This is a genomic window from Rhodovulum sulfidophilum DSM 1374, from assembly GCF_001633165.1.
GTDB classification, from domain to species: domain Bacteria; phylum Pseudomonadota; class Alphaproteobacteria; order Rhodobacterales; family Rhodobacteraceae; genus Rhodovulum; species Rhodovulum sulfidophilum.
This window is the reverse complement of record NZ_CP015418.1, coordinates 834276-948501: the sequence shown is the minus strand read 5'-3', so window position 1 is coordinate 948501 and position 114226 is coordinate 834276. Positions and strand designations below refer to the sequence as shown.

Here is a 114226-nt window from a genome sequence, read left to right as displayed (position 1 = left end):
CTGATGCTGGTGACCTTCGTGCCGGCCGTCTCGCTGTGGCTGCCCGCGCTGATGATGAACTGACCCGACTTCGTCCATATAAAAAAGGAAAATCCCCTGATGTCCAACAGAGCCCTCCCCGCCATCGCCCTTATGGCCATGCTGACCGGCCTGCCGGCGCTGGCCGCCGATTTCACCTTCCAGGTGGCCCATACCAATGCCGCCGACGAGGTCCAGGACAAGGGTCTGCAGAAGATGCGCGACCTGCTGGAAGAGAAGACCGACGGCGCCGCCACGCTGGAGATCTATCCGAGCGGCCAGCTCGGCGACGAGGCGCAGAGCATCGAGGGGGTCATGCTGGGCTCACTCGACATGTCCATGACCTCGAACTCGCTTCTGTCGAATTACATCGAGGATTTCCGCGTCTTCGACATGCCCTTCCTCTTCCCCTCGATCTCGGCCCTGGGCGAGAAGATCGACGCCAACTGGGAACTGATGGAAGACACCGCCAACGGTTCGGGCTTCCAGCTGCTGGGCGTGTTCTCCTCGGGCATCCGCCATCTGATGACCTCGAAGCCGGTCGAGAGCATCGAGGATGTCGCGGGGCTGAAAATCCGCACCATGCAGAACCCGGTTCATGTCGAGGCCTGGCGCGCCTATGGCGCCAACCCGACGCCGATGACCTATTCCGAGCTTTACGGCGCGCTGCAATCGGGCGTGGTGGACGGGGCCGAGGCCGCCTCGACCGGCTATGACGGCATGAAATTCTACGAGGTCGCGCCCGATTTCGCCCTCGTCGGCTGGCTGAACATGACCGCGCCGGTGGTGATGCAGAAGGCGGCCTTCGACGCCTTGCCGGAAAACATCCGGACCGCGCTGATGGAGGCGGGCCAGGAAGCCGCCCAATGGCAACGGGGCTATGTCGAGGCTCAGGAAAAGCCGCTGCTCGAGGGCTTCGAGGCCGAGGGCGTGACCATCACCACCCCCGATACCGAGCCCTTCCGCGAGGCCTCGCTGCCGCTTTACGAAAGCGAGCTGACGACACCCGGACAGAAAGCCCTGCTCGAGGCCCTGACCGGGAATTAAGGCCCCGCCCTGCCTGCCCTGCCGCGGCCCTGTTCGGGGCCGCGGCATCCTCTTTTCCAACAGAAGAAGCAATGCCTGCCATGCTCGACCTCGCCATCAGAAACGCCCAGATCGTCACCGCCGCCGACCGCTATGTCGCCGATATCGGCATCCGGGACGGCCGCATCGTCGAAATCGCCGAACGCGTGGGCGAGGCCCGCGAAGAGATCGACGCGACCGGCCTCTGGGCCATGCCCGGCGGCATCGACGCCCATGTCCATCTGGCCCAGCCCCAGGGCGGCGGCGTGGTCATGGCCGACGATTTCGAGACCGGCACCCGCTCGGCCGCGGCGGGCGGCAACACCACCGTCCTGCCCTTCGCGCTGCAACAGAAGGGCCAGACGCTGCGCGAGGCGGTGCAGGCCTATCACGCGTCAGCCGAGGGCAAGTGCCATGTCGACGTGTCCTTCCACCTGATCATCACCGACCCGACGCCGCAGGTGCTGGGCCAGGAACTGCCCGCGCTGATCAAGGACGGCTATACCTCGTTCAAGGTCTTCATGACCTATGACGACATGATCCTGAACGATGCCGAGCTGCTGGAGGTGTTCGATACCGCCCAGCGCGAGAAGGCGCTGGTGATGGTCCATGCCGAGGGCCATGACGCCATCAAGTTCATGACCCGCAAGCTGGAAGAGGCCGGCAGGACCGCACCCTATTACCACGCGATCTCGCATTCCGCCGTGGCCGAGCGCGAGGCCACCCACCGCGCCATCAGCCATGCCGAGCTGACCGATGTGCCGATCGTGATCGTCCATGTCTCGGGCCGCGAGCCGATGGAGCAGATCCAGTGGGCCAAGCGCCGCGGCCGCAGGATCTTCGCCGAGACCTGCCCGCAATATATCGCGCTCACCCGGGACGACCTGAAGGGACTGAACATGGATTTCTCGGGCGCCAAATATGTCTGCTCGCCGCCGCCGCGCGACACCGACAGCCAGGCCGCGATCTGGGAAGGGCTGCGGGACGGCACCTTCGACATCTTCTCCTCCGATCACTGCCCGTTCCGCTATGAAGACCCGGCGGGCAAGGATGTGAAGGGCGCGCGGACCTCGTTCAAATGGGTGCCGAACGGCATCCCGGGCGTCGCCGCGCGGCTGCCGGTTCTGTTCTCCGAGGGCGTGTCGAAGGGCCGGATTTCGGCCGAACGCTTCGTGGCGCTGACCGCGAGCAATCCGGCCAAGCTTTACGGGCTTTATCCGAAGAAGGGCACGATCGCGATCGGCTCGGATGCCGATATCGCGCTGTGGGATCCCGAGATCGAGACCACCATCACCCAGGCCAAGATGCATCACGGCTGCGACTACACCCCCTATGAGGGGATGGCGGTGAAGGGCTGGCCGGTCCGGACGATCCTGCGCGGCAGGACCGTGGCCGCCGATTTCGAAGTCACCGGCAGCGCCGCAGACGGCCAATACCTGCCCCGCAAGATCAGCGGCGAAGCCTTTCCCGGCTGATCCGGGCAGGAAAGACCCGATGGCGGCGGGGTTCAGGCCCGGCTGCCATCCGGATCGACCCGCGCGGCGAGATCTTCCATCATCGCCGCGTTCTGCATCCGCAGGATCGCCTCGGCCGCGCGCAGATCCTGCCGCCTGAGCGCCTCGACCATCAGCGTCATTTCCTCGGCCAGCACCGCCTGCCGTCCCTGCCCGTAGCCGAAGCTGCGGCGGAAGGCGAAGATCAGCTCCCATCCGCGCAGGAACATCCGCAGCGCCTCGCGATTGCCGCCGAACTCGACCAGCCGGGCATTGAAGCGGCGGTTGATCTCCAGCGCCTCGACCTCGGCGCCCGTCGCCAGATGCGCGGCATAGGTCTCGGCCAGCGCCTCGAGTTCCTTCAGCCGCTCGAGCGTCAGGTTCCGCATCCCCCGCCGGAGCGCGAAGATCCGCAGCTCGGTATTCAGCTCGAACAGATCCGAGATATAGGCGCGGTCGAGCCTGCGCACCGTGGCGCCGCGATTGGGCTCGATCTCGACCAGCCCCTCGCCCTCGAGCTTTCGCAGCGCCTCGCGCAGCGGCATGGTCGAGAAGCCCAGCGAGGCCGCCAGCTCGGCCACCTTCAGCCGTTCGCCCGGCGCGAAACGGCCCGCGAGGATCGCCTCGCGGATCTGACGGGTGGCCTGATCGACCGAATTGGCAGCGGGTTCCAGTTTTCTGTCCTTCAGCGATCCGGGTCCGGGCGCGACCATGGCCTAGCCCCGCTTGCGGATCAACGAGACATGTTCGGCGGTGATCGCGGGGCTGCCATCGGCCAGGATCAGGTCGACGGCCTCGGTGACGACACCGGCAGGCCGCGACCGGCTTTCGCGCCGGTCGGTGAAGGCCATCTCGACATGCACCTCGTCGCCCGCCACCATCGGACGCACGAAGCGCACCGCGTTCCACCCGAGCGAGGCGATGGAGCTGTCCTCGTAAAGCTTCAGCCCGGTCTTCAGACCCTCCATCAGCGCCAGCCCGTAAAGCCCATGCGCGATGATGCCGTCGAACCCGGCCTGCCTTGCATAGGCCGCGTCGGTATGCAGCGGGTGATGGTCCCGCGTCAGCCGGCAGAAATCGGCGATGTCAGCTTCGGTGATGACATGGGACGCGGTGGTGAAGCGCGCCCCAATCTCGATATCCTCGTAATACAGGCTCATGCGCAGGTCTTCTGCACCTGGCGGGCGATGATCATGCGCTGGATCTGGTTGGTGCCCTCGTAGATCTGGCTGAGCCGCACGTCGCGGAACAGACGCTCGATCCGGAACTCGCGGGAATAGCCGTTGCCCCCATGGATCTGCAGCGCGTTCGAGATATGGACCTGCGCCATGTCGGTGGTGAACAGCTTGGCCTGCGCGGCCTCCAGCGCGATGGGGTGGCCCGCATCGTAAAGCTTTGCCGCGTGATGGATCAGCAGGCGCGCGGCGGCGATGTCCTTCGACATGTCGGCGATCATGAACTGGATCGCCTGGAAATCGAAGATCGGCTTGCCGAACTGCCGCCGGTCATTGGCATAGGCGACGGCATCCTCCATCGCGGCCTGGGCCATGCCCAGCGCCATCGAGGACATCATCAGCCGCGAGAAGTTGAAATTCTCCATCGCCATCTTGAAGGCCCCATGCTCGGGCCCGATGCGGTTCGCGACCGGCACCCGCACCTCGTCAAAGCTGAGCATGCAATCGGCAAGGCCATGCATCCCAAGCAAATCCTCGGACTTGCCACGATGGACGCCGGGACGGTCGGTCTCGACCAGGATGCAGGAAATGCCGCGATGCCCGGCCTCGGGATCGGTCTTGGCGAAGACCATGACGACATCGGCGATCTCGCCGAAGGTGACCCAGGCCTTGGTGCCCTTGATGACATAGTCGTCGCCGTCGCGCCGGGCCGTGGTCTTCATCGCGGCAACGTCCGAGCCGCAATCGGGTTCGGTGACGGCGGTGGCGGGAATGACCCGGCCCTCGACGATGCCGGGGATCCATTTGCGGGTCTCTTCGCTGCCATGGTGGTTCAGGAACAGCGCCGCTTCGACCGGAATCGCGAAGGCATTGCCGACCGCGCCCGAGCCGCGCGCGATTTCCTCCATCACGATGCAGGCAGCCATGGCGTCGAGCCCGACACCCCCCGCCTCTTCGGGCAGGGCGACGCCGAACAGCCCCTGCTCGGCAAGGGTTTCGTAGATGGCGCGGGGAAAGACGTCGTCGCGGTCGATGGCGGCGGCGGCGGGCGCGATCACCTGATCGCCGAGCTTGCGCGCGGTGTCGCGCACCATGCGCTGCTCTTCGGTGAAGAACTGATCCAAGAGCGATCTCCTTTGGAGCCTATCCGTATAAATATGATCACAAACATTCCGCGCCGACAGGCCCGGGTCAAGCCGAAGCGACACCGCCATGGAAGGCGTCGCCCGGATCGCGGTCGAAGAAGTAGACGATGACGTCCCTGGGTTGCGCGCCATAGGCCCGGCAAAGCGCCCCGGTCAGGGCGCGCGCCGCCTCGGCCTTGGCCTCGGCCGATCTGGGGAAGGCATGAACCTTTGCGAAAATGCGGAATATTTCAGCGTTTTCGCCATATTTTCCGGCATGGCCATAGGAATTTTCGGGGGTCGAAAAATAATAGACGGTGACGATTTCCGGCTTGATTCCGAATGCTGCGCAGAGACCATCGGTCATCAGGGAGGTGGCAACTGCCCGTGTTTCCTGCACGGGTTCGCGGTCGAAGACTTCGATGAAGGGCATGGCGATCTCCTGTCGGGACGGGGTCGGCCGGCACCCGGAGCGGGGCCGGATATTGACCGGATACATGATCAGATCAATTCTGCAAGAAACAGTTTACGATCTAAAATGGGACTCGGGATGAAATTCAGGGGAAGCTACACGGTCTGCGTCACGGCCTTTGACGACGAGGGTCGGATCGACCTGCCCGCCATGCGCAGCTATACCGAATGGCAGATCGCCGAGGGCGCGCACGGGCTGGTGCCGCTGGGCTCGACCGGCGAGTTCCTGTCGCTGACCCGCGAGGAACGGGGGCAGATCGCCGAGGCGGTGATCGGACAGGCCGCGGGCCGGGTGCCGGTCCTGATCGGCACCGCCGCCGAATGGACCGAAGAGGCAATCGCGCTGTCCAGGGACGCCGAAGCCCTGGGCGCCGACGGGGTGATGCTGGTGCCGCCCTATTATTCCTCGCCGACCGATGACGAGCTGTTCACCCATTTCCGCCGGGTGGCCGAAGCGCTCTCGATCCCGGTCATGCTGTATAACAACCCCTTCACCGCCAATGTCGATCTGACCGCGCCACTGGTCGCGCGGCTGTCGGAAATCGACAATATCGTCGCGATCAAGGACACCTCGAAGACTGTCCACCGGGTGACCGAGCTGATCGAGCTGTGCGGCGACCGGCTGACGGTCTTCGCGGGCTATTACCCTTGGGAAAGCTACCGCTGCGGGGCCCAGGGCTACAGCTCGGTCATGGCCAATATCTCGCCGCGGCTCTCGGCCCAGATGTTCACCGAAACCCTCGACGGCGATGCCGCCAAGGGCCGCGAGATCTACGTGAAATGCCTGCCGCTGATCAACGCGCTGGCGGGCGATCTCTACGTCTCGGCCACCAAGGCGGCGATGAAGATGATCGGGCGGCCGATGGGCGACCCGCGCCCGCCCAGGCTGCCGCTGCCGCAGGACAGGCAGCACGAGCTGCGCCGCATCCTCGACGATCTCGGGCTTCTGGCGGAAGCCTGAGACGGGGCCGCCAGAAGCCCCGCTCGAACATCCGTCCCAACAGAGAGACCCCGAAAGGAAACGCCCCATGAAACTGACCAATCTCGCGCTCTGCTTGGCCCTCGGCGCCTCGGCCGCGCTGCCCGCCTTCGCCCAGGAGATCGTGCTGAAGGCCAGCCATAACGCCAATGCCGAAGAGCCCTATGGCGTCGGCATGCGCAAGATGGCCGAGATCCTCGAAGACAGGACCGGCGGCAAGGCCACCATCCAGGTCTTCGACAATGCCCAGCTCGGCGACGAGATGGAAAGCATCCAGGGCACCCAGATGGGCACGGTCGGCCTGGCCGTGACCGCGAACGACACGCTGGCCAATTTCGTGCCCGACCTCGCCGTGTTCAGCCTGCCCTTCCTGTTCAGGGATGCCGACCAGATGGACCGCGCGCTGAGCGATCCGGCGGTCATCGCCAAGGCGCAGGAGATCCTGAACCAGAAGGGCTTTCACCTCGTCAGCTTCTTCTCGGCGGGCACCCGTCACATCATGACCAAGACCCCGATCGAGACCCTGGACGACCTGGCGGGGCTGAAGATCCGCACCATGCAGAACCCGGCCCATGTCGACACCTTCAAGGCCTTCGGCGCCAACCCGACGCCGCTGGCCTATACCGAGCTTTACGGCGCGCTCGAGACCGGCGTGGTCGACGGGGCCGAGGCCGCGAACACCAATTACTACGCCAAGAAATTCTACGAGGTGTCCCCCGACTGGGCGGTGATCGGCTGGCTCGAGCTGGTGGCGCCGGTGATCATGGGCGAGGCCGCCTATCAGGCGCTGCCCGCCGATGTGCAGGCCGCGCTGGACGAGGCCGGGACCGAGGCGGGCCGGTTCCAGCGCAAGACCTATCGCGACAGCGACGCCGCGCGCTTTGCCGATCTCGAGGCGGTGGGCGTCAACATCTCGCATCCCGACGATGCCCCCTTCCGCGCCGCCGCAGCGCCGATCCAGGACAAATACATCCGGACCGATGCGCAGAAAGAGCTGTTCGAGCTGCTGCAGGCGGTGAACTGAGCCCGACCTCCCTGACCTCCCGGCCGCCCTCTGCGGCCGGGCCTTTTCCCGTTTTTCCCGGAGGACCGCCATGTTGCCACTGATAGAACGCGCCCTTCTCATGCTGCGCCGGCTCGTTTCGGCCGTGGTGATCCTGTTGTTCTCGGTGATGATGGCGGCCGTCCTGATCCAGATCGCCGGGCGCTACATCTTCAACTATTCCATCGCCCAGGCCTCCGAGATCGCGACCTTCTGCCAGATCTGGCTGGTGCTGCTGGGGGCAGGCGTCGCCATGGCCCGCGGCCAGCATGTCGCCATCGACATGGTGCCCGCGCGGTTTTCGCTGCCCTGGGCGCGGGCCGCGCTGATCTTCATCGCCCTTGTCTCGGCCGCCTTCCTTGCCGTTCTTGCCTGGGGCAGCCAGCCGCTGCTGCGCATGGGCGCGTTCCAGACCTCGCCTTCGCTGCAGATGCCGATGGCCTGGATGTATCTCTGCCTGCCGGTGGGCGCGGCCTATATCGCGCTGGAACTGCTGCTGTCGGTGATCCTGCGCTGGAACGACCCGTTCCCGCCGCCAAGCCTCGATCATGAAGAGGAGGCGATCTGATGCTGGTGATTGCCGTTGCCTTCGTCCTGCTGCTGCTGGCGGGCGTGCCGGTCGTCTTCGTGCTTGGCGCCTCGGCGGTGCTGGCACTGGTGACCACGACCGACGTGCCCGTCGCCATCGTCAGCCAGAGGGTCTTTGCCGGGCTGAACACCTTCACCCTGATGTCGATCCCGTTCTTCGTCTTCGCGGGCGTGATCATGGATGCGGGCGGGATCTCGCGCCGGATCGTCGAGTTCGCCTCGGCCGTCATCGGCTGGGTGGTCGGCAGCCTTTTGCAGGTCTCCTGCCTGGCCGCCGCCGGGCTTGCCGCGATCTCGGGCTCGGGCTCGGCCGACACCGCGGCGATTTCGGCGATCATGCAGCCGCAGCTGCGGCGCCGCGGCTATGATGTCGATTTCGGCGCCGCGATCATCGCCTCGGCCGGGTCCATCGCCCAGGTGATCCCGCCCAGCCTGACCATGGTGATCCTCGCCGTCGTGTCGAATGTCTCGATCGGGGCGCTGTTCCTGTCGGGCGTGGTGCCGGGGCTGATGTGCATCGCGATCCTGATGATCATCGCCTATGTCCACGCGAAGAGGGGCGGCCCGGCCTATCGCGAGGCCGAGCCCTTCACCTTCGCCCGGCTGCTCCGCACCGGCTGGGCCGCGCTGCCCGCGGCAGGCATGCCGGTGCTGATCCTCGGCGGCATTCTCGGCGGGGTCTTCACCCCGACCGAGGCGGCGGCCGTCTCGGGCTTTTACGGTCTGCTTGTCGGCGCCTTCCTCTACCGCGATCTCGATCTGAAGCGCCTGCCCGACCTGATCCTGAGAACCGTGTCGCTGTCTTCGGCGGTGATGCTGATCATCGGCACCGCCAGCGTCTTTTCCTGGCTGATCGCCAATGCCAACGTGCCGCAGCTGCTGGGCAACTGGATCGCCGGCGTGTCGTCTTCACAGCTGATGTTCCTGCTGATCGCGAATGTCCTGTTCCTGTTCGTGGGCATGTTCCTCGAGACCATCGCCGCGATCCTGATCATCGTGCCGGTCTTGTCGCCCATCGCCGCACAGATGGGGGTGGACCCGATCCACTTCTCGCTGCTGATCATCCTGAACTGCGCCATCGGCACGGTGACGCCGCCCTATGGCGTCTCGCTTTTCGTCGCCTCCAGCGTCGCCGGGCGGCCGGTTCTGTCGGTCGCGAAGAAGCTCGCGCTGCCGCTGGCCGGGCTGTTCGCCGTCCTGATCGCGGTGACGCTGCTTCCCGATCTTCCGCTTTTCCTGCCGCGCCTTGCCGGCCTCATCGACTGAAGGAGACTGCCATGACGAAACTCAAGGTCACCATTGCCGGGATCGAATTCGACGCCCGTTTCGAGGATGCCGCGCCGCAGACCGTCGCCGCCTTCCGCGCGAAGATGCCGTTCAAGGGCAAGGTCGTGCATGTCCGCTGGTCGGGCGAGGGCGTCTGGATTCCGCTGGGCGAAACCGATTTCGGCCTCGGCTACGAGAACCATACCAGCTACCCCGCCCCCGGCCAGATCATCCTCTATCCCGGCGGCATCAGCGAGACCGAGATCCTGCTGGCCTATGGCGGCGTGCATTTCGCCTCGAAGCTCGGCCAGCTTGCCGGCAACCATTTCATCACCCTGACCTCGAATACCGACAAGCTGGCGGAGCTGGGGCCCAGGGTGCTCTATGAAGGCGCCCAGGAGATCCTGTTCGAAGAGGTCGACGCGTGACAGACCCCCGGCCCATCACCTTCGGCGCCCGTCTGCGCCAACTCGCGCGCGAGCGCGGCGCGGCCGAGGCCGTCCGGTTCCTGGCGGCCGACGGGCAGGAAGAGGCGATCGGCTGGGACGCGCTTGACGCTTCGGTCGACCGCATCGCGCATGTTCTTGCGGCGCAAGGAGTGGGCCGGGGCGATGTGGTGGGGATCGGGCTGGCCAACACGCCCACCCATCTGGCCACCTCGCTGGCGGTCTGGCGGCTGGGGGCGACGACGCTGGTCGCCGACCCGCATCTGACGCCCGAGCTTGCCGCCGCGCTGAAGGCCCGGATCGGCGCCCGGCTCTGGATCTCCGAGGCCCCCGGTTCCGGCGATCTCGACCGTGCCCGGTTGGAACGGCTGGCCGCCTTCGCGCCCGCCACGCCGGTCGCGGACGCGGTCTCCTGCCCGGGCAAGATCGTGCTCTCGGGCGGCTCGACCGGGCTGCCCAAGATGATGGCCGATGACCGGCCCTATACGCGCATCCCCGGCGCCAGCTGGGGCCGGATCGCACCTGCGCTGGGCTTTCGCGCCGATCAGGTGCAGCTGGTGGCCGGGGCGCTTGCCCATAACGCGCCGCAGACCTGGGCGCAGAACGGGCTGTTCGAGGGCAACCGGCTGATCCTGATGGAGAAGTTCGACGCCGACCGGGCGCTGCTGGCAATCGACCGCTTCCGGGTCGGCTTTGCCATGGTGGTGCCGACGATGATGGTGCGGATGCTCGACCGGCTCGAGGCCACCGGCGCGCGCCTCGACAGCCTGCATGCCTTCTATCACACCGGCGCGCCCTGCCCGGCCTGGCTCAAGTCCGCCTGGATCGAGCGGCTGGGGCCTGACCGCGTCTTCGAGATGTACGGCTCGGGCGAGAATACCGGGCAGACCGTCCTCGCCGGCCCCGAATGGCTGGCGCGCAAGGGCACGGTCGGACGCGGCTTCGAAACCGAGATCCGGATCTATGGCCCGGACGGCGCGCGGCTGGGTCCCCGCGCGCGCGGCGAGATCTTCATGCGGCCCGAGGACCTGTCCGGCCGCAGCCGCTATCTGGGCCCCGAGGCGCCCCGGCCCCGCCGCGATGCGGACGGGTTCCAGAGCATCGGCGACATGGGCTGGCTCGACGACGAGGGTTATCTCTATCTGGCGGGCCGGTCGGATGACGTGATCAATACCGGCGGGGTCAAGGTCCATCCCGAGGTGGTTGAGGCCGAATTGCTGCGTCATCCGCAGGTGGTCGACGCAGTGGTGCTGGGCATCTCGGACCGCGACTGGGGCCAGCGCGTGCTGGCCTGCATCGTGCCCGCCGAGGGCTTCAGCCCCGATCCGGCGGCGCTGCACGATTTCTGCGCCGCCCATCTGGCCCCGGCCGAGGTCCCCAAGCGCTTCGAACTGCGCCGCACGCTGCCCCGCGACGGCTTCGGCAAGATCCGCCGCAAGGCGCTCCGCGCCGAACTCGAACCCGATGGCGACAAGGACGGTCCCGGCAGCACCCCCTCCGGCGACTGAACCGCCAGTCACATCGCCCGTCGCTCCCGGAGGCGGCGCCCGGCAGGGGCAGGCCGGCGCCGCGGAGCACCGAGATCGCATCCTCGCGGCGACCGCCCCCCGGTGACGGCCCTACGGACCCGCTCATCTCCATGCATGGGCCGCCCGGGAACCGCGTCGGCTTTCATCGCGCTGGCGTACCGGAGGTTCGACGTCATCACGATGTGCGACCGATACAGCACGAAGCTGGACGAGGAGATCACCAACCTGCTCGTCTGGCTCACGACCGCGAAGAAGACCTGGGGCTTCGGACTCCGTGTCACCCCGGAACCGAATCGCCGAGACCCACAGATACCCGTGCATGGAGGTCGGCGATCGACGAGGATCAGGAGACGACCATTCTGATGCGGGTTGTTCATCCTTGCGAGGCCCGAGCTGGAGTTTGGCGGTTGCAGCCTACCCCCGCAGCGGATGAACAACCTTCGGAGATTTCACAGCTAGAGGAGCCGCAACGCCCGAGGATGCCTGACTGAACCACCCGGAAAAGGTCGCGCCGGAACCATCAGGCGCAGCCCAAGGGGCATGGCGCTTCCGTGCTGTCGGAGCACCAGGCTCCACGCCGAAGCGAAGAAGGTATCAGCCGCTCGGCCCACCCGGGATCATGCAACCCGATCAGGGCAGCCGGTTGACGTCCCTTGCGCGAACCTAACGGCTGCGCCGGTCCGGCATCCGCATCGCGGTGGACGGCAAGGATCGCTTCCTGAACCGCATATTCACCCAGCGGCTGTGGCGGCCCCTGACATGCGCGCGTGTCCGGCCCTAGGTTCGGGAGGCGGGTTCGGATACGAAGGCCGCGATCCGAAAATGGACGACCTTCTGCAACCAACCCGATCACCAAGGGCAACGCGTCGCCTGCATCACGCCAGCCCCTGCCCGATATACGCACAGGGGCTCGGCTTCCGCCATTGCCGAAAGCTCAGGCGGCTTTTGCCTGACGCGCGGCCTGCCAGCAGTCGATGAGCTGCTCGAACCGGGCTTGCATCCGGTCTGTCGCGGCGGCGTCGTCGATGTCGCCCGCCAGCCAGGACCGGGCCACGTCACCGAAGATGGTGCGCCCGACCGCGAAGCCGCGCACATGCGCGCAGGCGGCGGCGCGGGCGATGCTCCGGGTCAGGACCTCGGCCGGGGCATCTAGGCCCAGCAACAGCACGCCCCGACACCAGCGGTCGTTGCGCTCGATCACCGCGCTGACCTCGGCCCATCCGGCCGCGCTCTGGTCGGGCAGCTTCCACCAGTCGGGGCGGATGCCCTCGTCATAGATCTGCTGCATCGCCTCGGCGGTGGCGGTCTCGCCGCGCTTGCCATCGGCCGTGCCGATCACCTCGATCAGATATTCATGACGGCTGAGCCGCGCGGCCGAGGCCAGCCGGTGCAGCTGGTCGAGCTGGGTCCGGCGCAGGGCCTCGGGATCGTCGGGATTGTAGAAGACGAGGCATTTGATGACGTGATCACGGGGCCAGGAGGCGACCTCGGCGCCAAGCGAGGGCGCGCCCTCGAATTTCAGCGGGCGCGAGCCGGGCAGCTCGACCGGGCGGCCGATCCAGAGCGCTTCCTTTTCGGCCCGGAACAGCGCCTGCCGCCCATGGGTGCTGTCGAGCAGCGTGCCCAGCATGATCTCCGGACGGCGCGCGGCCAGCATCGCGTCAAGCGCGAGATCCTTGAGCCGGGCGATCCGCGCCGGATCGGCGCCGCATTGCGCGGCCATGTCCTCGAGCTGGACGCGATGGTCGATGGCGAAGGCACAGACATTGTCCCAGTGGCCGCGCCGCGTGGTCGCCCAATGGACATGTTCCAGATCGGCATCCTCGCGCAGCCGCGGGTTGACCACGCCGCGGTCGAGGAAGAACTGCAGTTCCTCCCAGCTGGGATAGGCGGGCGCGCAGCCATGCCGCGACACCGCGAAGGCACCGCAGGCATTGGCGATACGGCAGCATTCCTCCAGCGGCAGGCCGCGCACATAACCGCGCAGGAAGCCCGCCATGAATCCGTCGCCGGCGCCCAGCACGTTGAAGACCTCGACCGGGAAGCCCTGCGAGGAAATGCCCTCCTCGAGATCCTCGGGAATCGGCCCGGGGAAGACGAGACAGCCCTTCGGCCCGGTCTTGAGCACGATCATCGCCGCCGTGACCTTGCGGATATTGACCAGCGCCTCGCGGGTATCGGTCGAGCCGCCGGCGATGCGCACCTCGTCATCGGTGCCGACGACCACATCGCAGCCGGGCAGAATGCTCTGGACCCGTGCCGTGACCGCCGCGTCGGCGACAAAGCGGATATCGCCGTCGCCCGCGCCCAGCAGCCCCCAGAGATTGGGGCGGTAATCGATGTCGAAGACCACCTTGCGCCCGGCCTCGCGCGCGATCCGCATCGCCTTGAACGAGGCGGCCTCGAGATGGGGCTTCGAGAAATGCGTGCCGGTGACGACGATGGCGGCGGCCGAGCGGATGAAATCGGGGTCGATATCGGCCTCGCTCAGCGCCGCATCCGCGCAATCGGTGCGCACGAAAAGCAGCGGGAAGTTCCGGTCGTCCTCGAGCCCGAGAAAGGCCAGCGCCGTCAGCCGCTCGGGATCGGTCGCAAGGCCGCCTGTCTCGACGCTCTCGGCCTCCAGCGTCTGGCGCACGAAGCGGCCCATCTGGTCATTGCCGACCCGGCTCAGAAGCGCGGTCTTCAGCCCGAGCCGGGCCCCGCCGATCGCGATATTGGTCGGGCAGCCGCCGACATATTTCGAGAAGCTCCGGGCATCTTCCATGCTGCAGCCGACCTGATCGGCGTAAAGATCCGCGCAGGTCCGGCCAATGGTGATGATGTCGTAGATCGGAGAGGGCTGACTGGACATGGGACTTCCTCAGTCTTCGTTGTCGGATCGCAATTCGGCGCAGAGCGTCCCGGCCCGGATGGCCAGGATCAGCGCCAGTGAGATGGTCGCGTTGAGCGAGCGGAACCCGTCGACGCTGGCCTCCGAAAGCTGGAACCAGCAATCGGCATGAATGAAGGGGGCGCGGGCCAGGTCGGTGATGGCAATGGTTCGCGCGCCGGTGGCACGGGCCCGCTCGAAGGTCCGCACGGTCTCTTCGGCGCTGGGATTGAACGAGAAGGCGACGAAGGTGTCCTCGGGCGAGACCATGGCCATCTGCTGGTCGAGCGTGCCGCCGCTGCCGTCGAGCAGATTGGTCGGCACCTCGAGCCGCGAGAGGTTGTAGGCAAGATAGGTCGCGGCGGTGAAGGTGCGCTTGTGGGCCATCACATGGACGATCCGCGCCTCGGCCAGCATCCGGGCGGCGGCCTCGACCCGCTCGACCGGGGCGCCCTGGCGCAGCGCGCGCAGCGAGGCGATGCCCGCCTCGACGAAGCGGTCGGTCATCTCGGCGGTGTCGCGCGCGGCGCCGCTTTTGGCCAGATCGCGGATGCGCTGCTGATAGGGCGTGGAACTGGCCTGCAGCTGCGCCCGGAACACGGCCTGCATCTCGGAGAAGCCGGAATAGCCGAAATGCTGGGCGAAGCGGACGATGGCCGAGGGCGCGACGCCGATCTCCTCGGCCAGCGTGGCGGCGGTACGGAACGCCACCGAGGAGGGATCGCGGAGGACAAAATCCGCGATGAGTTTCAACCTCTTGCTAAGATCGCCATGGGCGTCCGCAATGGCTTCGCGCAAACTGTCGAAATCGACCGCAGGCGCCGGATCCTCGCCGTCGGTGGTCATGGCCTGCGCTCCCCGTCCATCTCTTTGCGACACGGTCTCCTCCACCGGCTCGACGTCATTTTTGGAAAAAATATTCCATCTTGACTGGCGTGTGAATGCTATGTTCTAAAATTCACCGCATCAAGTGCAAACTTCTTGCGCCTCAGGGAGGAGGGGACCGTGAAAGCTTGTGTCATCCATGGTGCCGAGCGCGTGCTCATCGAAGAGGCACCGCGTCCGGCCCCTGCCCGCGGACAGATCCGCCTGCGCTTTGCCTTCGGCGGCATCTGCGGGTCGGACATCCATTATTTCCAGCATGGGCGGGTCGGCGATTCGATCCTGCGCGGCCCGATGGTGCTGGGCCATGAATTCTCGGCCGTGGTCGATCTGCCGGGCGAGGGTGTCGAGGGCTTCGCGCCCGGCGACAAGGTGGCGGTGACACCGGCCCGGCCCTGCCTGAGCTGCGATCAGTGCCGACGGGGTCTTACCAATCTCTGCACCGACATGGCCTTCATGGGCAGCGCCGCGCGCTTCCCGCATTGCGATGGCGGCTTTGCCAGCGAACTGGTGGTCGAGGCCCGGCAATGCATCCGCCTGCCGCAAGAGGCCGATCTGCGCCATGTCGCCATGGCCGAACCCTATGCCGTCGCGCTGCATGCCGCGGCGATGGCGGGCGATCTGACCGGCGCGACCGTGCTTGTCACCGGCGCGGGCGTCATCGGCCAGATGTGCGCGACCGCGGCGCGGACCGCCGGCGCCGCCCGCATATTGATGAGCGATATCGCCCCCGCCGCGCTGGCACGGGCCCGCGAACTGGGCGTCGACGAGGTCTTCGACGCGGGCGATCCGGCGGCGATGGCGGCCCTGACCGACAGCCCCCGCTGCGACGCGGTCTTCGAGGCCTCGGGCGCGGCCCCGGCGCTTGGCACCGCCATCGCCGCCGCGAAGCCCCGCGGCACCGTGGTGCAGGTGGGCTTCCTGCCGCCAAAGGCACCGGTCGATCTGGCAAAGCTGCTGACCCGCGAGATCCGGCTGGTCGGCACCTATCGCTTCATCGATGAATTCGCCGAAGCCGTACGCCAGATCGTCGAGGGCGAGGTCGACCTGCGTCCGATGATTTCGGCCGACATGCCGCTCGACCGGCCCGAAGAGGCCTTTGCCCGGGCGCTCGACAAGACCGCGGCGCTGAAGGTGATGGTGCATTTTCCATGAAGCCGGCCCTGACCTACACGCCCGGCGCGCTGCGCCCGCGGGCGGCGCATCTCGGGGTGGGGGCGTTTCACCGGGCCCATCAGCAAAGCTATTACGACGATCTGGCCCGCGCGGGCGGCGATTGGGGCGTTGTCGGCATCAACCTGACCCCGCCCGATCTTGCCGCGGCCCATGCGGCCCAGAACGGGATTTATGCGGTGCTGACCGATGACGGGCAGGCCCGCGCCTGTCGCGGCATCGGCACCCTGATCGGCCTGCATGACGCCCGCAGCGCCCCGGATGTCGACTGGTCCGGGATTGATTTCGCCACGCTGACCATCACCGAAAAGGGCTATTGCCACCGCTCGGGCAGCTTCGAGCTGGACCCGGCGGCGGTCGCGGCCGATCTTGCCGCCCCCGAGGCCCCGGTCACCGCCATCGGCTATCTCGCCTGGATGCTCGAGCGGCGCCGCCGGGCCGGGGGCGGGCCGATCACGCTCGCCAGTTGCGACAATGTCGCCGATAACGGCAGGCTTCTGGGCGGTGTCCTGCGCGATTATGCGGCCCGCGCCTTCCCCGGCCTGCCCGACTGGCTCGACCGGAACGTTGCCTTCCCGACCTCGATGGTCGACCGGATCGTGCCCGCGATGTCGGCTTCCAGCCGCGCCCGGCTCGAGGCGGCCTGCGGCGGGCCGGACGCCCTGGGCGTGGTCGCCGAACCGTTCCGCCAATGGGTGATCGAGAACCGCTTCGCCGGGCCGCGCCCCCGGCTGGAACGGGCCGGGGTCCAGATCGTCGACGACCTGGCGCCCCATGAGCACATGAAGCACAGGCTTCTGAACGGCCTGCAATCGGCCTATGCCGAGCTGGGACGCCTGTGCGGGCATGAAAGCAGCCATGATGCGGCGACCGACCCGGTGCTGTCGGACTGGGCCGGGCTTTTCCTCCGGGCGCAGGCCGAGACGCTCGCCTGCCCCGAAGGCGAGGATCTTAAGGCCTATGGCCGGACCAGCCTGGCGCGGCTGCAGAACCCGACCATCCATCACCCGCTGAACCAGATCGCGAGCGATGCGAGCTTCAAGCTGCCGCAGCGCATCGCGGCCCCGGCCGCCGAACGGCTGGCGCGGGAAGCCTCGGCCGAGCTCCAGGCCATGGTGCTGGCGGGCTGGGCGCTGCAGGCGGGCGACACGAGGCCCGACAGCACCGGCGTCCCGACCCGGGACCCGATGGGCGAAGAGATGTCCCGCCGCCGCGCAGCCGCCCGCGATGCGGCCGGTTTCGCGCGCGAGGTGCTGGCGCTGCCGCTCTGGCCCGCGCGGCTGGGGCAGGATGCGGGCTTTGTCGCCGACATGGCGCGCTGGCTTCGCGCCTTCGCGCAGGGCGATCCCAGGCAGCGCCGGGCGCAGATCGACGATTTCGTACGGGAGAGGGCGAATGCGTAAATTCCTCGGAGGCCGCACGCCGGAAGAATGGCTGGGCGCGATCCTGATGACGACCGTGGTGGCCCTTCTGGGCTTTCAGGTCGTCGCCCGCTTCGGCATGGGGCGGTCCTTCAGCTGGCTGGAGGAAGTCAGCCGCTTCGCCTTCGTCTGGGCGGTCTATTTCGGCTTTGTCATCGCGGCCGAGGGCGACCGGCATATCCGCGTCTCGCTGCATCTCGGTCTGCTGCCGACGAAGCTGCGGCTTTGCATGCTGACGCTGGCCGATCTGCTCTGGCTCGGCTTCAACGCCGTCGTCATCTGGTACGGCTACCAGTTCACCGTCTCGATGTTCGAATTCCCCTACATCTCGCAGACCACGGGCATCAACCTGGTCTGGGTGCAGATGATCGTGCCGCTCGGATTTGCCTTCATGTCGATCCGCATCCTTCAGGTGATGGTCCGCCGCTGGCAGACCGGCGAAGGCCCGGCCGACGCCCGGATCGGAGACTGAGGCCATGGATCCGACCCTTCTGATGGCGCTGTCCTTCGTCCTGCTGCTGCTGATCGGCGTGCCGGTCGGCATCTCGATGGGGCTTGCCGCGGTGCTGGCGATGACCAGCGCCAACATGCCGATGTCCTATCTCGTGCAGACGGCCTATTCGGCGGTCGACGAGTTCACCATCATCGCCGTGCCGATGTTCATCCTGGCCGGCACGCTGATGGAGAAAGGCGGGCTGACCCGGCGGCTGATCGGCTTCTCGCGGGCCATCGTCGGGCCGTCGCCGGGTGGGCTGGCCACCGTGACCATCGTCGCCTGCACCTTCTTCGCCGCGATCTCGGGCTCGGGCCCCGCAACCACCGCGGCGATCGGCTCGATCATGATCCCGGCGATGATCCGCGACGGCTATGACAGGGGCTTCGGCGCCGCGATCACCTCGTCGGCGGGGGGCATCGGCGTGGTGATCCCGCCCTCGATCCCGATGATCATCTACGGCATCACCTCCGAGACCTCGATCAGCGCCCTCTTCGTCGCGGGCGTGGTGCCGGGGCTGTTGCTGGCGGTGGTGCTCTGGCTCACCAGCCGGTTCATCTCGGTCCGGCGCGGCTACAGCTCGGGCGATGTCGAGCCCCGAAGCCTGCGCAATATCGGCCGCGCCGCGCTCGAGGCGAAATGGGCGCTGGCCGCGCCGGTCCTGATCCTGGGCGGCATCTACAGCGGCGTCTTCACCGTCACCGAGGCCTCGGTCGTGGCGGTGCTTTACGCCCTGTTCGTCGGCATCTTCGTCTATCGCGAGATCCGGGTGCCCGTCTTCATCGATGCGGTGGTCTATGCGGTGCGCATCACCGGCACCGTGATGCTGGTGCTGGTCACCGGGCGGATCATCGGCCGGATGCTGTCGATGTTCCAGGTGCCGCAGCTGGTCTCGGGCTTCCTGATCGAGACGGTCTCCGACCCGATCATGCTGATCGTCCTCGTCCTTCTGATGCTGGTCTTCATCGGCATGTGGATGGAGACGCTGACCCAGATCATCATCCTGACCCCGCTGCTTCTGCCGGTGGTGGCCAATGTCGGGATCGACCCGATCCAGTTCGGCATCATCTTCGTGATCGCCTGCGAGATCGGCTATTCGACGCCACCGCTCGGGGTGAATCTCTTCGTCGCCTCCGAGATCGGGGAAACCACGGTCGAGAAGGTGTCTAAGGCCTCGATCCCGTTCCTGTTCGCCGAAATCGCCGTGATGGCGCTGGTGGCCTTCGTGCCCCAGCTGACGCTTTGGCTGCCCGGCTTGCTGGGCTTCGTAAACTGAGTTTCAACCGGAGGAGACCATCTTGAAACCGTTCATCAGAACCCTTGCCACCGCCGCGCTGGCCATGTGCGTCGCGCTGCCCGCAGCCGCCGCCGACTATACCATGCGCCTCAGCCATGGCGACAACGAGAACAACCCGACCCACAAGGGCGCGCTCCGGTTCCAGGAGCTGGTCGAGAAGTATTCCGACGGCCGGATCGAGGTGCAGATCTTCCCGTCGAACCAGCTTGGCTCGGAACAGGAAGTGGCGCAGGCGCTGCGCATGGGCTCGATCGAATCCGAGATCCTCTATACCGGCAACCTCGTGCCGCTGGCGCCCTCGGTCGGCGTGATGATGCTGCCCTATGCCTTCACCTCGAACGAGGAGGCGCATGCCGCCATGGATGCGCTGAAGGGCCCGCTGAACGAACGCCTGCCGAAAGAGGCCGGGGTGCGGGTTCTGGGCTATTTCGAAAAGGGCTTCCGCGTGCTGACGAATGACCGGCGCGAGGTCAAGACGCTGGACGATCTGCAGGGGCTCAAGATCCGGGTCTCGAAGAACAACATCGCCATCGACACCTTCAAGTCCTGGGGGCTCGACCCGATCCCGATGGCCTGGGCCGAGGTGTTCCCGGCGCTGCAGCAGGGCGTGATCGACGGCCAGGAGAACCCCTATACCACGGCGATCTCCTCGAAATTCTACGAGGTCCAGAAATACATCACCGAGATCCACTACCTGATCTGGTCGGGTCCGATCATCGTTTCCGAGCGGTTCTATCAGGGGCTGCCCGAGGATCTGCAACAGGCGCTCGACCGGGCGGGCGAAGAGGCCGCGCAATACGAACGTCAGGTCTCGGCCGAGGAAACCGAAGCCGCCAAGAAGAAGCTCGTCGAGCTGGGCATGACCCTCACCGGCGCGCCCGAGGACGAAGCGAAATGGCAGGAAGCGGCGAAGGCGCTCTGGCCCGGTTTCGCCGATGACATCGGCGGTGCCGCCTGGGTCGAAGAGGCCACCGGGATCATGAACGACGCCATCGCGGCGCAGTAAAACACCGCCCGGCGCCCCGCTGCCGGGGCTGAGGCAATCGGACGGGCCCGGGGCAAGACCGGGCCCGTTTCATCTTGAGAGATCCGGCCCGGCAGGCGCCTGTCCCGGATGCCGGTGCGGCTTATGGCGGCACAAGTCGTCACGGCCCCTGACACGGCGCCCTGACACGGCGCGTTTCGGCCAATCCAAGGCGGCAATCCGGGCCCGGATCAGGCCTCGGAGGCCAGCCGCCCCGGCACGGCGCGCAACTCCCGACCACGAGCATGCCCATTGTCGCCCTACGGCCACTGCGTTGCGGTCCATCGCAACGAAACTTCCCTGCGCAGGGAACAGAACCGACGGGCGGCAAGATGCAAACCGGAACGGCGCCTGTCCGAACCGCCCGCAAGCCCCCGACGCAATCTAGCGCATGAGAACGACCGGAACCTTGCAGGAACGGATCATCTCGGTGGTGGTCGAGCCGATGACCAGGGTCCTGATGCGGGAATGCCCGTAGGCGCCCATGACCAGAAGGTCGATGCCGTCAGTTTCGACCAGGTCGGCCAGAGCCTTGCCCGGCGCGCCTTTCAGGATCTTCGCTTCCGCTTCGTGACCGCCCGCATTCAGCGTGGCGCGCGCATTCTCCAGCGCGCGGCGCATGTCGGCCGTCTCCTGACCGGCGGTGGCCACGATCACCTTCAGCCCGGCAAACATCGGGTCGCGGGCGACATAATCGACCGCCTTCATCGAGGAGACACCCCCGTCATAGGCGATCAGCACCCGGTCTATCGGCGCGAAGCTGCGGTTGGAGACGAAGACCGGCTTCTGGCTGGCGCGCACGATCCGCTCGAAATTCGAGCCGAGATGCGGGCTTTCCAGCCCGGCGGCCTCGCCCCGCTTGCCGATCACGATCATCTCGGCCGCCGCCTCTTTCTGCTCGACCGTGTTGACGATGTCGTCCTGGCGCAGCCGGGTGATGACATCGGCAACGCCTTCGCCCTCGATCAGGGCCCTGGCATCCTCGAGGATCGCGCGCCCCTGGGCCTGCGAAAGCTTGGCATGCTGCTCGTCCAGATCGCTGAGCTGTTCCATCAGCCGCGATCGCGCGCCCAGCCGGATCGAGCCGGACAGATCGCGCCGCCCCTGCGCCCGGCGCGGGTCGAGCACGTGGTAGAGCTTGACCTGCGCCCCGGTGCGCTTCGCGATCCAGGCCGCGTGGCGGCACACGCTTTCGGAATAGGCCGAGCCATCGACCAGGGCCATCAGCATAGCTGTCATCGTCACATCTCCCCTTCAGTGGCCCAGCAGATCGTCCATCGCGCCGGGTTTGTCATGGACGGCCAGCTTGTCGACGATGGTCTCCGATGCTGCGTTCATGCCCTCGATCTCGACCTCTGCACCCTCTCGGCGGAACTTGAGCACAGCCATGTCCAGCGCCGCAACGGACGAGACGTCCCAGATATGGGCGCGGCTGACATCGATGGTGACGCGCTCCAGCGCCTCCTTGAAGTCGAAGGAGCGCATGAAATCCTCTGTCGAGGCAAAGAAAAGCTGACCCTCGACCACATAGGTGCGTTCGCGCCCGTCGGGCGAGATCTCGGAGCGGACCTTGAACAGCTGCGCGATCTTGGCGGAAAAGAAGATGCCCGAAAGCAGCACGCCCACCAGGACGCCGATGGCCAGGTTATGGGTGTAGACCACGAAGAACACCGTCGCCAGCATCACGATCGAGGACGAGCGGGGATGGTCGCGCAGGTTCCGGATCGACGACCACGAGAAGGTCCCGATCGAGACCATGATCATGATCGCCACCAGCGCCGGCATCGGGATCTGCCCCACCAGATCGCCCAGCACGACGATCAGGAACAGAAGCATCGCCCCCGCGGTGAAGGTCGACAGCCGTCCGCGCCCACCCGATTTCACGTTGATCATCGACTGGCCGATCATCGCGCAACCCGCCATGCCGCCGATGAAGCCGGTGCAGGTATTGGCGATGCCCTGGCCGATGCATTCCTGGTTCCGGTCGCTGGACGTGTCGGTCAGGTCATCGACGATGGTCTGCGTCATCAGGCTTTCCAGCAGGCCCACCGCGGCCACCCCGACCGAATAGGGCAGGATGATCTTCAGCGTCTCGAGGTTCAGCGGGATGTCGGGGATCAGGAAGATCGGCAGCGTGTCGGGCAGCGCGCCCATGTCCGACACGCTGCGGACATCGATCCCGAAGGCCATCGTCACCGCCGTCAGAACGACGATCGTGACCAGGGGCGAGGGCACGGCGGTCGTCAGCAGCGGGAAGAGGTAGATGATCGCAAGCCCCGCGGCCACCATGACATAGGTCACCCAGGTCACGCCGATCAGCTCGGGCACCTGCGCGAGGAAGATCAGGATCGCCAGCGCATTGACGAAGCCGGTGATGACCGAGCGCGAGACGAAGCGCATCAGGTGGCCAAGCCTGGCCAGCCCCGCTCCGATCTGGATCAGCCCCGCCAGCACGGTTGCGGCCAGCAGGTATTGCAGCCCGTGCTCCTTGACCAGGGTCACCATCAGGACGGCCGTTGCCGCTGTCGCGGCCGAGATCATGCCGGGCCGTCCGCCGGTGATGGCCACGATCACCGCGATCGAGAAGGACGCGTAAAGCCCCACCTTGGGGTCGACGCCGGCGATGATCGAGAACGCGATGGCCTCGGGGATCAGGGCCAGCGCCACGACCAGCCCGGCGAGGATGTCGCCGCGGACGTTTCCGATCCACTGGTCACGATAGGCGTAGAGCGCGGTCATGATCACTCCTGGGGCGGGCCGTCGACGCTCCGGCAAGGGGCGCGGCGGTCTGGATTGTGGGTGTTCCGGAAGATTGGCGCTGAAAGCCACCACCCGGCAGAGGGCCGGGCCCGGGGCGGGACGCCTTTCGCATACAGAAATCCGGCGCAGAGGCAAACAGTCAAAGCCGCGCGAACCCGAACGGCATGGCTGCCGGGATCAGAAATGCGGACAACGCTTCGCCCGGCCATGTCAGCGCCCGGCCAACCGGGCCTCTCCGATACCTTCCCTGTCCGGTTTCGAAGCCCGGGGGCACAGACCCCGGTCCGCCCCCCTTCTCGGCCGCATCGCTGCCGCCGGGCCAACGCCAGCCCCTGTCGGCGCGAGACGGTCGGCACCGGTTCGACTGCCTTGTCGCCCCGCGCCATTCATGGCGCGGCCGCCCGGGATCCGAAGAAGCTTCGACGATCCTCTCAAGGCATTGACGCACGAGTGGATTTCGAACCCGTTCCTCCGCATCTCAACCGCGCCACCGGACTGCTGCCGCGCTCGGCCGACCGCCGCTGGATGTCGCGCTGCAATTCGGAAGGCCGGTGCTGCGGAGCCTGCCCGGAATGCCGATCGAGACGCCCGAACATACAGTGCGCGACCCGCTGGGACGGATGCCGTTTTGCGAGGTCCGGAGCTTTGGCCCCCCTGCCACGCCGAGGCGGCACATTCGCTGCCCCCAAGGCAACGTGCCCTCCAATCTCGACCTGGACCGCAACATAGGCAGACCCCCGGCCATGCCCGGACCGCGCCCGAGGCGCCTTCCGTCACAGAGCCCCGCACCGACCTAAACCGGCAGACTGCCATGCAACGAAATGAAAGATACGGCATCAACCTCTGTCCTTTCGGGGAGAGACGTCCCGCCGCCCCCCGCTCTGGCGCAAGAGGGAAAGCTCGGCTATTGCGACCCCTGACCGGCCTCTTGCGGCCACCTAGCCGATCGGAACTGCCCCATGTTTGTCGTCACCCTGCTCACCAGCCCCGCGCAGCCCATGCTGGAGCGCGGCACCGTCGAATCGCTTCGCGACGCCTGGGGCGGCGGCGAGGCGGTGTGGCTGGCGCCCGGCATCGCCGCCGAGTTTCCGGTGGCCTCCCTGCCCGGCAATTTCCGCGAGGTCTGGTCCGATCTGCAAACGCTCGGGATCGACCTTGCCGCGCAGCCGGCCGAGGGCCGCCGCAAGCGGCTGCTGATCGCCGACATGGATTCGACCATGATCCGGCAGGAATGCATCGACGAACTGGCCGCCGAGGCCGGGGTCGGCCCGCGCGTGGCCGAGATCACCGCCCGGGCCATGAATGGCGAGCTCGACTTCCACGGCGCGCTGCGCGAACGGGTCGGGCTGCTGGCGGGGCTCGACGCGCACGTGATCGACAAGGTTCTGGCCGAGCGGATCAGCTTCATGCCGGGCGGCCGCACGCTGGTTGCGACGATGAAGGCCAACGGCGCCCATGCGCTTCTGGTCTCGGGCGGGTTCACCAATTTCGCCGCCAAGGTCGGGGCCGCGCTCGGCTTTGACGAATATCGCGCCAATACCCTCCTGATCGAGGACGGGCGCCTGACCGGCACCGTGGCCGAGCCGATTCTGGGCCGCGAGGCCAAGGTCGAGGCGCTGCGCGAGGTGACGGAGCGGCTGGGCATCGGGCTTGAGGACGCATTGGCGGTCGGCGACGGCGCGAACGATCTGGGCATGCTGGGGCTGGCCGGGGCGGGCGTCGCGCTGCATGCCAAGCCCTCGGTCGCGGCCGAATGCGAGTTGCGGGTCAATCACGGCGACCTGACCGCGCTGCTTTACCTGCAGGGCTACACCCGGAACGACTTCGTCGACGCCTAGTCGGTCTCGCCGACCGGGCCGCGCAAGGCCTTGACCGCGCCGCGTTCCTTCTTGGCGGCAATCCTTCGGCGCTGCGAGCCCAGCGTCGGCCGGGTCGGCACCCGCCGCTTGGGTTTTTCCAGCGCCTTCCGGATCAGCTCGGCCAGCCGCTCGCGCGCGATCTCGCGGTTGCGGGCCTGGCTGCGGGTCTCCTCGACCCGGATCAGCACCGCCCCCTCCTGGGTCCAGCGCCGTCCCGCCAGCCGCTTGAGCCGGGCCTTGACCGGGCCGGGCAGGCTGGGCGAGCGCTCGGCCTCGAAGCGCAGGTCGACCGCGGTCGAGACCTTGTTGACATTCTGCCCGCCCGGGCCGGAGGAGCGCGAGAAGACCTCGGTGATTTCCCAATCCTCGAGCGCGAGTGTATCGGTGATGCGCAGCATGGGCCAAAACCTATCGTGGCGGGCGCCGGGCGCAAGGGCCCGCAAGACCGGTCCGGCGCGGCCATGACAAAGACGCGGGAGGGAAAACGGGCAGGACAGGCCCGAAGAGGGCCCGGAACGGAAAGGGCCGTTCTTGCGAACGGCCCCGAGAGCTACGGAGATGGCCCGGTTAGAGCATGGGCCCAATCAAAGGTTTACAGTCCTTGGGGTTGCCCTCAGACCACGGCCCCCCTGACTGTTCCAAGACCCGTCTCCAATATCACTCTAGACACTGGACCACCTCCTTTCTGCTGTTGCCGTTGATCTCAGCGTGACACAGATTTGGTATATGTAAAGTTAATTTACGCAAGCTGTGCGGTGAGACGCCTGACAATTAGGCGGAACGGAACAAGCGCGATCAAGGAGAGGGCAAGTTTCACACTCCAATCCGCCAGAGCAAGCGACACCCAAAGCGGCACCTGCGGCCCCACCCCCAGCAGCGGCAACATCTCGCCCGCCCAGGAGACGTCATTGCCGGGATCGAGCACGCTCAGCGTGCCGGAGAAGGCAACCGTGAAGAAGACCAGCGTATCGACGCTCGACCCGATCAGGGTCGAGGCCAGCGGCGCCCGCCACCAGCGTCCGGCGCGCAGCCGGTCGAACACCGCCACGTCCAGAAGTTGCGCACCGAGGAAGGCCAGCCCCGAGCCCAGCGCGATACGCAGGGTGACAAGCGGGCCGAACTCGCCCTGGATCTGGGTGCCGATGAAGGAACAGATCACCCCCACCACGAAGCCCGCCAGCACCACGCGGCGGGCGGCGGCCACGCCATAGACGCGGTTCATGACATCGGTCACGAGAAAGGCAAGCGGATAGGTGAAGGCGCCCCAGGTCAGCCATTGGCCGAACAGGAACTGAACGAGGATGTTCGAGGCCACAACGATGGCGGCCATGGCAAGGATGCCGGGAAGAAGACGGGTCATGCTGCGGGTTCCGTTTTGGCAAGGTCGCGGAGACTTGGCCCGCACGGGGTGCACCCGCGGGACGCGGTTTCCTACTGCCCAGGCCCCGGCCTGACAAGTCCCGAATAGCGCTCAGTCGGCCGCCAGCACCCTGCGGCATTCGCGCGGCAGGTCGTCCATGGTGTAGTCGCGGGCGCCGCGCTTTTTCGGCGCGGGCTTGGCCGGCGGCTTCGGACGGGCCGCCTTTTTCGGCGGGTCGAGATAATCGGTCACCCACCAGTTCAGCGTCTCGTCGCAGCCATCGCCGCCCTTCGACAGCTCGGCCACCGTCGGCCGCTGGGTCACACAATTGCGCGCGCCGCGCGGACATTTCAGCCGCACATGGAAATGATAATGATGGCCGTAATACGGGCGGATCTTCTGCAGCCAGTCGCGGTCGGCCCGGGTCGCGCGCCTGCACATCTCGACCTTGACCGGGGCGGTGACGAAGATCCGGTCGACCGCCGGGTCCATCGCCGCGGCACGCAGCAGCGCGGCATGGGCGGTGGTATAATTGCCGTTCACCCGGCGCTGGTCGGCCGAGCGCACCGAAATCGACGAGATCGACTCGCGTTCGGCCCGGCTCAGCGTCAGTCGCTTGGGCGGCAGCATCCAGATATCGACATCGAGCCCGATCTGGTGCGAGGCATGCCCGCTGGTCATCGGCCCGCCGCGCGGCTGGCTGATATCGCCGACATAGATGCCCTTCCAGCCGATGGCGGCGGCGCGGGCACCCAGCCGCTGGATGAAGGCGATCGTCTCGGGATGGCCCCAGTTGCGGTTTCGCGACAGCCGCATCGCCTGCCAGGTCGGGCCGGTCTCGGGCAGTTGCACCAGCCCGGCGGCGCAGCCCCTGGCATAGGTGCCGATGGGTTGGGGCGCCTGCCGCGAGCCCCGCTTTTCGGCCCCGAACAGCGAGGCCGCCGTCGGCTCTGCAAGGGCGGGGGCCGCCAGCGACACCGCCAGCAGGACGGCCAGACAGGTTCCGATCAGGGTGCGTGCCATCGTTCCGTCCGTTCTCCCTCTGCCCGGACGAAGCCTAGCAGACCCAGCCCCAGCAGGAAAAGCACAACCAGAGGCACAATCCCCGCGGGCTGAGAGCCGCTCAGATCGGTCACCAGCCCGATCGACATCGGCGCGAGAAAGCTCGTCGCCTTTCCCGACAGCGCGTAAAGCCCGAAGCTCTCGGTCATCCGCGCGGGGTTGGCCTGGCGCACCATCATCGTGCGGCTCGCGCTCTGCATCGCGCCGCCGGCCGCGCCGATGATCGCGCCGACCGCGTAATAGGCGATGTCTGGCAGGGCCGAGCCCGGGGCGACCGGCAGCCACAGCACCGCCTCGCGCGAGATCGAGATCGCCAGCACCGCCGCCGCGATCAGCGTCACCAGGCAGACCGCGATCACCGGCTTCGGGCCGAAACGGCGGTCGGCCCGGCCACCGAGCCAGGCGAAGACCGCCGCGGCGATCACCGCGAGGATGCCAAAGACGCCGACATCGACCACCGACCAGCCCAGCACGCCCGCGGCATAGATGCCGCCGAACACATACATCCCGTTCAGCGCGTCGCGGTAGAACATCGAGGACATCAGATAGGCCAGCAGGCTGGGCGTGCGCGGCAGCCGCCTCAGGGTCCGGCCTAGCTCGGGCAGGGCCTCGGCCAGCGCCCGGCCCACGGTCGCGGTTCTGGGACGGCGCGGCAGCCGCAGCCAGAGGAAGAAGGGGATCATCGAGACCGCGTACCATATGGCCACGAACGGGCCGACCGCCCGCGTGCCCTCGCGGGTGGCAGGGTCGAGCCCGAAGACCGGCGGCTGGCCGATCAGCGTGCGCCCGGTCTCGTTCTCGGCCAGAAAGGCCAGCGTGATCACCAGCGCGATCAGCCCGCCGACATAGCCGAAGGCCCAGCCCGAGCCCGAGATCCGCCCCAGCTCGGCGCGCGGACCAAGCTCGGGCAGCATCGCATTGACGAAGATCGCCGAGAATTCCATGCCGACCAGCCCGAGCCCGAAGAAGCACAGCACCAGCGGCAGGCTGAAACCGGTCGGATCGGCGCACCAGAGCCCGGCCGCGCCGATCACGTAAAGCCCCGAGAACAGCACGATCCAGCGCATCCGGTAGCCGCTGCGATCGGCGACCGCGCCCAGCGCCGGCGCCAGCAGCGCCACGACCAGCCCCGCCGCGCCGACGCCATAGCCCCAGGCCGCCTGCGCGGCCGAGCCGTCGCCCAGCAGGTCCTTGACATAGGGCGCGAAGATGAAGGTCAGCAGAAGCGTCGCATAGGGCTGGCTGGCCCAGTCATAGAACCACCAGCCCCGGATCCGCCGCTCTGCCGCAGCCTCTGTCACCGCTGTCATCGCCTCTCCGCCCGCGCCATCCCGAAACCCGCGCATCTGACAGGCTTTCGGCCCCGGCCGCAATCTGTCTTCGCCCGGTCTTCGCCGGTCTCCGGCGGCGCGTCCGGCTCAGTCGGTCATCGGCGGCCAGGGCCGCTCTGCCTCGGCCGCGATCCAGGCCTGCACCCAGCCCGGCAGCGGCGGCGTCTCGGGCGCGAGCCCCATCGCCGCCATCATCCGCGCCGTCGGCACGATGCCGTTCCGGTCGGTCACCGCCGCGCGGTAAAGCGCATGATTGGCGCAGTCGCCATGCCGCCACATGCCCTGCTCGATATAAAGGAACTTGTCATCCCAGCCGACGCAGCGGCTGCGGATCTCGAAGCTGTCGAACATCTTCACCCGGCGGCGGTAGCGCACCGAGACCCCGGCCATGGTCAGCGCCCAGCGCTCGCGTTTCAGCACGCCGATCAGACCGACCCGCTGCGCCAGCGGCAGCCGCCCCAGATCCAGCAGGGTCAGCGTGCGCCCGTTATTCAGCTCCATCCACATGTCGAGATCCCAGGGCCAGCAGACATGGCGCGAGACATGGATGCCGTCGAGCGGCAGCGGCTCGGCCTTGCGGTGCAGGTAGAGTTCCTTGGCGAGGCGGAAGAACGGATACATCGGCGGCTCCATCGCGCTTGGGGCAGCCCTGCGTCGCGCGACACGGACCCCGGGTCAAGTCTCCCCTGACGGAAAGCGTGACCGAAAGCCCGTTGCGCGCGGGCGCCTGTCCGCCTACCTCTGGGGCAACCGCCCCAGGAAAGGCCTGCCCATGCTGTCTCTGTTCCAGATCCTCCTGCTGATCCTCGACATCGTCTGGTTCATCATCATCGTCCAGATCATCATGTCCTGGCTGATCAGCTTCAACGTGCTCAACATCTACCAGCCGCTGGTGCGCCAGATCTGGTCCGGCCTGAACCGGCTGCTCGAGCCGCTCTATTCGCCGGTGCGCCGCATCCTGCCCGATACCGGCGGGCTCGATCTGGCGCCGCTGATCGTGCTGATCGCGATCTATGCGCTCCGGATCATCATCGCCAACAACATGATGGCCTTCGTCTGACGGGCTGACGGCTTGCGGGGCTCCGGTGGCGGGGCCCCGAGGGTTGTTCCCCCGCAGTTAGTGTGGGATGGTCCCCGCGACCGAGCAGCCCTCAAAAACCACCATGGACGCCATGGACCGCCCCCACGCCCTCTTGCAGTCGATCTTCGGCTTCGACGCCTTCCGTCCCGGCCAGCAGGACATCGTCGAGGCGGTGGCCTCGGGCCGCAACACGCTTGCGATCATGCCCACCGGGGGCGGCAAGTCGCTGTGCTTCCAGCTTCCGGCGCTGCTGCGCGATGGCGTGACCGTGGTGATCTCGCCCCTGATCGCCCTGATGCGCGACCAGGTGCGCGGGCTGACCGAGGCCGGGGTGCCAGCGGGCGCGCTGACCTCGGGCAATACCGACGAGGAAACCCGCGCCGTGTTCGAGGCGCTCGAGGCCGGGCGGCTGAAACTGCTGTACATGGCGCCCGAGCGGCTGGCCGCGGGCGGCACCGCGGCCATGCTGCGCCGGATCGGGGTCGGGCTGATCGCGGTCGACGAGGCCCATTGCGTCAGCCAGTGGGGCCATGATTTCCGCCCCGACTACCTGCGCATCGGCGAATTGCGCCGGGCGCTGAACGTGCCGCTGGCGGCCTTCACCGCCACCGCCGATGCCGAGACCCGGGCCGAGATCGTCACCCGGCTGTTTGACGGCGAGGCGCCCGAAACCTTCCTGAGGGGCTTCGACCGGCCGAATATCCGGCTGGCCTTCAGCCCCAAGGACCAGCCCCGCCGCCAGATCCTGGCCTATGCCGCCGCCCGCAAGGGCCAGTCGGGCATCGTCTATTGCGGCACCCGCGCCAAGACCGAAAGCCTTGCCAGGGCGCTCGAGGCCGAGGGCCACAGCGCCTGTTCCTATCACGGCGGGATGGAGGCCCAGGACCGCCGCGCGGTCGAGGCCCGGTTCCAGACCGAGGACGGGCTGATCGTGGTCGCGACCGTCGCCTTCGGCATGGGCATCGACAAGCCCGATATCCGCTGGGTCGCCCATGCCGACCTGCCCAAATCGATCGAGGCCTATTACCAGGAGATCGGCCGCGCGGGCCGCGACGGCGCGCCCGCCGACACGCTGACACTTTACGGCCCCGAGGATATTCGCCTGCGCCGCAGCCAGATCGATGAAGGGGCCGCGCCGCCGGAACGCCGCGCCGCCGATCATGCCCGGCTGAACGCGCTGCTGGGGCTGGCCGAGGCGATGGACTGCCGCCGCCAGACGCTGCTGGGCTATTTCGGCGAAGAGGCCGCACCCTGCGGGCATTGCGATCTCTGCGAAACCCCGCCCGAACGGTTCGACGCCACCGAGGCGGTGCGCAAGGCGCTGTCGGCGATGCTGCGGACGGGCGAATATTTCGGCACCGGCCATCTGATCGACATTCTCACCGGGGCCGACACCGCCAAGATCCGCGAGCGCGGCCATGACAAGCTGCCGACCTACGGCGTCGGGCGCGAATTCGACAAGCGCGGCTGGCAGGCGGTGTTCCGCCAGATGATGGGCCGCGATCTGGTCCGCCCCGATCCCGAACGCCACGGCGCGCTCCGGATGATGGAGCCCGCCCGCCCGATCCTGAAGGGCGAGGCCACGATCGAGCTGCGCCGCGACACCATCGCCGCGGCCGCCGCCGCCCGGCCCGCCGTCAGGATGCTGGTCAGCGAGGAGGACGCGCCGCTGCTGTCGGCGCTGAAGGCCAAGCGCCGCGCGCTGGCCGAGGCCGCGGGCGTGCCCGCCTATATCATCTTCACCGACCGCACCCTGATCGAGATGGCCGAGACCCGCCCCGCGAGCCTCGACGCCATGGCGCGGATCTCGGGCGTCGGCGCCACCAAGCTGGAACGCCACGGCGCCGAGTTCCTGGCGGTCATCACCGGCTCGGGTACCGATCTGCCCCACCCCGCCCGGCGCAAGCTGGCGGGGGGCGCCGCCGCCACGCTTTACGACCGGCTGATGCAAACCCAGTCGCGGCTGGCCCGGGGCGCGGATGGCTGCGAAAAGCCGCTGAGCTGCACCGCCTCGCAGGTCGCCAAGCTGGCCGAGATCCGGCCCGCGGACATGGGCACGCTGACCCGGCTTCTGGGCGAGCGCCGGGCCGACCGCTTCGGCGCCGCCTTCCTCGACGTGCTGGCCGAGGGCTGACAGGCCCGCCCGGGCCTTTACCCCGGCCGCAGGGCTGCTATCAGTCCCCCGAACATGCAGGAGGTTCCCGATGCTTGTGGTGATTTCGCCCGCCAAACGGCTTGACGAAAAGCCCGGCCCCGAGATGGCCGGGACGACGCGGCCCGAGTTCCAGGCCGAGGCCACCCAGCTGGCCGGGGTCGCGGCACAGCTGTCGCCCGACGCGCTCAAGCGGCTCATGCATATCAGCGACAGCCTCGCCAGCCTCAATGCCGCCCGCTTCGCGGGGTTTCAGGCCGATCCCGCGCCCGAGGCGGTGAAACCGGCCGTCCATCTTTTCGACGGCGACACCTATGCCGGGCTCGACGCCGCCTCGCTCGATGCCGACGCCCTGCGCTTTGCCCAGAGCCATCTGCGCATCCTGTCGGGGCTTTACGGGCTCTTGCGCCCGCTCGATGCGATCCAGCCGCACCGGCTGGAAATGGGCAGCCGTCTGGCGACCGAGCACGGCAGCTGCCTGTACGATTTCTGGGGCGACCGGGTCGCCGAGGCGCTGAACCGCGCGGCCGAGGCAGCGGGCACGGACATTCTGGTCAACTGCGCCAGCAAGGAATATTTCACCGCCGCCGACCGGGCCGCGCTGAAACCCAAGGTCGTCACGCCCGTGTTTTTCGAGGAACGGCCCTCGGGTCCCAAGATCGTCAGCTTCTACGCCAAGAAGGCGCGCGGCGCGATGGCGCGCTTCATCGTCGAACATGGCCTGACCGATCCCGAGGCGCTGAAGGAGTTCGACGCGGGCGGCTACCGGTTCCGGCCCGACGTGTCGGATGAGAGCAGCCTGGTCTTCCTGCGCGGCAGCGACGCGGACTGAGCCCCGGGCGCGCCGGGGCTCAGCCCGTGCCCGCCATCCGGATCGGCAGGCAGCCATCGGGGCGGTAGGCCTCTAGCGTCTCGACGATCTCGGCCTTGCGCAGCGGCTTGGTCAAACAGCCGTTCAGCCCGGCCGCGAGGATCGCGTCGACATCGTCGATCATCGCATGCGCGGTCAGCGCCACCACCGGCACCGGGGCGAGATCCGATCCGGCCTCGAGCGCGCGGATCCGGCGGGTCGCCTCCTTGCCGTCGCAGCCGGGCATCGAGATATCCATCAGGATCAGGTCGGGCCGGGCTTCGGAGAAGGCCGCCACCGCCTCGTCGCCATCCTTCACGAAGCGGATGTCGAGCGCGAGCCCGTCCAGCATCTTTTCTAGGACCAGCCGGTTGGTGCGGTTGTCCTCCGCCGCCAGAATCCGCATCGGGACCGCGTCAGGGGCGACCGGCGCCCCGGCCGGGGCCGGAGGGGCAGGCAGCCGGGCCGGTTGCCCCGCCGCGGGCGGCGCGAGCTGGGCCACCGCCTCGTAGAGCGCCCGGCGCAGGAGCGGCTTCTGCAGCACGAGATCGACCCCGCTGGCGACCGGATCGTCGGCCGCCCGCATCCGCGTCGGGTTCGAGGACAGCATCAGGATCGGGCCGTCATAGCCGCCATCGCGCAGGGCACGGGCCAGGGACATGCCGTCCATGCCGGGCATGCGGTGATCGGTGACCACTAGATCGAAGCGTCCTGTCTCCTGCAGCGCCAGCTCGCCGCAGATATGGCTGACGACCTCCAGCCCGAGCTGGCCGAGCTGACGTTCGAGAATGGTGCGGTTCACCTCCTGATCGTCGACGACCAGAACGCGCCGGGCACGGGTCGCGGGCGCGGCCGGAAGCGCGTCGGCCTCCTCGCAGACCGGCAGCGTCAGGCGGATGCCGAAACAGGCGCCCTCGCCCTTTCCGGAGACCAGCCAGATCTCTCCCTCCATCATCTCGATCAGCCGCTTGGTGATGGCCAGCCCCAGCCCGGTCCCCTCGAACTTGCGGTTCTCCTGGTCGTCGACCTGGTTGAACTCGCCGAAGATATGCTCCTGCAGGTCAGGCGCGATGCCGATCCCGCTATCCTCGACGATCAGGTGAATCTGGTAGCGGCCCGACGCATCCTCGAAACCGACCACCCGCACCAGCACATGGCCCTCTTCGGTGAACTTGACCGCATTGCCGACGAGATTGGTCAGGATCTGACGCAGCCGCGCCCCGTCGCCGATGAAGCGGGTCGGCAGGAAGATGTCGTAGTCGATCAGCATGTCGAGCCGCTTGTCCCGCGCCGGGGCCTGCAACAGCGTGACCACCTCATGGATGATCCGTTCCAGATCGAAGGGGGCGGGGTTCAGGGTCAGCTTGTCGGCCTCGATCTTCGAATAGTCGAGCACATCGTTGAGAAGCCCCAGCAGCGCCTCGCCCGATTCGCGGATGGTATGGGCGTAAAGCCGCTGTTCCTCGGACATCTCGGTCTCGCACAGGATCTCGGCCATGCCGACGACCCCGTTCATCGGCGTGCGCAGCTCGTGGCTCATATTGGCCAGGAAGGCCGACTTGGCACGGTTCGCGGCCTCGGCGGCGACACGGGCCTGTTCAAGCGCCTCCTGCTGACGCTTCTGCTCGGTGATGTCGACCCGGAGCCCGACGATGCCGCCATCGGGGGTGCGCTGTTCGAAGATGCGCAGCCAGCGCCCGTCGGCAAGGCGTTGCTCGACCGGGCTGCTGGCCTTCTGGTGGTTGACCAGCCGTTCGGTCAGCCAGTCTTCCTCGCGCCCGACCGCCTCGGGATACTGACCATTTGCCAGCCCCTGGCGCAGGATGTCCTCGAACCGCGCGCCCGGAACCATCGCCTGGGCGCTTTCGGCATAGAACTCGCGGTAGCGGTCGTTGCACATCACCAGACGGTCCTCGGCATCGTACAGCACGAAGGCGTCGGGGATCGCCTCGAGCGCGGCCCACATCCGCATCATGTCGGTGATGTTGATCGCAAGACAGACCATGTCGCCCGAGGGCGTGCGGCGGTCGGTCAGCTTGAGATATTCGCCGGTCCAGAGCCGGACCACGCGCGGGGGCACCGGATCGAGATGCCAGCGCGACAGCAGGGTCTCGGCATATTCCTGTGGCCGTTCCTGGCCGATGTCGAACACCCCCTCCTCGACCGCCAGCCGGATGATCTCGTCATAGCGGATGCCGGGGATGACCTCCTCGAGCCCCTCGAACAGATCGAAGAAGGCCTTGTTGCCGATCACCAGCCGGTCGTCTGCACCGAACAGCGCAAAGCCGTCCCTGACGGTTTCAAGCGAGTCCCAGAGCCGCTGCTTGGCGACGGTGAAGGCCTTCGAGACCTCGGCCAGCTCGGTCATCACCTTGTCATTGCAGCCGCGCAGCTCGTCGGCGGCCTGGCGGGTCTGGTCGACCTCTTCGGACAGGGCACGGGCCTGCAGCGCGAGCCTGCGGTTCGCGTCGAACAGCTCGCGGCTTTTGCGTTCCAGCAGACGTTCTGCCGCCAGGCGGGCGCGACGCTCTCTGGCCAGCTTGTCGTGAAGATCCATTCCGGACCCCCTGATCCCGTTTCTCCGGTATTGGCCGCGCCAGCATGAACAGGCGATTAACGCGGGCGGGAATCCTTGCAAACTGCGCGCAGGACGTGCCAGCATCCGCATGATTTCAGCCTGACAAGGAGGCCAAGATGGCCCGTTCCGCCGCCCTCATGGCCCTTGCCATCACCGTCCTTGCGACCCTGGCAGGCGGCGCCGCGGCGCAATCGGTAGCCGCCTCCGCCGACAACCCGCTGCCCGACCGGCGCGCGGTGCTCTGGCGCGACATGGATTTTCCGGGCGGCGACCTCAGGACCCTGCTCGATACCGACCTGCCCGGCTGCCTGAGGGCCTGCCTGAGCGACACGCGCTGCGCCGCCTTCACCTTCAACGCCCGCTCGAGCGCCTGTTTCCCCAAGGCCCGGGCCGAGGCCCCCACGCCCTATGCCGGCGCCGTCTCGGCCCGGATCGTGGCGACCGACCCGGCGACCCTCGCCGCCGCCCCGACACGCGCCGCCGAGCTCGACTTCTTGCGCGACCGCGATCTGGCCGAGGCCCGCGCGCAGGCCGAGAAGCTTCCGCAGGACCATCCGGTCGACGGCGCCACCCTCGACGAGCTGCACCGCGCGGCAGCCTCTGCCCGCGCCGCGAACCGGCCGGCCGAGGCGCGCCGACTGCTGGGCGCCGCGGTCGCGCTGAGCGACGATGCCGCCGCTTGGGCGGACTATGCCGCCGCCACCGCCGCGCTCTCGCCCGAGGACAGGGCTGCCCGGCGACGGGCCCGCGCCGCGGCGCTGTCGGCGTCGGTCAACGCCTATCTGCGCGGCGGGACCCCGGCGCTCCGCGCCCGCGCGCTCGGGGTGATGGCGGGCGCGCTCGAGGATCTGGGCCGTGGCCGCGACATGATCCCGGCGCTGCGGCTGGCACAGACCCTCGCGCCCCGGGACGGTTTGCAGGCGCGGCTGGAGGACGCCATCGGCAAATACGGCTTCCGGATCACCGACACCGTGGTCGAAAGCGATGCCGCCCGGCCCCGGATCTGCGCCGAATTCTCCGAGGATCTGGTCAAGGCCGGGACCGACTACGCCCCCTTCGTGCAATTGCCCGACCCGGGCCTGGCCGTCACCGTCGAGGACCGGCGGCTTTGCGTCGAGGGGCTGAGCCATGGCGAAAGCTACCGGCTGACCTTGCGCAGCGGGCTGCCCGCCGCAAGCGGCGAGACGCTGGCAAAGCCGGTGACGCTGACCCAGTATGTACGCGACCGCAGCCCCTCGGTGCGGTTCCCGGGCCGCGCCTATGTGCTGCCGAAGGCTGGCGGCACCGCGCTGCCGGTCGTGACCGTCAATTCCGACCGGCTCGATCTGACGCTTTACCGGATGTCCGACCGGAACCTGCTGCGGTCGGTGCAGGACGGCTATTTCGGACAGGCGATCTCGCCCTGGCAGGAAGAGGCCGTCTCGACCGATCTGGCCCGGAAGGTCTGGTCGGGCCATGCCGAGGTCGGGAGCGATCTGAACCGCGACGTGACCACCCGGCTGCCGCTGAACGAGGCGCTGGCGGGCCAGCCGGCCGGGGTTTACGCGCTGAGCGCCGCGATCCCGGGCGAGGACCCCTATGAGATGCCCGCCGCGACCCAGTGGTTCGTGCTGTCCGATCTGGGGCTTGCCAGCATGAGCGGCACCGACGGGCTGCATGTCTTCGTGCGCGCGCTTGGCAGTGCCGAACCGAAGGCCGGGATCAAGGTCTCGCTTCTGTCCCGCGCGAATGCGGTGCTGGGCACCGCGATGACCGACGCGCAGGGCTATGCCCGGTTCGAACCCGGGCTCACGCGCGGACGCGCGGGCGCCGCCCCCGCCATGCTGACCGCCGAGGACGGAACCGAAGACATCGCCTTCCTGTCGCTGACCGATCCCGAATTCGACCTCTCGGACCGGGGCGTCGAGGGCCGCGAGCCCGCGCCGCCCATCGATGTCTTCCTGACCACCGATCGCGGCGCCTACCGCACCGGCGAGACCGTTCATGCGACCGCGCTGGCCCGCGACGACCGCGCCGAGGCCATCGCCGATCTGCCGCTGACCGCGATCCTGTCGCGCCCCGACGGGCTGGAACATGCCCGCCAGCTGTCGCCGGGCGGCATCGCGGGCGGCCATGTCTTCGACCTCGACATCGCCGGAACCGCACCGCGCGGCACCTGGACGCTCGATCTATATGCCGATCCCGAGGCCCCCGCGCTGGCCTCGGCCAGGATCCTGGTCGAGGATTTCCTGCCCGAACGGATCGACTTCGAGCTCGGCCTGCCCGAGGCACCCATCGACCCCGCCGCCCCGCCGCTTCTGTCGGTCGAGGCACGCTATCTGTTCGGAGCGCCGGGGGCCGATCTGCCCATCGAGGGCGAGGTGCGACTGGCCGCCGCCGCCGGTCTGCCCGACTATCCCGGCTTCGTCTTCGGCCGCTACGATACCGAGATAGCACCCGCAATGGCCCTGATCGTGGGCGCGGGCCGCACCGATGCGGCGGGCCAGGCCCAGATCGGGCTGACGCTGCCCGCCCTCAAGGCCGAGGGCAAGCCGGTCGAGGCCCGGATCACCCTGCGCCTGTCCGAAGGCTCGGGCCGCCCGGTCGAACGCAGCCTCACCCGGCCAGTCAAGCCCTCGGGCCCGATGGTCGGGATCAAGCCGCGCTTTGACGGCGACCTGCCCGAGGGCGCCGAGGCCGGGTTCGATCTGATCGCGCTCGGCGCCGACGGACAGCCCGAGAACACGCCGCTGCACTGGGCGCTGAACCGGGTCGAGACCCGCTATCAATGGTACCGCGTCGATGACGACTGGAAGTGGGAGCCGATCACCAGCCGCGAGCGCATCTCCGAGGGCGAGACCCGGCCCGAGGATGGCCGCGCCTCGATCGCGGTGCCGGTGCGCTGGGGCCGCTACGAGCTGGTGGCCGAGCGTCGCGAGGGCGCCTGGGCCGAGGCGGCGGTCGCCTTCGAGGCCGGCTGGTACGCGCCCGCCGATGCCAGCACCACGCCCGACATGCTGGAACTGTCGCTCGACAAGCCCGCCTATCGCCCCGGCGAGACCGCGACGCTGAGGATCGTGCCGCGCCAGCCCGGCAAGGGGCTGGTCACGGTGATGTCGAACCGGCTGATCGACATGGTGCCGGTCGATCTGACCGAGGGCGAGAATGTCATCCGCCTGCCGGTGACCGATGACTGGGGCGCGGGGGCCTATGTCGCCGCGACGCTGATCCGGCCGATGGACCTGCCAGCGGGCCACAACCCCACCCGGGCGCTGGGGCTTGCGCATGCCACGGTCGATCCCGGCCCGCACCGGCTGTCGGCCGCCTTCGAGGTCCCGGCCGAGGCCGGGCCGCGCCAGCCGCTCGACATCGCGCTGAAGGTCGGGGGCATCGCCCCCGGCGAGACGGCATATGCCACCATCGCCGCGGTCGATCTGGGCATCCTGAACGTCACCGGCTTTGCCAGCCCCGACCCCGACGGGCATTATTTCGGGCAGAGAAAGCTGGGAATGGGGCTGCGCGACGTCTACGGGCGGCTCATCGACGGGCTGAACGGCGCCATGGGCACGGTGCGCTCGGGCGGCGACAGCACGGCCGGGATGCGCCGTCAGGCGCCGCCCCCGACCGAAGAGCTGGTCGCGCTGTTCTCGGGGCCGGTGACGGTGGGCGAAGACGGGATCGCCCATGCCCGCCTCGACATCCCCGCCTTCAACGGCACGCTCCGGCTGATGGCCGTCGCCTGGTCGCCGACCGGGGTCGGCCAGGCCGAGGCCGATATCCTGATCCGCGATCCAGTGGTGGTGACGGCCAGCCTGCCGCGCTTCCTTGCGCCCGGCGATGAAAGCCGCCTGCTGCTGGAGCTTGTCCATGCCGAGGGCCCGGCGGGCCGGATGCCGCTGAGCGTCACCGCCGAGGGCGTCACCCTCGATCCGGCCACGATCCCCGAGGCGGTCGAGCTGGCCCGGGGCGGCAAGACCGCGCTGTCGATCCCGATCACCGCGGGCGCGCCGGGGGTGCAGCATGTAAAGGTCGCGCTGAGCACGCCCGACGGCAAGCGGCTGACCCGGACCCTGACCCTGCCGGTCGAGGTCACCGATCCCGAGATCATGCGCAGATCGCGCTTTACCCTTGCCGACGGGCAGAGCTTCACCGCCGATGACGCGCTGTTCGCCGACATGCGGCCCGGCACCGGAAGGGCGACGCTGGCGCTCGGCCCGGTCGCGCGGCTCGATGCGGCGGGGCTGCTGGCAAGCCTCGACCGCTATCCCTATGGCTGCACCGAGCAGGTGACGTCGCAGGCGCTGCCGCTGCTCTATCTCGACCAGCTGGCCGAGGCGCTGGGGCTCGGCACCCGCGCGCATCTGGCCGACCGTCTGGACCGGGCCGTGACCGAGGTGCTGGCGAACCAGTCTCCCTCGGGCGGGTTCGGGCTCTGGGCGCCGGGCTCGGGCGATTTCTGGCTCGATGCCTATGTCACCGATTTCCTGTCGCGGGCCCGCGCACAGGGCGTGGCGGTGCCCGACCGGGCCTTCGGGATGGCGCTCGACAACCTCCGGAACCGGGTCAATTACGCGCCCGATTTCGACAGCGGCGGCGAGGATATCGCCTATGCGCTGATGGTGCTGGCGCGCGAGGGCAGGGCCGCGATGGCCGACCTGCGTTATTATGCCGACACCAGGGCCGGGGCCTTCGCGACGCCGCTGGCCGCCGGGCAGCTTGGCGCGGCGCTGGCCGCCTATGGCGCCCCGACGCGGGCCGACAGGATGTTCGCCCGCGCGGCCCGGATGATGGCCGGGCGGATGGGCCGGGACGAACCACCGGTCTGGCGGAGCGATTACGGCACCGACCTGCGCGACGCGGCGGGGCTTCTGACGCTGGCCGTCGCGGCGGGCAGCTCCGTCGTCGACCGCGACGCGCTGACCGGCTATCTGGCGGCGACCGACCGGCCCCTATCGACCCAGGAGGCCAGCTGGATGCTCTTGGCCACCCATGAGCTGATCGACCGGCCCGGGACCGCGACCGGAGGCGGGGGCTTCACCCTGAACGGCGCGCCCCTGACCGGACCTCTGGTCCGGCTGTTGGCCCCCGGCGACGGCCCGGCCGTGCTGGGCAATGACAGCGGCCGCCCCGAGACGCTGACCGTCACCAGCTTCGGCGTGCCCGAAATGCCCGGCCCCGCGGGCGGCAACGGCTATGCCATCTCGCGCCGCCACTACACGCTGGAGGGCGATCCGGTCACGCTCGACGCCGTGCCGCAGGGCACCCGGATCGTGACGGTGCTGGAGGTCACGCCATTCTCGGACGACCGGGCAAGGCTGATGGTCGCCGACCCGATCCCGGCGGGCTTCGAGATCGACAATCCGAACCTGCTCAGGGCGGGCGACATCCGGGCCCTCGACTGGCTTGGCACCACCGCCGAGGTCCGCCACAGCGAGGCAAGGCAGGACCGGTTCCTCGCCGCCATCGACTGGGGTTCGAGCGATCCGTTCCGGCTGGCCTATATCCTGCGCGCCACGGCCCCCGGCAGCTACCGCGCCCCCGCTGCCAGCGTCGAGGACATGTACCGCCCCGACCGCCGCGCCTGGAGCGATACGAGCCGCGCCAGCGTCACGCCATGAGGGCGCTTCTGCCCGCTCTGGCGGCGGTGCTGTTCCTCGGCGCCGCCGCGCGCGATGCGGCCGACGCCTGGATCGACGCGACGATACTGCCGCCGCTGGCTGCCGAGACCTCGGTCGAGGTGCTCGACCGGCATGGCACGCTGCTGCGTGCCTATACCGTCGAGGACGGCCGCTGGCGGCTGGCGGCCAGCCCCGACCGGGTCGATCCGCTTTATCTGAGGATGCTCGTCGCCTATGAGGACCGCCGGTTCGGGTCCCATCCCGGCATCGACGCGCTCGCGCTTTTGCGGGCGGCGGGCCAGGCGCTGGCCCATGGACGGATCGTCTCGGGCGGCTCGACGCTGTCGATGCAGACGGCGCGGCTTCTGGAAGACAGCGGCACCGGGCACTGGGCGGGCAAGCTCCGGCAGATGCGGGTGGCGCTGGCGCTGGAACGGCGGATCGGGAAGGACGGCATCCTTGCGCTTTACCTCGCCCGCGCGCCCTTCGGCGGCAATCTTGAAGGCATCGCGGCAGGCAGCCTCGCCTGGTTCGGCAAGCCGCCCGCGCGCCTGAGCCCGGCCGAAGCCGCGCTTCTGGTGGCGCTGCCGCAATCGCCCGAAACCCGCCGCCCCGACCGCGCGGCCGATGCCGCCCGGGCCGCCCGCGACCGGGTGCTGGCGCGGATGGCAGAGGCGGGCGTTCTCGAGCCCGAGACCGCCGCCCGCGCCGCCCGAAGCCCGGTGCCCGAAACCCGCCGTCCCTTCCCCGAGCTGGCGCCCCATCTGGCCGACCGCGCCCGCGCCGCCGAGCCGGGGGCGCGCCTCCATCGCCTGACCCTCGATGCAGGCCTGCAGGCGCGGCTTGAAACGCTTGTCCGCGACACCGTCCGCCCGATGGGCGCGCGGCTCTCGGCGGCGCTGATCGTGGCCGATCACCAAAGCGGCGAGATCCTGGCCGAGATCGGCAGCCCCGATTACACCGATACCGCCCGCGACGGCTTCGTCGACATGGCGCGGGCGCCGCGCTCGCCCGGCTCGACCCTGAAACCGCTGATCTACGGTCTCGCCTTCGCCGAGGGGCTCGCCCATCCCGAAACATTGATCGAGGACCGCCCGACCGCCTTCGGCACCTATCGCCCGTCGAATTTCGACGGCCGCTTCCGCGGCACCCTGCCGGTCCGCGCCGCGCTTCAGGCCTCGCTCAACATCCCCGCCGTGGCCCTGACCGAGGCACTTGGCCCGGCCCGGCTGCTGGCAAGGCTGAAACGCGCGGGCGCAAGGCCGGCCCTGCCCGACGGCCCGCCCGGGCTTGCCATCGCGCTGGGCGGGCTCGGCCTGACGCTCGAAGACCTCGCCCGGCTCTATGCCGCGCTGGCCGAGGGCGGGCGCCCGGTGCCGCTTCACTGGCGCATCGGCGCGGCCCCCGTGGCCGAGGGCGCCCCGGTCCTGCCCCCCGAAGCCGCCTGGCAGGTCGGCGACATCCTGCGCGGCGTGCCCGCGCCCGCCAGCGCGCCCCAGGGCCGGATCGCCTTCAAGACCGGCACCTCCTACGGCCATCGCGACGCTTGGGCGGTGGGGTTCGACGGACGCCATGTCGTGGCGGTCTGGATCGGCCGCGCCGACGGCACCCCGGTGCCGGGCGCCTTCGGCGCCGACCGCGCAGCACCGCTCCTGTTCGACGCCTTCGCCCGGCTCGGCCCGCCCGAGGCGCTTCCGCCGCCCCCGCCCGGCACGCTGATCGCGACGAACAACGCCCTGTCCGCGCCGCTGCGCCGCTTCGCCCGACCGGGCGCGAGCCAGGGCACCGACCCGCTGCGGCTGGCCTTCCCGCCCGACGGCGCCGATCTGGCCCTCGACGGCGCGACCCTCACGGTCAAGCTCGCGGGCGGCACGCCCCCCTTCACCCTGCTGGCCGATGGCCGACCGATCGCGACCGGCCTGCGCCACCGAACCGCCGCGCTGCCCGCACCGGGCCCGGGCTTCGTCACCCTTTCGGCCATCGACGCCACCGGACATGCCGCCCGCGCGCGCCTGCACCTGATCGACTGACACAACCGAACTTGCCGTTTCTTCTTGGCAGAAATACCCGAAACGGCGCGCCCGGCAGGGGCGCGCCCCAGTAAAACAGCGGCCCCGCAAGGGGCCACCGCCGCGCCGGGCTAGATCCGCTCCAGTGCCAGCGCGATCCCCTGACCGCCGCCGATGCACATGGTCACCAGTGCGCGGCGGCCACCCGTGCGTTGCAGCTCGTAAAGCGCCTTCACCGTCAGGATCGCCCCGGTCGCCCCGACCGGATGGCCAAGCGCGATGGCGCCGCCATTGGGGTTCACCTTCGCCGGATCAAACCCCAGCATCCGGCTGACCGCCAGCGCCTGCGCGGCGAAAGCCTCGTTGCTTTCGATCACGTCGAAATCGTCGACCGTCAGCCCGGTCCGCGCGCAGAGCGCCTCGACCGCGGGCACCGGCCCGATCCCCATCACCTCGGGCGCCACCCCGGCATGGGCATAGCCGAGGATCCGGGCCAGCGGCACCAGATCGGCCGCCTCGGCCGCCTCCTCGCGGGCCAGAACCACGGCAGCCGCACCATCGTTGATGCCGCTGGCATTGCCCGCCGTGACCGAGCCGTCCTTGCGGAAGGCTGGCCGGAGCCCGGCCAGGCCATCAAGGGTCGTGGCCTTCGGATGCTCGTCGACCCGGAAGGCGACGGTCTCGCGCCGATGCTGCACCTCGACCGGAACGATCTGGTCGTCGAAGCGGCCCTCGGCGATGGCCCAGGCCGCGCGCTCCTGGCTCTGCATCGCGAAGGCGTCCTGATCGGCCCGCGACACGCCATGGGCCTCGGCCACATTCTCGGCGGTCACACCCATATGGCCGGACCCGAACGGACAGGTCAGCGCGCCCAGCATCATGTCGGCCGCGGGCGTGTCGCCCATCTTCCGGCCCCAGCGCGCATCGGCCAGGATATGGGGCGACCGGCTCATGCATTCGGCACCGCCCGCCAGCCCGAAATCGGCCTCGTTCAGGATCAGCGCCTGCATCACCGACACGATGGCCTGCGCCCCTGACCCGCAGAGCCGGTTGACATTCATCGCGGGCACCGTGTCGGGCACACCCGCCTCCATCGCCGCGACCCGTCCGAGATACATGTCGCGCGGCTCGGTATTGATGACATGGCCGAAGGCCACCTGCCCGACCCGGTCGGCCGGAAGCCTGGCCCGCGCCAGCGCGGCCTTCGACACCGTCGCGCCCAGCGCGATCGGCGGCACGCCCGCAAGGCTGCCTCCGAAGGTGCCGATCGCGGTCCGCGCCGCTCCAAGGATCACTACTCCGCTCATCTTCAAGCTCCTCCCACATGATCCGCCAGCGGGCCGCCTCCCCGGGCTGCACGCGCGGCGCTCCGGCGCTCCACAAGCGTCAGCCTGACCCCGGCGGGGCCGTAAATCCAGTCTGAAAAAACCGGTTGCAGAGCCCTGTCGAGTAGCAGAGGTTACCCCCTGAACAGCGGACAAGAACAAGAACCGGTGTGGGAGACTGCGATGAGGAGAGGGGCCGTCCGCGGCGACCTGCGGGTCGCGCCGGGATTATCGTGCTTCCGTGCCTCCAGATCAGGCAGATCCGCCGACGCGCCGACCCGGTCCTGCCCCGCAACGGGCCGCCGCTGGAGGATGCGTGATGGCCTATGACGACAAGCCTCTTCCCTATTCCGCAGCGCCCGGCCTGAGCGGGCCCGAGCCGCGTCACCGCGTCGTGGTGGTGGGCGCGGGACCGGTCGGGCTGACGATGGCGCTGAACCTCGCGCGGCTCGGCATCGCCTCGGTGGTGCTGGAGGACAAATCCGCGATCACGGTCGGCTCGCGCGCCATTGTCTGGTCGCAGCGAAGCCTGCAATTCTTCGCCCGGCTCGGCATCGCCGACCGGATCATGGCGCAGGCCGTGCCCTGGAGCATCGGGCGAATCAGCCATGGCGATGTCGAGATCTTCAGCATGGACATGGCCGGGACCGATGCCGACCGGTTCCCGCCCTTCGCCAATCTGCAGCAATACCATGTCGAGGACATCCTGATCGAGCGCGCCCTGGCCGAGCCGCTGATCGACCTGCGCTTCCGCAACCGGCTGACCGGCGTCGATCAGACCGGCGACGGGGTCGAGCTGTCGGTCAAGACGCCGGATGGCTCCTACCGGCTGACCGCCGATTATCTGCTGGCCTGCGACGGCGCCCGCTCGCTGACCCGGGCGCTGCTGGATCTGGATCTGGAGGACGGCGCCTTCCACGAAGAGCGCTTCATGGTCGCCGATATCGAGATGGAGGCCGATTTCCCGGCCGAGCGCTGGTTCTGGTTCGACCCCTCCTTCCATTCCGGCCAGTCGGCGATGCTGATGCCGCAGGCCGACAATATCTACCGCATCGACCTGCAGCTCGGCCGCGATGCCAATGTCGCCGAGGAGGTCCGGCCGGACCGGGTGATCCCGCGGATCCAGGCCGTGGTCGGTCCCGATTTCGACCTCGAATGGGTCAGCGTCTACACCTTCCAGAGCCGCAGGCTGGCCGAGTTCGTCCATGGCCGGGTGATCTTCCTCGGCGATGCCGCGCATCTGGTGCCGCCCTTCTCGGCCCGGGGCGCCAATGCCGGGCTGCGGGACGTCGAGAATCTGGGCTGGAAACTGGCGGCCGTTCTCGAGGGCCGGGCCGATGAGGGGCTGCTGGACAGCTACAACCGCGAGCGGCTGCAGGCCGCCGACGAGAACCTGCGCGATTCCGCCCGGTCGGCCGATTTCATCTCGCCCGCCCCCGGGGTCGAGCGCCTGTTCCGGGACCAGGTTCTGGCGCTTGCGCGCAAGACCGCCTTTGCCCGAGAATGGGTCAATGCCGGGCGGCTGGCCGTGCCCTGCATCTATCGGACCGGCGCGCCCGACGACACGCTGCTGCCCGCCGATGCCCGCGCCGGCGCGGTCGCGCCCGAAGCGCGGATCGGCAATGGCTGGCTGCTGGACGAGCTGGGGACCGGACCGATGGTGCTGGCGATCAACTGCGCCGCGCCCGAAGGCCTGCCGGTTCCGGCGCTGGCGCTTCGGGCCGACCCGACGCTCAGGGCGCGCTATCTGGGCGATGCCGAACGGGCGCTTTACCTGATCCGGCCCGACCGGGTAGTGGCGGCGCGCTGGATCATGGCCGAGCCCCGCGATATCACCGCCGCGCTGCGGGCGATGTGGGAGGGACGGGAATGAAGCTGATCACCGATCCTAACCTGCCCGATCCCGACGGGTTCTATGCCGAATTGCTGGCCGCCCATCGCGGGCTGTCCGATCCCGAAAGCCAGGCGCTGAACGCGCGGCTGATCCTGATCCTCGCCAATCATGTCGGCGACCGCGAGGCCCTGACCGAGGCCCTGGCCCTGGCCCGCGGCCGCTGATCCGTTTCGAAAGAGACCGGTCGAAAAGGGCCGCTCGAAAAGGGAAGGGCCCCGCCCGGCTTCCCGGACGAGGCCCCTTCGCGGAGAGCTTTGGCCTCAGGCGCTGGCCTGGCCGAACTGGGCCGGCGCGACCCCCAGCGCCTGAAGCGCGGTCGCGGCAATGTCCTGCGCAGTCAACCCGGCCTCGGCATACATCTCGGCCGGGCTCGCCTGTTCGATGAAGGCATCGGGCAGCGTCATGGTGCGCACCGAGACCCCACCATCGAGCCGCCCGGTCCGGGCCAGCCAGTGCAGGACCAGCGCGCCGAAGCCGCCCTCGGCACCATGCTCGACGGTGATCAGCGCCTCGTGCTCTTTCACCAGCCGGGCGATCAGATCGGTATCGAGGGGCTTGGCAAAGCGGGCATCGGCGACGGTGACCGACACCCCGCGCGCCTCGAGCGCATCGGCCGCGGCCAGACAATCGACCAGCGGCGCCCCGAAGGACAGAAGCGCGACCTTGCTGCCCTCGCGCACGACACGGCCCTTGCCGATTTCCAGGATCTGCCCGCGCTCGGGCATCTCGACGCCGATCCCCTCGCCGCGCGGATAGCGCAGCGAGATCGGGCCCTCGTCATAGGCGGCGGCGGTCGTGACCATGTGGCGAAGCTCGGCCTCGTCGCCCGCGCCCATCACCACCATGCCCGGCAGGTTCGACAGGAAGGCCACGTCGAAGGCCCCGGCATGGGTCGAGCCGTCGGCGCCCACCAGCCCCGCGCGGTCGACGCAGAAGCGGACCGGCAGTTTCTGCAGCACCACGTCATGAACGATCTGGTCGTAACCGCGCTGCAGGAAGGTCGAGTAGATCGCGACGAAGGGCTTGAGCCCCGAGGCCGCCATGCCGCCCGCGAAGGTCACCGCGTGCTGTTCGGCGATGCCGACATCGAAGACCCGTTTCGGGAAGCGGTCCTGCAGGATGTCGAGCCCGGTGCCCGAGGGCATCGCCGCGGTGACGCCGACGATCTTGGCATCGCGCGCGGCCTCGTCGGTCAGGGTCCGGCCGAAGACCGAGGTATAGGAGGGCGCATTGCCCGAGCTTTTCTTCTGGGTGCCCGAGGCGACGTCGAATTTCGACACGCCATGGCCCCGGTCGGCCGAGGTCTCGGCCGGTTTGTAGCCCTTGCCCTTGACCGTGCAGACATGGATCAGCACCGGCCCCGAGGCCCGCGCGCGGGCGGCGCGCAGCACGGTCAGCAACTGGCTCATGTCATGGCCGTCGATCGGGCCGATATAGTCGAAGCCCAACTCTTCGAACAGCGTGCCGCCGCCCGGGAAGCCGGTGACCAGCTGGCGGGCGCGACGCGCGCCCTCGCGGATCGGACCGGGCAGGGCGGATTCGAAATCCTCGGCCATGTCCTTGAGCTTGCCCAGCGGCGTCTCGTGATAGAGCCCCGAGAGATATTTCGACATCGCGCCCACGGGCGGGGCGATGGACATCTCGTTGTCGTTCAGGATCACGAACAGCCGGCGCTTTTCATGGCCGGCATTGTTCAGCGCCTCATAGGCCATGCCCGCGCTGATCGAGCCGTCGCCGATCACCGCGATGGAATCGCCCGTCGGCTGGCCCATGTCGCGGCCGACGGCAAAGCCGAGCGCGGCCGAGATCGAGGTCGAGCTGTGCCCCGCGCCGAAGGCATCGTATTCGCTTTCAGAGCGCTTGCAGAACCCGGCAAGCCCGCCGCCCTGACGCAACGTGTGCATGCGGTCGCGGCGCCCGGTCAGGATCTTGTGCGGGTAGCATTGGTGGCTGACATCCCAGACCAGCTTGTCGAAGGGCGTGTTGAAGACGGCATGCAGCGCCACCGTCAGCTCGACCACCCCCAGCGACGAGCCCAGATGCCCGCCGGTCCGGGCCACGACCGAGATCACCTCTTCTCGGAGGTCCCGCGCCAGCAGCGCCAGATCTGCCTGGCTCATGCCCTTGAGATCGGCCGGACCGGCGACGCGGTCCAGAATCGGGGTGGAAGTCGGGGTCGGAGGCTTGACTGTCATTGGTCGTCTCCCGCGCGTTTCCGATAAAAAAAGCGCCGTGTGGTCTGTTCCCCACACGGCGCCAGTGTCCTGTGTCTGACAGGAAGGGAACCGGGGTGTGGAGGCCCCGAATACCGGGCCCCGCCAGGGACCCGATGAGGGGAAAGGGCGGCTCTTGCGGCCGCCCCTTCAAAGTCTCTGATCACTCCGCCGGAGCGGCCAGTTCGGGCCATTCAGCGACCATGTCATGGCCGTTCAGCGGGCTGATGACGCCCATGTGGCAGGTCATGCAGTCGACCTTGGCCGATTCATGCCCCAGGATCTCCGAGCGCGGCTCGTAGAAGGTCTGGTTGATGTCGATCGACATCTGCTGTGCCAGGGTCGTGACCGACCATTGCGGCGTCACCTGGGTCGGATCGTAGAAGGCCCGGGTGTTGTGGCAGTAGACGCAGCCGACATTCAGCGAGTTGGCCTGATGGTTCATCAGGCTGAAGGTCCGCTCGGCATCCTGCCAGGTCGGGTCGCCCTTCTGCTGGTCGACGCGGCTCTCGGTATCGGTGACCTTGATCGAATCACCGTCAAGCAGCAGTTTTTCCAGCGCATCCACCGGCAGCGAAGTGTACTGGCTGTCGGTATATTTGCGGCCCACCAGCAGGCGGTTCTGCACGCCGGACCAGCCTTCCATGGCGCTGTTGACGTTGCCGGACTTCATCCACGAGCCGGGAGGGGTCGGCTGACCCCGGTGGCAGGTGTAGCAGTTCACGCCCTTGCCTTCGGTGGCGAGGTTGTGGGTGTCCCAGGAGTCGTTGAGATACTGGGTCGCCTCGATGCAGTTCTTGGTGATCGCCAGCGTGGTCTCGTCGACCTCGCCATCGTCGTAAAGCACCACATCCATGCCGACCCAGGCGCTCATCGCCTTGGTGAGCTGGTCGAAGTTGGCCTGGTCCATGTCGCCGAAAGCGACGACGCTGTCGCCATAGGCCTCGGCCGCGGTCGGGGTGCCTTCCGGCGCCTCGACCCGGTCGAAAACCTGATACTCGGCCTCGTAGACATCGAATTGCGGGTTGTCCTTGACGAACTTGGACACCGCCATGCCGATGCCGCGCGGGCCGGTCTGGTGGTCGATGGTGGCGTTCGGGTTGCCGAAGGCCACGATGATCGCAGCCACGGCCACAGCACCGCCGACAGTCCCCACGAGGATCCCCGGACCCATCAGGTCGGTCGGGTTCTCCTCACTCCATTTGAAGAACCATTTCGGGAACTTAAGCATCATGATCAGCCTCCTTGCCCGACATAGGCGTCAACGCCGTAGGGCTGAGTGTACTCCGTGACGAAGTTGTGCTCCTGGGCCCAGATATACCAGTTGTCGACGACAGTGCCCGTGAGCAGGATGCCGATCCCGCCGGTCAGCGGGGTCAGAACCGCGAACCACCAGGCCCAACGGTGAATGCCTTCCATCGTGGCGTTGAAGCCCATGGTCCAGCGCCAGAACAGGGCGGCACGCTCGGACGCGGTCCCGCGGTCGTAGATCTGCTCCAGCTCGCGGTCGCCACCGAAGCGGGTCACGGCGAGGATGGTGCCGCCATGCATCGCGAAGAGCAGGGCAGAGCCGTAGAGGAACGCGATCGAGAGCGCGTGGAACGGGTTGTAGTAGAGGTTGCCGTACCGGATCGAGAAGGCGGTGGTCCAGTCGAGGTGCGGGAAGATGCCGTAGGGCACCATTTCCGACCAGGAGCCCATCAGGATCGGGCGGAAGAAGCCCAGCACCATGAACAGCCAGATCGCCGACAGGAACGCCCAGGCAATATGCTTGCCCATCTTGTGCTCGACGGCGAGCATGTAGGTACGTGCCCACCAGGCCCAGACCGAGATCAGCAGGAAGAAGCTGGCAACCATGTACCAGCCGCCTTCCTTCAGCGGCGGGATGCGCAGGCCGTATTCCGGCGAGGGCGGTTCAAGCGCCAGCCAGAACCCCTGCCGCAGCAGCTGCACCAGCGACCAGTCGACCTGGGCCAGCATGTTCAGCCCGATGATCAGGAAGGCGAAGCAGCCCGCGATCAACGAGACCACACCGGTATAGCCCAGATAGATCGGGCCGAGCTGGGCATTGCCGAGCCAACCGAGGATGGAGAAGTGGCCCATGCCGGCCCGCTCTTCCATCATGTTGTTCTCGTTGTCCATGCCCCAGTCGCTGGGTCCCTGGACCTGCACCTGGGTGAAGATGTTCTGATATTCAGCCATGGTTACATGCTCCCCTGGACAGCCGGAATGGCTTCGGGCCAGATCGGCAGGTTGCTCCACCAGGTCCACCATTCGGGCCAGCCCTCGGTCCAGAGCGGACCGGAGATGATGATGCAGACCGCCGAGAAGAAGACCGCATTGATGGCCAGAAGCCAGCCGGCGCGGTGGATCCCGAGCGTCCCGATCGAATACCCGATGAGGTCGCGGAAGAAGCTGTCTTCGTGATCCGGCGTCTTCGCCTCTTCACCCTTTTCCGGGTTGCAGGCCGACAGGATCAGACCGCCATGCAGCGCGAGCGCCAGACAGGTGGCGAAGAACAGCGACACGCCCAGCATGTGGAACGGGTTATAGTGGAAGTGCAGATAGTGGTAGCCGGTGTTCGACACCCAGTCGAGATGGGTGAAGATGCCGTAGGGGAACGCATGCCCCCAGGCGCCCATCAACATCGGGCGGAACACTTCAAGCGTCAAATATGCGAAAATCGCCATGCCGAAGGCGATCGGAATATGATACCCGATGCCAAGCTTGCGGCAGATCTCCACTTCGCGCAGAGCCCAGCTCACGAATGCACCGATAGCGCAGAGCGTGATGAATTGCCAAAGCCCGCCCTCGGCGAGAGGCGCGATGCTGAGCCCATAGCTGAGATCCGGTGGCGCGATGTGGATCTTCAGCGGGTTGAATGTCCCCTGAAGCGCGGCGCCCCAGAAGATCATGGCGGTTCCGAGGGTGGCGAAGAAGATCGTCGTCACTCCGAAGAAGCCCACAAAGAAAGGCCCCACCCAAAAGTCGAACAGATCGCCACCGATGAGCGTCCCTCCACGGACGCGATACTTTCTCTCAAAACTGAGCAGTGCCATCGTCTGTCTCCGCAAATGGCGGCCGTGTCCGTCCGGGCCTCAGCCGTCCTTGTCCTTCGAGATTGCTGCGGGCGGGAGATCGGGGCTCCCGCCCGCAGCTTTTGGTGTCACTTCCGACTGCTCACATCCGGAAGCCACGGGGACGCTTACGCGCCTGCGGCTTTCTCGGCGGCGATGGTCAGCCAGTTGAAGTAGTCCGTGCTCAGCAGGACGAGGTGAATCATCACAGCCAGCAGGAACAGGAAGACGCCCTGCGCAACGAGCACGCGACGGGGGTCGAAGATCATCCAGATCTTGTAGAATTTAGCCATTTCTCAGGTCCTCTTCTCAGAGCCACGGGCGCCAGATGTACACTGCCAGGTGAGCCAGCACGGCGACGGCCGAGAACAGCCAAAGCCCACTCATGTAGACAGCGTGAATTTCTTGCGCCTGCTCGTCGGTCAGACCGGTGAACGACACGTCAGATTCAGCCATTAACTTTCCTCCGGATCGTCAGACTGATGCCGCGCACCCCGGCGGCCGGGTCCCGACAAGGTTTTATCCCTGCCGGCTATTCGCCCAACCGGGGGGTGGGCGAATTTCGGAACTCCACCTTCTCAGGCAGAGAAAATCATGGGCGTGATGATCCGCGCCTGACTCCAGGCGCGGGCAATCGGCCCCTTGGTCTTCAGGTCGCCCTGCCGGACCATCGCCAGGAAGGAGGCGATGAAGGCCAGCGGCAGCGCCGCAATGAAGATGATCGTGAAATAGACCATGAACTCCGCCTTCGGCGGGCGGTGGCCACGTACCATGTGAACGTCGGAAGTCTGGTCAGTCATTTCGTCTCTCCTTTCGAAGAAGGGCGGGCGAAGCCTGCAGGTGCCAAGGCCTCGATGGTTTCAAGCACCACTCGTTCTGCCCCTTGTTCGAGCGCGGCCTTCTCGGCGGCGTCGCGCAGGGATTTCGCGGCAGAGATGCGTGTCAGGACGGGGTGTTCGGCCACGATCCTGTCGAGCAGTGCCTGGGCGTCCTCATCCCAGGGAAAATCGCGCCGCAGTCGGGTCGGCGTTGCAGAAGCCGAATCCATCTCGGTCCCGAGCGGCAGGATATGGAAGAGCGCGTCGAACAAGGAATTGCACACTTCCTGAACCAGATACGTGGCACCGGCGTACCCCATAAAGGGGGTGCCCGTCGCGCGCCGGATCGCCGCACCCGGGAACCCGGCGGGGATGAAGGCAGGTTTGGGACCATGACCGGCCGACAGCTCGGCGAGGTAGATCTTCTCGTTGATCGAGCCGAACACGACCAGCGGCCGTTTCTGCCCCATCAGCGCGCGAACCTCGGCATTATTGGTCTTTGCGCCGCGCTGGCGGGCCACTGCAAAGGCGCAGGGCAGCCCCAGATCGGTCTCGAGGAAGTGCCGGACGCCGCGGGCATAGGTCTCGTTCGCGACGATGGCGAAGCTTGCCGTGGCAAAGAAGTCCTGCGTGACAGACCGCCACAGGTCCCAGACCGGCTTGATCGTCGAGTGCTTTTCGCGCGCGATGAAGGGTTCGGGATCGAGCCCCAGCATCTCGCCCAGCTTGCGCAGGAACTTCGTCGTCGAATCGATGCCGATCGGCGCCTGCAGATAGGGCTTGCCCAGAACCTCGGCGAGACCCCGTCCGAACTCGCGATACATCACGACATTGGCGTCGGCATTCACCAGGTTCCGCATCTCGGCGACATGGGCGCCCAGCGGCATCACCATGTTGACCTCGGCCCCGATGCCCTCGATCAGACGCCGGATCTCGGCCAGATCCGAGGGCATGTTGAAGACGCCATACATCGGCCCGAGGATGTTCACGCGGGGCTTCGCCCCTTCTTCGCGCGGTTTCTCGGGCGGCATCCGGCCCTTGGTCATGCCGAATTCGGTGAAGATCCAGGTCATCGCCCGGTCCGCCGCTTCCCATTGATCCTCGTCGATGGTGCGCGGCAGGAAGCGCTGGATATTGGTGCCCTGGGGTGTAACGCCGCCGCCGATCATCTCGGCGATGGAGCCGGTGACGACGACCGCCGGAAGAACCGGATCGAGCGTGCTCCAGGCCCGTTTCATCGCGCCCTCGGTGCCCTCGCGGCCCAGCTCTTCCTCACCGAGACCGGTGACGACGATGGGCAGCTCATGCGGGGGCAGGGCGTCGGTATAGTGAAGGACGGAGGTGACCGGCAGATTCTCGCAGCCGACCGGCCCGTCGATCACCACCTGCAGGCCCTTGACGGCACAGAACGCATAGACCGCGCCCCAGTACCCCCCTGCCCTGTCGTGATCCAAGACCAGCATCAGATCATCTCCTGCGCCTTCTCGGCGCGACGTTTCTTGTCCAGTTTCTTCTGCTGGAGAGCGCGGAACTCGGGGTGGAGATTCGGATCTCCTTCCCACACCCCCGCAGTGTCTCCCTCACCAACACCTTCGAAGAATTCCTTCATCGACGCCATGCGTCCCTTGTTCGCAATGGCCGCGTTTACCACTTGCGCAAGGCTGCCGGCGCCCGCGGACCCCATCAGCGGACGGGCCGAGATGAGATTCGTGAAGTAGAGCGACGGGATGCCCAGCTCCTTGGCGTGCTGCACCACGGGGGTGGTGCCGACGGCCAGATCGGGCCGGATCGCGTCGACCGCGGCCTTGTCGTCCTCGAGCGAGGCCCGAAACACGACCTTGACGCCCTTCGATTCAAGCCAGTCGCGGTCGGCCTCGGCCTGCTTCGTCCTCGGGCAAGCCGTTCCAACATAAGGAATATTCGCGCCGGACTCGATCAGAAGGCGGGCCACCAGCAGTTCGGATCCCTCATAGCCCGACAGCGTGATCGTGCCCTTGACCGGGGCACCGGCCAGCGCCTCGCTGATGGTGGGCAGGAACATGTTCTGGGCCTTGGCGACCTTGTCGGCCGACAGCCCGAAGGCGTCGCCGATATTCGCAAGCCAGGCGGCTGTGCCATCATGTCCCACCGGGGCCGACCCAACTATGGGGCGACCTGCCGCGTCGAATTCACGCATCGCGGCAGTGTAGAACGGATGGATCGCCGCCACCGCGCCGCAATCGAGCGCGGCGTAGAGCTCGCGCCATTCGCGGGCGGGCACGACCGGGCCGCAAGCGAGCCCCAGCGGGTCGAGCATCTGCCCGATCACGATGGGATCAGCCGGGAACATCTCGCCCAGAAGGGTCACGGTCGGGCGATCCGACACCCCGCCCTCGGGGGCGGCGACGGGGCCGGCCTCGATTTCCTTGCGGGCATAGTTCAGCATCGCGCCGGCCAGCACGTCCTTGGCCTCGGCATGGGTCGGCACACCGAATCCCGGCACGTCGATCCCGACGATTCGGACGCCGTTGATCTCGTCGGGCAGAAGCCTGAGCGGCACGCCCGAGGCGGTCGGCACGCACAGGTTGGTCACCACCACCGCGTCATAGCGGTCGGGATCGGCCAGTTCGTGCACCGCGTCGCGGATATCCTCGAAGAGCTTGCCGGTCACCAGCGTTTCCGAGCTGAACGGCACATAGCCGATGGACCGCCGCGCCCCGTAGAAATGGGACACGAAGGACAGCCCGTAGACGCAGCAGGCCGAGCCCGACAGCACGGTCGCGACGCGCCGCATCCTGAGGCCCACCCGAAGCGAGCCGAAGGCCGGGCACATGCTTTGCGGCCGGTCATGCGGGCCCTGCGGATAGTCCTTTGCATATTGGTCGAGAATCTCCGAGGCGCCCGCCGCGCGGGCAGCCTTTTCCATCTCGGCCGCTCCGGCATGGCAGCCCATGCCGTCGCCCAGACGAGGATCGGCGCCTTCAGGAGGGTTTCCGGCCTCCCGGGGCGTGCCCTCGATCACCTCTGCGGTGTGGGCCTCGTCATATTTGACCTCTTCGGTCATGCGTCCTCCAGTTCGCGCGCGGGCGCGACGGCCTCTGCGGCCGGCGCCTCTTGGAGTTCTGCGTTTTCAGTGGGTTCGCGGTCCTCACCGTGATGCGAGAGGGCCTCAAGCACGTTGTCCCACCGGGACATCTTGTTGAGATCAAACATCGTCATAGACCACTTCGAGAGATTTCTTCGGTTTGGCGTTCTTGCCGCGCATGTCGGCATCGGTCGCCGGGGTCAGTTCGAAATCGGCGCCCACATCCTCGGGGGCGAACAGCCCCAGCAGACCATCGTTGGTCAGCGGCGCCGGACGGATCGGCGGGGCCTCGGCCACGGCCGAGGCCAGCCCGGCAAAGAGATCGCCCCAGGGGCCTTCATGGGTGCCGACGATCTGGTAATTGGCCGATTTCCGGCGCAGATCCTCGTCCTGCGGGATCGCCGCAAGAACCGGGATATCGACCGCCTCGGCAAAGGCCTGCGCCTCGCCGGTGCCGTCATCCTTGTTGATGACCAGCCCCGCCACGCCGACATTGCCGCCGAGCTTGCGGAAATATTCCACCGCCGAGCAGACATTGTTGGCGACGTACAGCGATTGCAGGTCGTTCGAGCCGACCAGGATCACCTTCTGCGCCATGTCGCGGGCGATCGGCAGGCCGAAGCCGCCGCAGACCACGTCACCGAGGAAATCGAGCAGCACATAGTCGAAATCCCAGTCATGGAAGCCGAGTTTCTCGAGCAGCTCGAAGCCGTGGATGATGCCGCGCCCGCCGCAGCCGCGGCCGACCTCGGGTCCGCCCAGCTCCATCGCGAAGACGCCGTTGCGCTTGAAGCAGACATCGCCGATGGCGACCTCTTCGCCCGCGAGTTTCTTCTTGGTCGAGGTCTCGATGATGGTCGGACAGGCCTTGCCGCCGAACAGAAGCGACGTGGTGTCCGATTTCGGATCGCAGCCGATCAACAGGACGCGCTTGCCCTGCTCGGCCATCATGTTCGACAGATTCGCCAGCGTGAAGGATTTGCCGATGCCGCCCTTGCCGTAGATCGCGATGATCTGGGTCTTCTTGGTGGGTTCGGTCACGGGGATCTCGTCGTCCAGCGGCGCATTCGCCTCGTCGCGAAGGCGCTGGTCGATGTCTTTGATATTCGGGACGTCAAGCGTCATGAACGGCTCCCCAGTTCAGGATCATTTTCAGACAGGCAGGATCGTTGAAGGCGGTTTCATAGGCTTCTGCGGCCTTTTCCGCCGGAACGCTGTGGGTGATCAGCCCCCCCAGCGACAGCGCACCCGACTCGACGAGCTGGCGCGTTGCAATCAGGTCCTCGCGTTCCCATTCGGCGGCGATGCGCAGCCGGGCCTCCTTCATGAAGGCGGGCGGGAAGGCGAAGGAAATCGGAGCGGTATAGAACCCGGCCAGAACCACCTCGCCGCCCCGGGCGATGCGGGTGATCAGCGTATCGAGCAACGACCCGACGCCCGAGGCGTCGTAGATCGTGCGATAGTCGCGGCGCGGATCGTCATCGGGATGGATGACCTCATAGCCCATGGCGCCGCTCTGGCGGTCGGGATCGATCTCCCAGACGGTCGGAGCGGGGGCGCCGGCGGCGATGGTCAGCCGGGCCAGCAGGCGGCCGAGGACACCGTGACCCACGATCAGCTCGGGCATCTTCTTGTCGACACCGGCCAGCGCATGGCGCGCGGTCGCGGCCAGAGCCAGCAGCGCGCCTTCCGGCCCGAGGCCCGGATCGATCCGGGTCACGCGGCTGGCATCGGTGACCAGACGTTTCGCCGAGCCGCCGAACAGGCCGCGCGCGCCCTCGTAGCAATTGGCGCCGGGGACGAAGATGTGCTCGCCGACCTTGAAATTGGTTTCGGACCCGGCCTCGATCACTTCGCCCGCGGATTCGTAGCCCGGGACCAGCGGATAGCCCATCCCCGGGAAGGGCGGCATCTCGCCGGTATAGAAAAGCTTCTCGGTGCCGGTGGAAATGCCGGAATGGGAAATCTCGACCACCAGATCCCTGGGTCCGGGCGCCGACAGGCCGAGCTTGCCGAGGCCGATTTCCCGGGGCCCCCGGAGGATGACAGCCGTCGTCTCCATGGACATTTCCCTTCCTGACGCTTGCCCGCTTGAACGGGACTCACTCATTGGTGATTGGCTCTTGTCAGTTTAAATGGACAGGTGCGAGTGTCAACTTTTTTAGACAGCTCGGGCCGAGCATTATGTCGCCCCGGGCTTGCACCCCACGACCACGGAGGCGATGAAGGGACGGTGTGTCCGGGGCATCTCAACCCCTTGAAAACCTGCCTCTTTCATCATCTCGGCCAGGCGCTCGGGCGACCGCGCCCGACCGGTCCGCATCGCCATGCAGTAGAAGGCGAAATAAGCGTCACCCGCCCGGTTGGGCCGCGCACCGCCCGCCATCGGCTCGGAAACGATCAGCCGCCCGCCCGCAGGCAGGGTGGCGAGGATCTTCCGCATCAGCGCCAGAACGGTGTCGTCGGCATGGTCGTAGCAGACCCGCACCAGCGAGACCGCATCGGCACCCTCGGGCAGTGGATCGTCGCGGAAACTGCCGCCCGCCACCGTCACCCGGTCGGCCATGCCCAGCGCCCGGAACCGCTCGTCGGCGGCGGGCACCACGGCGGGCAGATCGAACAGCACCATCTTCAGGTCGGGACGGGCCGTCCCCGCCGCGGCAAGGAAGGCGCCGGTGCCGCCGCCCACATCCATCAGCCGCGCGACCCCGTCCAGCGCGCCGCTGCGCAGGGTCTCTTCGGCGACCAGCGCCTGACTGTCGGCCATGAGCTTCGAATAGCGCCGGGCGACCTCGGGATTCTCGGCCGCGCCCGCGCCGAAGACATAGGGCCAGAACCGTGCCAGCTCGGTCTCCTTCTCGCCGCGCAGGATCGCGACCGGGTCCTGCATGTCGCGATAGAAGACATCGTGATGGCGGATCATGCCGACCACGCCCGGCGCCCCCATCAGCGCCGCGCCGAGGCTCGACAGCTGATAGCCGCCGCCCACCCGGTCGAACAGGCCAAGCGCCGTGCCGGCCTGCATCAGCGCCTCCATCCGGTCGACCGGAATCGCCGCGCGATGGGCCAGGGCCGCGAGGCTCTGCGCCTCGTCGCAGGTGGCCTCGAGCAGGTCCAGCTCGACCACGGCCCACAGGACCTGGCTGTAGACGAAGCCCGAGACGAGATCGAACATCCGCTCGCCCTCGCGCCGGACATGGCGGCGGGTCAGGAAGAACCGGCTGGCCCAGCTTTGAAAGCCCGGGCTTGCGATCTTGCGGTTGCGCCAGCGACGCCAGCCGGACCCGCGGCGGGGGGCAGGTCCGGGCCCGGAAAGGATCTCGGTCATTCGGCGGGGTGACGCGCGGGTTCGGGGATCAGCCGCTCGGCCATGTGACGCACCATCTGCGCCAGATCGGCCTCGCCCGGACAGGACGGGATCGAGGCGATGGCCCCCGAGAGGATATCGCGGAAGCGCTGCACCGCGCCCTCGACGCCCAGCTCTGTCACGGCACTCGGGCGGCCATGGGCTTCGTCCTGACCGGCGGGCTTGCCCATCGCCTCGGCATCGAGCAGCGCGTCCTTCAGATCGTCGGCCACCTGGAAAGCCTCGCCGATGCGGTCGCCCAGCTCTTCCCAAGGCTCGGCAGGCTGGCCGGCCGCCACCGCGCCCATGCTGGTCGCGGCGATGAACAGCGCCCCGGTCTTGGCCCGGTGATAGGCCGAGAGATCGATCGTTTCCTCGCTTTCCCAGCCCTGCCCGGCGCAGATGCCATAGGGCATGCCGGTGCGCTGGCCCAGAATGCGGATCAGCTCGACCGCGCGGGCCGGATCTTGTTGGGCGGCGCGCGCGATCACCTCGAAGCCCGCGACGATCAGGCTGTCGCCGGTCAGCAGCGCCAGCGGCTGGCCATAGGCCTTGTGCAGCGCGGGCTTGCCGCGGCGGATATCGGCATCGTCGAAGCAAGGCATGTCGTCATGCACGAGACTGGCGCAATGGATCAGCTCGATCGAGATGGCGGCGGCATCGGCCAGCGCCGGGCGGTCGTCGCCACAGGCCCGCGCCACGTTCAGGCAGATCGTCGGACGGATCCGGGCGCCGCCGGGCGTCAGGGCATATTCGAAAGCCGATGCCAGTTTGCCGGGTGCAGCCCCTGCCTGCCCCTCGGCAATCGCCTGCCGCATCGCGGCCTCGATTCGCGCCGAAATGTCCATGAACGGCTCTCCAATGCTCGGCCCGCCGCCCTTCCATGCAGCTGTCAGGACGGCGAGACATTGACGATTGTAAATCAAGGTGGACAGTCTATGGTCCCGAGTCAACATTCCTTGAGGTGGATCAAAAATGGCCGGATCGGCGGGAAAAGTCGTCGTGATCGGGGCCGGGATGGGCGGGCTTTCGGCCGCGATCCGGCTGGCCCATGCGGGGTATGAGGTCGAGGTCGTCGACCGCGCGCCGGTGCCCGGCGGCAAGATGCGCACCTTTGCCAGCGATGCGGGTCCGATCGATGCCGGCCCCACGGTGATGACCCTGCGCCCGGTCTTCGAGGAGCTGTTCGACAGCGTCGGCGCGCGGCTTTCGGATTACGTCACGCTGCACCGCGAGGAGGTGCTGGCCCGGCACTGGTGGCCGGACGGCTCGACGCTCGATCTCTTTGCCTCGCGCGAGGCCAGCGCCGATGCGGTGGGCCGGTTCGCGGGCGCGCGGGCGGAAAAGGAGTTCCGCGCCTTCTGCCGCCGGGCCGAGCGGCTTTACCGCGCCTTCGACGCGCCGATGATGCGCGCGGCCGAGCCCTCGCAGGGGGCGCTGACCCGGCATGTCGTGACCCATCCCTGGCTGGCGCTCGACATGGCTCCGCACCGGAGCCTGGCAAAGGCGCTGGGAAAGGGCTTTTCCGACCGGCGGCTGGCCCAGCTTTTCGGACGTTACGCGACCTATGTCGGCGGCTCGCCGTTCCAGTCGCCCGCGCTGCTGGCGCTGATCTGGCATGCCGAGGAACAGGGCGTGTGGCGGGTCGAGGGCGGCATGCACCGGCTGGCCCGGGCGCTGGAGCAGCTGGCCCATGACAGGGGCGTGCGCTTCAGCTTCGGCAGCCGCGCCACCCGGGTCGAGATCCAGAAGGGCGCGGCCGCAGCGGTACATCTCGACAGCGGCACCCGGCTGGCGGCCGATGCGGTGGTCTTCAACGGCGATCCGGCAGCGCTGGCGGCCGGGCTGCTGGGCGAGGGCCTGCGCGAGACCGTGGCCCCCGAGGCGATCCGGCCGCGCAGCCTCTCGGCCTATGTGTGGTCCTATGCCGCAGTGCCGCACGGACCCGAGATGGTTCACCACAATGTCTTCTTCTGCGACGACCCGCATACCGAATTCGACCCCATCGCCCGCGGCGCGATGCCCGAGGATCCGACGCTTTACATCTGCGCCCAGGACCGCGGCACCGGCCGCAGCCCGGAGGGGCTCGAACGGTTCGAGATCATCATGAACGGCCCGCCCGTCGATGACGGGGCGGACCCGACCGACGAGGAGCAAGAGACGTGTCGGACACGCACCTTCCAGACGCTGGCCCGGTTCGGGCTGACCTTCGACCCGCGGCCGGGGGTTCAGGCGCTGACGACGCCGCGCCAGTTCGCGAAACTGTTTCCGGCCTCGGACGGATCCCTTTACGGGCGGAGCCCGCACGGGCTGACCGCGGCCCTGAAGCGGCCGACGGCGCGGACAAAGGTCGCGGGGCTCTATCTGGCGGGGGGCGGAACCCATCCCGGGGCGGGCATCCCGATGGCAACCCTCTCCGGACGGCACGCGGCCGAGGCGATCTTGACGGACCGTGCTTCGCTCTCGACGTCCCCGCGAACGGCTATGCCTGGTGGTATATCGACGGCATAAGCCATGACGGAGAGCGGTCGATCTCGATCATCTCCTTCATCGGTTCGGTGTTTTCGCCCTGGTACCGCTGGTCGGGCCGGAAAAGCCCGGACAACCACTGCTGCATCAATGTCGCGACCTACGGGCCGGGCGGGCGCTGGACGATGACCGATCGCGGCCGCGACGCGCTGCGCCAGACCCGCGACACGTTCGAGGTCGGGCCGTCCAAACTGACCTGGGCCGGCGGCAAGCTGGTTTTCGACATCGACGAGATGACCTGGCCGCATATGGGCCGGCTGAAAGGCCGGGTGACGGTGACGCCTTCGGCCGTGACCGGGGTCGAGCTGCCGCTCAAGGCCGATGGCAGCCATGTCTGGCGGCCCTTCGCGCCATCCTCCGAGATCGAGGTCGATCTGAACCAGCCCGGCTGGCAATGGAAGGGCCACGGCTATTTCGACGCCAATTTCGGCACCGCCGCGCTGGAAGACGATTTCAGCTACTGGACCTGGGGTCGTTTCCCGACCAAGGCGAACGGCGCCTGGTGCTTCTACGACGCCTCGATGCGGGACGGCTCGGAGCTGGCGGTGGGCGTGCATTTCGACGCGGACGGTCGGGCCGAGGTCGCGGAGGCCCCGCCACGGACCCGCTTCCCCCGGTCGAAATGGCTGGTCCGGCGCGAGACGCGGGCCGATCCCGGCTACAAGCCGCGGCAGGTGCACGACATGCTGGATGCGCCCTTCTATTGCCGGTCCGCGATCCGCACCAAGGTCTTCGGCGAAGAGGTCGTGGGCGTGCATGAGGCGCTCGACCTCGACCGCTTTGCCAGTCCGCTGATCAAGCCGATGCTGGCGGTCAAGGTTCCGCGCAAGCCGGGATGGACATTCCCGGCCTAGGGGCCGGGTGCGATTTTTCGACGAAAAATCGGGGCCGGTAACCGGCGCGGCCGCTCAATCGAGCCGCCGCGCCTCGTCGACCAGCATGATCGGAATACCGCCGCGGATCGGAAAGGCCAGCCCGGCCGCCTTCGACACCAGTTCCTGGCGTTCGGCATCATAGGCGAGCGGCCCCTGGGTCATCGGACAAACCAGCGATTCGAGCATCTTGCGGTCGGCCTGGACGGCATCGGTCATTGCATCTTCTCCTCATCATCGCCGCTTCGTAGGGCAAATTCGATGAGGGTCACAAGCGTTTCGCGCCGGGTCGACAGCGACGGCGCCTCCAGAAGCGCCTGCTTGTCCTCGGGCGCGAAGGGGCAGAGCATCGACAGCGAGTTGATCAGAAGCTCGTCCTCGGCATCGCGCAGGCTGTCCCAGTCGGTCGACAGGCCACGGCTTGAGAAGAACCGGCCAAGCAGCTTGAGGAAACCCTCGCGATCGAACCCCGGATCGTCCTCGCCCGGACCGAGGTCGCGCCCGAATCCGTCCCAGACGACATCGGCCCGGATATAGGGCATGAACCCGGCCTGATCGCGGGCGATGCGGAACCGCGAGATCCCCGAGAGCGTCAGCATGTAGCGCCCGTCCTCGGTCTCTGAAAACGCCGTCACGCGGCCGGCGCAGCCGATCGCATGCAGCTTCTGCTCATCCGAGCCCGGCACCTCGCGCGGCTGCACCATGCCGATCAGCCGGTGCGTCGTCTTCAGGGTGTCGTCGAGCATCGCCAGATAGCGCGGCTCGAAGATGTGCAGGGGCAACCGCGCCCTGGGCAGCAGAAGCGCCCCGGGCAACGGGAACAGGGGAAGGGTATCGGGCAGGTCGACCGCTGAGAACATGCCCGAGAAGCTAGGCCGGACCATCCGTCAGGCAAATATCATCGAGGACAGTTTCCGGCGGCCTTTCAGCACGATGGGATCCTGCGGCCGGAGCGCCTCGAAAATGGTGAAAAGCTGGGCCTTCGCGGCGCCGTCATTCCACTCGCGGTCACGGCGGAACAGCTCCAGCAATTCGTCAACCGCGGCCTCGACCTCGCCTCCGGCATGCAACGCCTTGGCAAGCTCGAAGCGCGCCGCGTGATCGTCGGGGTCGTGATCGACCGCGGCGCGGAGCTCGGCAACAGGCCCCGCCTCGGCGGCCTGGCGCGCCAGCGCGACCTGGGCCCGGGCCGCCTCGACCTCGGGCGCCTCGGCAATCTCGGGCAGCACTGCGGCCAGGAACTGTTCGGCCTGATCGACCTCGCCCAGCGCCAGATGCGCACGCGCAAGCCCGCCATAGGCGGCGGCATTCTTCGGATCCTCTCCGAGGATCGCGGCGAAGGTCTGCGCGGCCTCGACCGCGGCGCCCTCGGCCAGAAGCTCCTCGGCCGCGGCCACCGCCTCGGCAAGCCCGCCATCGCCGCCCATCGCCGCCACGCGCTCGACAAAGGCCTGGATCTCGGAAGCGGGCAAGGCGCCCTGGAAGCCGTCGACCGGCTGCCCCTGATAGAAGGCATAGACCGTCGGGATCGACTGGATCCTGAGCTGTGCCGCGATGGTCTGGTTCTGGTCGACATCGACCTTGGCCATCCGCACCTTGCCGCCCGCCGCGGTCACCGCCTGTTCCAGCATCGGGCCCAGCGTCTTGCAGGGACCGCACCAGGTCGCCCAGAAATCGACGATCACCGGCACCTCCTGCGAGGCCTCGATCACATCGGCCATGAAGCTCGCTTCGGTGACGTCCTTGATCAGGGCCGCACCGGCCCCGCCCGTCTCCGTGGTCTTGCCACCCAGTTCCAGCATGTTCTCCGTCTCCGTCCGTCAGGGAGTTGTGCAATATATGAGGCGTTCGCGGGAAAACCCAAGGGCGAAGACCTAGAGATCGAAGCGCGCGAAAACCGGCACATGGTCAGAGGGCTTCTCCCAGCCGCGCACCGGCCTCAGGATCCGGCTGTCCGCGGCCGCCCCGGCAATGTCGGGCGTCGCCCAGAGATGGTCGAGCCGCCGCCCCTTGTCGGCCGCGTCCCAGTCGCGCGCCCGGTAGGACCACCAAGAATAGAGCTTGCCTTCGGGAATATGCGCCCGGGTCACGTCGACCCAGCCGCCCGCCTCCTGCGCCGCGCCGAGATGCTCGACCTCGACCGGGGTATGGCTCACGATCTTCAGAAGCTGCTTGTGCGACCAGACATCCTCCTCGCCGGGGGCGATATTGAGATCGCCGACGAGGATCGACCGCTCGGGGCGGCTTTCGCGGAAGAAATCGCGCATCCCGGTGAGAAAATCGAGTTTCTGGCCGAATTTGACGTTCACCTCGCGGTCGGGCACATCGCCGCCCGCCGGGACGTAGAAATTGTGCAGCAGCACGCCGTTTTCCAGCCGGGCGGCCACGTGCCGGGCCTGGTCGAGCCCGGCGAAGTCGACCGAGCCCGCATCCTCGAGCGGCAGCTTCGACAGGATCGCGACGCCGTTATAGCCCTTTTGGCCGCGCGCCACGACATGGGTATAGCCAAGCGGCGCGAAGACTTCGAGCGGCAGCTTCTCGACCGGGCTCTTGCATTCCTGCAGACAGAGGATGTCGGGGGCTTCCTCCTCCATCAGACGGGCGACCAGCGGGGCGCGCAGGCGGACCGAATTGATGTTCCAGGTGGCGAGGGTGAAGGGCATCGGGTTCTCCTTGTCCGGGCCGCCGCGGAAGGTGGCAGGGCGCGACCGGCGCGACCCTAGACGGCAGCGCCCGGGGGCTCAAGCCGAAGCCCGGGCCTATTCCGAGTCGCCATCCTCGATCAGGACATAGGCAGAGGCACCGGGCAGATAGCGCTGACGGGCGCAGCCGGCCTCGGTACAGAAATCGCGATGCAGCCGCGGCCCCGCGCGGCAGGAAACATAGCTGAAATCGACCGTGACCTCGGGATAGGCCGACCCGGGCAGCAGGCGCTCGCGCACCGCGCCGGAACCGATCTCGGCACCCGAGCGGCCCAGCGCCCGGCATTCGCGGTCGATGCGGGCCTTCAGCGTCTCGTCGAAAGTGCGCCGCATCGCCGCCGGGTCGGGCCGCACCGCCAGCGGCGGCGGGCATCCGGCCAGCGCGGAATCGAGCGCATCGGCCGCGCCGCTCAGCCGGAAATCGACCGGCGCGCCCAGATAGTCGTAAAGCACGAGTGTCGAGCCCCAGCGCATCGCGGCCAGGAACTCGGCATCGGGCCGGGTCAGCGCAAGGCCCGACTGCCCGGTCCAGGCAATCAGGAAATGCCGCTCGCCGATCTTGGCCGGACGCTCGAAATCGCCATCGGGCGGCTCGGCCCCGTCGGTCAGCACCCCCATCAGAGGCTGGCCCTCAGGGCCGCAGGCCACCGCCAGCTCGGCAGAGCCCTCGAACCCGACCTGATAGGCACTGGTCACCTGCCAGGACTGCCATCCGGGAAGAACCGACCAATAGCCGGGAATGTCGGCCGCGGCCTCCGCGGCCGGGCCGATCTGGCAGAGGGCACATAGAATGCCGAAAAAATACGTCAATCGCCCCGACATGGCGCAAGGATTACGCAACCGGAGCGCCGCTACAAGGTCAAAAGCCACCGCAATGGATGTAACAGTCATGCCGGTTCCGGCTTTCTCAGGCGACCAGACGGTACCCTCCGGATTCGGTGACCAGAAGCCGGGCATTGGACGGATCGGGCTCGATCTTCTGGCGCAGCCGGTAGATATGGGTTTCCAGCGTATGCGTCGTCACCCCGGCATTGTACCCCCAGACCTCGTGGAGCAGCACATCGCGCGCCACAACCCCTTCCGAGGCGCGGTAGAGGAACTTGAGGATGTTGGTTTCCTTCTCGGTCAGGCGGATCTTGCGGTCGTCCTCGGTGATCAGCATCTTCATCGCGGGCTTGAAGGTATAGGGCCCGAGCTGGAACACCGCATCCTCGGACTGTTCATGCTGACGCAGCTGGGCCCGGATCCGGGCCAGAAGCACCGGAAACTTGAACGGTTTCACCACATAGTCATTGGCCCCCGAATCGAGCCCGAGGATGGTATCGGCATCGCTGTCATGCCCGGTCAGCATCAGGATCGGGCATTTGACCCCCTGCTTGCGCATCAGCCGGCACAGCTCGCGCCCGTCGGTATCGGGCAGGCCGACGTCGAGAATCACCAGCTCGTAGATCGCCGAGCGCGCCTTCTCCATCGCCTCGACGCCGCTTCCGGCCTCGAACACGTCGAAATCCTCGGTCATCACCAGCTGCTCGCTCAGGGCTTCGCGCAGGTCGGTATCGTCGTCCACCAGAAGGATCTTCTTCAGGCTGCTCATGGCGTCCTCCTCTGTCTCTGCCGCTCAGATGTCGCCGCGCACGGACCGCTCAAGATTTGCGACAGGGTTTTCACGCAAGCGTGTGCCCGGACAGGGAATTGTTTCAAATCTCCGGGAATTGTGGCTTAACCCTCCCCGGAAAAAGAGGATTGGCTCATGCGTCTTGGTCCCGGCAGCACCGAAAGACTGGCCCGCGCCCGCGGCGATCTCAGGATGGGGGTTCCCGTGGTGGTGGGGCCGCTGGTCGTCGTCGCGGCCGAGACCCTGACGCCCGAACGGCTGACGGCGCTGCGCGCGCTGGGGGATGCGCCGGTGCTGGCGATCACCGCAAGGCGGGCCGAGACGCTGAAGGCGCGCCCCTATGACGGCGATATCGCGCGGCTGCTGCTGCCCGGCGAGGTCGGCACCGACTGGGTGCGCGCCGTGGCCGACCCGGCCGACGATCTCGACAAGCCGATGCTCGGCCCCTTCGCCTCGGCCCGGGGCGGCGATGCCGAGGCCCATCGCGCCGCCATCGCCCTGGCCAAATCGGCCCGGCTGCTGCCCGCGGTGCTGGCCATCGCGCCGGACGCACCCGAGGCGCTGGCCGCGGCCGAGGGGCTGACCCGCGTCAGCCTCGACGAGGCGGCGCTGGCCCGGGCCGAGGGCACGACGCTGGCCGAGGTGGTCTCGGCCCGGGTGCCGCTCGAGGTCTCGAAGGCGGGGCGGCTGCATGTCTTCCGCCCGGCCGATGGCAGCGAAGAGCATTACGCCGTCGAGATCGGCACCCCGCCCCGCGGCGAGCCGGTTCTGGCGCGGCTGCATTCGGCCTGTTTCACCGGCGATCTGATCGGCAGCCTGAAATGCGATTGCGGCGCACAGCTGCGGGCGGCGCTGGCGCAGATGGGGGCCGAGGGCGCGGGCGTGCTGCTATACCTCAACCAGGAAGGCCGCGGCATCGGGCTGGCCAACAAGATGCGGGCCTATTCGCTGCAGGATCAGGGTTTCGACACCGTCGAGGCCAATCACCGGCTGGGCTTCGAGGATGACGAGCGCGATTTCCGCATCGGCGCGGCGATCCTGCGCGAGATGGGATTCTCGGCGGTGCGGCTGATGACCAACAACCCCGCCAAGATCGAGATGATGCGCGCCCGGGGCGTCGCGGTCACCGAACGCGTGCCCCTCAAGGTGGGGCACACGCCCGAGAATGCCCGCTATCTTGCCGTCAAGGCGCAGAAATCCGGGCATCTGCTGTAACGCCGGGACGGCTCAGCCCTGATGCGGGGCCCGCATTTCCCGCAGCGCGGATTCGATGGCGCGCCAGGTACGCGCATCCTCGGCCCTGCCGTCCTTCTCGAGCGCGGCGGCCTTCTGCGCCGCCTCCGCCTGAGCCTTGTCGCCGCGCGCCGCAAGCAGCGAACGGGCGTAGTCCATCACCTTGGCCGTTTCCATCTGTTGCTCCTCCGTTACAGCCGGCGCCGTCCGGGTCGCGGGCGCCTGTCGCCAGACTAGCACATTACGGCCGGAATCGCCCGACGCCGCGTCAGAGGGCTTTTGCCGCGCCCCCGCCCGGGGCAGTCTGGGCCGATGCCGACCGCATGCGATCTTGTCCTGACCCCGACCCATCTGCGCTTTGCCGGGCGCCGCTTTCCCTGCAGCATCGGCCGGGGCGGGCTCACCGCCGACAAGCGCGAGGGCGATGGCGCGACGCCGCGCGGCCTGCACCGGATCGTGGGCATGCTCTACCGCCCCGACCGGCTGTTGCCGCCCGCGCCCTGGGCCAGCCCCATCGGGCCCGCCGATCTGTGGTCGGACGATCCGGCCGATCCGGCCTACAACACCCGCGTCCGCGCCCCGCATGGCTTTGGCCACGAGCGGCTGCGCCGGGCAGATCCGCTTTACGATCTGGTGCTGCTGACCGACTGGAACTGGCCCGATGCGCGCCCCGGGCGGGGCTCGGCCATCTTCCTGCATCAATGGCGGCGGCCGCATTATCCGACGGCGGGCTGCATCGCGTTCAGCCGCCGCGACCTGTTGTGGATCGCGGCCCGGATCGCGCCGGGCAGCCGTCTTGTCGTGCCCTGAGATCTGACCGGCTCAGCGCGGACGCCGGGGCGGCGCGTTGCCGCTGCTGCGACCTGACTTCGGAGCGCCGCGCTTGCCCCCGCCGGTTGGCTTGGCGCCCTTGCCTTTCGGCGCGCCGGGACGTTCGAACCGTTTCGAAGTGTCGGCCGCATCCGCCCGACGCCGCTCGGCGGGGGCGGCATCGTTCCCTGCCGGGCGCTTGTCCTTCGGCCAGTCCCTGGACCCACCCTTCGGGCCGGTTTTAGGACCACGCGCGGGCCCGTCCTTCCAGCCGTCTTTCCGCCCGTCCTTACGGTCATCCTTGCGACTGTCCTTGCGCCCGTCTTTGCGGTCGTCCTTGCGCGCATCCTTCCAGCCGTCCTTGCGGCCCTCTTTCGGGCGCGGGCCGCCGGCCTCGCTGCGGGGGCCGGACCGTTCGGGGCCGGGGCGCGGCTTGCGCGGCCGTTCGGCCGGCGCGGCATCGGCCTCACGCCGGGGCGCCCTGGGCTTCGGCGCCTCCGCCTCTGCGGAAAGGACCTTGCGCCGCTCCGGGCCGGGCGTTGGGCTCGGCGTCGGACGGGCCTCGAATTCGGGTTTCGGACGGGGCGCCTCGGCGGCATCGCCGCGGGGCGGCGGCGCGTCGGGCCTGCCGGAAGGCGCGGCGGTCCCTGTGCTGGCCCCGGTGGCAGCCTCGGCGGGTGCCGGGCGCGGCGGTCGGGGCGCGCGGTCGGGCCGGGTGTCCGGCCGGGACCGGTCGGATCGCGGGCGATCGGATTTCGACCGATCAGCTTTCGGGCGGTCGGATTTCGGCCTCGAGCCGCGGGTATCCTCGACCGGGCCGTCGAAACGTCTGGCGGTGATGTCTTCCTCGAGCAGCCCGTCCGGGCCGATCCCGGCGACAAAGCCCGGCACCGCGGCTTCGGCGATCTCGACCAGCGAGGTCTCGGCGCGCAGCTGGATCCGGCCGATCTGCGAGCGTTCGAGATTGCCGGCCCGGCAGACCAGCGGCAACAGCCAGCGCGGCTCGGCCCGGCGGTCGCGCCCGACCGACAGCTCGAACCAGACCGAGGGCCCGAAGGGCGGCCGCTCGGGCCGGGCGCCGGGCGCGGCAGGCGCATTGAGTTCCTCGGGGGCCGAGAGACCGGCGCGGTAGAGCCTGAGGCAGGCGGCCGCGACCAGATCGGGGCTGCGCTCGGCCAGCAGCCGGGCGGCAAAGGCGGCCTCGGCCTCGCTGGGCGCGGCCTCCCAGATCGGATCGGCCAGAAGCCGGGTTTCGTCGAGCGCAAGAATTTCCTCGGGCGTCGGCGCCAGGATCCATTCGGCCTCGATCTTGGCCCATTTCAGCAACCGCCCCGCCTTCTTGGCCAGCTTGTCGGGCACGATCAGCGCCGAGATCCCCTTGCGCCCGGCCCGGCCGGTACGGCCTGAGCGGTGCAGCAGCGCCTCGGTATTGCTGGGCAGATCGGCATGGATCACCAGATCGAGATTGGGCAGGTCGATGCCGCGCGCGGCCACGTCGGTCGCCACGCAGACCCGCGCCCGGCCGTCGCGCATCGCCTGCAGCGCGTGGCTGCGCTCGTCCTGGCTGAGCTCGCCCGAAAGGCTTACGGCCGACAGGCCCCGATTGGCGAAGCGCGCCGCCAGACGGCTGACCGCGGCCCGGGTATTGGCGAAGACGATGGCGGTGGGCGCATCGTGGAAACGCAGCAGGTTGATGATGGCATGCTCGGCATCGGCCGCCGTCACCTGCACCGCCTTGTAGGCGATATCGGCATGCTGGCTGCCGCGCGACAGCGTCGTCACCCGCACCGCGTCGCGCTGATACGCCTTGGCGAGTTCGGCAATCGCGGGCGGCACCGTCGCCGAGAACAGCAAGGTCCGCCGCCCGGCCGGGGCCGCGCCCAGCATGAATTCCAGATCCTCGCGGAAGCCGAGATCGAGCATCTCGTCGGCCTCGTCCAGCACCACCGCGCGGATGTCGGACAGATCGAGCGCGCCGCGGGTGATATGGTCGCGCAGCCGCCCCGGTGTGCCGACGACGATATGGGCGCCGCGGTCAAGCGCCCGGCGTTCGTCGCGGGCATCCATGCCGCCGATGCAGGACACCACCTTCGCCCCCGTCCGGGCATACAGCCAGACCAGTTCGCGCTGGACCTGCAGCGCCAGTTCGCGGGTCGGCGCAACCACCAGCGCCAGCGGCGCGGCGGGCGGACCCATCCGGTTCTCCTCGCCCATCAGCGTCGGCGCGATGGCAAGCCCGAAGCCCACCGTCTTGCCCGACCCGGTCTGGGCCGAGACCAGCAGGTCGGCCCCCGCAAGCTCGGGGGCGGTGACGGCTTTCTGCACGTCGGTCAGCGTGTCGAACCCGCGTTCGGCGAGGGCTTCGGAGAGAGACGGGATCATGTGGGGACCATCCGTGGGGCGGGCGCGCCGACATGGCGGGCCAAAGACTGCACCTGCTAGGGTATCGCGCCCGGCATGTCTAGGCAATTGATCCCGGGGCCGATCCGGGCGCCCTGGCTGCAAGCGGATCGGGCATGTTGATCCGGGTCATCGGGCACGGATCGGGTGCGCGGATCTGGGGCTGGCTTTCGGACCGGCCGCTGGCTATAGCCGGGGCATGACAGATACCCTGCCCCCCTGCCCCGAATGCGCCTCGAGCTTCACCTACCAGGTCGACGCGCTTCTGACCTGCCCGGAATGCGGCCATGAATGGGCCCCGGGTTCGGATGACCCGTCCGAGGAGGCCGGCTCCGGCATCCGCGACAGCGTCGGCAACCTGCTTCAGGACGGCGACACCGTGACCGTGATCAAGAGCCTCAAGGTCAAGGGCGCCTCGGCGCCGCTCAAGGTCGGCACCAAGGTCCGCGGCATCCGTCTGGTCGCGGGCGACCACGATATCGACTGCACCATCCCGGGATTCGGCAAGATGGGCCTGAAGTCGCAATTCGTGAAGAAGGTGCAGGACTAGCGCCGCCTCCGTCCGGGACCGGAGCGGGCCACCCCTGCCGCCGCTGCCGGACCGGATATCCGTTGCCCCGGAGCCGCGCACAGCCCCCGACAGGCGGCCGGGGCACGGAACATCGCCCGCCGCAAGTCCCCGATTTCATCGCCGACATCATCGCTGCGCGGCAAACTGCCACTGACATTTCCCATTGAATCCTCCCATATGCGGTCTGAAACTGCAGCAATCAGCCAGTGAGGTGCCCCATGCCGTCTCTACGGAAGCTTATCGGCCAGGGAGGCCGTATCGCGCTCCTGTTGCTGGTGCTTTATCTTCTTGGGCTGTTCGGGGTCCTGATCGGCCCCTGGTTCAGCCTCCTGGCGCTGGTTCTGGTAGCGGTCGCGACGGCCTGCATCCTCTATATGCGCCATCCCGAGAAGATGGAGCGCTGGCTTTCCGCCCTGCCGCGCCGCGCCCGTCCCGCCGGACAGCCCGCCCCTGCCCCGCAGCCCGCCATGGCGGCCGCAGCCTCTACAGGGACCGAAATCACGGACAAGCCGGTCCAGCTTCCCGCGCTGCGCGAGCCCGACCCCTCTGACGAGGCGGCGGAAGGCGACTCGAAACTCTCGATGCTGGACGCGCTTGGCTGGAAAAGCCCTGCCGCGATGGCCCGCGATTTCGCCCTGCTCGGCCTGGCCGGCCTCGTGATGGTGGTGGTCGGCCGCATCCTGCCCGAATGGCCCCTGCTGTCCTGGATCGGCGGCGTGCTCGAAATCGTCGGCGTGCTCTGCGTGCTGTTCAGCTCGGGCGTGCTGTATTCCTTCGGGCGCGAATTCTTCTGGCGCGGCCGCGGCTAGGCGAAGATGCGGGAACAGGGCGGATCCACGATCCGCCCGTCGCACAGCCGGATGCCGCGACCCTGCTAGCCGATCCGGCCCCGGCTTTCGCCGATCTGGCCGCGATGCAGCAGCAGATGATCGAGCAGGACGCAGGCCATCATCGCCTCGCCCACCGGCACCGCGCGAATGCCGACGCAGGGGTCATGGCGACCCTTGGTGACGATCTCGGTCTCTTCGCCCGTTCTGGTGATGGTCCGCCGCGGCGTCAGGATCGAGGATGTCGGCTTGACCGCGAAGCGGACCACCACGTCCTGACCCGTCGAGATGCCGCCCAGAATGCCGCCGGCATGGTTCGAGGCATAGACAGGACCGTCGGGGCCCATGGTGATCTCGTCGGCATTCTCGACCCCGCTCAGCGCCGCCACCGCCATGCCATCGCCGATCTCGACGCCCTTCACGGCATTGATGCTCATCATCGCGGCCGCCAGATCGGTGTCGAGCTTGCCGTAGACCGGCGCGCCGAGACCCGCGGGCACGCCCGAAGCCACCACCTCGACCACCGCGCCGACCGAATTGCCGGCCTTGCGCAGCGCGTCGATATGGCCTTCCCATTCCGCCGCCGCCAGCCTGTCGGGCGCCCAGAACGGGTTGCGCTCGATCTCGTCGGCATCGAACCGGGCGCGGTCGATGGCATGGGGGCCGATCTGCACCATGTAGCCGGAAATCCTCAGATCCGGCGCCAGTGCCGCCAGCGCGGCCCGCGCCACGCCGCCCGCCGCGACCCTGGCCGCGGTCTCGCGCGCCGAGGACCGGCCACCGCCCCGATAATCGCGGATGCCGTATTTCTGCCAGTAGGTGATGTCGGCATGGCCGGGCCGGAAGGTCCGAGCGATCTCGCCGTAATCCTTCGAGCGCTGATCGGTGTTGCGGATCATCAGCTGGATCGGCGTGCCGGTGCTTTGCCCCTCGAACACGCCCGACAGGATCTCGACCGCATCGGGCTCGCGGCGCTGGGTGGTAAAGCGGTTCTGGCCGGGCCGCCGCCGGTCGAGCCAGTGCTGCAGCATCGCCGCATCGATCGCGATGCCGGGCGGACAGCCGTCGACCGTGGCGCCAAGCGCGGGCCCGTGGCTTTCGCCCCAGGTGGTGACGCGGAACAGATGGCCGAAGGTGTTCAGGCTCATGGGGCGATCTCCTTTGGCCCATGGGCATAACCGCCGGAGGTCGGCCTCTCAAGAGCTTTGGCCCCCGGCCGTTCATGGCAGCCGGCCTGACAGGCGGCCCCGGGGGGTTTGGCTTGCGCAGCCCGGGGCGGGGCGCTAGCGTGGCGGCCACCTCGGGGTGCCCCAAAGGGGCTGAGATGCGCAACCCGCGAACCCGTTGAACCTGACCCGGTTAGAACCGGCGGAGGGAAGGCCCCTGGACAGATTTCCACCCTTGCCCGTCCGCCCCCATCTTTGGAGGAGGACCATGCGTATCCCGTTCCTTGCAGCGGCACTGGCCGCAACCGCCCTGCCCGCATCGGCGGCCGACCGGCCGGTGCTGACGGTCTACACCTATGAGAGTTTCGTGGCCGAATGGGGCCCCGGCCCGATCGTCGAGGCCGCCTTCGAGAAGACATGCGGCTGCGACCTGAATTTCGTGGCGGCGGGCGATGGCGCGGCGCTCCTGGCCCGGCTCCGGCTCGAAGGCGAACGGACCCGGGCCGACCTGGTGCTGGGCCTCGACACCAACCTCACCGCCGCCGCCGCCGAGACCGGGCTGTTCGCGCCGCATGACCAGGACCCCGACCGGCTCGATCTGCCGGTCGCCTGGAACGACCCGCTGTTCCTGCCCTATGACTGGAGCTATTTCGCCTTCGTCTACGACAAGACCCGGCTGCCGGAACCGCCCGAAAGCTTCGAGGCGCTGATCGCCGCGCCCGAGGATCTGAAGATCGTGATCCAGGACCCGCGCAGCTCGACCCCGGGACTGGGGCTGCTGCTCTGGGTCAGGGCCGCCTATGGCGAGCGCGCCCCCGAGATCTGGGAAGGGCTTGCACCGCATATCCTGACCGTCACCAAGGGCTGGACCGAATCCTACGGCCTGTTCATCGACGGCGAGGCCGACATGGCACTGTCCTATACCACCTCGCCCGCCTATCACCTGATCGCCGAAGATGACGATACCAAGGCCGCCGCCCGCTTCGACGAGGGCCATTACCTGCAGATCGAGGTGGCGGGCCTCCTGGCCTCCTCCGACCAGCCCGAGCTGGCCCGGCAATTCCTCGACTTCATGCTGACCGAGCCGTTCCAGGCGGCGATCCCCACCACCAACTGGATGTATCCCGCGGTCACGCCCGAAGCCGGGCTGCCGGCGGGCTTCGAGACCCTGATCCAGCCCGATACCGCGCTGCTCTTCCCCGCAGACGAGGCCGCCCGGGTCCGAGACGAGGCCCTCGCCGAATGGCGCGACGCGCTCAGCCGCTAGGCATCGCAACCGGGCTCGGGATCGGCGCCGCGGCACTGGCGCTGACGCTGGCGCTCGGCACCATCGCGGCCGTGGCCTGGCGCGCCGAGCCGGGCGGCGCCGGGCTTGGCGCCGCCGATCTGGCCGCGATACGCTTCACGCTTCTCCAGGCGCTGGCCTCGGCCGCGCTCAGCACCCTGCTGGCAGTGCCGGTGGCCCGGGCGCTGGCCCGGCGCCGCTTCCGGGGGCGGGGCGTGCTGATCACCCTTCTGGGCGCGCCCTTCATCCTGCCGGTCATCGTCGCGGTGATGGGCCTTCTGGCCGTCTTCGGCCGAAGCGGCCTTCTGTCCCACGCGCTCGCGCCGCTCGGACTGGGCCCGGTCGACATCTACGGCCCCTTCGGCGTGGTGCTGGCCCATGTCTTCTTCAACCTGCCGCTTGCCACAAGGCTGGTGCTGCAGGGCTGGCTGGCAATCCCGGCCGAGCGATTCCGGCTGGCCGCCGCCCTCGGCTTCGGCCCGGCCGAACGCTTTCGCCATCTCGAGCGCCCGATGCTGCGCGAGGTGCTGCCCGGCGCCTTCCTCGTCGTCTTCCTGATCTGCCTGACCAGCTTCGCGGTCGCCCTGACGCTGGGCGGCGGACCCCGCGCGACCACGATCGAGCTGGCGATCTACCAGGCCTTCCGCTTCGAATTCGACCTGGGCCGCGCCGCCTGGCTGGCGCTGATCCAGGTCGGGGTCTCGATCACGGCCGCGCTGGCGGCCTTTGCCATCGCGGTGCCGGGCGCCTTCGGCCCGGGGCTCGACCGCCCCGTGGCGCAGATCGGGCCGGACGGGCGCGGGTTGCGGCTGCAGGACATGGCCTGTCTCGGGCTGGCAGCGCTGTTCCTGATCCTGCCGCTTGCCATGGTGGCCCTGCGCGGCCTGCCGGGCCTCGCCGGTCTGCCCGCCTCGGTCTATGCCGCGGCGCTCCGCTCCATTGCCGTGGCACTCGGATCCGCGGCGCTGACACTGGCGCTGGCGCTGCCGATGGCCATCGCCATCGACCGGCTCGGCGGCCTGGCCGGCCGGACGATACAGGCGGCGGGCACGCTCACCATTGCCGCCTCGCCGCTGGTGATGGGGACCGGGCTTTTCATCCTGCTCTTCCCGCTGGCCGATCCGCGGCTTCTGGCGCTGCCGGTCACCGCGACCGTCAATGCCGCGATGAGCCTGCCCTTCGCACTGCGCGCCCTGGTGCCGACCGTGGCCGAGGCCGAACGCAGCCATGGCCGCCTCGCCGACAGTCTCGGCATGACCGGGCGGGCGCGGCTCAGGCTGATGCTGCTGCCGCGCCTGCGCCGGCCCATAGGCTTCACGCTCGGGCTTTCCGCCGCGCTCTCGATGGGCGATCTGGGCGTGATCGCGCTGTTTTCCGACCCGGGCCATGCCACCCTGCCGCTGCAGCTTTACGGGCTGATGGCGGCCTACCAGATGGACAGCGCGGCCGCCGCCGGCCTCCTGCTGCTGGTGCTCAGCCTCGGGCTGTTCTGGATCTTCGACCGCGGAGGACGCGCCCGTGCTGAACCTTGAGGGCCTCGCCATCCGGCAGGGCAATTTCGTGCTCGAAGCAGACCTGACCGTCGCGCCGGGCCGGATCGTGGCGCTGCTCGGGCCCTCGGGCGCGGGCAAGTCGACGCTGCTCGACAGCATCGCGGGCTTTCTCGCGCCCGATCGCGGCCGGGTGCTCTGGCAAGGCAGCGATCTCGGCCCGCTTGCCCCCGGCGACAGGCCGCTTTCGGTGCTGTTTCAGGACAACAACCTCTTTCCGCACCTGAGCGCGGCCGGGAATGTCGGGCTAGGCCTCCGGCCCGACCTGCGTCTGACCCCGGCCCAGAGCCGCGCGGTCGAGGCCGCGCTCGACCGGGTCGGGCTCGGTGGGCTCGGCGAGCGGAAACCGGCCGCGCTCTCGGGCGGGCAACGCGGTCGGGTTGCACTGGCGCGAATGCTGCTGCGCAACCGACCTCTGATGCTGCTCGACGAACCCTTCGCGGCGCTCGGCCCCGCGCTCAAGGCCGAGATGCTCGCTCTCGTGGCCGAGCTCGCCCGCGAGACCGATGCCACCGTGCTGTTCGTGACGCATGACCCGGCCGATGCCCGCGCCATCGCGGACGAAACCGTCCTGGTGGCCGAGGGCCGGGCCCATCCGCCCCGGCCGACCGAAAGGCTTCTGGCCGACCCGCCGCCCGCGCTTCGCGCCTATCTGGGCTGAGCCGCTCTCATCTTCTTCTTGGAAGAAATACCCCGCCACGGCCGGATGCGCACGACCCCGCCGGGACCGGTCAAAACGAAAAACGCGCCCCGAAGGGCGCGTTTCCGTCAACCGGAGGTCCGGGAGATCAGATCTGCTTCTTGGGCTTGTAGGGGGCCCAGAGACGCTTGTTGGTGAGGTAGAGCAGAACCGTCAGCACGCCCAGGAACAGGACGGAGATCACGCCCGCTTCCTTGCGCGCCATCAGCTTGGGCTCGGCGGTCCACATCAGGAAGGCCGCGATGTCCTTGGCTTCCTGTTCCATGGTCGCCTCGGTGCCGTCGGCATATTCGACATCATCGCCGAAAAGCTGCGGCGGCATCGCGCTCCAGCCGGTCGAGAAGACCGGGTTCTGATAGTAGAGCGTGCCGGCCTCTTCCTTGGTCTCGTCGGTGAAGGCGAGCAGGTAGGAAGTGATGTATTCCGGTCCGCCCATGCCCTTGAAGAACTGCGAGATCCCGGTGCCGAGAGGCCCGTGGAAACCGGCCCGGCCCTTCGCCATCAGGCTGAGGTCGGGCGCGCCCGGATAGGTGCCCTCGGGGAAGTGATCCGTGGGCTTGGCCGTCCGGTAATCGTCGAGCTCGGGGTCGAAGACCTCGAAGGTCTCGGCATAGGCCCGCATCGCATCGTCGCTGAGCGACGGCCCGCCAGGCTCGGAGAGCGAGCGCAGCGGCACGAATTTCAGCCCGTGACAGACCGAGCAGATCTGGGTGTAGATCTGCAGCCCGCGTTGCAGCTGGGCCTGATCGTATTTGCCGAAGGGGCCCTCGAACGAGAACTTGTAGTCCGTCACGTGACCGCCTTCGGCCGCCCAGGCGCCACCCGCCCCAAGCGTCAGGGCGGTCAGGGCAGTGATCGTCAGTTTCTTGAACATCTTATCCGATCCCTTCTCTCACTCGGCCGGGGTGGCTGTGCCGGCCGCGGCGCCGTCGCCGTAATGGGCGTTGAAGTCTTCCTCGATGGTTTCCGGAAGCGGCTCCGGCTTCTCGATCACGCCCAGAACCGGCAGGATCACGAGGAAATAGGCGAACCAGTAGGCCGCGCCCACCAGCGAGATATTGGCATAGACCGCCTCGGCCGGCATGCCGCCCGCCCAGGTCAGCACCACGAAATCGACCACGAACAGCCAGAAGGCGATGCGGAACTGCGGACGGAAGCGGCCCGAGCGCACATTCGAGGTGTCGAGCCAGGGCACCAGCGCCATGACCAGGATCGAGCCGAACATCGCCAGCACGCCGAAGAACTTGGCATTGACGACACCGAAGGTCAGCCAGTCGGCGATCATCACCACCCAGACATCGCCGGTGAAGGCCCGCAGGATCGCGTAGAAGGGCAGGAAGTACCATTCCGGCACGATATGCGTCGGCGTCTGGAGCGGGTTCGCCTCGATGTAGTTGTCGGGGTGACCCAGATAGTTCGGCATGAAGCCGACGATGGCGAAGAACACCAAGAGGACGACGCCAAGCGCGAACAGGTCCTTCATGACGAAATAGGGCCAGAAGGGCAGCGTGTCCTTTTCGGCCTCGTCCTTCGAGCCGCGGCGGACCTCAACACCCGTGGGGTTCGAGTTGCCGGTGGTGTGGAAGGCCCAGACGTGGACGATCGACAGCCCGAGGATCACGAAGGGAATCAGGTAGTGCAGCGAGAAGAAGCGGTTCAGCGTGGCATTGCCCACGGCCGGTCCGCCCAGCAGCCATTGCTGGATGTCGTGACCGATCCACGGGATGGCGCCGAACAGACCGGTGATCACGGTCGCGCCCCAGAAGGACATCTGACCCCAGGGCAGAACGTAGCCCATGAACGCGGTCGCCATCATCGCCAGATAGATCAGGATGCCGATGATCCAGGTCACCTCACGGGGCGACTTGTACGAGCCGTAATAAAGGCCGCGGAAGATGTGCAGGTAGACCGCGACGAAGAACAGCGAGGCGCCGTTCGAGTGCAGGTAGCGCAGGAAGTGGCCACCATTCACGTTGCGCATGATATGTTCGACCGACGCGAAGGCGATGTCGACATGCGCCGCGTAATGCATCGCCAGGACGATCCCGGTGACGATCTGCAGCACTAGGGTGAAAAACAGCACCACGCCCCAGATCCACATCCAGTTGAGGTTCTTGGGGGTGGGAATCATCAGGGTATCGTAGAGCAGGCCGATGACCGGCAGGCGCCGCTCCAGCCATTTCTCGGGGGCCGACCCCGGCTCGTAGTGGTCGTGAGGAATGCGGGACATTCAGGGGGCTCCCTTAACCGAGTTGGATGGTCGTCTCGTCCACGAAGGACGCAACCGGGATGTACATGTTCTCGGGCGCGGGGCCCTTGCGGATACGACCGGCGGAATCGTAATGCGAGCCGTGGCAGGGGCAGAACCACCCGCCGAAGTCACCGGACTGGTTGCCGATCGGAACGCAGCCGAGATGGGTGCAGACGCCGATCATCACCAGCCACTTGCCCTCTTCGTCCATCGTCCGGTTCTCGTCCGTGGCCTCACCCGGTTTGTTCGGGTTGCGCGAGTTGTTGTCGCGGAGGTCGTCCAGCGGGATCGAGCGCGCCAGTTCGATATCTTCGGGAGTGCGCAGGCGAACGAATACCGGCTTGCCGAGAAACTTGACAGTAATCTGCTGGCCTTCGGACACCGACGAGACGTCGACCCGGATCGAGCTCAGCGCCTGAACGTCGGCGGAGGGGTTCATCTGATTGACGAGGGGCCAGATCGCCGCCCCTGCGGTCACGGCACCGGCGCCCGCCGTGGCATAGTAAAGGAAGTCTCGGCGGGTGCCGTCATGATCTTCTGCGTGCGACACGAGAATATCTCCTTTCCAGGACCGGGTCGCCCCGGTCGATTCGAAAAACAGGCCAAGGGAATCCTGGGCCGTTTACCAGACTTACCTAGCCCCGGCAGGAAAATTGCGTCCAGCGGACATAGCCGCGCAGCGACGGCGGAGGCACAGACGGATTCCGGTCGCCCGCCGTATACCGCGCAGCGGACAATCCAGCCAGAGGAAATCGGGTTCTTAGACCCGTTCTGAGACGTTCAACCGCATCCTCAGGCACTGTTTCACGCCCTCTTTGCAGTCGTTTCGGCCTCTGTCGTCTGCCGCGCCCTATACCCGGCGGACCCGGAGCCGACCCAGGGCCGAGGCGTCGATCTCGACCCCCGGACCGGTGTCGCCCAGACGGAAGGTGCGCCGCATCCGGGCGCCTCCGCTCACCTGTTCTTGATCGCGGCGGAAGGCCAGACCCTCGCCGAGCTCGTCCATCGCATCCTCATGGCGCTGGTCGCGGCGCAGCCCGTTCTGGCTTTTCGACAGGGCATAGGCGGCCAGGGCCACTGCGCCATAACGCAGGCCATAGCGCAGCGCGACGGTCGCGATCGGGGCAAGGGGCAGGGGCATCTCGGGCGCTCTCCTCGTCTGACGCCATGAATGATAGGCTTCGGGGCGGGTCCTGTCCATTGCCTTGGCCGGGCGCCGGTGGGGACCCGCTCGGAACGGCCCGGTCGCATGCGGGGAAAGCAACGCCGGGGCGCCCTTGTTGCCCTCCCCTGTCCGGCCTGCTATCCGAGCCCGGAACGAAGAGGGAACATATGCACAGGCACAGCTTCGAACATGATGGTCTTGCCTTCTCCTTCCTTGATGCGGGCGGTGAGGGACGGCCGCTTCTGGCGCTTCACGGCCATTGGATGGGAGGCTCGGATTTCAGCGGGCTGGCGGCGGATCTCGGCCCGGGATGGCGTCTGATCGCGCTGGATCAACGCGGCTTCGGCGAAACCGACCACAATGCGCCACATGGCATCCCGGCCTATCTGTCCGACGCGATTGCCCTGCTGGATCATCTTTCCATCGACCGGCCGGTGCCGGTATTGGGCCATTCCTTCGGCGGCGTCGTGGCCTGCCACCTTGCCGCGGCGCGGCCGGATCGCGTGTCCGCCCTCATCATCGAAGATATCGGCGTGACTCTCGACGACGATTCAAGTGCCCATGTGGCGAACTGGGGCGGCGTATTCCGCTTGCGCGAAGACCTGGAGGACCGGCTGGGCCCGCGTCTTTCCCCCTATCTGCAGAACTCGATCCGGCGCGTTGCCGATGGCTGGACGCTCAATTTCGAGCCCGCCGAATTTCTGCTGTCGGAACGGGCGATCAACGGCGATCACCGGGGCGTCTGGCTGCAAAGCCGGTGCCCGGCCCTGGTGGCGTCGGGCAGTGAAAGCCGGGTCTGCGATCCAGCCGAGCTGCAGGCCATGGCGCAATCCCGGGAGAACACGGCCTTCATCCAGCTCAGGGCCGGTCACTCCGCGCATATCGATGCCCCGGCCGAATTCGCCCGACACCTGCGGGCGTTCCTCGAAGACAGCTGTTCGTGAGAGGGTGACCCTTCCGCGCGAACGTCCATTGCCTACCGTAGCGGCCGAGACCCCGCCAGCGCGGGCACTAAAAGCGTCGCGAAAAGGCTCTAATCCGCCCGAAGACGCGTGTCGCTCCGCCCGGAGATCGTGGCGGTCACGATCTGCCCTTCAGGCTGATCCGATCCGAAATCGACCTCGGTGAACTGCTCGGTCCGGCCCATGCGCGGGCTTTCCATCAGGATGCGGTGGCTGCGACCGGCCTGAGCCGCCAGATGTCGCGCGACCTGCGCCTCGCCCGCGGCCCGCAGCCGCGCCGCCCGGTCGCGGATCGCGCCGCCCTCGACCTGGGGCATCCGCGCCGCGGGCGTGCCCGGGCGGGGCGAATAGGGAAACACATGCAGCCAGGTCAGGTCGCATTGCTCGACCAGCCTCAGCGAATTGGCGAACATCTCTTCGGTCTCGGTCGGAAAGCCCGCGATGATGTCGGCGCCGAAGGTCATGTCGGGACGCAGACGCCGCGCCTCTTCGCAGAACCGGATTGCATCGGCACGCGAATGCCGCCGCTTCATCCGCTTGAGGATCATGTCATCGCCCGCCTGCAGCGACAGGTGCAGATGCGGCATCAGCCGTTCTTCCCCGGCGATGGCGCGCATCAGGGCGTCGTCGGCCTCGATGGAATCGATCGAGGAAATCCTGAGCCGCGGCAGCTCGGGCACCAGCCTGAGGATGCGCGTCACCAGATCGCCCAGCCGCGGCGCGCCCGGCAGATCGGCGCCCCAGCTGGTCAGGTCGACCCCGGTCAGCACCACCTCGTTATAGCCCGCGCCGACCAGCCGCCGGATCTGCTCGATCAGCACCCCCGCCGGGACAGAGCGCGAATTGCCCCGCCCGAAGGGGATGATGCAGAAGGTACAGCGGTGATCGCAGCCGTTCTGGACCTGCACGAAGGCACGGCTGCGGGTGCCGAAACCGTCGATCAGGTGGCCCGCGGTCTCGCGCACCGACATGATGTCGTCGACCATGACCTTTTCGGTCTCGCCGATGAAATCGGGGCCCTTCGCGATCCCGGCCCAGGTCTCGGGCCGCATCTTCTCGGCATTGCCGATCACCAGATCGACCTCGTCCATCCCGGCAAAGCGGTCGGGCTCGGTCTGGGCGGCGCAGCCGGTGACGACGATCCGCGCCTCGGGGTTCTCGCGCCTGAGCCGCCGGATCTCCTGCCGCGCCTTGCGCACCGCCTCGGAGGTGACGGCGCAGGTGTTCACGATCAGCGCGTTTTCCAGCCCCGCCTCGGCGACAAGCTCCTTCATCGCCTCGGTCTCATAGGCGTTGAGCCGGCAGCCAAGCGTGGTGAAGCGGGGCGCGGCGCCGTCCATCAGCCGACCTCCGCCAGGAAGGCCGCGGTGAAGACCCCGTCGAAGACATGGGCGGTCGGCCCGGTCATCCAGACCCCGTCCTCGCGCCAGTCGATCCGGAGCTCGCCGCCATCAAGCAGGATGGTCACCGAGCGCCCGGTCAGCCCGCGCCGCGCCGCCGCCACCGCGACCGCGCAGGAGGACGAGCCCGAGGCCAGCGTGAGGCCGGTGCCGCGTTCCCAGACCCGCATCCGGACCCGGTCCGGACCGGCCAGATGCGCGACCTGTACATTGGTGCGTTCGGGAAACAGCGGATGGTGTTCGTGTTCGGGACCGAAGGCCTCCAGATCGACCGCCTCGGCATCGGCGACGAAGAAGGTGCAATGCGGGTTGCCCATCCCGGTCGCCACCGGCTCGCCCGCGATCGGCAACCGGTCGAGATCGACATCATCGGCCAGCGGCACGCCGCGCCAGTCGAGAATCGGCGGCCCCATATTGACCGAGGTCAGCCCGTCGCCCGCGTCGCGCGCCGAAAGCCGCCCGCGTTCGGTGACAAGCGTCAGCTCGCGCCGACCGGTCTGATCGATCAGATGGCGCGCGATGCAGCGGGTCGCATTGCCGCAGGTCGCCGAAAGCGAGCCGTCGGCATTGTAGAAGACCAGACGCGCATCGGCGCCCTCCGCGGGCTCGATCACCGCCAGCTGGTCGAAGCCGACGCCCCGGTGCCGGTCGGCGATGGCCGCGACGAGGCCCGCGGACAGGGGCATTCCGCCCTGCCGCCGGTCGATCACGACGAAGTCGTTGCCCAGCCCGTGCATCTTCATGAAGGGCAGGCGTTCGGTGTCATCCATCCGTGCCATGCGGCGGTGCTATACACCCGCCCCGGGAGGCTTTCCAGCGTCCTGCGAAAAATCGTCGATTTTCCCCTTGACCGCCCTCGCGGGTTTTTCTAGGTAGCAGGCCTCAAGTGGGCCGTTAGCTCAGTTGGTAGAGCAACTGACTTTTAATCAGTGGGTCGCAGGTTCGAACCCTGCACGGCTCACCACTTAAGACAAAGAAGTGAAGCGACTTTTCGCATGTTCGAAAAGTGGAACGCCCGAGCATCAGAGCACGTCCGATTCAGACGCTTGCGGTGCGGGCTGTTTCGGGGGACTTTACCCCGTCGCACCCCCGCGCGCCTTCCGCTCGCGCTCTTCCAGCACCTCGCGCCACATCTCATAGGTCATGCGCGCGCCCTTCGGCAGCGCGGGGGCCAGGCCAGATAGGTGGCGGGCTTCCCGGTTTCCGGGTCGATCAGCTGGGCGACCTTTGCGGGGATCGAGGCCTCCTGCGGGGCGCTGGCCGCCCAGATCCGGGTCAGGTGCCGCGGCAAGCGCGTTTACGACCCGCGTGACGGGCAGGTCAGGCGCCGCAGGGCGTTGCACCGGCCGCGCCCTACACCCGCGCGGCCTTCGGCTCGGGCTGGACCGATCCCGACGGCGACTGCCTCGACACCCGGGCCGAGCTGCTGGCGGCTCTCTCCACCGTGCCGGTGACGCTGGCACCCTCGGGCTGCTCGGTGCGCCACGGCCGCTGGCTCGCGCCTTATATTGGGCAGGTGGTCACCGAGGCGGGCGATCTCGACATCGATCACATCGTGCCGCTGCGCTATGCGTGGGGCCACGGTGCCGCCAGCTGGCCCGCCGCGAAGCGCGCCCGCTTCGCCCGCGATCCGGTCAACCTGCTGCCCGTCAGCGCCTCGGCGAACCGCTCGAAAGGCGCGCGCGGGCCGCTCGACTGGTTGCCGCCGGATCCGGGCTTCCGCTGTCAGTATGTGCTGCGGTTCCGGCGGATCGCCGCGAGCTACGGGCTGGTGCAGTCCGCCGCCGAGGAGCGGGAGTTGGTGGCGCTGACCGGGCGGCTGTGTGGGACATAGGGCGGTTTGCCGCCGGTGAGGTTGCGGCATCGCACTCGCGGCAATCGGCGATAGCTGCCGTTCGCCAGTCGCTGTTTCAACGTCGGCGATGCTCCAGCAGTCGCGTCCGTAGCGCTATCCCCAACGTGCGCAGAAGCTGCAGATTACCCCAACCCTGAAGCGTCGACAAAACTCGGATTCGCCTAGTGCTGAAATTGTGCGCAGCCCCCGCCTTTTCAGCAGCGGGGGCATTTATCTTGGCGAACTGGACGCGTAGGGAAGCCCATTTGCCGTGGGTCGGCTGGACGTATTGAGATTGATGACGTTTCGGTTTCAGCGCCAACCTTCCCGCTGGGGGGCTGCCGCTCTTGGTGCCGTGACCGTCATCCCCCGACGGCGTCGATGTGCCGGGGCGGGATCGCAACCCTCCATATCGGGGCCGCCACCCGTCGCAAGATGCTGCGGAGGTCAGATATGCTTGGCTAGGGTGCCACCTCGCCCGGTGGCGATGGAGACCGTTCCCCCGCCCGTGCCAATCGCCCGCACAGGCATTGGGCTGAACAGCGCGTTGCAGGTGCTTCTGACGGTGGCGCCACGTCGCGCGGCCTAAAAACCGAGGCCAGCTCCGCGGCGTTATGCGGTGCACGTCCGGTCCCGGTCTCTTCGGACAAAACCTTGCGGCACAGGCTGACCCGGAGCCGTATCCGCGCCACGAAAAATGCACCCCATATGCGGGCAGGCCGCAAGACCGCCCTCTTGACCCTGCCCATGCATCGAATGCTGACGTTCTGAACCAGGGCCCGCATTCCTCCGCCGAGCTGTCGAGCTTCGCCATGCGGGAGGCCGCCGCCTTCCGATGATGAGTTCCGCTCGTTAGAAAGGCCTCATGCAGACGGCACCTCATCAGAATGAACAGATAGGGTCGACTTTGGGTATCCTGTGCCGCCGTCTCGGCGATGCGCTGCTCGCTGTCTATCTGCATGGGTCGGCCGTGTCGGGCGGGCTGCGGCCCCAAAGCGACATCGATCTGTTGGCAGTGGTCGGGTCCGGGCTGACCGAAAGCCAGCGCAATGGCCTGTTGACGGACCTGCTGTGCCTTTCCGGACGGCACCCTGCCGTGCCCGGCGGTCCCCGCTGCCTTGAGGTGATGGTGTTTTGCCGGTCCGACCTCGCCCGAGGGGACTACCCGGCGCGGGCTGAATTCGTCTATGGAGAATGGCTGCGCGAGGCTTTCGAGGCCGGTGAAAGCCCGGTGCCTGAACGTGATCCCGAATATTCACTGGTCCTCGCACAGGCCCGGCAGGAGGCCATTGCCCTGTGCGGTCCACCGGGCAATGAGCTTCTGCCAGAGGTTCCGCCAAAGCATGTCCGCCAGGCCATGCGCGATGCACTTCCGGAGTTGCTGGATGGATTGCATGGGGACGCGCGGAATGTCCTGCTGACGCTTGCGCGGATGTGGCACACGGCCCGCACCGGGAAATTCGTCACCAAGGATACCGCCGCCACCTGGGCGATTGCGCGGCTCTCGGGCCCGGATGCGATGACACTGGATCATGCGCGAGGGGCGTATCTCGGTGAACTCGCGGATGATTGGCAAAGCCGGGCGGGTGCTGCCCGGCAGGTGGCAGGGCGCATGGCCGAATATGTCCGCCGCTCGCTGTGATCCGCATGGGCGCCGAGCCCGCTTTCGCCGCATTCTGTGCCAGTATTCTCATTGTCAGGCGGCTTGCACGAGGTCTACCGATCGCGGCCCGGCTTGCGCCGAGCAGAAAGCGGTGCGTCAGGGTCTGGTAGAGGTTCGGTCCTGCCCTGCATCGGCGGAGGGTTGGGCTCCCGCGTCGGGAATGCGAGCTCAGAGGGTCTCATTCAGGAAGGCGATCACATCGTTTTCGAGTGAGCGGTGGATCGCTGTCCTGTCGATGCCGGGCGGATCGTTGCAGACCATGGCGGCCTTTCCGGCGATGTCTTTCGGGCAGGGATCGACGAAGGTGAAATGGGTCCCGGGCAGGACGATCTCTTGCGGGGCGCGCGGCAGGTCCTGGGCAAGCGCGACCGCATTGGCTGCCGAGCGCATGTAGACATCCTCCTGCGGTCGGAACAGAAGCACCGGGATCCCGACATCGGCAAGTCCGGTGGCATCGAACATGACCGCGAGCGGATCGAGCAGCACCAATGCCTTGAGACGAGGCTCGAACGGGGCCGACCAGGTGGCAAGTTTCTCCGACATGCCGATAAACTTGGCCTCTCCGCAGGATCCGGTGTCGTCGCGTCCCTCTTTGGCGCAATAGGCCGCCGCATGGGCGAAGTCGGGCTTTGCCCCGGCCAGGATGAGGCCTGTATAGCCGCCCGCGGAATAGCCGATCATGCCGATGCGCGCGGGATCGGCGTGAGGGGCCAGGCGCACATCCCGCAACGCCGCGTCAAGCGCCGCAATCGCCTGGGCGGGGCGGTTTTTCAGGATCCGGTCCTGGCTGGCGCCGGGTGGCTGGCCTGCGGCGTCGCCCTTATGGGCCGGCGCGATCACGATGAAGCCCGCCCGGGCAAGCTGCGCCGCCAACTCGCGGTGGCTCAGAGGCCCGCCATTGTGGCCATGAGACAGCAAGACCACCGGAAACCGCCCCTCTGCCACGGGAGCCTCCAGCGTGGCGTCGATCTCGAAAGGGCCTGCCTGCCAGGAAATCTCGGGAAGATCCGCCGGATACCAGATGACGGCGTTGGCCTGTCCGCTGGCCGTCGTGAAAGCGCTCCGCGCAACGCCTGCATGGTAAGGGGCCGCCAGTGCGGGACCCCAGGGACCGATGATCGCCAGCAGGGCGAAGGCGGCAAGGCGGAGGGCACGGAACATGGCGTCAATCCTGCAAGCTGTCGGCAGGATGCCATGCCACTCGGCCGTGGACGACGCCAGCCATTTCAACGTCAGAGCCCTCCGGTCAATGACAGCACGGGACGAGCTGCGGCTGCGCGGCCTGATCTGCGAGGGCGGCGGGATCGCGGATTGCCGTGTCCTTTTCCATCGCCTGCAGAAAGGTCTCTTGCGGAAGGGCGTCGGTCCGGGCGGACAGCCTCCATCCCGACGGGGGCGTCCGGGCGGAGCGGTGGGTCTATGTCCGGAAAAGCTGCTCGACCTCGGCGATCTGATCCCTGACGACGTCGAAGAATACCCGCGAGAAGATTTCGGCGCCCGGGCTGCGGGCATGGGCAGGAAAGATCGCGGAGAACCGGAACTCGATGGCCGGAACGAAGGGTTTCACGGCGATCTTCTCGGGATCTATCGCCATGACCGAGAAGATGTCGGCGACGGAAATACCCAGCCCGGCCGAGACATAGCTTGGAACGGTGTTCGAATAGAGGGTCTGGACGGTGCGGCCGGGCTGGACGCCCGCGGCTTCCATCGAGGCCTCGATCTGCATCCGCAGCAGGCTGCTGATGCCCAGCGAGATGAAGGGCTGCCCGGCCAGATCCGCGACCGAGACGCTGTCCTGACGGGCCAGCGGATGGTCGCGCGGCAGCAGGCAGATCGCCGAGGAAACCGGCATCTCGACATGGTCGATATCGGCACGCTCGGGCGGCACGCGGCAGAGGCCGACCGAAAACTCGTCATGTTGCAGGGCATCGAGAATATGGACGGAATTGTCGGAATGGATGAAGAAATCGGTCTCGGGCTGGCGGGTGCGAAAGCGGCGGATGGCCTCGGGCAGGGCGCCCGATGACAGCGTCGACATGGCGGCGATCCGCAACCGGCCATCCTGCTTCTCGCGCATCTGCCGGGCATTGTCGCGGATACGCTCCATCGACTCGAAGTATTTCTCGACCTCTCGGAACAGCGCGACGGCCTCGGCGGTCGGCCGGACGCTCGACCATTTCCGGACGAAAAGCACCAAGCCCAGCTCGGCCTCGAGATCGCGCACCAGCCGGGTCACGGCGGGTTGGCTGACATGCAGGATGCGACCCGCCGCGGTCATGCTGCCGCTGATCATCACGGCGCGAAAAGCCAGCATCTGGCGGTGGTTGAGCGATCGCACCAGCGTCTCCTTCCGGCTTCTCCCGCAGCCGCGAGGCCCCGGGCAGGCAAACATGGCCGGACATTTCCCGCAAGGGCATAACTTTTCCTGATGGCATATTCCAAAATTCGATTCGCCAGACCGCGCGCTGTCTCACTACCATCGCCGACAGACCATGCGTTCGAGGAAGGAATAGCTACGTGCCCGATATCATTGGTGAATATGTCGACCGGTTGGTGACTGTCGAAATGCGCAACCGCGGCATGAACCACAATATCATCGCCCCGATCTATGACGAGGCGCGGCGCGAGGGCGGCGGACGCCCGATCACGGCGCGCGCCGCCGAGGCGCTGGTCGAACATGTCGGCGAGGGCGATGTCGTGCTGATCGTGACCGGCGCGGGCTACCTGCCCGAAGTGCCCCATGGCGAAAGCGACGGCCCGCCCGGCGCGGTGTCGCTGGCCCGGGCTCTGTATTGGGGGCTGAAGGCGGTCCCGGTCTATGTGTCGGAAGTCTGCCATGCGCCGCCGATCAAGGCCTCCTCCGAGGCGGCGGGGCTGATGGTGCGCGACTACGACCTGGCCAAGGGCCGCCGCATGGGCGCGGCCCAGGTCACCGCGCCCGAGGATCAGGCCGCGGTCGATGACTGGGCGCGCGATCTGCTGGAGCGGATGCAGCCCAAGGCGATCATCGCGATCGAGCGCCTGGGGCCGAACGAGACCGGCATCGTGCATTACTCGACCGGCGTCGCGCCCAAGAACTGCGTCAATGTCGCGCCGCTCTTCGATCAGGCCGCCGCCAAGGGCGTGCTGAGCGTCGGCGTCGGCGACAATGGCAACGAGATCGGCTTCGGACGGATCCATTCCTTCATGCAGGATTTCCACCCCTATGGGCGCGAGACCCAGACCGACAAGCCGGGCGGTGCCATCACGGTGACGGCAACCGACATCTTCCTGCCCGCCTCGATCTCGAACTGGGGCGCCTATGGCATCGCCGCGATGCTGGGCTTCCTGTTGAAGGACAGGGAACTGGTGCAGGACCCCGAAACCGAACAGCGCATGATCCGCGCCTGCCTCGACGCGGGCGGCTGGGAGATGCGCTATTGCACCTCGCGCTTTATCGTCGATGGCGCCGAGGGCGAAAGCTCGATGGCCATCGTCCAGCTGCTGCGCGACATGGTGCGGCTGAACATTGCCCCCCCCGACCGTGGGTTGTCCCACGGCAAGATGAAAGAAGCGGCAGGATAAGCCGACATCTGCCGGCCTTGCCCTTCCCCCCGGGGCAAGGCCGTTCCCTTTCCGACAGAGAGAGATCAGACACATGACCACGCTTTCCAGACTCTTCGGCGCCGCGGCGCTTGCCGGGCTTGCGCCGCTGGCCGTGCAGGCCGGCGATCTGCCCGCCACCGAGCTTTCCGTGATCGGCTCGCCCGTCAACTCGCCCAACTGGACCAATGTGCTGCAGCCGTTCTGGACCGAGACCGTGCCGGCCGACAGCGACGGCCGCGTCACCGCCGAGGCCGTGAGCATGACCGATCTGGGCGTGAAGGGGCCCGAGCTGATGCGGCTGGCGGGCGCGGGCATCGCCGATATCATCGCCGGCAGCACCACGCTGATCTCGGGCGAGCTGCCCGAAAACGACTCGATCGATCTGGCCGGGCTGGCGCAGGATATCGACACGCTGCAACAGGTGATCGACGCCTACCGCCCGGTGCTGGAAGAGCGCTATCGAGACCGGCTCGGCGTGGTGCCGCTGGGCTTCTGGCCGACCGGCGCCCAGGTTCTGTGGTGCGCGGCCCAGGTCGAGGATCTGGACGATCTGGCCGGCAAGAAGGTCCGCGTCTTCTCGACCACGACCGCCTCGCTGACCGCCGCGCTGGACGCGACGCCCGTGACCATGGCCTTCAACGAGGTCGTGCCCGCCCTGCAGCGCGGCGTGATCGACTGCGCCTTCACCGGCGCCAATTCCGGCAACAATGCCAAATGGACCGATGTCACCACCCATCTCGTCGATCTGACCGTGGGCTGGGGCGTCAATTTCATCGTCGCCAATTCCCGCACCTGGGACGGGCTCGACCCGGCGGTGCAGGCCTTCCTGCGCGACGAGATCCGCGACCGGCTGGAGCCCGCGGGCTGGGAGATGGCCCGGGTCGCGACCCGGCAGGGCATCTGGTGTTCGGTCGGCGACGACCGCTGCGAACCCGAGGCGACCGCGCCGCGCAACCTGACGAAGACCGATCTGACCCTGGTCGAGCTGAGCGACGAGGACAATGAGCGCCTGCGCCGGATCGTGGCCGAGCAGGTGATGCCGGAATTCACCCGGGCCTGCGGCGCCGATTGCGTGGCGCGCTGGAACGAGACGGTCGGCCAGGTCGTCGATATCCAGCTCGATCCGGCGGGGTAAGCGGCTTGGACGCCCCGCTGATTTCCCGCAAGCTGGCGCGGCTTGCCCGTTTCGCGGCCATCGGCAGCGGTCTGCTGCTGCTGGCATCGGCGGGGCTGATGACCGCTGAAATCCTGATGCGGAGGCTGTTTCATCACAGCCTCGTCGGCGTCGACGAGCTGGCAGGCTATGCCTTTGCCGTCGCCATGGCCTGGGGCTTTGCCCAGGCGCTGTTCATGCGCGCCCATATCCGCGTCGATCTGGTCTATCTGCGCCTGCCCTCCCGGCTGCAGCGATGTCTGGACGTGCTGGCGCTGGCGGCCTTCGCCGGCATCATCGGCATTGTCGTGACCCATGCCTGGGGCACCCTGGCCGAGTCGCTCCGGCTGGGCGCGCGCGCCAGCACGCCGCTTGCAACGCCCCTGTGGATGCCGCAGGCGGCCTGGCTTGCGGGGCTGATCTTCTTCCTGATCTGCCTGATCGCGCTGCTGTTCGACCTGGTGCGGGCGCTTGCGCGCGGCGATTGGGACCTGGCGGCCGATCTGGGCGCCTCCGAGTCCGCCTCGCGGAGAATATGACATGGGCATTGCGCTGATACTCTTGTTCCTGTTGATCGCGCTGGGCCTGCCGATTGCCGCGGTGCTTGGCTGGCTGGCGGTGCTGCTGGACTGGCTGCTGACGCCGTTTCCCCTGCAACGGGCCTTCGGCGAAATCGCCTGGTCTCACAGTATCGAATTCACCCTGATCGCGATCCCGATGTTCATCATGATGGGCGAGATATTGCTGCGCTCGGGGATCGCGGACCGGATGTATGCCGGCGTTTCGGCCTGGCTCGGCTGGCTGCCCGGCGGGCTGATGCATGCCAATATCGGGGCCAGCGCGCTGTTCGCCGCGACCTCCGGGTCGAGCGTCGCGACCGCGGCCACGATCGGCACCACCGCGATGCCGCAGGTCGACCGACATGGCTACAGCGAGCGGCTGTTTCTGGGCAGCCTCGCCGCGGGCGGCACGCTCGGCATCCTGATCCCGCCCTCGATCAACATGATCATCTACGGCTTTTTGACCGACACCTCGGTGCCGCGGCTGTTCATGGCGGGGCTGGTCCCCGGCATCGTGCTGGCCGCGATCTTCTCGATGACGATCCTGGTGCTCTGCATTCTCCGGCCCTCTCTCGATGGCGACCGCAGGCCGCCCACGGCGCGGGCACTGCTGCACAGCCTCTCGGATCTTGCCCCGCCGATCGGGCTGTTCGGGCTGGTGATCGGGTCGATCTATGCGGGCTGGGCGACGCCGACCGAGGCCGCTTCGGTCGGGGTTGTCGCCGCGCTGGGGCTGACCGCGCTCTATCGGCGGCTGAGCTGGCCGATGATGGTCGAGGTCTTCCTCGGCACGGTCCGGACCTCGTCGATGATGATCCTGATCACGCTGCTGGCCTTTCTGCTGAATTTCGTCATCGGCGCGACCGGCATGGCCGGTACGGTCAACGACCTTGTCCGGGGGCTGAACTGGAGCCCGCTGGCCACGATGCTGGTGATCCTCTCGGTCTATCTGGTGCTGGGCATGTTCATGGACACCCTGGCAATGATCGTGCTGACGATCCCGATCGTCACGCCGATCGTGGTCGGCCTTGGCTATGATCCGATCTGGTTCGGGGTGATGATGGTGCTGATCGCCGAGACCTCGGTACTGACGCCGCCCATCGGCATGCTCTGCTATGTCGTGCATGGCGTGCGCGGCCGGGGCGAGCTGACCGACGTGTTCATCGGCGTGACCCCGTTCATCCTCGCGCTGATGGCGATGATCGCGCTGATGCTTGCAACGCCCCAGCTCGCGCTCTGGCTGCCCAACCTGCTTTTCTAGCGACAGGAGGGCAGGGTCGCGCTGCGGGGGGCGGGCGCCCCCGCAGCCGGCAGGCGGGGACGTGACGATCCGGACGGATGTTGCAGCGCCGCCGCCACCTCCCCGGTCCGCGGCGGCACAAGCGGCGCCGCGGCTTTGGCCGATGACGGTTCCGGGCCCCGGACATTCTTCCGGCCGATGCGACCGGACCTCGCCTCGGACCTCGTCCCGGGCGAAGGTCCTGCCGCGCCTCCAGGCTTCATGGGGTGCCGCGCGGCCCGCCCGTCACAGCAGCACCATCACCCCGGCCAGCACCACCCCCGCGATGAACAGCGTCTCGAGGAAGATCAGCACCACCGATTGCGGCGGGACCGAGAGGATGCGCTTGAGGTCGGTCTTCATGCCTACGGCGGCAATCGCGGTCAGCATGGCCCATTTCGACAGCGCCCAGAGCAGCGCCTGAGCGGGCACCGGGATCCAGCCCAGCGAGTTGATCAGGGCGAGGATCAGGAAGGCGATGACGAAGCCCGGCAGGATCGGCGGACGTTTCGCCCCCGACTGGTCCTGCGCTCCCGCGCCGCGCAGCGCCAGGGTCAGGATCAGCACGAAGGGCGCCAGCATCGAGACCCGGATCAGCTTGAGCGTCGTGGCAGTCTCGCCGACCGCGTCGGACACCGAGAAGCCCGCGCCCACCACCTGCGCCACATCGTGGATGGTCCCCCCGAGGAAGACGCCCGATTGCAGGTCGCTGAGCCCCAGAAGCGTCGCGATCACCGGGTAAAGCACCATCGCCACGGTCGACAGAAGCGTGACCCCGAAGACGGTAAAGCTGAGATTGCGTTCCGACAGCTCGTTCTTGGGCAGCACGGCGGCGATGGCCATGGCGGCCGAGGCGCCGCAGATCGAGACCGCGCCCGCCGTCAGGATCGCCAGCCGCCAGCCCCGTCCCAGCATCCGGGCGGCAAGCCAGCCGAAGCCCATGGTCGCGGCCAGCGCGCCGATGACAAGGCCGACCACCGGCAGGCCGAGCTCGGTGAAAAGCTCGAAGCTGATCCGCGCGCCCAGAAGCGCCACGCCGATCCGCAGCACGGTCCGGGCCGCGAGCCCGATCCCGGCGGCGCAGCGGTCGCCATCCTCGACCAGGAAATGCAGCGACAGCCCCAGCAGCAGCGCCATCAGCATGGCCGGGGCGCCGTAATGGTCGGACAGGAACTGCGCGGCCAGCGCGGCCAGGCCGCAGACCAGAAGGCCGGGCCAGAGCGCATCGGCGCGGCCGAGGATGCTCCGGAGGCGGGGCATCGTGGCGGGGTGATCGGTCATGGGACGGGTCAATCCTTTCTGGTCTGTCGCGGTCAGAAGATCAGGCCGCCGGGCAGCGGCACCGACAGCGCCTCGCGAAAGCCGATGGTGAAGACGGTGATCACGGCGGCGACGCTGAGCGCCAGAAGGCCCCAGCCCCTGAGGCTGCGGTTGTTGTGCTCCGAACTCAGCATCAGCCCCAGCGCCATCGCGATCCCGGCCGTGGCAAAGCCCAGCACCGGCGCCAGCGCGATGCCCGCCGCCATCGACAGCACGACACCCGCGCGGCGCCCGGTCGAGCCGTAGCTGCGGTCCTCGACCACGCGGCGGGTCAGCAGCGTTTCCAGCGCCGCGAGGCCGCAGAGCACCAGCATCCCGGTGGCGATGGTGCGGGGGAAGACGGCGGCCTCGGGGTTGAGGCCCGCGCATTGCCAGAGCGCGACGCCCGCGATGGCGGCCATGACGCCGATGCCAGCCAGATCGCGCAGAATCGCGGCCGGGTCGGCCGGTTCGCGCTTGTCCGAGGGGGCAGGCAGTGCGGTGCCGCGCCGGCGCAGCGCCCGGGTCAGGGCCGGCAGGAACGGGTAGACAAAGCTCAGCAGCGTCAGCGCGATGATGACCAGCGACAGCGGCCGCCCGAAGAACTGACCCCAGACATTGCCCATGGCATCGCCGATGGTCCAGCTCTGCACGAAGCCCTCTTCGGCGATGCGCCCGAGGATCAGGCCCAGCACGATGGGCGAGACCGAGAAGCCGCGCCGGTTGGCGACCCAGCCCACCACGCCAAGCGCCAGCATGATGCCGACATCCGACAGGCTGTTGCGGATCGCGAAGCTGCCGATGATGGTCATGAAGGCCACGACCGGCACCAGCCCCGCCTTCGGCGCCCGCACGATGGACCGATAGGCGAAGCGGCCGATCAACAGCCCGACCGGCAGCATCAGCAATGTCGCGAGGAACAGCCCGAAGATGAAGGTGTAGACGATGCTCGATCCGTCGGCGAAAAGCGTGGGCCCGGTCCGGACGCCCTGCACCAGCAGCGCGCCGAGGATCACCGCATCGGGCGGCGTGCCCGGAATGCCCAGCACCAGCGTCGGGATGAAGCCGCCGCCCACGGTAGCGTTGTTCGCGCTTTCGGTGGCGACGATGCCGCCGGGATTGCCCTGGCCATAGGCGGGCGCGCGGCGGTCGGTGCGGCGGGCCTCGGAATAGGCCACCAGCCCCGCGATCGAGCCGCCCGCGCCGGGCAGGGCGCCGACAAGGGTGCCGATGACCGAGCTGCGGATGACATTGAGCTTGTGCCGCATCAGGGTCGAGAACGCCTCGGGCAGGCGGAAGCCGCGGGTGCCGCCGGTATCTTCCTTGAGATGGCGTCCCGAGGTCGCGGCCAGCTCGATCAGGACCGGCACGCAGTAAAGCCCGATCAGCGCCGAGACCGTCTCGATCCCGCCCAGAAGCGTGTTTGACCCGAAGGTGAAGCGGACCTCGGCCGAGGTTTCGGAAATGCCGACCATGGCGATCAGGATGCCGAAGGCGGCGCCGATCAGCCCTTTCAGGAAGTCGCGGGTGCTGAGCGCCGCGATCAGCGACAGGCCGAAGATCGCCAGCCAGAAATACTCGACCGGGCCGAAGGCAAGTGCTGCCTCGGCCAGGGGCGGGGCCAGCAGCAAGAGAGCGCACGCGCCGACGATGCCGCCGACCAGAGAGGACAGGCAGGCGATGGTCACCGCCAGGTCGCCGTCGCCGCGCTTGGCCATCGGGTAGCCGTCGAAGGTGGTGCCGATGGCCGAGGGCGTGCCGGGGGTGTTCAGCAGAATGGCGGCATAGGCCCCGCCATAGATCGCGCCCGTGTAGATCGCGCCCAGCAGGATCAGCGCGCTTTCGGGCGGCATGCCGAAGGTCAGCGGCACCAGCACGGCGACGGCCATGGTCGCGGTCAGGCCCGGAACCGAGCCGATGATGGTGCCCGCCGCGACGCCCGCGAGCGCCAGCAGAAGGTTGAGCGGCGTCAGGGCCGCAAGGAAGAAGTCCAGCATGATCGGGTTCCGTGAGCCGAGGGAATGAGGGCCCGGACGGGGCCCGCGCAATCAAGGGCAGAGAGGGGCGGACCGCCCGGGACCCGGGACGCCCGCCTCCGCCCTGCCGGACGATCAGTCGATCACGCCAGCGGCTCTGGCGGCGGGGATGTATTCCTCGGCGCGCGCCTTCATCCAGGCATCCATCTCGGGGCCGTAGGGCACGTCGATCAGGGCGAAGCCGCCATCGATCATCTTCTGACGGAACTCGGGGTCGGCATTGATCGCGGCGATGGCGTCGGAGACCGCCTGCCGGGTTTCTTCGGGCGTGTCCTTCGGCACGGCGACGCCGCGATAGGCGCCCGAGACGATGTCATAGCCAAGCTCGCGGAAGGTCGGCACATCGGGGAAGGCGGGGTGACGCTCTTCCATGGCGACGGCCAGCATCCGGACCTTGTCGCCCTGGCCGCCGCCGACGGTGGTATAGCCCCATTCGGCGCTGACCTGCCCGCCCAGCATGGCGGTGACGGCCGCGCCGGTGCCCTTGAACGAGACATAGGTCGTCTCGATCCCGGCCAACTCGTCGAAGCGGACCGAGACCAGGTGGTTCGCGGTGCCCTTGCCCGAGCCCGAGAAGGTGATCTTCCGGGGGCTTTCCTTCGCCGCCGCTATCAGGTCGTCGAGGCTTTGATAGGGGCTGTCGGCGCGCACCACGATGGCATCGGGCGTGTAGTGGAAGATGTAGGCATTGACGATGTCGTCGGTCTCGAAGCCGACATTGCCCTGCAGCGGCTTGATGATGGTATGGGGCAGGTTCACCCCCATGATGACCGAGCCGTCCGCCGCCATGCCGTTGAGCTGAGACCAGCCCACCGCGCCGCCGCCGCCGGGCTTGTAGGACACGATCATCTGTTCGCCGTAGAGCTTCTCGAAATAGGGCTGTTGCAGCCGGGCGGTGATGTCGGATTCGCCCCCCGGCCCGAACGGGATGATGTATTCTACCTGGCCCGGCGGGAAGTCCCCGGCGCTGGCGGGGGCTGCGAACAGCGCGGCCGCGATGGCGCCCGCGGCGGCGTAAAGCGTGAACTTGGTCATGTCGTTCTCCTCCCAAAGAAACTCCGCACCCGGCAGGCGGGACGCGGTCGATATGGCCGGCCGGGGTTCTGGCCCCCCGTGCTCTGTTGGTCTTGGATGTCGGGGGAAGGCCTGCCCTCAGGAGGGCAGGGTCGAAAGCTCCTCCATCAGATGGCCCGGGACGCGGACGCGCCCGGCGCTGTCGGAACGGCCCCTGAGCCGCCTTTCCCCCGGCAGCCGCGTGCCCTCCTGCGCCAGCATCGCGTCCAGAAGCCCCTCGAGCCGTTCGCCGAAGCCCGGCGCCCGCGCGACGTCGAAGGCGAGGATGGTCTGGCCGACGCCGGGCGGCGCGCCCTCGGCCTCGAAGAACGAGCTGGCCTCGTCCGAGCGGTTGGCCCCGGTCAGGGTCGCGGCCAGGATCTCGACCACCAGCGCCAGCGCGGCGCCCTTGGCATCGCCCGCGGGCACCATCGTGCCCCCCAGCGCGGCCTCGGGATCGGTCGTCGGCCGCCCCTCGGCATCGAGCGCCCAGCCCTCGGGGATCGGCTGGCCGGATTTCGAGGCCGCCATCACCTTGCCGCGCGCCACCTTCGACAGCGACAGGTCGATCACCAGCGGCGGCTCGTCGGCGCGCGGAGCGGCGAATGCGATGGGATTGGTGCCGAACAGCGCCGAGCCGCCGCCCCAGGGCGCCATCGCCTTGGGCGTATTGGCGACCATCAGCGCGGCGAACCCGGCCTCGGCCAGCCGTTCGACATGGGCGCCGAGCTGGCCGCAATGATGCGAGCGGCGGATCGCGGCCATGGCGATGCCGTGTTCGGGCGCCATCTCGGTCAGTTCGGATATGGCGAGGTCGATGGCCGGATAGGCAAAGCCGTTCCGCGCGTCGATATCGACCCGGGCGCCGCTCCGCAGGGCAACTGGGCAGGCCGCCCCGGTGACCTTGCCCGACCCGGCCTGCGCCGCATAGGAGGCGACGCGGGAAAAGCCGTGCCCGGCCTGGCCGTCGATCTCGGCGGCGACAAGCGCGCGGGCCACGCTTTGCGCATTGCGGGCCGAGGTGCCGCGGGCCTCGAGGATGCGGGCGATCAGCGCCTCGGCCTCGGTGCGGGTCATTTCTGCGTCAGGCCGGGGCATCGGCAAGCGCCTCCTTCACGTTCCGGACGGTGACGGTGCTGACCCGCACATTGCCCTCATCGGTGACGCCCGCGATATGCGGGGTCAGGATCAGGTTCGGCACCCCCTCGAAGATCTTTCCGGCCTCGGCGGTCAGGGGCTCGGTCGCGAAGACGTCGAGCGCGGCGCCGCCAAGCCGGCCTTGGGTCAGCGCCCGCGCCAGAGCCGGCTCGTCGATCACGCCGCCGCGGGCGGTGTTGATGACAATGGCGCCCGGCTTCATCGCCGAGATCGCCTCGGGTCCGATCAGGTTGCGGGTGCCCTCGCTCAGCGGGACATGCAGGGACAGAATGTCGGCCCGGGCCAGAAGCTCGGGCAGGGTGCAGTTCTCGACCCCCTGCCAGACCGGGTCGGCTGCATCGAGGAAGGGATCATGGGCCGCGATCCGCATTCCCAGCGCGCGGGCGCGCTCGGCCACCGCGCGGGCGATGCCGCCATAGCCCACCAGCCCCATCACCCGGCCCGAGGCCTCGCCGCCGATCAGCGCGTTGCGCGGCCACTCGCCCGCGATCATCGCCGCCTTCGAGCCATAGGCGCCGCGCAAGAGCGACAGCGCGGTCGAGATGACATATTCGGCAACCGACAGGGTATTGGCGCCGGTCGCCGGGCAGACTTTGACGCCCCGGGCCTTGCAGGAAGCGAGGTCGATATTGTCGAGCCCGACGCCAAGCCGGCCGACGACGCGCAGATCGGGCGCCGCCTCCAGCAGGGCGGCATCGACCTGCGTCCGGTTGCGCACGATCAGGCCATGGGTGCCGGGAAGCGCCGCGATGAGCGCCCCCCGGTCATCCACAAGGCCCGGGTCATGGACCACCTCGACCTCCTCGCCGAACCCGGCAAGCGCCTCGGTATCCATGAACTCGGAGACGACGACGCGCATCAGGCCGACCGGTACAGCTTGGTCAGCGAGAATTCGCGATGCCCCAGCGCCTCGGCCGCGGTGTTGCGGCCATTGGCGGTGCGAAGGATCATCTCGATCAGGGCGTCGCCGGCCTGGTCTATGGTCTGCTCGCGGGTAAGCACGCCGGTCACGTCGACATCGATATGCTCGGACATGGTGCGCAGGGTGCGCGGGTTGCCCGAGATCTTGATCACCGGCACGATCGGGTTGCCTATGACATTGCCCTGGCCGGTCGGGAAGGTGTGGATCACATAGCCCGCCGCCGCCATCAGCGTGACGCATTCCGCCGCTGCCGATGAGGTGTCCATGAAGTAGAGTCCCGGCCCTTTCTCGGGCGCGACCGCGGGGCCCATGGCGTCGATATAGGTCGAGCTCCGGCCGATCTTCTCGAGATTGCCAAGCGCCTTTTCCTCGATCGTGGTCAGCCCGCCGAGAATGTTGCCCTTGGTCGGCTGGCTGTCCGACAGGTCCGAGGTCTTGTGGGCCTCGATCACCTCGTCCTGATAGGCATCGAAGATCTTGCGGAAGGCGGCGCCGGCTTCGGGGGTCGCGGCGCGCTTTTCGCAGATATGCTCGGCCCCGGTGATCTCGGAGGTCTCGCCGAAGCAGCCATAGATCCCTTCGGGCAGCAGCTTGTCATACATGTTGCCGACGGTCGGGCAGGAGGACAGGCCGGTGGTGGTGTCGCTTTCGCCGCATTTGGTCGAGATCCAGAGATCCGAGACCGGGCAGGCCTCCTTCTGCAGCTCGGTCGCCCATTGCACGTATTCCTTGGCCTTCCAGCTGGCCGCGCGGATGGTCTCGAAATCGCCCTTCTGCTCGATCGAGAAGCCGGTGACCGGCTTGCCGGTCTTGGCGATGCCGTCGACGATGACCTGGGTCCATTCCGGCTCGATGCCGATCACCACCACGGCGGCGACGTTCGGGTTGGCGCCGGTGCCGATGATGGTGCGGAAATGCAGGTCGAGATCTTCGCCGAATTGCAGCCGGCCATAGGCATGCGGGATCGCCATCGTGCCCTTGACGTTATTGGCGACGGCCTCGCAGGCGGCGTTGGAGATGTCGTCCACCGGCAGGATCAGGACGTGGTTGCGCACGCCCACGCGGCCGTTCTCGCGGCGCCAGGCGTTGACGGTCATGGACTTGAAATCAAAGGGCATGGGTCACCACCGTTTGGTCTTGCAGTTATGGACATGAACGTGCTCGCCGACATTGGCGGCCCCGACCATCCGGCCGATGTCCTCGCCGTATTTCAGCACCGTGTCGCCTTCCTTCAGATCGCTCAGCGCGACCTTGTGGCCGATCGGGATGTCGGCCTTGGCGGTCACCGTGAAGTCGGAATTGTCGGCGGTGACGACGCAAAGCATCTCGGTGCCCGCGGTCAGCCCCTCGACCACAACGACGCCGACATTGTCGGAATGATCGTGTTTCAGAAGATGTGGTTTGCCCACTGTCTGGTCCTCCTCACTGCCCAGATTGCAAGTCTTGGGCTGGATAACATGTACCTCTACTCTTATACAAGACTTATTGTAATGGACTTGTCCGGCTTTGCGAAGGAATGCTATCTGACGAGGAGTTCAGGAGGCTGACCCATGGCGACACCGCTCTACCAGACCGTGATCGACACCATCGTCGCGCGAATCGCATCGGGCGAGCTGCCTTCGGGCGCGCTGCTGCCCAGCGAGACCCAGCTGGGCGCCGAACTGGGGGTCAGCCAGGGCACCGCGCGCAAGGCGCTGAGCGAGCTGGAAAAGCGCGGGCTGGTGCAGCGCGCGCAGGGGCGCGGCACCTTCGTCACGCTGCGCACGCCCGAGATGTCGCTGTTCAACTTCTTCCGCCTGCGCAGCCCCGACGGCACCCTGACCGCGCCCGAACTGGTGTCGGAAACCGTGATCCGGCGGCAGGCGACGGCCGAGGAGCGCGCGGCGCTGTTCGGGCGGCCCGAGGAGGTAATCGAGATCCGCCGGGTCCGGTCGGTCGGCGGCCGCAGGACCACGCATGAGCGCTCCTGCCTGCCGCCCGCGCTTTATCCCGGCATTGTCGACCGGGCGCCGCTGCCGAACGCGCTTTATGTGCTGTATCAGCGGGCCTATTCGATCATCATCGTGCGCGCCGATGAAAAGCTTCGGGCGGTGGGCGCCCCGGCCGATGTGGCGGCGGCGCTGGAGCTTGGCGAGGGCGCGCCGGTTCTGCTGATGCGGCGCGCGGCGGTCGATGTGCTCGACCGGGTGGTCGAACTGAGGGTCTGCCATCTGGTCAGCGAAGGGCTCGACTATTTCGTCACTCTGTCCTGAGCGCTTTGGCGCGGAGGGCGAGGCCAGGCGGTGAAGGTTCTTTCGAGGAAGAGACGCAGGCCAAGGCGGTGACGGCCCGCAGATTGCCGTTCTTCCGGTGTTCGGTCAGCTCGGGCGCCTTCGGGCCAGTTCAAGGCCCGTATCAGAACCTCTTATCAGGCCCGCGTCCCCGCCTGTGCGACGGATTTTTCCGACCGTCCCGTCGCCGGTCGCAGGGCCGCGCCGACCGGAGGCCCGGCGACGCGATGCTCTTTCAGAGGCATGATCGGAGGCCGGCTGTCCATCGCAGCCATGACCGCGATGCAAGGATCCCGGCCGAAACCGGGACGCAACCGGAGCGTCAGGGCAAAGCCGCCCGACCCGTAGCCGCCGGTGACGCTCAGCTGCGCGAGCGCAGCGCCTTGGCCTCTTCCTCGCCGAGGGGACGGATCCGGTGGCCTTGCAGCATCAGGAACAGCCGGGCAGTCTCTTCCAGTTCTTCGGTCGCGTATTGCGCCTCTTCGAGGCTGCCGCCCGCCACCACCGGCCCGTGATTGGCCAGCAGTACCGCGTGATGGCTGCCGGCCTGTTCCTCGACCGCGCGGGCCAGTTTTTCATCGCCCGGCGCGAAATAGGGGATCAGCGGCAGGCGGCCCACCCGCATCACGTAATAGGCGGTCAGCGGCGGCAGCACGTCCTCCTCGTCGATATCGGCCAGGATGCTGACCGCGACCGAATGGGTCGAATGCAGATGCACGACCGCGTTCGAATGGGGGCGCTTGCAATACATGCACATGTGCAGGAAGGATTCCTTGGTCGGCCGGTCGCCGTCGAGGAATTGTCCATCCGCCGAGAACCGCGACAGCCGTGCCGGGTCCAGCGCGCCGAGGCAGGCATTGGTGGGCGTCATCAGCATCGAGCCGTCCGACAGCCGGACGCTGATATTGCCGGTCGACCCGAAGGTGAGGCCGCGATCGAAGATCGACTTGCCCGCGGCGCAGATCCGGTCGCGCGCGGCGGTGGCTTCGGACAGGATCGCGGTCATGCCAGCAGCTCCCAGGCTTTGAGAAAGAAGTCTTCGCTGCCGAAATTGCCCGATTTCAGCGCAAGGCAGAGCGGACGCTCGCCATCCAGCGTCATCACCCATGGCACGCCCGGATCGATCTCGGGCCCGATCCGGAGCGCCGAGGCGCCAAGCGCGCCTGCGACCGCGCCCGAGGTCTCGCCCCCGGCCGAGACGATGCGGGTGAAACCGCGCCCGGCGAGGCTGGCCGCGACCTCGCCCAGAAGGGTCTCGACCAGCTCGCCCGCGCGCATCCGTCCCAGCGCCTTCTGGGCGCGGGCCACGGTCCCGGGATCGGCGCTGGAATAGACGACGGGCGGCAGCGGCCCCTGCCCGGCGGCCTTTTCGACGAAATCGACGACAGTCCCGGCGGTGACCCGGCCTTCGGCGATGCCCTCGGCGTCGATCTGCAGCATCGGCAGCCCGGCCCGCCGGGCCGCGTCGATCTGTTTGCGGGTCATCTCGGAACAGGAACCGGCAAGGATCACGCCCTTGCCCGCGGGCGCCTCGAACGGGGCTTGCGCGGCGGCCGCGCTCAGCCAGCCCCGGGCACGGTAGATGTCGGGCAGCCCCATCGCCACGGCCGAGCCGCCGGTGATGAGCGGCAGATCGGCCAGATCGCGGGCGATGGCGCGCAGGTCGCTGTCGTCGATGGCGTCGAGGATGAAGATGCCCGGGGTCGCGGTGACCTGCGCGGCGATGGCGCCGGGCGCGCCGCGGATGGTGGCCAGCGGCACCAGATGCACCGGCCGCTCGGTCTGTCGCGACAGCACCCGGACCAGATCGGGGTCGCGCATCGGCGTCAGCGGGTGGTCCTTCATCGGGCTGTCCGAGATCAGCCGGTCATGGACGAAGAGATGGCCCTGATAGACGGTGCGCCCGTTCTCGGGGAAGGACGGGCAGGCAACGCTGCATTCCATGTCGAAATGGGACATCAGCGCCGAGGCGACGGGGCCGATATTGCCCTCGTCGGTGGAATCGAAGGTCGAGCAATACTTGAAGAAGAAGCGCCGCGCCCCCGCCGCCTGCAGCGCGCGGGCCGCATCCAGCGACATCGCGACCGCCTCGTCGGCGGGGATGGTGCGGGATTTCAGCGCGACCACCACGGCATCGGCCTCGGCCGCGACGGCGCCGAGGTCGTCCGGCAGGCCGATGGTCTGGACCACGCGCATGCCGTTGCGCGCAAGGATCAGCGACAGGTCGGTCGCGCCTGTCAGGTCGTCGGCGATGGCACCCAGGATCATGGCAGCCTCCTCGGGAAGCGATGAGAGAAAGGCCGGGGACGGGCCTAGTAAAGCCAGCGCCCCGGCAGGATGACGATTTGCGGAAACAGCACCAGCAACAACAGCAGCAGGACCTGTACGACAATGAAGGGCATGACCCCCCGGACCACATCGGCATATTGCTGCCGGGCTACGGCGCAGACCACGTTCAGCACCGCGCCGACCGGCGGGGTCAGAAGCCCGATAGCGGCCGACATCATGAAGATCACGCCGAAATAGACCGGATCGATGCCCGCCTGTTTGGCGATGGGCAACAGCACAGGGGTCAGCACCAGCAGCGTCGGGATGAAATCGAGCGCGGTGCCGACCAGGATCACGATGACGACGATGGCCAGCATCAGCAGGGTCTGGTGCTGGGCCAGCGGTCCGAGCAGCACCGCCAGCTGCTGCGGCACCCCCGCGATGGTGATGGCATAGGCGGTGATCCCAGCGGCGGCGATCAGCAGCATCACCGCGGCGGTCGTGCGCACCGCGTTCAGCATGCACTCGTAAAGCACCCCGAGTGTGATCTCGCGATAGATGAGGGTGCCCGCCAGCAAGGCATAGATGCAGGCCACCACACCGGCCTCGGTCGGGGTGAAGATGCCGAATTTAAGCCCGCCGACGATGATCGCCGGCAGCATCATCGCCACCACCGCATCGACCAGCGCGCTGCGGATCTCGGGGCCCGTGCGGCGGGGCAGGGTGGCCATGTTCTCGCGGCGGCACATCAGCCACCAGGTCGCGGTCAGCGCCAGCGCCATGGCGACGCCGGGCACGATGCCCGACAGGAACAGCCGGGTGATCGAGACATTGCCCGCGACCCCGAAGACGATATAGCCGATCGAGGGCGGAATGACCGGGGCGATGATCCCGCCCGAGGCGATCAGCCCCGAGGCCCGGCCCATCGGATAGCCCGACTGCCGCATGATCGGCACCAGCATGCCCGCCAGCACGGCGGTATCGGCGATGGCCGAGCCCGAGAGGCTGGCCAGCAGCACGGCCGTCACGATGGCGACATAGCCAAGCCCGCCGCGCAGATGCCCGACCAGCGCAAGGCCCAGATTGACCAGCCGCCGCGACAGCCCGCCCGCGTTCATCGCCTCGCCCGCGAGCAGGAAGAACGGGATCGCCAGCAGCGGAAAGCTGTCGGCGCTGTTGGTCATCTGCAGCGCGATCGACTGCCAGTCGAGCATGCCGAGCTGCCAGAGCATCGCGATGCCCGCCAGCATCAGCCCGAAGGCGATGGGGATGCCCGCGATGGCGGTGACGAGAAGGACGCCGACGAAGATCAGGATGGTGGTCACGCGCCGGGATCCTCCTTGCCGGAGGCCATGATGCCGCCGGTCAGGCCGAAGGCGGCGCCAAGCGCATTGGCCAGCGCGACGCAGCCGATGCCGATGCCCGCGAACCAGGGCGCGGCATAGGTGATCGCGGTCGGCAGGCCCGAGACCGGCGCGGTATTTCTCCAGTTCAGCTGCATCTGGGTCCAGGCACCCGAGACCAGCACGAGGCAGCAGGCCAGCACCGCCAGATTGCCCGCCACATGGGCGAGGCGGCGCGGCAGGGGCGGCAGCGCCGCGACCAGGACGTCGATGCCCAACTGCTGCTGGCGCCGCGAGACCGCGATGCCGCCGGCGAAGGCGATCCAGACGAACATCATGCGCGAGACCTCGTCGGTGACGGTGATCCCGGTATCGAAACCGTAGCGCAGCACGACGTTGAAGAAGACCAGCAGCGTCATCGCCGCCAGCACCAGCACCAGCACCGCCTCGACGGCCGCCAGCACCCGGTCGGCGAGGCGGACCGCCAGAACCGCAAGGCGGGCTGGGCGCATCAGCCCATGTCCTCGATGGCGAAGATCCGCGCCGGGGCGCCATCGGCATTGCCGATCTTCAGCGGCGCCGCGCAGAGGAAGGTGCGCGGGCCCTTCAGCGCCGCGGTATTGACGACATATTCGATCAGCGTCACCCCCGCGCGCAGCAGCACGTCATGGGTCACATGCTCGGCATCGGGCACGGCGATGCCGTCAAGCAGAAGCCGGATCGGGTAGTCCTGCGGAAAGTCGACGGCGACCGCGCTGGGCTTTTGCGCCAGCAGGTATTCGGCCGCCGCCCGGTTCAGCCAGGGCGATTCGGTCCAGAATTCGCGGCGACCCGAATCGCGTTTCAGATCCCATTGCGCGGCCAGCAGCAGGATCTCGCCTTCGGCGCCGCCGGGATCGGCCGCGGCCAGCGTTTCGGGGCCGATTTCCTCGTCGGGCGCGACCGCCGAGAGATCGAAGATGCGGCAGGGCCCCACCACCCGGTCGAGCGGCGTCGCCTCGATGGTGGGGCCGTTCTCGATGAAATGGGCCTGGGCATCGACATGGGAAAAGCCGTGACAGGTGGTCGACAGGCGGGTCACCCGGAACTGGTCGCCCGCGCTCTTGTCTCCCGTCACCGAAATCTCGGGCGACCAGCGGAAATGCGGGCCCACGGTCATGCTGAGATCGACGATAGTCATGGCTTTTCCTTCTGTTCCGAGGCCTCGGGCCCGGCCGCGCAAGGCGCTCAGGCGGCGGCGTTGATCTGCTCGATCAGCTCCGAGCCGAACTCCTCGCCGAAGCTGGCCTGTACCGGCTCGGCCACGATGGCGCGGAAGGCCTGGCGGTCGGGGGTCTCGACCACCTCCATGCCTTCCTCGCGCAGCTTGGCAAGGCTGGTCACCTCGCGTTCGACATTCAGCGCGCGCTGGCGTCTGGCGCCTTCCTGCGCGGTCTCGATCAGCAGGGCGCGCATGTCTTCGTCCATGGCGTCCAGCTTGGCGGCATTGGTCACCAGCGGCGCCGCGGTGAAAGCATGCTGGGTCAGGGAAAGATACTTCTGCGCCTCGTAGAATCGCGAGTTGAGAATCAGCGTGGTCGGGTTTTCCTGCCCATCGACCGCCCCCATCTCGAGCGCGGTGAACAGCTCGGTGAAGGCCATCGGGGTCGGCACCGCCCCCAGCAGCCGGAACGCCTCGATATGGGCCGGGTTCGGCGTGGTGCGGATCTTCAGCCCCTTGATGTCTTCGGGGGTCGCGACCGGGCGGCGGCTGTTGGTGACATGGCGCCAGCCGGTTTCCCACAGCGCCAGCGCGTAAAGCCCGGTGCCCTCGAAATCGGTCCGCAGGCGGTCGCCGATCTCGCCGTCCAGCACGCGGGCGACATGGTCGCGGTCGTGGAACAGATAGGGCAGGTCGAGCACGTTCAGCTCGGGCGCGAGGCTGGTGAAGAACGGGTTGCCGGTGACCATGATGTCGAGCGCGCCGGCCCGGACCGAGTTGATCATCGTCGGGTCATTGCCCAGCAGGCCGTTGGGGAAAACCTGCAGGCCGATCTCGCCGCCGGATTTCTCGGCCAGGGTCTCGCCCATCCAGAGCGCGGTGTCCTGCCAGCTGTCGGTCTCGGGATGGGGATGCCCCATGCGCAGGGTGATCTTGCCCGCCGCGCCGAGGATCGAGGGCGCGGCCAGCAGGGCGCCGGCGGCGCCGGCGGCGGCAATGAAGCTGCGTCGGTTCAGGGTCATGACGGTTCCTCCCGTGTCGTGATCTGGTGCCGGTCAGGCGGTCTGGCCGGACGGTGCGAAATGGCTGTCCTGCAGCGCGCGAAGCGCGGCAAGGGGGCTGTCCTCGGGGATCTCGATATCCCGCATCCGGATCGGCTCGCCAGCGGGCACGTCGCGCAGGAGGCGGCAGTCGGAGGCCAGGTAGAATGGCGCCGGGCTGTCCTCGGAAAGCGGTCCGCCGGGCAGGATCCGGGCCGAGACGGCGTCGATCGAATGGTGATGGCCGCCCATCTTCAGGACATGGCCCGCGGCCAGGTCGCGGTCGGCATGGGCGACCAGATCGGCGTGATGGGCGGGCCGGGACGTGCCGCTCGAGACGCCGCGCAGCCCGACCTCGAGGATCGAGGTCGCGGCCTCGAGCCCCAGCAGGTGGCGCGGCAGGAAGACCATCGCGGTGCGGCCGTTGCGGCTGACGATATGGCCCTTCTCGCGCAGCACCTCCCAGGTGTCGGCATGATCGCAGCGGATCACCACGAAGACGCCGCCGGCAAAGCTGATCTCGCCCGGTTCGCGCAGGCAGTGAAAGACATCGAGAACCCCCGCGCGGCCGAGGATGCCGCCATCGGCGACCGGACAGAGGATCGAGGGCACCTCGTCGATCCGGGCGATCGGGCAATGCAGCTCGGGGGTGTCGACGCCCATGGCGCAGGCATTGGCGACCACGGTCATCTCGCAGAGATCGGGCACCGCGCGCTGCGGCAGGGTCCGGGCGGCCTCGCCCCGGGCGGCGACCAGCGCGGCCGCCTCCATATCGCCCATCCGGGCGTAAGGAGCGAAATCCGCCGCCGGATAGGTCTGGCCGTTGCACAGGATGGTGCCGGTCCCACGGTCGAAGACGAAATCGTATTCGCTCGACTTTCCGGCCGCGACGATCTCGAGCCCGAGCGTCTCGGCCCAGGTGATCAACCCGATCAGCAGGCTCGGCTGGTCGCCGTCGACCGGCGTCACGATCAGCCCCTTCTCGGCGGCCATGGCGGCAAGGCCGGGGCCGACCACGCTGTCGACCTCTTTCGAGACCATGGCGACATGCTTGCCCGCCTCGATCGCCAGCCGGGCATGGCGGGCGCCGTGAACCGGATTGCCGGTGGCCTCGACCGCGACCTCGAAGGGCAGCCCGGCAACATGGGCGAAATCGCCCGCCGCGACATGGGCGCCGGCCTCGAAGGCGGCCAGCGCCTCGGCGGCGCCGGTCACGATGCGGATCCGGTCCTCGGGAATGCCCACATCGCGCATCGCCTCGGCCGCGATCTCGGCGCTGACATCGACGCCGATCCGGACCGACAGCGCCGGAACCTTGCGACCCTGGGCCAGAAAACTGCGCCCGAAGCCGCCGGTGCCGATCACGCAGGCTTCCACCATGCGGTCCCCGGCGCTGAAATAGGTGTGGTAGTTCATTCCCGTCCTCGGATTGGCTGAAGGATCGCGCCGCGTCCTGAGACGTTTCGCACGCAATCCTTGGGGTCTGGCCCTCATTCATCGCCGGAATCGGCTTTTCCGGAATGAGTTGCATGCAAAAAACCGAACGTCAACAACCTTGCTCTCTCGTCGGGGGTTTTTTAGGGTCATTGCATGCAATCACGGAGGCATGCGGTGGGGGACAAGTGGCAGGCGATGTCGGAGGAAGTTGCGGCCTGGCCGCGGGGTCAGCGCTCGATCCTGGTGACGCAATTCATCCGGGACCTGATCGTCAGCGGCGAGATCCCGCCCGGCGAACGGATCAACGAGCGTGTGCTGACCGAGCGGCTGGGGATTTCGCGCACGCCGCTGCGCGAGGCGTTCAAGATCCTCGACGGCGAGGGGCTGGTATCGATCCGACCCAATGCCGGGGCCACCGTGGTGCGGCTGTCGCCCGAGGATGTCGAGGATTCCCTGGAAATCCTGATCGGGCTGGAAAGCATCGGCGCCGAGCGTGCGGTCGAGCATGCAACGCCCGAAATGATCGAGGAAATCGCCGAGCTTGACGCGCGGATGGGCGAGGCCTTCGGGCGCCGGGCATTGATGGAGTATTTCCACATCAACCAGGCGATCCATCAGAAGATCATCGACGCCGCGCAGAACGAGGCGCTGTCGCGGGTCTATGCCAGCGAAAGCGCGCGGATCCGTCGGTTCCGCTTCGCGGGCAACCGCGATCACGGCCGCTGGGCGCGGGCGGTTCAGGAACATGCCCAGATCCTCGACGCGTTGCAGCGGCGCGAAGGTCCCCTTCTGAGGGAGTTGCTTCGCGCGCACCATCGCGCCGGTTGGAAAGTCGCGCGACACGCCCTTGAGGCGGCGACCCCAAACCACTGATCTGCATGCAAGAGTTAAGAAATATTGCGGTTTCCGTGAAATTTCTTTGACATTATTCCAATATTGCATGCAAATCTCCTCCCGAGACGTGCCGAGGGAGGAGCCATGACACGCCGCGCCGGAGCCGAGACGGTTCAGATCGTCGATGCCCATTGCCACATGTGGGATCTGTCGCTTGGCAAGCATCCATGGCTGGCCGAGGACGTGCTGCACCCGCATCGCTATGGCGATTATTCCGCGGTCAAGCGGAACTACCTGCCCGCCGATTACCGTGCCGCGACCCGGCCCTGGACCATCGCCGCCGCCATCCACATGGAGGCCGAATGGACCCCCGAGGATCCGCTGGGCGAGGCCCGCTGGATCGCCGATCTGCATGCGAAAACCGGCTTTCCCGCGGCAATGACCGCACAGGTCTGGCTGGACCGCCCCGAGGCGCAGGACCTGATCGCGGCGCAGGCCGCCTTTCCGCTGGTCCGTTCGCTTCGTCACAAGCCCAGGGCCTTCGCCCGCGCCGCCGACTGGCACGAGGGCCACGCGCTGCCGGGTTCGATGCGCTGCCCCGACTTCCGCCGCGGCTATGCCGGGCTTGCCGCCCATGGCCTGCATTTCGAGCTGCAGACGCCGTTCTGGCACCTGCCCGACGCGGCCGAACTGGCCCGCGACTTTCCCGACACGATGATCGTGATCAACCATGCCGGCGTGCCCGGCAGCCGTGATCCGGCGGTGCTGGCCCAGTGGCGCCGTGCGCTTTCGGTCGCGGCGGCCCGGCCCAATATCCGGATCAAGGTCAGCGGCCTTGGCGTGCCGGGCGAGGCCTGGACCACCGAGGCGCAGCGCGAGGTGATCCTGACCTGCATCGAGACCTTCGGCGCCGGGCGGGCGATGTTTGCCAGCAACATGCCGGTCGACGGCATGTTCCGCAGCTTTCCCGACCTGATCGCGGATTTCATGGCCGTGACCTCGGATCTGCCCGAGGCCGACCGCCGGGCCTTCTTTGCCGGGACGGCCGCCGATACCTACGGGCTCGACCTGCCCGGACTGACTTGAAACGAGGGAGGACAAGGACATGACCAGGACAAAGGCACTGATCGCGGGGCTTTCGCTGACATTGGCGGCGGGGGCGGCCTGGGCCGAGTTTCCCGACCGGCCGGTGCAGCTGATCGTGCCCTATCCGGCGGGCGGCGGCACCGATATCGTGGCGCGGACGCTGGCGGTCGAGCTGGAAAAGGAACTGGGCCAGCCGGTCAATGTGGTCAACCGCGCGGGCGGCGGCGGCATTCCGGGGCAGACCGCCATCGCCCATGCCCGGCCTGACGGCTACACCATCGGGCTGATCGCCTCGGACATCTCGCTTTACAAGCCGCAGGGGCTGACCGATCTGACCCATGCCGACATGACCGCGCTTGGCCAGACCAACGAGCTGCCGGGCAGCGTCACCGTCGCGGCCGATGCGCCCTACCGGACGATGGGCGATCTGGTGACCGCGATCCGCGACAATCCCGCCACCATCAAGGGCACCGGCGCCGCGCCGGGGGCAAGCTGGCATGCGGGGTTCCTCGGGCTCATGTTCGCGCTGGACATGGCGCCCGATCAGGTGATCTGGGTGCCGACCCAGGGCGGCACCAAGGGCCATCTCGACGTCGCCGCGGGCAATAGCGACTTCTCGACCGCCTCGCTGGTCGAGGCCCGCGCGCTGATCGAGGCGGGCAAGCTGCGGCCGCTGGCGACCATGGCGGCCGAGCGGGTGGCGATCTTCCCCGAGGTGCCGACGCTGCAGGAGCAGGGCATCGACTATACCTACGGGCTCTGGCACGGCGTGACCGGACCGAAGGACATGGATCCGGCCGCGCTGGAGGTGCTGAGCGCCGCCGTCGAGAAGGCCGCCAACTGCGACGGTTTCGTGGCCACCCTCGAAGAGCGCGGCTTCAAGCATGTCTGGCGGCCCGGTCCCGAATTCGAGGCCTTCATGGCCGAGGATCTGGCCAAGATGCAGGCCATCTTCGACCGGCTGAACGACTGAGCCGGGAAGGGCGACGCGATGCGGATCCATGACGCATTGGCCGGGGCGCTGCTGGCGGCGCTGGGCGGCGCGGTGATCTGGTATGTTGCGGGCTTCCCGCGGGTCGCGGGCCAGATCTACGGCCCCGACCTGTTTCCACGCCTCATCGGCATCGGGCTGGTGCTGTTCGGCGGGGGCCTCGTTCTGCGCGGGGCGCGGGCGGCAGGCGGGCTGCCCGCCCTCTTGGACCTGCCCAGCAATGGCGAGATCCGCCGCGCCCTGCTGGCGACACTCTATATAGTGGCCTCGGTGCTGGCCGTGGTCTTTCTGGCCGAGCGGCTGGGCAGCCAGATCCTCGTCTTCGCCATCCTGATCTCGGGGCTGCTGGCGGTCTATCGCCGCCCGGTCCTGTCGCTGACGCTGGCCGTCGGGCTGACCGTCGCCTTCGATCTGATCTTCCGGGTGCTGCTGCGGGTGCCGCTGCCCTCGGGGCCGCTGACGGGAGTGCTGTGATGGCGGGCGACCTGATCGGAGCGATGGCGCTGATCGCCACTCCCGACACGATCCTGTCGATCGTGATCGCCTCGTTCTTCGGTTTCGTCGTGGGCGCGCTGCCGGGGCTGACCGCGACCATGGCGGTGGCGCTGCTGATCCCGATCACCTTCCTGTTGTCGCCGGTCGCGGCCATTGCCTCGATCGTCTCGGCGGCGGCGATGTCGATCTTCGCGGGCGACATTCCGGGCGCGCTTCTGCGCATCCCCGGCACGCCTGCCTCGGCCGCCTACATGACCGATGCCAATGCGCTGGTCCGGAAGGGCGAGGCGGGCTTCGTCATCGGCGCCTCGGCGGTCTTCGGCATGATCGGCGGCGTGATCGGCACCGTGATCCTGATTGCCGCCGCCCCGCTTCTGGCCGATTTCGCGCTGAGCTTTTCCAGCTTCGAATTCTTCTGGTTGGGCTGTCTGGGGCTCAGCTGTGCCGTGCTGGTGGCGGGCGACGACCTGCTCAAGGGGATGGGCGCGCTGATGATCGGCCTGCTGATCGCCTGCGTCGGCATGGATTACACCACCGGCTATCCGCGCTTCACCTTCGGGTCCTGGGCGCTGCTGGAGGGGATTTCCTTCATTCCCGCGCTGATCGGCATGTTCGCCCTGCCCGAGATCCTGCGGCTGCTGTCCGACCGCAGCCCGCGCCACCAGCTGCCCGAGGCCGAGCCCGGATCGGCGCTGATGAAGATCGCGCGGGCCGGGCGGCGTCACTGGTGGCCCAGCCTGCGCGGCTCGGTCATGGGCACGGCCATCGGCTCGCTGCCGGGGGCGGGGGCCGATATCGCGGCCTGGATCTCGGTCGCCGTCACCCGCCGGGCGACGCGCGAGCCCGAGAAATGGGGCAAGGGCCATATCGAGCCCATCGTCGCCGGTGGTTCGGCCAATAACGCAGCGCTTGCGGGGGCCTGGATCCCGGCGCTGGTCTTCGCCATTCCGGGCGACACCATCACCGCCATCGCCATCGGCGTGCTGTACCTCAAGGGCGTCAATCCCGGGCCGATGGTCTTCGTCGAGAACGGACAGATCGTCTATGCGGTGTTTCTGGTCTTCTTCCTCGCGAACCTGATGCTGCTGCCCTTCGGCTGGATCGCGATCCGGATGGCGGGGCTGGTGCTGAGGGTCCCGACCGCGGTGATCGCGCCCACGCTGCTGGTGCTGGCCTGCCTCGGCGCCTTTGCCATCAACAACGACATGTCGGGGCTTCTGGTCATGCTGGGGCTGGGCGCGCTGGCGGTGGGCATGAACGCGGCCGGTCTGCCGCTGGCGCCCGCGGTCCTCGGCATCGTGATGGGCCGGATCGTCGAGCAGAACCTGATGCAGTCGCTGATCAGCACCCAGGGCTCGCTTGCGGGCTTCTTCGAGCGGCCCGCCTCGGCCGTGCTGGGCGCGCTGACCATCGGTCTCTGGAGCATCGCGCTCCTGCGCCAGCTCGCCCGGATGCTGCGCGGGGCGCGCCGCGCCGGGTAAGGTTAGCCCACCCTCCGTTCCTGTCCCGTCCGCGCCCTGTCCCGGCGGCGCAGTCGCCGCGCGCTAGGGTCCGCCCTTCGCAGGTCAAGGGTTTCTCGACGCGGCCTTGCATGCGAGGCTTGGCGGGAAAGGAGAACTCGCATGACAGGGAATACCATCGCCGACCGGACCGGGCTTTCCGACCGCGACCTGCTGCGCGACAGGTCCCGTATCGGCGGGGACTGGGTCTGCTCCGAGAGCCGGTTCGAGGTCCGCGACCCCGCCGACGGCGCAGTGTTGGGCAGCGTCGCCGCGATGTCCGCCGAGCAGTCCCGCGCCGCCATCGACAGTGCCCAGACCGCCTTTCCCGTCTGGGCCGGGACCCTGCCCCAGGACCGGTCGGCGATCCTGCGCCGCTGGTTCGAGTTGGTCACCGAGGCGCGCGAGGATCTGGCCCGGATCATGACCGTCGAACAGGGCAAGCCGC

105 protein-coding genes, 1 tRNA gene and 1 riboswitch (2 of these 107 only partly in view) are annotated in these 114226 nt (G+C 68.0%); of the genes, 46 read left to right on the top strand and 60 right to left on the bottom strand.

What is annotated here, in order from left to right:
- From A6W98_RS04640 to hydA, 3 genes are all read left to right on the top strand, one after another.
- Positions 1-63, top strand: the 3' end of a protein-coding gene (locus A6W98_RS04640; RefSeq protein ID WP_042458491.1) for a TRAP transporter large permease. Its footprint begins 1218 nt before the window's first position; 63 of the gene's 1281 nt are visible here — the last part of the coding sequence; its start codon lies off the left edge, out of view; its stop codon occupies positions 61-63.
- Between the two features lie 36 nt (positions 64-99).
- Positions 100-1065 (top strand): TRAP transporter substrate-binding protein, encoded by a 966-nt coding sequence (locus A6W98_RS04635; RefSeq protein ID WP_042458490.1) that lies wholly within the window; start codon positions 100-102, stop codon positions 1063-1065.
- Between the two features lie 80 nt (positions 1066-1145).
- The gene (hydA, locus tag A6W98_RS04630; RefSeq protein ID WP_042464549.1) at positions 1146-2558 is read left to right on the top strand and encodes a dihydropyrimidinase; all 1413 of its coding nucleotides are present in this window, start codon (positions 1146-1148) and stop codon (positions 2556-2558) included.
- A gap of 32 nt (positions 2559-2590) precedes the next feature.
- On the opposite strand, the gene A6W98_RS04625 is transcribed toward hydA, so the two are convergent.
- The 4 genes from A6W98_RS04625 to A6W98_RS04610 form a co-directional block, all read right to left on the bottom strand.
- Positions 2591-3289 carry a GntR family transcriptional regulator gene (locus A6W98_RS04625; RefSeq protein WP_052677921.1) on the bottom strand — a complete coding sequence of 233 codons (699 nt, stop codon included), beginning with the start codon at positions 3287-3289 and terminating at the stop codon, positions 2591-2593.
- A 3-nt stretch (positions 3290-3292) separates the two neighbouring features.
- Complete coding sequence (locus A6W98_RS04620; protein WP_042458489.1) at positions 3293-3736, bottom strand: MaoC family dehydratase; 444 nt, start codon at positions 3734-3736, stop codon at positions 3293-3295.
- Positions 3733-4875, bottom strand: a complete 1143-nt coding sequence (locus tag A6W98_RS04615) for an acyl-CoA dehydrogenase family protein (RefSeq protein WP_042458486.1) — start codon at positions 4873-4875, stop codon at positions 3733-3735. The genes A6W98_RS04620 and A6W98_RS04615 overlap by 4 nt, the downstream gene beginning before the upstream one ends.
- A 67-nt stretch (positions 4876-4942) precedes the next feature.
- Positions 4943-5308 (bottom strand): hypothetical protein, encoded by a 366-nt coding sequence (locus A6W98_RS04610; protein ID WP_042458482.1) that lies wholly within the window; start codon positions 5306-5308, stop codon positions 4943-4945.
- 117 nt (positions 5309-5425) lie between these two features.
- On the opposite strand from A6W98_RS04610, the gene dapA reads away from it, so the two are divergent.
- The 6 genes from dapA to A6W98_RS04580 all read left to right on the top strand — a co-directional run bounded on the left by dapA (position 5426) and on the right by A6W98_RS04580 (position 11175).
- On the top strand, positions 5426-6307 hold the full coding sequence (dapA, locus tag A6W98_RS04605; RefSeq protein WP_063491311.1) for a 4-hydroxy-tetrahydrodipicolinate synthase: 882 nt from the start codon (positions 5426-5428) through the stop codon (positions 6305-6307).
- A gap of 67 nt (positions 6308-6374) precedes the next feature.
- Positions 6375-7349, top strand: a complete 975-nt coding sequence (locus tag A6W98_RS04600) for a TRAP transporter substrate-binding protein (protein ID WP_042458476.1) — start codon at positions 6375-6377, stop codon at positions 7347-7349.
- A gap of 70 nt (positions 7350-7419) precedes the next feature.
- The gene (locus A6W98_RS04595) at positions 7420-7935 is read left to right on the top strand and encodes a TRAP transporter small permease (RefSeq protein ID WP_042458473.1); all 516 of its coding nucleotides are present in this window, start codon (positions 7420-7422) and stop codon (positions 7933-7935) included.
- Positions 7935-9221 carry a TRAP transporter large permease gene (locus A6W98_RS04590; RefSeq protein WP_042458470.1) on the top strand — a complete coding sequence of 429 codons (1287 nt, stop codon included), beginning with the start codon at positions 7935-7937 and terminating at the stop codon, positions 9219-9221. Before A6W98_RS04595 ends, A6W98_RS04590 begins: the two co-directional genes overlap by 1 nt.
- Positions 9222-9232: 11 nt before the next feature.
- Complete coding sequence (locus A6W98_RS04585) at positions 9233-9649, top strand: DUF3830 family protein (RefSeq protein WP_042458467.1); 417 nt, start codon at positions 9233-9235, stop codon at positions 9647-9649.
- On the top strand, positions 9646-11175 hold the full coding sequence (locus A6W98_RS04580; protein WP_042458464.1) for an AMP-binding protein: 1530 nt from the start codon (positions 9646-9648) through the stop codon (positions 11173-11175). Before A6W98_RS04585 ends, A6W98_RS04580 begins: the two co-directional genes overlap by 4 nt.
- A 955-nt stretch (positions 11176-12130) precedes the next feature.
- On the opposite strand, the gene A6W98_RS04570 is transcribed toward A6W98_RS04580, so the two are convergent.
- The gene (locus A6W98_RS04570) at positions 12131-14050 is read right to left on the bottom strand and encodes a bifunctional 5-dehydro-2-deoxygluconokinase/5-dehydro-2-deoxyphosphogluconate aldolase (protein ID WP_042458461.1); all 1920 of its coding nucleotides are present in this window, start codon (positions 14048-14050) and stop codon (positions 12131-12133) included.
- 9 nt (positions 14051-14059) lie between these two features.
- Positions 14060-14914, bottom strand: a complete 855-nt coding sequence (locus tag A6W98_RS04565; protein ID WP_042458459.1) for a MurR/RpiR family transcriptional regulator — start codon at positions 14912-14914, stop codon at positions 14060-14062.
- A 159-nt stretch (positions 14915-15073) separates the two neighbouring features.
- On the opposite strand from A6W98_RS04565, the gene A6W98_RS04560 reads away from it, so the two are divergent.
- The 5 genes from A6W98_RS04560 to A6W98_RS04540 are packed head-to-tail and all read left to right on the top strand — an operon-like array spanning position 15074 to position 20340.
- Entirely contained in the window at positions 15074-16105 is a 1032-nt protein-coding gene (locus A6W98_RS04560) for an L-idonate 5-dehydrogenase (RefSeq protein WP_042458455.1), read from the top strand.
- Positions 16102-17526, top strand: coding sequence for a mannitol dehydrogenase family protein (locus A6W98_RS04555; protein WP_052677920.1), 1425 nt, complete (start codon positions 16102-16104; stop codon positions 17524-17526). Before A6W98_RS04560 ends, A6W98_RS04555 begins: the two co-directional genes overlap by 4 nt.
- Positions 17519-18016: a TRAP transporter small permease gene (locus A6W98_RS04550; RefSeq protein ID WP_231098364.1), complete on the top strand. Its 498-nt coding sequence runs from the start codon at positions 17519-17521 to the stop codon at positions 18014-18016. Before A6W98_RS04555 ends, A6W98_RS04550 begins: the two co-directional genes overlap by 8 nt.
- Before the next feature lie 4 nt (positions 18017-18020).
- Positions 18021-19313, top strand: coding sequence for a TRAP transporter large permease (locus tag A6W98_RS04545; RefSeq protein WP_042458452.1), 1293 nt, complete (start codon positions 18021-18023; stop codon positions 19311-19313).
- Between the two features lie 22 nt (positions 19314-19335).
- On the top strand, positions 19336-20340 hold the full coding sequence (locus A6W98_RS04540; protein WP_231098363.1) for a TRAP transporter substrate-binding protein: 1005 nt from the start codon (positions 19336-19338) through the stop codon (positions 20338-20340).
- Positions 20341-20742: 402 nt separating this feature from the next.
- Here the strand turns inward: A6W98_RS04540 and A6W98_RS04535 are convergent, their stop codons facing one another.
- Positions 20743-21597 (bottom strand): universal stress protein, encoded by an 855-nt coding sequence (locus A6W98_RS04535; RefSeq protein WP_196760243.1) that lies wholly within the window; start codon positions 21595-21597, stop codon positions 20743-20745.
- Between the two features lie 15 nt (positions 21598-21612).
- On the bottom strand, positions 21613-23097 hold the full coding sequence (locus tag A6W98_RS04530; protein WP_042458442.1) for a SulP family inorganic anion transporter: 1485 nt from the start codon (positions 23095-23097) through the stop codon (positions 21613-21615).
- A 980-nt stretch (positions 23098-24077) separates the two neighbouring features.
- Here A6W98_RS04530 and serB point away from each other — a divergent pair.
- Complete coding sequence (gene serB / locus A6W98_RS04525) at positions 24078-24956, top strand: phosphoserine phosphatase SerB (RefSeq protein WP_042458438.1); 879 nt, start codon at positions 24078-24080, stop codon at positions 24954-24956.
- Here serB and arfB read toward each other — a convergent pair.
- From arfB to A6W98_RS04500, 5 genes are all read right to left on the bottom strand, one after another.
- Entirely contained in the window at positions 24953-25375 is a 423-nt protein-coding gene (gene arfB, locus A6W98_RS04520; protein WP_042458434.1) for an alternative ribosome rescue aminoacyl-tRNA hydrolase ArfB, read from the bottom strand. The genes serB and arfB overlap by 4 nt on opposite strands.
- A 341-nt stretch (positions 25376-25716) precedes the next feature.
- Entirely contained in the window at positions 25717-26337 is a 621-nt protein-coding gene (locus A6W98_RS04515; RefSeq protein WP_042458431.1) for a queuosine precursor transporter, read from the bottom strand.
- Between the two features lie 111 nt (positions 26338-26448).
- Complete coding sequence (gene mepA / locus A6W98_RS04510; protein ID WP_042458427.1) at positions 26449-27360, bottom strand: penicillin-insensitive murein endopeptidase; 912 nt, start codon at positions 27358-27360, stop codon at positions 26449-26451.
- Positions 27345-28709 (bottom strand): MFS transporter, encoded by a 1365-nt coding sequence (locus A6W98_RS04505; RefSeq protein WP_042464541.1) that lies wholly within the window; start codon positions 28707-28709, stop codon positions 27345-27347. The genes mepA and A6W98_RS04505 overlap by 16 nt, the downstream gene beginning before the upstream one ends.
- Before the next feature lie 108 nt (positions 28710-28817).
- On the bottom strand, positions 28818-29351 hold the full coding sequence (locus tag A6W98_RS04500) for an acyl-CoA thioesterase (RefSeq protein WP_042458424.1): 534 nt from the start codon (positions 29349-29351) through the stop codon (positions 28818-28820).
- A gap of 151 nt (positions 29352-29502) precedes the next feature.
- On the opposite strand from A6W98_RS04500, the gene A6W98_RS04495 reads away from it, so the two are divergent.
- The 3 genes from A6W98_RS04495 to yaaA all read left to right on the top strand — a co-directional run bounded on the left by A6W98_RS04495 (position 29503) and on the right by yaaA (position 32795).
- Positions 29503-29790, top strand: a complete 288-nt coding sequence (locus tag A6W98_RS04495) for a YggT family protein (RefSeq protein WP_042458420.1) — start codon at positions 29503-29505, stop codon at positions 29788-29790.
- A gap of 112 nt (positions 29791-29902) precedes the next feature.
- The gene (gene recQ, locus A6W98_RS04490; protein WP_042464540.1) at positions 29903-31945 is read left to right on the top strand and encodes a DNA helicase RecQ; all 2043 of its coding nucleotides are present in this window, start codon (positions 29903-29905) and stop codon (positions 31943-31945) included.
- Between the two features lie 70 nt (positions 31946-32015).
- Positions 32016-32795 carry a peroxide stress protein YaaA gene (gene yaaA, locus A6W98_RS04485; protein WP_042458417.1) on the top strand — a complete coding sequence of 260 codons (780 nt, stop codon included), beginning with the start codon at positions 32016-32018 and terminating at the stop codon, positions 32793-32795.
- 19 nt (positions 32796-32814) lie between these two features.
- Here the strand turns inward: yaaA and A6W98_RS04480 are convergent, their stop codons facing one another.
- The gene (locus tag A6W98_RS04480) at positions 32815-35370 is read right to left on the bottom strand and encodes a hybrid sensor histidine kinase/response regulator (protein ID WP_042458414.1); all 2556 of its coding nucleotides are present in this window, start codon (positions 35368-35370) and stop codon (positions 32815-32817) included.
- Positions 35371-35528: 158 nt separating this feature from the next.
- On the opposite strand from A6W98_RS04480, the gene A6W98_RS04475 reads away from it, so the two are divergent.
- Together A6W98_RS04475 and pbpC are read left to right on the top strand one after the other, a co-directional pair.
- Positions 35529-40988: an alpha-2-macroglobulin family protein gene (locus tag A6W98_RS04475; protein WP_042464539.1), complete on the top strand. Its 5460-nt coding sequence runs from the start codon at positions 35529-35531 to the stop codon at positions 40986-40988.
- Positions 40985-43018 (top strand): penicillin-binding protein 1C, encoded by a 2034-nt coding sequence (gene pbpC, locus A6W98_RS04470; protein ID WP_042458411.1) that lies wholly within the window; start codon positions 40985-40987, stop codon positions 43016-43018. Before A6W98_RS04475 ends, pbpC begins: the two co-directional genes overlap by 4 nt.
- 110 nt (positions 43019-43128) lie before the next feature.
- On the opposite strand, the gene bktB is transcribed toward pbpC, so the two are convergent.
- Positions 43129-44304: a beta-ketothiolase BktB gene (gene bktB, locus A6W98_RS04465; RefSeq protein WP_042458408.1), complete on the bottom strand. Its 1176-nt coding sequence runs from the start codon at positions 44302-44304 to the stop codon at positions 43129-43131.
- Between the two features lie 337 nt (positions 44305-44641).
- On the opposite strand from bktB, the gene A6W98_RS04460 reads away from it, so the two are divergent.
- Entirely contained in the window at positions 44642-46195 is a 1554-nt protein-coding gene (locus A6W98_RS04460) for an FAD-dependent monooxygenase (protein WP_042458405.1), read from the top strand.
- Complete coding sequence (locus A6W98_RS04455) at positions 46192-46380, top strand: DUF2783 domain-containing protein (RefSeq protein WP_042458402.1); 189 nt, start codon at positions 46192-46194, stop codon at positions 46378-46380. Before A6W98_RS04460 ends, A6W98_RS04455 begins: the two co-directional genes overlap by 4 nt.
- Positions 46381-46476: 96 nt before the next feature.
- Here the strand turns inward: A6W98_RS04455 and dxs are convergent, their stop codons facing one another.
- The 14 genes from dxs to A6W98_RS04390 form a co-directional block, all read right to left on the bottom strand.
- Positions 46477-48411, bottom strand: a complete 1935-nt coding sequence (gene dxs / locus A6W98_RS04450; RefSeq protein ID WP_042458400.1) for a 1-deoxy-D-xylulose-5-phosphate synthase — start codon at positions 48409-48411, stop codon at positions 46477-46479.
- Between the two features lie 181 nt (positions 48412-48592).
- Positions 48593-49663, bottom strand: a complete 1071-nt coding sequence (gene pufC / locus A6W98_RS04445) for a photosynthetic reaction center cytochrome PufC (RefSeq protein ID WP_052677919.1) — start codon at positions 49661-49663, stop codon at positions 48593-48595.
- Positions 49664-49665: 2 nt separating this feature from the next.
- Entirely contained in the window at positions 49666-50631 is a 966-nt protein-coding gene (pufM, locus tag A6W98_RS04440) for a photosynthetic reaction center subunit M (RefSeq protein WP_042458398.1), read from the bottom strand.
- Between the two features lie 2 nt (positions 50632-50633).
- Positions 50634-51488, bottom strand: a complete 855-nt coding sequence (gene pufL / locus A6W98_RS04435) for a photosynthetic reaction center subunit L (protein ID WP_042458396.1) — start codon at positions 51486-51488, stop codon at positions 50634-50636.
- Positions 51489-51634: 146 nt separating this feature from the next.
- Complete coding sequence (gene pufA, locus A6W98_RS04430; protein ID WP_042458393.1) at positions 51635-51799, bottom strand: light-harvesting antenna LH1, alpha subunit; 165 nt, start codon at positions 51797-51799, stop codon at positions 51635-51637.
- Positions 51800-51815: 16 nt separating this feature from the next.
- On the bottom strand, positions 51816-51962 hold the full coding sequence (gene pufB, locus A6W98_RS04425; RefSeq protein ID WP_042458389.1) for a light-harvesting antenna LH1, beta subunit: 147 nt from the start codon (positions 51960-51962) through the stop codon (positions 51816-51818).
- A 122-nt stretch (positions 51963-52084) separates the two neighbouring features.
- Complete coding sequence (locus A6W98_RS04420; RefSeq protein ID WP_042458386.1) at positions 52085-52306, bottom strand: protein PufQ; 222 nt, start codon at positions 52304-52306, stop codon at positions 52085-52087.
- Positions 52303-53787 (bottom strand): chlorophyllide a reductase subunit Z, encoded by a 1485-nt coding sequence (gene bchZ, locus A6W98_RS04415; protein WP_042458380.1) that lies wholly within the window; start codon positions 53785-53787, stop codon positions 52303-52305. The genes A6W98_RS04420 and bchZ overlap by 4 nt, the downstream gene beginning before the upstream one ends.
- On the bottom strand, positions 53787-55367 hold the full coding sequence (gene bchY / locus A6W98_RS04410) for a chlorophyllide a reductase subunit Y (protein ID WP_042458377.1): 1581 nt from the start codon (positions 55365-55367) through the stop codon (positions 53787-53789). Before bchY ends, bchZ begins: the two co-directional genes overlap by 1 nt.
- A complete protein-coding gene (locus A6W98_RS20850) occupies positions 55364-55516 on the bottom strand; it encodes a hypothetical protein (protein WP_155734720.1) in 153 nt (50 codons plus the stop codon). The genes bchY and A6W98_RS20850 overlap by 4 nt, the downstream gene beginning before the upstream one ends.
- Positions 55509-56513: a chlorophyllide a reductase iron protein subunit X gene (locus tag A6W98_RS04405; RefSeq protein ID WP_042458375.1), complete on the bottom strand. Its 1005-nt coding sequence runs from the start codon at positions 56511-56513 to the stop codon at positions 55509-55511. Before A6W98_RS04405 ends, A6W98_RS20850 begins: the two co-directional genes overlap by 8 nt.
- Positions 56503-57450 carry a chlorophyll synthesis pathway protein BchC gene (gene bchC, locus A6W98_RS04400; protein ID WP_042464535.1) on the bottom strand — a complete coding sequence of 316 codons (948 nt, stop codon included), beginning with the start codon at positions 57448-57450 and terminating at the stop codon, positions 56503-56505. The genes A6W98_RS04405 and bchC overlap by 11 nt, the downstream gene beginning before the upstream one ends.
- 120 nt (positions 57451-57570) lie before the next feature.
- On the bottom strand, positions 57571-58716 hold the full coding sequence (locus A6W98_RS04395) for a methyltransferase (RefSeq protein ID WP_042458373.1): 1146 nt from the start codon (positions 58714-58716) through the stop codon (positions 57571-57573).
- The gene (locus tag A6W98_RS04390) at positions 58713-59582 is read right to left on the bottom strand and encodes a polyprenyl synthetase family protein (protein WP_042458371.1); all 870 of its coding nucleotides are present in this window, start codon (positions 59580-59582) and stop codon (positions 58713-58715) included. The genes A6W98_RS04395 and A6W98_RS04390 overlap by 4 nt, the downstream gene beginning before the upstream one ends.
- 127 nt (positions 59583-59709) lie before the next feature.
- On the opposite strand from A6W98_RS04390, the gene crtD reads away from it, so the two are divergent.
- Both crtD and crtC read left to right on the top strand, forming a co-directional pair.
- Entirely contained in the window at positions 59710-61245 is a 1536-nt protein-coding gene (gene crtD, locus A6W98_RS04385; protein ID WP_042458368.1) for a 1-hydroxycarotenoid 3,4-desaturase CrtD, read from the top strand.
- The gene (gene crtC, locus A6W98_RS04380) at positions 61242-62117 is read left to right on the top strand and encodes a carotenoid 1,2-hydratase (protein WP_042464532.1); all 876 of its coding nucleotides are present in this window, start codon (positions 61242-61244) and stop codon (positions 62115-62117) included. Before crtD ends, crtC begins: the two co-directional genes overlap by 4 nt.
- A 54-nt stretch (positions 62118-62171) precedes the next feature.
- On the opposite strand, the gene A6W98_RS04375 is transcribed toward crtC, so the two are convergent.
- The 6 genes from A6W98_RS04375 to A6W98_RS04350 all read right to left on the bottom strand — a co-directional run bounded on the left by A6W98_RS04375 (position 62172) and on the right by A6W98_RS04350 (position 66431).
- Positions 62172-62354, bottom strand: a complete 183-nt coding sequence (locus A6W98_RS04375; RefSeq protein WP_042458365.1) for a Trm112 family protein — start codon at positions 62352-62354, stop codon at positions 62172-62174.
- Entirely contained in the window at positions 62351-62995 is a 645-nt protein-coding gene (locus tag A6W98_RS04370) for an LON peptidase substrate-binding domain-containing protein (protein WP_042458362.1), read from the bottom strand. The genes A6W98_RS04375 and A6W98_RS04370 overlap by 4 nt, the downstream gene beginning before the upstream one ends.
- A gap of 27 nt (positions 62996-63022) precedes the next feature.
- Positions 63023-63937 (bottom strand): thioredoxin, encoded by a 915-nt coding sequence (gene trxA, locus A6W98_RS04365; RefSeq protein ID WP_042458359.1) that lies wholly within the window; start codon positions 63935-63937, stop codon positions 63023-63025.
- Between the two features lie 72 nt (positions 63938-64009).
- Positions 64010-64798, bottom strand: coding sequence for an exodeoxyribonuclease III (locus tag A6W98_RS04360; RefSeq protein WP_042458356.1), 789 nt, complete (start codon positions 64796-64798; stop codon positions 64010-64012).
- A 96-nt stretch (positions 64799-64894) separates the two neighbouring features.
- Positions 64895-65647 carry a hypothetical protein gene (locus tag A6W98_RS04355; protein ID WP_155734719.1) on the bottom strand — a complete coding sequence of 251 codons (753 nt, stop codon included), beginning with the start codon at positions 65645-65647 and terminating at the stop codon, positions 64895-64897.
- A 97-nt stretch (positions 65648-65744) separates the two neighbouring features.
- Positions 65745-66431 (bottom strand): response regulator transcription factor, encoded by a 687-nt coding sequence (locus A6W98_RS04350; protein WP_042458350.1) that lies wholly within the window; start codon positions 66429-66431, stop codon positions 65745-65747.
- A gap of 156 nt (positions 66432-66587) precedes the next feature.
- Here A6W98_RS04350 and ribA point away from each other — a divergent pair, with 156 nt between their 5' ends.
- Positions 66588-67667, top strand: a complete 1080-nt coding sequence (ribA, locus tag A6W98_RS04345; protein ID WP_042458348.1) for a GTP cyclohydrolase II — start codon at positions 66588-66590, stop codon at positions 67665-67667.
- A 12-nt stretch (positions 67668-67679) separates the two neighbouring features.
- Here ribA and A6W98_RS04340 read toward each other — a convergent pair whose 3' ends face one another.
- Complete coding sequence (locus A6W98_RS04340; RefSeq protein WP_042458346.1) at positions 67680-67862, bottom strand: hypothetical protein; 183 nt, start codon at positions 67860-67862, stop codon at positions 67680-67682.
- 135 nt (positions 67863-67997) lie between these two features.
- Here A6W98_RS04340 and A6W98_RS04335 point away from each other — a divergent pair, with 135 nt between their 5' ends.
- On the top strand, positions 67998-68495 hold the full coding sequence (locus A6W98_RS04335; RefSeq protein ID WP_042458344.1) for a L,D-transpeptidase family protein: 498 nt from the start codon (positions 67998-68000) through the stop codon (positions 68493-68495).
- A gap of 12 nt (positions 68496-68507) precedes the next feature.
- Here the strand turns inward: A6W98_RS04335 and A6W98_RS04330 are convergent, their stop codons facing one another.
- The gene (locus A6W98_RS04330; protein ID WP_042458342.1) at positions 68508-70877 is read right to left on the bottom strand and encodes a DEAD/DEAH box helicase; all 2370 of its coding nucleotides are present in this window, start codon (positions 70875-70877) and stop codon (positions 68508-68510) included.
- Positions 70878-71094: 217 nt separating this feature from the next.
- Between A6W98_RS04330 and A6W98_RS04325 the strand changes: the two genes are divergently transcribed.
- Positions 71095-71445, top strand: a complete 351-nt coding sequence (locus tag A6W98_RS04325; protein ID WP_042458339.1) for a zinc ribbon domain-containing protein YjdM — start codon at positions 71095-71097, stop codon at positions 71443-71445.
- Between the two features lie 239 nt (positions 71446-71684).
- On the top strand, positions 71685-72275 hold the full coding sequence (locus A6W98_RS04320) for a hypothetical protein (RefSeq protein ID WP_155734718.1): 591 nt from the start codon (positions 71685-71687) through the stop codon (positions 72273-72275).
- A 65-nt stretch (positions 72276-72340) separates the two neighbouring features.
- Here A6W98_RS04320 and aroC read toward each other — a convergent pair whose 3' ends face one another.
- The gene (gene aroC, locus A6W98_RS04315) at positions 72341-73441 is read right to left on the bottom strand and encodes a chorismate synthase (protein WP_042458333.1); all 1101 of its coding nucleotides are present in this window, start codon (positions 73439-73441) and stop codon (positions 72341-72343) included.
- 143 nt (positions 73442-73584) lie between these two features.
- Positions 73585-73687, top strand: a riboswitch (TPP riboswitch).
- Between the two features lie 40 nt (positions 73688-73727).
- Here aroC and thiB point away from each other — a divergent pair.
- Genes thiB through A6W98_RS04300 form a run of 3 tightly spaced genes read left to right on the top strand, consistent with a single transcriptional unit; the run spans position 73728 to position 76955 of the window.
- The gene (gene thiB, locus A6W98_RS04310; RefSeq protein WP_042458331.1) at positions 73728-74726 is read left to right on the top strand and encodes a thiamine ABC transporter substrate binding subunit; all 999 of its coding nucleotides are present in this window, start codon (positions 73728-73730) and stop codon (positions 74724-74726) included.
- Positions 74702-76276, top strand: a complete 1575-nt coding sequence (locus tag A6W98_RS04305; protein ID WP_042458329.1) for an ABC transporter permease family protein — start codon at positions 74702-74704, stop codon at positions 76274-76276. Before thiB ends, A6W98_RS04305 begins: the two co-directional genes overlap by 25 nt.
- Positions 76263-76955 (top strand): thiamine ABC transporter ATP-binding protein, encoded by a 693-nt coding sequence (locus A6W98_RS04300; protein WP_042458326.1) that lies wholly within the window; start codon positions 76263-76265, stop codon positions 76953-76955. Before A6W98_RS04305 ends, A6W98_RS04300 begins: the two co-directional genes overlap by 14 nt.
- Positions 76956-77082: 127 nt before the next feature.
- Here A6W98_RS04300 and A6W98_RS04295 read toward each other — a convergent pair whose 3' ends face one another.
- From A6W98_RS04295 to A6W98_RS04280, 4 genes are all read right to left on the bottom strand, one after another.
- Complete coding sequence (locus A6W98_RS04295; RefSeq protein WP_042458324.1) at positions 77083-77868, bottom strand: cytochrome c1; 786 nt, start codon at positions 77866-77868, stop codon at positions 77083-77085.
- An 18-nt stretch (positions 77869-77886) separates the two neighbouring features.
- Complete coding sequence (locus A6W98_RS04290) at positions 77887-79224, bottom strand: cytochrome b (RefSeq protein WP_042458322.1); 1338 nt, start codon at positions 79222-79224, stop codon at positions 77887-77889.
- A 13-nt stretch (positions 79225-79237) separates the two neighbouring features.
- The gene (gene petA / locus A6W98_RS04285; protein ID WP_042458320.1) at positions 79238-79795 is read right to left on the bottom strand and encodes a ubiquinol-cytochrome c reductase iron-sulfur subunit; all 558 of its coding nucleotides are present in this window, start codon (positions 79793-79795) and stop codon (positions 79238-79240) included.
- A gap of 300 nt (positions 79796-80095) precedes the next feature.
- Complete coding sequence (locus tag A6W98_RS04280; RefSeq protein ID WP_042458318.1) at positions 80096-80386, bottom strand: hypothetical protein; 291 nt, start codon at positions 80384-80386, stop codon at positions 80096-80098.
- 191 nt (positions 80387-80577) lie between these two features.
- On the opposite strand from A6W98_RS04280, the gene A6W98_RS04275 reads away from it, so the two are divergent.
- Positions 80578-81354 (top strand): alpha/beta fold hydrolase, encoded by a 777-nt coding sequence (locus A6W98_RS04275; protein ID WP_042458317.1) that lies wholly within the window; start codon positions 80578-80580, stop codon positions 81352-81354.
- A gap of 89 nt (positions 81355-81443) precedes the next feature.
- Here the strand turns inward: A6W98_RS04275 and mtaB are convergent, their stop codons facing one another.
- Together mtaB and dapF are read right to left on the bottom strand one after the other, a co-directional pair.
- The gene (gene mtaB / locus A6W98_RS04270; protein ID WP_042458315.1) at positions 81444-82712 is read right to left on the bottom strand and encodes a tRNA (N(6)-L-threonylcarbamoyladenosine(37)-C(2))-methylthiotransferase MtaB; all 1269 of its coding nucleotides are present in this window, start codon (positions 82710-82712) and stop codon (positions 81444-81446) included.
- Complete coding sequence (gene dapF, locus A6W98_RS04265; protein ID WP_042458313.1) at positions 82712-83551, bottom strand: diaminopimelate epimerase; 840 nt, start codon at positions 83549-83551, stop codon at positions 82712-82714. The genes mtaB and dapF overlap by 1 nt, the downstream gene beginning before the upstream one ends.
- Positions 83552-83660: 109 nt before the next feature.
- On the opposite strand from dapF, the gene A6W98_RS04260 reads away from it, so the two are divergent.
- The 3 genes from A6W98_RS04260 to A6W98_RS04250 all read left to right on the top strand — a co-directional run bounded on the left by A6W98_RS04260 (position 83661) and on the right by A6W98_RS04250 (position 86248).
- A tRNA-Lys gene (locus A6W98_RS04260) sits at positions 83661-83736 on the top strand.
- 486 nt (positions 83737-84222) lie between these two features.
- Positions 84223-84606: an HNH endonuclease family protein gene (locus A6W98_RS04255; protein ID WP_168161809.1), complete on the top strand. Its 384-nt coding sequence runs from the start codon at positions 84223-84225 to the stop codon at positions 84604-84606.
- An 865-nt stretch (positions 84607-85471) separates the two neighbouring features.
- Positions 85472-86248, top strand: a complete 777-nt coding sequence (locus tag A6W98_RS04250; protein WP_042458310.1) for an aminoglycoside nucleotidyltransferase ANT9 — start codon at positions 85472-85474, stop codon at positions 86246-86248.
- 189 nt (positions 86249-86437) lie between these two features.
- On the opposite strand, the gene A6W98_RS04245 is transcribed toward A6W98_RS04250, so the two are convergent.
- Positions 86438-87430, bottom strand: a complete 993-nt coding sequence (locus A6W98_RS04245; RefSeq protein ID WP_081251760.1) for an alpha/beta hydrolase family protein — start codon at positions 87428-87430, stop codon at positions 86438-86440.
- A 256-nt stretch (positions 87431-87686) separates the two neighbouring features.
- Positions 87687-88607: a LysR family transcriptional regulator gene (locus tag A6W98_RS04240; protein WP_052677917.1), complete on the bottom strand. Its 921-nt coding sequence runs from the start codon at positions 88605-88607 to the stop codon at positions 87687-87689.
- A gap of 179 nt (positions 88608-88786) precedes the next feature.
- Here A6W98_RS04240 and A6W98_RS04235 point away from each other — a divergent pair, with 179 nt between their 5' ends.
- From A6W98_RS04235 to A6W98_RS04220, 4 genes are all read left to right on the top strand, one after another.
- Positions 88787-89833, top strand: a complete 1047-nt coding sequence (locus A6W98_RS04235) for a glutamate cyclase domain-containing protein (protein ID WP_042458306.1) — start codon at positions 88787-88789, stop codon at positions 89831-89833.
- A gap of 73 nt (positions 89834-89906) precedes the next feature.
- A complete protein-coding gene (locus A6W98_RS04230) occupies positions 89907-90989 on the top strand; it encodes a TRAP transporter substrate-binding protein (RefSeq protein ID WP_042458303.1) in 1083 nt (360 codons plus the stop codon).
- A 5-nt stretch (positions 90990-90994) separates the two neighbouring features.
- Positions 90995-91546 (top strand): TRAP transporter small permease subunit, encoded by a 552-nt coding sequence (locus A6W98_RS04225; protein WP_052677916.1) that lies wholly within the window; start codon positions 90995-90997, stop codon positions 91544-91546.
- A 1-nt stretch (position 91547) separates the two neighbouring features.
- A complete protein-coding gene (locus A6W98_RS04220) occupies positions 91548-92828 on the top strand; it encodes a TRAP transporter large permease (protein ID WP_042458300.1) in 1281 nt (426 codons plus the stop codon).
- Positions 92829-93092: 264 nt separating this feature from the next.
- Here A6W98_RS04220 and A6W98_RS04215 read toward each other — a convergent pair whose 3' ends face one another.
- The 7 genes from A6W98_RS04215 to A6W98_RS04185 form a co-directional block, all read right to left on the bottom strand.
- Positions 93093-94127, bottom strand: a complete 1035-nt coding sequence (locus tag A6W98_RS04215) for a YeiH family protein (RefSeq protein WP_052677915.1) — start codon at positions 94125-94127, stop codon at positions 93093-93095.
- Positions 94128-94159: 32 nt separating this feature from the next.
- Positions 94160-96142 (bottom strand): tripartite tricarboxylate transporter permease, encoded by a 1983-nt coding sequence (locus A6W98_RS04210; protein ID WP_042458298.1) that lies wholly within the window; start codon positions 96140-96142, stop codon positions 94160-94162.
- A gap of 114 nt (positions 96143-96256) precedes the next feature.
- Positions 96257-97216, bottom strand: coding sequence for a tripartite tricarboxylate transporter substrate binding protein (locus A6W98_RS04205; RefSeq protein ID WP_042458295.1), 960 nt, complete (start codon positions 97214-97216; stop codon positions 96257-96259).
- Between the two features lie 117 nt (positions 97217-97333).
- On the bottom strand, positions 97334-98332 hold the full coding sequence (locus A6W98_RS04200) for an Ldh family oxidoreductase (protein ID WP_042458293.1): 999 nt from the start codon (positions 98330-98332) through the stop codon (positions 97334-97336).
- Positions 98319-99251 (bottom strand): hydroxyacid dehydrogenase, encoded by a 933-nt coding sequence (locus tag A6W98_RS04195; protein WP_042458290.1) that lies wholly within the window; start codon positions 99249-99251, stop codon positions 98319-98321. The genes A6W98_RS04200 and A6W98_RS04195 overlap by 14 nt, the downstream gene beginning before the upstream one ends.
- Positions 99251-100432 carry a UxaA family hydrolase gene (locus tag A6W98_RS04190; RefSeq protein WP_042458287.1) on the bottom strand — a complete coding sequence of 394 codons (1182 nt, stop codon included), beginning with the start codon at positions 100430-100432 and terminating at the stop codon, positions 99251-99253. The genes A6W98_RS04195 and A6W98_RS04190 overlap by 1 nt, the downstream gene beginning before the upstream one ends.
- Before the next feature lie 3 nt (positions 100433-100435).
- Positions 100436-100723, bottom strand: a complete 288-nt coding sequence (locus A6W98_RS04185; protein WP_042458285.1) for a UxaA family hydrolase — start codon at positions 100721-100723, stop codon at positions 100436-100438.
- Between the two features lie 141 nt (positions 100724-100864).
- Between A6W98_RS04185 and A6W98_RS04180 the strand changes: the two genes are divergently transcribed.
- Positions 100865-101566 (top strand): GntR family transcriptional regulator, encoded by a 702-nt coding sequence (locus tag A6W98_RS04180; RefSeq protein WP_042458282.1) that lies wholly within the window; start codon positions 100865-100867, stop codon positions 101564-101566.
- 379 nt (positions 101567-101945) lie between these two features.
- On the opposite strand, the gene otnC is transcribed toward A6W98_RS04180, so the two are convergent.
- The 7 genes from otnC to A6W98_RS04145 are packed head-to-tail and all read right to left on the bottom strand — an operon-like array spanning position 101946 to position 108852.
- Positions 101946-102590, bottom strand: coding sequence for a 3-oxo-tetronate 4-phosphate decarboxylase (gene otnC, locus A6W98_RS04175; protein WP_042458279.1), 645 nt, complete (start codon positions 102588-102590; stop codon positions 101946-101948).
- Positions 102587-103852 carry a 3-oxo-tetronate kinase gene (gene otnK / locus A6W98_RS04170; protein ID WP_042458276.1) on the bottom strand — a complete coding sequence of 422 codons (1266 nt, stop codon included), beginning with the start codon at positions 103850-103852 and terminating at the stop codon, positions 102587-102589. The genes otnC and otnK overlap by 4 nt, the downstream gene beginning before the upstream one ends.
- A 44-nt stretch (positions 103853-103896) precedes the next feature.
- A complete protein-coding gene (locus A6W98_RS04165) occupies positions 103897-105177 on the bottom strand; it encodes a TRAP transporter large permease (RefSeq protein ID WP_042458273.1) in 1281 nt (426 codons plus the stop codon).
- Positions 105174-105707, bottom strand: a complete 534-nt coding sequence (locus A6W98_RS04160; RefSeq protein ID WP_042458270.1) for a TRAP transporter small permease — start codon at positions 105705-105707, stop codon at positions 105174-105176. The genes A6W98_RS04165 and A6W98_RS04160 overlap by 4 nt, the downstream gene beginning before the upstream one ends.
- Positions 105707-106375: a cyclase family protein gene (locus A6W98_RS04155; protein WP_042458267.1), complete on the bottom strand. Its 669-nt coding sequence runs from the start codon at positions 106373-106375 to the stop codon at positions 105707-105709. The genes A6W98_RS04160 and A6W98_RS04155 overlap by 1 nt, the downstream gene beginning before the upstream one ends.
- 47 nt (positions 106376-106422) lie before the next feature.
- Positions 106423-107418, bottom strand: a complete 996-nt coding sequence (locus A6W98_RS04150) for a TRAP transporter substrate-binding protein (RefSeq protein ID WP_042458264.1) — start codon at positions 107416-107418, stop codon at positions 106423-106425.
- A 33-nt stretch (positions 107419-107451) separates the two neighbouring features.
- Positions 107452-108852 (bottom strand): NAD(P)H-dependent oxidoreductase, encoded by a 1401-nt coding sequence (locus A6W98_RS04145; RefSeq protein WP_042458261.1) that lies wholly within the window; start codon positions 108850-108852, stop codon positions 107452-107454.
- A 195-nt stretch (positions 108853-109047) separates the two neighbouring features.
- Between A6W98_RS04145 and A6W98_RS04140 the strand changes: the two genes are divergently transcribed.
- The 6 genes from A6W98_RS04140 to A6W98_RS04115 form a co-directional block, all read left to right on the top strand.
- Positions 109048-109746 carry a GntR family transcriptional regulator gene (locus A6W98_RS04140; RefSeq protein ID WP_202260047.1) on the top strand — a complete coding sequence of 233 codons (699 nt, stop codon included), beginning with the start codon at positions 109048-109050 and terminating at the stop codon, positions 109744-109746.
- A 105-nt stretch (positions 109747-109851) separates the two neighbouring features.
- Positions 109852-110793 (top strand): amidohydrolase family protein, encoded by a 942-nt coding sequence (locus tag A6W98_RS04135; protein WP_042458255.1) that lies wholly within the window; start codon positions 109852-109854, stop codon positions 110791-110793.
- Between the two features lie 19 nt (positions 110794-110812).
- A complete protein-coding gene (locus tag A6W98_RS04130; protein WP_042458252.1) occupies positions 110813-111766 on the top strand; it encodes a tripartite tricarboxylate transporter substrate binding protein in 954 nt (317 codons plus the stop codon).
- 18 nt (positions 111767-111784) lie between these two features.
- On the top strand, positions 111785-112258 hold the full coding sequence (locus A6W98_RS04125) for a tripartite tricarboxylate transporter TctB family protein (protein WP_042458249.1): 474 nt from the start codon (positions 111785-111787) through the stop codon (positions 112256-112258).
- Complete coding sequence (locus A6W98_RS04120) at positions 112258-113760, top strand: tripartite tricarboxylate transporter permease (RefSeq protein ID WP_042458246.1); 1503 nt, start codon at positions 112258-112260, stop codon at positions 113758-113760. Before A6W98_RS04125 ends, A6W98_RS04120 begins: the two co-directional genes overlap by 1 nt.
- Positions 113761-113901: 141 nt before the next feature.
- Positions 113902-114226, top strand: the start of a protein-coding gene (locus tag A6W98_RS04115; RefSeq protein ID WP_042458243.1) for an NAD-dependent succinate-semialdehyde dehydrogenase. Its footprint extends 1145 nt past the window's final position; only the first 325 of its 1470 coding nucleotides appear in the window; its start codon is at positions 113902-113904; its stop codon lies beyond the right edge, outside the window.

Coding starts and splice junctions, on each gene's coding strand:
- aroC (WP_042458333.1), bottom strand. CDS start 73,441: ATGAGCCTGAACACCTTCGGCCATCTGTTCCGCGTCACCACCTGGGGC.
- A6W98_RS04135 (WP_042458255.1), top strand. CDS start 109,852: ATGACACGCCGCGCCGGAGCCGAGACGGTTCAGATCGTCGATGCCCAT.
- A6W98_RS04635 (WP_042458490.1), top strand. CDS start 100: ATGTCCAACAGAGCCCTCCCCGCCATCGCCCTTATGGCCATGCTGACC.
- A6W98_RS04495 (WP_042458420.1), top strand. CDS start 29,503: ATGCTGTCTCTGTTCCAGATCCTCCTGCTGATCCTCGACATCGTCTGG.
- dapF (WP_042458313.1), bottom strand. CDS start 83,551: ATGGCACGGATGGATGACACCGAACGCCTGCCCTTCATGAAGATGCAC.
- pufL (WP_042458396.1), bottom strand. CDS start 51,488: ATGGCACTGCTCAGTTTTGAGAGAAAGTATCGCGTCCGTGGAGGGACG.
- bchZ (WP_042458380.1), bottom strand. CDS start 53,787: ATGCTGGTCTTGGATCACGACAGGGCAGGGGGGTACTGGGGCGCGGTC.
- A6W98_RS04335 (WP_042458344.1), top strand. CDS start 67,998: ATGCCGACCGCATGCGATCTTGTCCTGACCCCGACCCATCTGCGCTTT.
- A6W98_RS04205 (WP_042458295.1), bottom strand. CDS start 97,216: ATGACCAAGTTCACGCTTTACGCCGCCGCGGGCGCCATCGCGGCCGCG.
- mepA (WP_042458427.1), bottom strand. CDS start 27,360: ATGGCACGCACCCTGATCGGAACCTGTCTGGCCGTCCTGCTGGCGGTG.
- A6W98_RS04160 (WP_042458270.1), bottom strand. CDS start 105,707: ATGCGCCCAGCCCGCCTTGCGGTTCTGGCGGTCCGCCTCGCCGACCGG.
- A6W98_RS04180 (WP_042458282.1), top strand. CDS start 100,865: ATGGCGACACCGCTCTACCAGACCGTGATCGACACCATCGTCGCGCGA.
- A6W98_RS04130 (WP_042458252.1), top strand. CDS start 110,813: ATGACCAGGACAAAGGCACTGATCGCGGGGCTTTCGCTGACATTGGCG.
- A6W98_RS04530 (WP_042458442.1), bottom strand. CDS start 23,097: ATGACCGCGCTCTACGCCTATCGTGACCAGTGGATCGGAAACGTCCGC.
- bchY (WP_042458377.1), bottom strand. CDS start 55,367: ATGACCGAAGAGGTCAAATATGACGAGGCCCACACCGCAGAGGTGATC.
- A6W98_RS04375 (WP_042458365.1), bottom strand. CDS start 62,354: ATGACCGATGCCGTCCAGGCCGACCGCAAGATGCTCGAATCGCTGGTT.
- A6W98_RS04515 (WP_042458431.1), bottom strand. CDS start 26,337: ATGACCCGTCTTCTTCCCGGCATCCTTGCCATGGCCGCCATCGTTGTG.
- A6W98_RS20850 (WP_155734720.1), bottom strand. CDS start 55,516: ATGTTTGATCTCAACAAGATGTCCCGGTGGGACAACGTGCTTGAGGCC.
- A6W98_RS04570 (WP_042458461.1), bottom strand. CDS start 14,050: ATGTCCAGTCAGCCCTCTCCGATCTACGACATCATCACCATTGGCCGG.
- A6W98_RS04150 (WP_042458264.1), bottom strand. CDS start 107,418: ATGACCCTGAACCGACGCAGCTTCATTGCCGCCGCCGGCGCCGCCGGC.
- hydA (WP_042464549.1), top strand. CDS start 1,146: ATGCTCGACCTCGCCATCAGAAACGCCCAGATCGTCACCGCCGCCGAC.
- A6W98_RS04625 (WP_052677921.1), bottom strand. CDS start 3,289: ATGGTCGCGCCCGGACCCGGATCGCTGAAGGACAGAAAACTGGAACCC.
- A6W98_RS04455 (WP_042458402.1), top strand. CDS start 46,192: ATGAAGCTGATCACCGATCCTAACCTGCCCGATCCCGACGGGTTCTAT.
- A6W98_RS04350 (WP_042458350.1), bottom strand. CDS start 66,431: ATGAGCAGCCTGAAGAAGATCCTTCTGGTGGACGACGATACCGACCTG.
- A6W98_RS04480 (WP_042458414.1), bottom strand. CDS start 35,370: ATGGATCTTCACGACAAGCTGGCCAGAGAGCGTCGCGCCCGCCTGGCG.
- A6W98_RS04230 (WP_042458303.1), top strand. CDS start 89,907: ATGACCACGCTTTCCAGACTCTTCGGCGCCGCGGCGCTTGCCGGGCTT.
- A6W98_RS04305 (WP_042458329.1), top strand. CDS start 74,702: ATGGCGCGACGCGCTCAGCCGCTAGGCATCGCAACCGGGCTCGGGATC.
- pbpC (WP_042458411.1), top strand. CDS start 40,985: ATGAGGGCGCTTCTGCCCGCTCTGGCGGCGGTGCTGTTCCTCGGCGCC.
- A6W98_RS04280 (WP_042458318.1), bottom strand. CDS start 80,386: ATGCCCCTGCCCCTTGCCCCGATCGCGACCGTCGCGCTGCGCTATGGC.
- A6W98_RS04360 (WP_042458356.1), bottom strand. CDS start 64,798: ATGCCCTTCACCCTCGCCACCTGGAACATCAATTCGGTCCGCCTGCGC.
- A6W98_RS04120 (WP_042458246.1), top strand. CDS start 112,258: ATGGCGGGCGACCTGATCGGAGCGATGGCGCTGATCGCCACTCCCGAC.
- mtaB (WP_042458315.1), bottom strand. CDS start 82,712: ATGGACGGCGCCGCGCCCCGCTTCACCACGCTTGGCTGCCGGCTCAAC.
- thiB (WP_042458331.1), top strand. CDS start 73,728: ATGCGTATCCCGTTCCTTGCAGCGGCACTGGCCGCAACCGCCCTGCCC.
- A6W98_RS04460 (WP_042458405.1), top strand. CDS start 44,642: ATGGCCTATGACGACAAGCCTCTTCCCTATTCCGCAGCGCCCGGCCTG.
- pufB (WP_042458389.1), bottom strand. CDS start 51,962: ATGGCTGAATCTGACGTGTCGTTCACCGGTCTGACCGACGAGCAGGCG.
- arfB (WP_042458434.1), bottom strand. CDS start 25,375: ATGCTGCGCATCACCGATACACTCGCGCTCGAGGATTGGGAAATCACC.
- recQ (WP_042464540.1), top strand. CDS start 29,903: ATGGACCGCCCCCACGCCCTCTTGCAGTCGATCTTCGGCTTCGACGCC.
- A6W98_RS04555 (WP_052677920.1), top strand. CDS start 16,102: ATGAAGCCGGCCCTGACCTACACGCCCGGCGCGCTGCGCCCGCGGGCG.
- A6W98_RS04325 (WP_042458339.1), top strand. CDS start 71,095: ATGACAGATACCCTGCCCCCCTGCCCCGAATGCGCCTCGAGCTTCACC.
- A6W98_RS04420 (WP_042458386.1), bottom strand. CDS start 52,306: ATGACTGACCAGACTTCCGACGTTCACATGGTACGTGGCCACCGCCCG.
- A6W98_RS04200 (WP_042458293.1), bottom strand. CDS start 98,332: ATGCCCCGGCCTGACGCAGAAATGACCCGCACCGAGGCCGAGGCGCTG.
- trxA (WP_042458359.1), bottom strand. CDS start 63,937: ATGCTGGAACTGGGTGGCAAGACCACGGAGACGGGCGGGGCCGGTGCG.
- otnK (WP_042458276.1), bottom strand. CDS start 103,852: ATGATCCTGGGTGCCATCGCCGACGACCTGACAGGCGCGACCGACCTG.
- A6W98_RS04620 (WP_042458489.1), bottom strand. CDS start 3,736: ATGAGCCTGTATTACGAGGATATCGAGATTGGGGCGCGCTTCACCACC.
- dapA (WP_063491311.1), top strand. CDS start 5,426: ATGAAATTCAGGGGAAGCTACACGGTCTGCGTCACGGCCTTTGACGAC.
- otnC (WP_042458279.1), bottom strand. CDS start 102,590: ATGACCGCGATCCTGTCCGAAGCCACCGCCGCGCGCGACCGGATCTGC.
- A6W98_RS04190 (WP_042458287.1), bottom strand. CDS start 100,432: ATGCCCTTTGATTTCAAGTCCATGACCGTCAACGCCTGGCGCCGCGAG.
- A6W98_RS04595 (WP_042458473.1), top strand. CDS start 7,420: ATGTTGCCACTGATAGAACGCGCCCTTCTCATGCTGCGCCGGCTCGTT.
- A6W98_RS04250 (WP_042458310.1), top strand. CDS start 85,472: ATGCAGACGGCACCTCATCAGAATGAACAGATAGGGTCGACTTTGGGT.
- A6W98_RS04320 (WP_155734718.1), top strand. CDS start 71,685: ATGCCGTCTCTACGGAAGCTTATCGGCCAGGGAGGCCGTATCGCGCTC.
- dxs (WP_042458400.1), bottom strand. CDS start 48,411: ATGACAGTCAAGCCTCCGACCCCGACTTCCACCCCGATTCTGGACCGC.
- A6W98_RS04550 (WP_231098364.1), top strand. CDS start 17,519: ATGCGTAAATTCCTCGGAGGCCGCACGCCGGAAGAATGGCTGGGCGCG.
- A6W98_RS04585 (WP_042458467.1), top strand. CDS start 9,233: ATGACGAAACTCAAGGTCACCATTGCCGGGATCGAATTCGACGCCCGT.
- pufA (WP_042458393.1), bottom strand. CDS start 51,799: ATGGCTAAATTCTACAAGATCTGGATGATCTTCGACCCCCGTCGCGTG.
- A6W98_RS04535 (WP_196760243.1), bottom strand. CDS start 21,597: ATGACAGCTATGCTGATGGCCCTGGTCGATGGCTCGGCCTATTCCGAA.
- A6W98_RS04600 (WP_042458476.1), top strand. CDS start 6,375: ATGAAACTGACCAATCTCGCGCTCTGCTTGGCCCTCGGCGCCTCGGCC.
- ribA (WP_042458348.1), top strand. CDS start 66,588: ATGCGTCTTGGTCCCGGCAGCACCGAAAGACTGGCCCGCGCCCGCGGC.
- A6W98_RS04610 (WP_042458482.1), bottom strand. CDS start 5,308: ATGCCCTTCATCGAAGTCTTCGACCGCGAACCCGTGCAGGAAACACGG.
- A6W98_RS04500 (WP_042458424.1), bottom strand. CDS start 29,351: ATGTATCCGTTCTTCCGCCTCGCCAAGGAACTCTACCTGCACCGCAAG.
- A6W98_RS04590 (WP_042458470.1), top strand. CDS start 7,935: ATGCTGGTGATTGCCGTTGCCTTCGTCCTGCTGCTGCTGGCGGGCGTG.
- A6W98_RS04340 (WP_042458346.1), bottom strand. CDS start 67,862: ATGGAAACGGCCAAGGTGATGGACTACGCCCGTTCGCTGCTTGCGGCG.
- A6W98_RS04125 (WP_042458249.1), top strand. CDS start 111,785: ATGCGGATCCATGACGCATTGGCCGGGGCGCTGCTGGCGGCGCTGGGC.
- A6W98_RS04215 (WP_052677915.1), bottom strand. CDS start 94,127: ATGACCGATCACCCCGCCACGATGCCCCGCCTCCGGAGCATCCTCGGC.
- A6W98_RS04330 (WP_042458342.1), bottom strand. CDS start 70,877: ATGATCCCGTCTCTCTCCGAAGCCCTCGCCGAACGCGGGTTCGACACG.
- pufC (WP_052677919.1), bottom strand. CDS start 49,663: ATGATGCTTAAGTTCCCGAAATGGTTCTTCAAATGGAGTGAGGAGAAC.
- A6W98_RS04155 (WP_042458267.1), bottom strand. CDS start 106,375: ATGACTATCGTCGATCTCAGCATGACCGTGGGCCCGCATTTCCGCTGG.
- pufM (WP_042458398.1), bottom strand. CDS start 50,631: ATGGCTGAATATCAGAACATCTTCACCCAGGTGCAGGTCCAGGGACCC.
- crtD (WP_042458368.1), top strand. CDS start 59,710: ATGGCCGGATCGGCGGGAAAAGTCGTCGTGATCGGGGCCGGGATGGGC.
- A6W98_RS04145 (WP_042458261.1), bottom strand. CDS start 108,852: ATGAACTACCACACCTATTTCAGCGCCGGGGACCGCATGGTGGAAGCC.
- A6W98_RS04210 (WP_042458298.1), bottom strand. CDS start 96,142: ATGCTGGACTTCTTCCTTGCGGCCCTGACGCCGCTCAACCTTCTGCTG.
- A6W98_RS04220 (WP_042458300.1), top strand. CDS start 91,548: ATGGGCATTGCGCTGATACTCTTGTTCCTGTTGATCGCGCTGGGCCTG.
- A6W98_RS04395 (WP_042458373.1), bottom strand. CDS start 58,716: ATGACCGAGATCCTTTCCGGGCCCGGACCTGCCCCCCGCCGCGGGTCC.
- A6W98_RS04275 (WP_042458317.1), top strand. CDS start 80,578: ATGCACAGGCACAGCTTCGAACATGATGGTCTTGCCTTCTCCTTCCTT.
- bktB (WP_042458408.1), bottom strand. CDS start 44,304: ATGAGCGGAGTAGTGATCCTTGGAGCGGCGCGGACCGCGATCGGCACC.
- yaaA (WP_042458417.1), top strand. CDS start 32,016: ATGCTTGTGGTGATTTCGCCCGCCAAACGGCTTGACGAAAAGCCCGGC.
- A6W98_RS04370 (WP_042458362.1), bottom strand. CDS start 62,995: ATGTTCTCAGCGGTCGACCTGCCCGATACCCTTCCCCTGTTCCCGTTG.
- A6W98_RS04565 (WP_042458459.1), bottom strand. CDS start 14,914: ATGACCACCGACGGCGAGGATCCGGCGCCTGCGGTCGATTTCGACAGT.
- A6W98_RS04545 (WP_042458452.1), top strand. CDS start 18,021: ATGGATCCGACCCTTCTGATGGCGCTGTCCTTCGTCCTGCTGCTGCTG.
- bchC (WP_042464535.1), bottom strand. CDS start 57,450: ATGGAGACGACGGCTGTCATCCTCCGGGGGCCCCGGGAAATCGGCCTC.
- A6W98_RS04245 (WP_081251760.1), bottom strand. CDS start 87,430: ATGTTCCGTGCCCTCCGCCTTGCCGCCTTCGCCCTGCTGGCGATCATC.
- A6W98_RS04405 (WP_042458375.1), bottom strand. CDS start 56,513: ATGACGCTTGACGTCCCGAATATCAAAGACATCGACCAGCGCCTTCGC.
- A6W98_RS04195 (WP_042458290.1), bottom strand. CDS start 99,251: ATGCGCGTCGTCGTCTCCGAGTTCATGGATACCGAGGCGCTTGCCGGG.
- A6W98_RS04505 (WP_042464541.1), bottom strand. CDS start 28,709: ATGACAGCGGTGACAGAGGCTGCGGCAGAGCGGCGGATCCGGGGCTGG.
- A6W98_RS04390 (WP_042458371.1), bottom strand. CDS start 59,582: ATGGACATTTCGGCGCGAATCGAGGCCGCGATGCGGCAGGCGATTGCC.
- A6W98_RS04295 (WP_042458324.1), bottom strand. CDS start 77,868: ATGTTCAAGAAACTGACGATCACTGCCCTGACCGCCCTGACGCTTGGG.
- serB (WP_042458438.1), top strand. CDS start 24,078: ATGTTTGTCGTCACCCTGCTCACCAGCCCCGCGCAGCCCATGCTGGAG.
- A6W98_RS04475 (WP_042464539.1), top strand. CDS start 35,529: ATGGCCCTTGCCATCACCGTCCTTGCGACCCTGGCAGGCGGCGCCGCG.
- A6W98_RS04290 (WP_042458322.1), bottom strand. CDS start 79,224: ATGTCCCGCATTCCTCACGACCACTACGAGCCGGGGTCGGCCCCCGAG.